This is a genomic window from Ancylobacter sp. VNQ12, assembly GCF_049445835.1.
GTDB lineage: Bacteria > Pseudomonadota > Alphaproteobacteria > Rhizobiales > Xanthobacteraceae > Ancylobacter.
Window position 1 is genome coordinate 385405 of record NZ_JBMSDU010000002.1, and the last position, 111194, is coordinate 496598.

The 111194-nt window shown below is 69.0% G+C and carries 107 protein-coding genes, 1 tRNA gene and 1 pseudogene (2 of these 109 only partly in view); 45 read left to right on the plus strand and 64 right to left on the minus strand.

What is annotated here, in order from left to right; all coding sequences use genetic code 11:
- From ACO2RV_RS05465 to ACO2RV_RS05480, 4 genes are all read left to right on the plus strand, one after another.
- A protein-coding gene (locus tag ACO2RV_RS05465; RefSeq protein WP_423290620.1) for a hypothetical protein crosses the window boundary here: on the plus strand, positions 1-221 show its 3' portion. It extends 481 nt beyond the left edge of the window; only the last 221 of its 702 coding nucleotides appear in the window; its start codon lies off the left edge, out of view; it ends in the stop codon at positions 219-221.
- Between the two features lie 317 nt (positions 222-538).
- Positions 539-1906, plus strand: a complete 1368-nt coding sequence (locus tag ACO2RV_RS05470) for a M16 family metallopeptidase (protein WP_423290622.1) — start codon at positions 539-541, stop codon at positions 1904-1906.
- The gene (locus tag ACO2RV_RS05475; RefSeq protein ID WP_423290624.1) at positions 1903-3309 is read left to right on the plus strand and encodes a M16 family metallopeptidase; all 1407 of its coding nucleotides are present in this window, start codon (positions 1903-1905) and stop codon (positions 3307-3309) included. The genes ACO2RV_RS05470 and ACO2RV_RS05475 overlap by 4 nt, the downstream gene beginning before the upstream one ends.
- A gap of 180 nt (positions 3310-3489) precedes the next feature.
- On the plus strand, positions 3490-4584 hold the full coding sequence (locus tag ACO2RV_RS05480) for a hypothetical protein (protein ID WP_423290626.1): 1095 nt from the start codon (positions 3490-3492) through the stop codon (positions 4582-4584).
- Positions 4585-4619: 35 nt separating this feature from the next.
- Here ACO2RV_RS05480 and ACO2RV_RS05485 read toward each other — a convergent pair whose 3' ends face one another.
- Complete coding sequence (locus tag ACO2RV_RS05485) at positions 4620-5927, minus strand: DUF3422 family protein (RefSeq protein WP_423290628.1); 1308 nt, start codon at positions 5925-5927, stop codon at positions 4620-4622.
- Between the two features lie 341 nt (positions 5928-6268).
- Between ACO2RV_RS05485 and ACO2RV_RS05490 the strand changes: the two genes are divergently transcribed.
- The gene (locus ACO2RV_RS05490; RefSeq protein ID WP_423290630.1) at positions 6269-6988 is read left to right on the plus strand and encodes a hypothetical protein; all 720 of its coding nucleotides are present in this window, start codon (positions 6269-6271) and stop codon (positions 6986-6988) included.
- Positions 6989-7013: 25 nt separating this feature from the next.
- On the opposite strand, the gene ACO2RV_RS05495 is transcribed toward ACO2RV_RS05490, so the two are convergent.
- Positions 7014-7412 (minus strand): hypothetical protein, encoded by a 399-nt coding sequence (locus tag ACO2RV_RS05495; RefSeq protein ID WP_423290632.1) that lies wholly within the window; start codon positions 7410-7412, stop codon positions 7014-7016.
- Between the two features lie 301 nt (positions 7413-7713).
- Between ACO2RV_RS05495 and ACO2RV_RS05500 the strand changes: the two genes are divergently transcribed.
- The 5 genes from ACO2RV_RS05500 to ACO2RV_RS05520 are packed head-to-tail and all read left to right on the plus strand — an operon-like array spanning position 7714 to position 14259.
- Positions 7714-9210 carry an FAD-linked oxidase C-terminal domain-containing protein gene (locus ACO2RV_RS05500; protein ID WP_423290634.1) on the plus strand — a complete coding sequence of 499 codons (1497 nt, stop codon included), beginning with the start codon at positions 7714-7716 and terminating at the stop codon, positions 9208-9210.
- A gap of 12 nt (positions 9211-9222) precedes the next feature.
- Complete coding sequence (locus ACO2RV_RS05505; protein WP_423290636.1) at positions 9223-10644, plus strand: 8-oxoguanine deaminase; 1422 nt, start codon at positions 9223-9225, stop codon at positions 10642-10644.
- A gap of 1 nt (position 10645) precedes the next feature.
- Positions 10646-11890, plus strand: coding sequence for an FAD-binding protein (locus ACO2RV_RS05510; protein ID WP_423290638.1), 1245 nt, complete (start codon positions 10646-10648; stop codon positions 11888-11890).
- Positions 11891-11893: 3 nt separating this feature from the next.
- On the plus strand, positions 11894-13213 hold the full coding sequence (gene glcF, locus ACO2RV_RS05515) for a glycolate oxidase subunit GlcF (RefSeq protein ID WP_423290640.1): 1320 nt from the start codon (positions 11894-11896) through the stop codon (positions 13211-13213).
- Between the two features lie 56 nt (positions 13214-13269).
- A complete protein-coding gene (locus ACO2RV_RS05520) occupies positions 13270-14259 on the plus strand; it encodes an asparaginase (protein ID WP_423290642.1) in 990 nt (329 codons plus the stop codon).
- 5 nt (positions 14260-14264) lie between these two features.
- Here the strand turns inward: ACO2RV_RS05520 and mbfA are convergent, their stop codons facing one another.
- From mbfA to rimP, 9 genes are all read right to left on the minus strand, one after another.
- On the minus strand, positions 14265-15221 hold the full coding sequence (gene mbfA, locus ACO2RV_RS05525) for an iron exporter MbfA (protein WP_423290644.1): 957 nt from the start codon (positions 15219-15221) through the stop codon (positions 14265-14267).
- Positions 15222-15393: 172 nt separating this feature from the next.
- Positions 15394-17550, minus strand: a complete 2157-nt coding sequence (gene pnp, locus ACO2RV_RS05530) for a polyribonucleotide nucleotidyltransferase (protein ID WP_423290646.1) — start codon at positions 17548-17550, stop codon at positions 15394-15396.
- 246 nt (positions 17551-17796) lie between these two features.
- Complete coding sequence (gene rpsO, locus ACO2RV_RS05535; RefSeq protein ID WP_423290648.1) at positions 17797-18066, minus strand: 30S ribosomal protein S15; 270 nt, start codon at positions 18064-18066, stop codon at positions 17797-17799.
- A 285-nt stretch (positions 18067-18351) separates the two neighbouring features.
- A complete protein-coding gene (truB, locus tag ACO2RV_RS05540) occupies positions 18352-19371 on the minus strand; it encodes a tRNA pseudouridine(55) synthase TruB (protein ID WP_423290650.1) in 1020 nt (339 codons plus the stop codon).
- Positions 19368-19805 (minus strand): 30S ribosome-binding factor RbfA, encoded by a 438-nt coding sequence (rbfA, locus tag ACO2RV_RS05545; protein ID WP_423290652.1) that lies wholly within the window; start codon positions 19803-19805, stop codon positions 19368-19370. Before rbfA ends, truB begins: the two co-directional genes overlap by 4 nt.
- Before the next feature lie 149 nt (positions 19806-19954).
- The gene (gene infB / locus ACO2RV_RS05550) at positions 19955-22729 is read right to left on the minus strand and encodes a translation initiation factor IF-2 (RefSeq protein ID WP_423290654.1); all 2775 of its coding nucleotides are present in this window, start codon (positions 22727-22729) and stop codon (positions 19955-19957) included.
- A 174-nt stretch (positions 22730-22903) separates the two neighbouring features.
- Positions 22904-23593, minus strand: a complete 690-nt coding sequence (locus tag ACO2RV_RS05555; protein ID WP_423290656.1) for an RNA-binding protein — start codon at positions 23591-23593, stop codon at positions 22904-22906.
- A 37-nt stretch (positions 23594-23630) separates the two neighbouring features.
- Entirely contained in the window at positions 23631-25235 is a 1605-nt protein-coding gene (nusA, locus tag ACO2RV_RS05560) for a transcription termination factor NusA (RefSeq protein WP_423290658.1), read from the minus strand.
- Positions 25235-26080 (minus strand): ribosome maturation factor RimP, encoded by an 846-nt coding sequence (rimP, locus tag ACO2RV_RS05565; RefSeq protein ID WP_423290660.1) that lies wholly within the window; start codon positions 26078-26080, stop codon positions 25235-25237. Before rimP ends, nusA begins: the two co-directional genes overlap by 1 nt.
- Positions 26081-26317: 237 nt before the next feature.
- Here rimP and ACO2RV_RS05570 point away from each other — a divergent pair, with 237 nt between their 5' ends.
- Complete coding sequence (locus tag ACO2RV_RS05570) at positions 26318-27211, plus strand: 4-(cytidine 5'-diphospho)-2-C-methyl-D-erythritol kinase (protein WP_423290662.1); 894 nt, start codon at positions 26318-26320, stop codon at positions 27209-27211.
- Positions 27212-27220: 9 nt separating this feature from the next.
- On the plus strand, positions 27221-27544 hold the full coding sequence (locus tag ACO2RV_RS05575) for a YnfA family protein (RefSeq protein ID WP_423290664.1): 324 nt from the start codon (positions 27221-27223) through the stop codon (positions 27542-27544).
- A gap of 11 nt (positions 27545-27555) precedes the next feature.
- Here ACO2RV_RS05575 and ACO2RV_RS05580 read toward each other — a convergent pair whose 3' ends face one another.
- The 8 genes from ACO2RV_RS05580 to ACO2RV_RS05615 form a co-directional block, all read right to left on the minus strand.
- Positions 27556-28485, minus strand: coding sequence for a patatin-like phospholipase family protein (locus tag ACO2RV_RS05580; RefSeq protein ID WP_423290666.1), 930 nt, complete (start codon positions 28483-28485; stop codon positions 27556-27558).
- A gap of 57 nt (positions 28486-28542) precedes the next feature.
- The gene (gene purD / locus ACO2RV_RS05585; protein ID WP_423290668.1) at positions 28543-29817 is read right to left on the minus strand and encodes a phosphoribosylamine--glycine ligase; all 1275 of its coding nucleotides are present in this window, start codon (positions 29815-29817) and stop codon (positions 28543-28545) included.
- 87 nt (positions 29818-29904) lie between these two features.
- Positions 29905-31842: a MacB family efflux pump subunit gene (locus ACO2RV_RS05590; RefSeq protein ID WP_423291050.1), complete on the minus strand. Its 1938-nt coding sequence runs from the start codon at positions 31840-31842 to the stop codon at positions 29905-29907.
- A gap of 89 nt (positions 31843-31931) precedes the next feature.
- On the minus strand, positions 31932-33101 hold the full coding sequence (locus tag ACO2RV_RS05595) for an efflux RND transporter periplasmic adaptor subunit (RefSeq protein ID WP_423291052.1): 1170 nt from the start codon (positions 33099-33101) through the stop codon (positions 31932-31934).
- 291 nt (positions 33102-33392) lie between these two features.
- Positions 33393-33587, minus strand: a complete 195-nt coding sequence (locus tag ACO2RV_RS05600; protein ID WP_423290670.1) for a hypothetical protein — start codon at positions 33585-33587, stop codon at positions 33393-33395.
- 31 nt (positions 33588-33618) lie between these two features.
- The gene (locus ACO2RV_RS05605; RefSeq protein WP_423290672.1) at positions 33619-34518 is read right to left on the minus strand and encodes a S49 family peptidase; all 900 of its coding nucleotides are present in this window, start codon (positions 34516-34518) and stop codon (positions 33619-33621) included.
- A gap of 32 nt (positions 34519-34550) precedes the next feature.
- Positions 34551-35381 carry a tRNA1(Val) (adenine(37)-N6)-methyltransferase gene (locus ACO2RV_RS05610; RefSeq protein WP_423290674.1) on the minus strand — a complete coding sequence of 277 codons (831 nt, stop codon included), beginning with the start codon at positions 35379-35381 and terminating at the stop codon, positions 34551-34553.
- Complete coding sequence (locus tag ACO2RV_RS05615) at positions 35378-35602, minus strand: DUF2007 domain-containing protein (RefSeq protein ID WP_423290676.1); 225 nt, start codon at positions 35600-35602, stop codon at positions 35378-35380. The genes ACO2RV_RS05610 and ACO2RV_RS05615 overlap by 4 nt, the downstream gene beginning before the upstream one ends.
- Before the next feature lie 217 nt (positions 35603-35819).
- Here ACO2RV_RS05615 and ACO2RV_RS05620 point away from each other — a divergent pair, with 217 nt between their 5' ends.
- Positions 35820-36842: a polyprenyl synthetase family protein gene (locus ACO2RV_RS05620; RefSeq protein WP_423290678.1), complete on the plus strand. Its 1023-nt coding sequence runs from the start codon at positions 35820-35822 to the stop codon at positions 36840-36842.
- Positions 36843-36848: 6 nt separating this feature from the next.
- Here ACO2RV_RS05620 and ACO2RV_RS05625 read toward each other — a convergent pair whose 3' ends face one another.
- Positions 36849-37277 (minus strand): nucleoside deaminase, encoded by a 429-nt coding sequence (locus tag ACO2RV_RS05625; protein ID WP_423291054.1) that lies wholly within the window; start codon positions 37275-37277, stop codon positions 36849-36851.
- Between the two features lie 182 nt (positions 37278-37459).
- Between ACO2RV_RS05625 and ACO2RV_RS05630 the strand changes: the two genes are divergently transcribed.
- Together ACO2RV_RS05630 and rsmD are read left to right on the plus strand one after the other, a co-directional pair.
- A complete protein-coding gene (locus ACO2RV_RS05630; RefSeq protein WP_423290680.1) occupies positions 37460-39637 on the plus strand; it encodes a pseudouridine synthase in 2178 nt (725 codons plus the stop codon).
- A 13-nt stretch (positions 39638-39650) separates the two neighbouring features.
- A complete protein-coding gene (gene rsmD, locus ACO2RV_RS05635; RefSeq protein WP_423290682.1) occupies positions 39651-40205 on the plus strand; it encodes a 16S rRNA (guanine(966)-N(2))-methyltransferase RsmD in 555 nt (184 codons plus the stop codon).
- Positions 40206-40213: 8 nt separating this feature from the next.
- Here rsmD and ACO2RV_RS05640 read toward each other — a convergent pair whose 3' ends face one another.
- The gene (locus ACO2RV_RS05640; protein WP_423290684.1) at positions 40214-40993 is read right to left on the minus strand and encodes an alpha/beta hydrolase; all 780 of its coding nucleotides are present in this window, start codon (positions 40991-40993) and stop codon (positions 40214-40216) included.
- Between the two features lie 326 nt (positions 40994-41319).
- Between ACO2RV_RS05640 and infC the strand changes: the two genes are divergently transcribed.
- Positions 41320-41844 (plus strand): translation initiation factor IF-3, encoded by a 525-nt coding sequence (gene infC / locus ACO2RV_RS05645; protein ID WP_423290686.1) that lies wholly within the window; start codon positions 41320-41322, stop codon positions 41842-41844.
- Positions 41845-41946: 102 nt separating this feature from the next.
- Here infC and ACO2RV_RS05650 read toward each other — a convergent pair whose 3' ends face one another.
- The 5 genes and pseudogenes from ACO2RV_RS05650 to ACO2RV_RS05670 all read right to left on the minus strand — a co-directional run bounded on the left by ACO2RV_RS05650 (position 41947) and on the right by ACO2RV_RS05670 (position 47211).
- Positions 41947-43302 carry a bifunctional folylpolyglutamate synthase/dihydrofolate synthase gene (locus ACO2RV_RS05650; RefSeq protein ID WP_423290688.1) on the minus strand — a complete coding sequence of 452 codons (1356 nt, stop codon included), beginning with the start codon at positions 43300-43302 and terminating at the stop codon, positions 41947-41949.
- Between the two features lie 150 nt (positions 43303-43452).
- Positions 43453-44305: pseudogene (gene accD, locus ACO2RV_RS05655) on the minus strand (acetyl-CoA carboxylase, carboxyltransferase subunit beta); the annotation flags it as partial.
- Between the two features lie 127 nt (positions 44306-44432).
- Positions 44433-45284, minus strand: a complete 852-nt coding sequence (trpA, locus tag ACO2RV_RS05660; protein ID WP_423290690.1) for a tryptophan synthase subunit alpha — start codon at positions 45282-45284, stop codon at positions 44433-44435.
- Positions 45281-46513, minus strand: a complete 1233-nt coding sequence (gene trpB / locus ACO2RV_RS05665; protein ID WP_423290692.1) for a tryptophan synthase subunit beta — start codon at positions 46511-46513, stop codon at positions 45281-45283. The genes trpA and trpB overlap by 4 nt, the downstream gene beginning before the upstream one ends.
- Positions 46510-47211 (minus strand): phosphoribosylanthranilate isomerase, encoded by a 702-nt coding sequence (locus ACO2RV_RS05670; protein WP_423290694.1) that lies wholly within the window; start codon positions 47209-47211, stop codon positions 46510-46512. The genes trpB and ACO2RV_RS05670 overlap by 4 nt, the downstream gene beginning before the upstream one ends.
- 305 nt (positions 47212-47516) lie before the next feature.
- Between ACO2RV_RS05670 and cysP the strand changes: the two genes are divergently transcribed.
- From cysP to cysW, 3 genes are all read left to right on the plus strand, one after another.
- Positions 47517-48548, plus strand: coding sequence for a thiosulfate ABC transporter substrate-binding protein CysP (cysP, locus tag ACO2RV_RS05675; RefSeq protein WP_423290696.1), 1032 nt, complete (start codon positions 47517-47519; stop codon positions 48546-48548).
- Positions 48549-48637: 89 nt separating this feature from the next.
- Positions 48638-49459 carry a sulfate ABC transporter permease subunit CysT gene (cysT, locus tag ACO2RV_RS05680; RefSeq protein WP_423290698.1) on the plus strand — a complete coding sequence of 274 codons (822 nt, stop codon included), beginning with the start codon at positions 48638-48640 and terminating at the stop codon, positions 49457-49459.
- Positions 49460-49463: 4 nt separating this feature from the next.
- Positions 49464-50333, plus strand: coding sequence for a sulfate ABC transporter permease subunit CysW (cysW, locus tag ACO2RV_RS05685; protein ID WP_423290700.1), 870 nt, complete (start codon positions 49464-49466; stop codon positions 50331-50333).
- A gap of 43 nt (positions 50334-50376) precedes the next feature.
- On the opposite strand, the gene ACO2RV_RS05690 is transcribed toward cysW, so the two are convergent.
- The 8 genes from ACO2RV_RS05690 to ACO2RV_RS05725 form a co-directional block, all read right to left on the minus strand.
- Positions 50377-51342: an ornithine cyclodeaminase family protein gene (locus tag ACO2RV_RS05690; protein ID WP_423290702.1), complete on the minus strand. Its 966-nt coding sequence runs from the start codon at positions 51340-51342 to the stop codon at positions 50377-50379.
- 15 nt (positions 51343-51357) lie between these two features.
- Complete coding sequence (locus ACO2RV_RS05695; protein ID WP_423290704.1) at positions 51358-51750, minus strand: lipopolysaccharide assembly protein LapA domain-containing protein; 393 nt, start codon at positions 51748-51750, stop codon at positions 51358-51360.
- A 33-nt stretch (positions 51751-51783) separates the two neighbouring features.
- Positions 51784-52077 carry an integration host factor subunit beta gene (ihfB, locus tag ACO2RV_RS05700; RefSeq protein ID WP_183188827.1) on the minus strand — a complete coding sequence of 98 codons (294 nt, stop codon included), beginning with the start codon at positions 52075-52077 and terminating at the stop codon, positions 51784-51786.
- 77 nt (positions 52078-52154) lie between these two features.
- Positions 52155-53135 (minus strand): signal peptide peptidase SppA, encoded by a 981-nt coding sequence (gene sppA / locus ACO2RV_RS05705; RefSeq protein ID WP_423290706.1) that lies wholly within the window; start codon positions 53133-53135, stop codon positions 52155-52157.
- Between the two features lie 77 nt (positions 53136-53212).
- On the minus strand, positions 53213-53830 hold the full coding sequence (locus ACO2RV_RS05710; RefSeq protein ID WP_423290707.1) for a DapH/DapD/GlmU-related protein: 618 nt from the start codon (positions 53828-53830) through the stop codon (positions 53213-53215).
- A 10-nt stretch (positions 53831-53840) separates the two neighbouring features.
- Positions 53841-54542 (minus strand): DUF1045 domain-containing protein, encoded by a 702-nt coding sequence (locus ACO2RV_RS05715; RefSeq protein ID WP_423290709.1) that lies wholly within the window; start codon positions 54540-54542, stop codon positions 53841-53843.
- Positions 54543-54551: 9 nt separating this feature from the next.
- A complete protein-coding gene (locus tag ACO2RV_RS05720; protein ID WP_423290711.1) occupies positions 54552-55691 on the minus strand; it encodes an alpha-D-ribose 1-methylphosphonate 5-triphosphate diphosphatase in 1140 nt (379 codons plus the stop codon).
- A gap of 86 nt (positions 55692-55777) precedes the next feature.
- Positions 55778-57352: a gamma-glutamyltransferase family protein gene (locus ACO2RV_RS05725; protein WP_423291056.1), complete on the minus strand. Its 1575-nt coding sequence runs from the start codon at positions 57350-57352 to the stop codon at positions 55778-55780.
- A 134-nt stretch (positions 57353-57486) separates the two neighbouring features.
- On the opposite strand from ACO2RV_RS05725, the gene ACO2RV_RS05730 reads away from it, so the two are divergent.
- From ACO2RV_RS05730 to ACO2RV_RS05740, 3 genes are all read left to right on the plus strand, one after another.
- Positions 57487-57726: a hypothetical protein gene (locus ACO2RV_RS05730; protein WP_423290713.1), complete on the plus strand. Its 240-nt coding sequence runs from the start codon at positions 57487-57489 to the stop codon at positions 57724-57726.
- A 685-nt stretch (positions 57727-58411) separates the two neighbouring features.
- Entirely contained in the window at positions 58412-59542 is a 1131-nt protein-coding gene (locus ACO2RV_RS05735; protein ID WP_423290715.1) for a type III PLP-dependent enzyme, read from the plus strand.
- 136 nt (positions 59543-59678) lie between these two features.
- On the plus strand, positions 59679-60266 hold the full coding sequence (locus tag ACO2RV_RS05740) for a GNAT family N-acetyltransferase (protein ID WP_423290717.1): 588 nt from the start codon (positions 59679-59681) through the stop codon (positions 60264-60266).
- A 171-nt stretch (positions 60267-60437) separates the two neighbouring features.
- Here ACO2RV_RS05740 and ACO2RV_RS05745 read toward each other — a convergent pair whose 3' ends face one another.
- Complete coding sequence (locus tag ACO2RV_RS05745; RefSeq protein WP_423290719.1) at positions 60438-61202, minus strand: glutathione S-transferase family protein; 765 nt, start codon at positions 61200-61202, stop codon at positions 60438-60440.
- Positions 61203-61506: 304 nt separating this feature from the next.
- On the opposite strand from ACO2RV_RS05745, the gene ACO2RV_RS05750 reads away from it, so the two are divergent.
- The 5 genes from ACO2RV_RS05750 (at position 61507) to ACO2RV_RS05770 (ending at position 66951) form a co-directional block, all read left to right on the plus strand.
- Entirely contained in the window at positions 61507-62727 is a 1221-nt protein-coding gene (locus tag ACO2RV_RS05750) for a polyhydroxyalkanoate depolymerase (protein WP_423290721.1), read from the plus strand.
- 99 nt (positions 62728-62826) lie between these two features.
- Entirely contained in the window at positions 62827-64254 is a 1428-nt protein-coding gene (locus ACO2RV_RS05755; protein ID WP_423290723.1) for a homospermidine synthase, read from the plus strand.
- A gap of 154 nt (positions 64255-64408) precedes the next feature.
- Complete coding sequence (locus tag ACO2RV_RS05760; protein WP_423290725.1) at positions 64409-65113, plus strand: glutathione S-transferase N-terminal domain-containing protein; 705 nt, start codon at positions 64409-64411, stop codon at positions 65111-65113.
- Between the two features lie 97 nt (positions 65114-65210).
- Positions 65211-66281, plus strand: a complete 1071-nt coding sequence (gene hemH, locus ACO2RV_RS05765) for a ferrochelatase (protein WP_423290727.1) — start codon at positions 65211-65213, stop codon at positions 66279-66281.
- 136 nt (positions 66282-66417) lie between these two features.
- Positions 66418-66951 carry a sugar O-acetyltransferase gene (locus ACO2RV_RS05770; protein WP_423291058.1) on the plus strand — a complete coding sequence of 178 codons (534 nt, stop codon included), beginning with the start codon at positions 66418-66420 and terminating at the stop codon, positions 66949-66951.
- Between the two features lie 7 nt (positions 66952-66958).
- On the opposite strand, the gene ACO2RV_RS05775 is transcribed toward ACO2RV_RS05770, so the two are convergent.
- Positions 66959-67699 (minus strand): ArsR/SmtB family transcription factor, encoded by a 741-nt coding sequence (locus ACO2RV_RS05775; RefSeq protein ID WP_423290729.1) that lies wholly within the window; start codon positions 67697-67699, stop codon positions 66959-66961.
- Positions 67700-67818: 119 nt separating this feature from the next.
- Here ACO2RV_RS05775 and ACO2RV_RS05780 point away from each other — a divergent pair, with 119 nt between their 5' ends.
- Both ACO2RV_RS05780 and ACO2RV_RS05785 read left to right on the plus strand, forming a co-directional pair.
- Complete coding sequence (locus tag ACO2RV_RS05780; RefSeq protein ID WP_423290731.1) at positions 67819-68727, plus strand: DMT family transporter; 909 nt, start codon at positions 67819-67821, stop codon at positions 68725-68727.
- Between the two features lie 67 nt (positions 68728-68794).
- Positions 68795-69046, plus strand: coding sequence for a hypothetical protein (locus ACO2RV_RS05785; RefSeq protein WP_423290733.1), 252 nt, complete (start codon positions 68795-68797; stop codon positions 69044-69046).
- An 82-nt stretch (positions 69047-69128) separates the two neighbouring features.
- Here the strand turns inward: ACO2RV_RS05785 and rpsA are convergent, their stop codons facing one another.
- Positions 69129-70835, minus strand: coding sequence for a 30S ribosomal protein S1 (gene rpsA / locus ACO2RV_RS05790; RefSeq protein WP_423290735.1), 1707 nt, complete (start codon positions 70833-70835; stop codon positions 69129-69131).
- A 674-nt stretch (positions 70836-71509) separates the two neighbouring features.
- Here rpsA and ACO2RV_RS05795 point away from each other — a divergent pair.
- The gene (locus tag ACO2RV_RS05795) at positions 71510-73072 is read left to right on the plus strand and encodes an EAL domain-containing protein (RefSeq protein WP_423290738.1); all 1563 of its coding nucleotides are present in this window, start codon (positions 71510-71512) and stop codon (positions 73070-73072) included.
- A gap of 4 nt (positions 73073-73076) precedes the next feature.
- On the opposite strand, the gene ACO2RV_RS05800 is transcribed toward ACO2RV_RS05795, so the two are convergent.
- The 5 genes from ACO2RV_RS05800 to aroA all read right to left on the minus strand — a co-directional run bounded on the left by ACO2RV_RS05800 (position 73077) and on the right by aroA (position 76705).
- The gene (locus tag ACO2RV_RS05800; protein ID WP_423290740.1) at positions 73077-73295 is read right to left on the minus strand and encodes a hypothetical protein; all 219 of its coding nucleotides are present in this window, start codon (positions 73293-73295) and stop codon (positions 73077-73079) included.
- 86 nt (positions 73296-73381) lie between these two features.
- Positions 73382-74200 carry a precorrin-6A synthase (deacetylating) gene (cobF, locus tag ACO2RV_RS05805; protein ID WP_423290742.1) on the minus strand — a complete coding sequence of 273 codons (819 nt, stop codon included), beginning with the start codon at positions 74198-74200 and terminating at the stop codon, positions 73382-73384.
- Positions 74201-74210: 10 nt separating this feature from the next.
- Positions 74211-74627 carry a carboxymuconolactone decarboxylase family protein gene (locus ACO2RV_RS05810; RefSeq protein ID WP_423290744.1) on the minus strand — a complete coding sequence of 139 codons (417 nt, stop codon included), beginning with the start codon at positions 74625-74627 and terminating at the stop codon, positions 74211-74213.
- Positions 74628-74645: 18 nt separating this feature from the next.
- Positions 74646-75275, minus strand: a complete 630-nt coding sequence (cmk, locus tag ACO2RV_RS05815) for a (d)CMP kinase (RefSeq protein ID WP_423290746.1) — start codon at positions 75273-75275, stop codon at positions 74646-74648.
- Positions 75272-76705 carry a 3-phosphoshikimate 1-carboxyvinyltransferase gene (gene aroA / locus ACO2RV_RS05820; RefSeq protein WP_423290748.1) on the minus strand — a complete coding sequence of 478 codons (1434 nt, stop codon included), beginning with the start codon at positions 76703-76705 and terminating at the stop codon, positions 75272-75274. The genes cmk and aroA overlap by 4 nt, the downstream gene beginning before the upstream one ends.
- 180 nt (positions 76706-76885) lie before the next feature.
- Between aroA and ACO2RV_RS05825 the strand changes: the two genes are divergently transcribed.
- On the plus strand, positions 76886-77290 hold the full coding sequence (locus ACO2RV_RS05825) for a TIGR02300 family protein (RefSeq protein ID WP_423290750.1): 405 nt from the start codon (positions 76886-76888) through the stop codon (positions 77288-77290).
- A gap of 162 nt (positions 77291-77452) precedes the next feature.
- Positions 77453-77528 (plus strand) — tRNA-Ala (locus tag ACO2RV_RS05830).
- Positions 77529-77687: 159 nt separating this feature from the next.
- Here ACO2RV_RS05830 and ACO2RV_RS05835 read toward each other — a convergent pair.
- Positions 77688-77903 carry a hypothetical protein gene (locus tag ACO2RV_RS05835; RefSeq protein WP_423290752.1) on the minus strand — a complete coding sequence of 72 codons (216 nt, stop codon included), beginning with the start codon at positions 77901-77903 and terminating at the stop codon, positions 77688-77690.
- Between the two features lie 208 nt (positions 77904-78111).
- Here ACO2RV_RS05835 and gnd point away from each other — a divergent pair, with 208 nt between their 5' ends.
- From gnd to ACO2RV_RS05850, 3 genes are read left to right on the plus strand one after another with little or no spacing between them, the layout of a single operon-like run.
- Entirely contained in the window at positions 78112-79089 is a 978-nt protein-coding gene (gene gnd / locus ACO2RV_RS05840; protein ID WP_423290754.1) for a phosphogluconate dehydrogenase (NAD(+)-dependent, decarboxylating), read from the plus strand.
- A 32-nt stretch (positions 79090-79121) separates the two neighbouring features.
- Positions 79122-80663 carry a glucose-6-phosphate dehydrogenase gene (gene zwf / locus ACO2RV_RS05845; RefSeq protein WP_423290756.1) on the plus strand — a complete coding sequence of 514 codons (1542 nt, stop codon included), beginning with the start codon at positions 79122-79124 and terminating at the stop codon, positions 80661-80663.
- Positions 80663-81496 carry a Cof-type HAD-IIB family hydrolase gene (locus ACO2RV_RS05850; protein WP_423290758.1) on the plus strand — a complete coding sequence of 278 codons (834 nt, stop codon included), beginning with the start codon at positions 80663-80665 and terminating at the stop codon, positions 81494-81496. The genes zwf and ACO2RV_RS05850 overlap by 1 nt, the downstream gene beginning before the upstream one ends.
- Positions 81497-81523: 27 nt before the next feature.
- On the opposite strand, the gene ACO2RV_RS05855 is transcribed toward ACO2RV_RS05850, so the two are convergent.
- The 6 genes from ACO2RV_RS05855 to ACO2RV_RS05880 form a co-directional block, all read right to left on the minus strand.
- The gene (locus tag ACO2RV_RS05855; RefSeq protein ID WP_423290760.1) at positions 81524-83362 is read right to left on the minus strand and encodes a monovalent cation:proton antiporter-2 (CPA2) family protein; all 1839 of its coding nucleotides are present in this window, start codon (positions 83360-83362) and stop codon (positions 81524-81526) included.
- Positions 83363-83653: 291 nt separating this feature from the next.
- Positions 83654-83950, minus strand: a complete 297-nt coding sequence (locus ACO2RV_RS05860) for a formate dehydrogenase subunit delta (protein WP_423290762.1) — start codon at positions 83948-83950, stop codon at positions 83654-83656.
- Positions 83940-84788, minus strand: a complete 849-nt coding sequence (gene fdhD, locus ACO2RV_RS05865; RefSeq protein ID WP_423290764.1) for a formate dehydrogenase accessory sulfurtransferase FdhD — start codon at positions 84786-84788, stop codon at positions 83940-83942. The genes ACO2RV_RS05860 and fdhD overlap by 11 nt, the downstream gene beginning before the upstream one ends.
- A 16-nt stretch (positions 84789-84804) precedes the next feature.
- A complete protein-coding gene (gene fdhF / locus ACO2RV_RS05870; RefSeq protein ID WP_423290766.1) occupies positions 84805-87660 on the minus strand; it encodes a formate dehydrogenase subunit alpha in 2856 nt (951 codons plus the stop codon).
- A gap of 14 nt (positions 87661-87674) precedes the next feature.
- Positions 87675-89249 (minus strand): formate dehydrogenase beta subunit, encoded by a 1575-nt coding sequence (locus ACO2RV_RS05875; protein WP_423290768.1) that lies wholly within the window; start codon positions 89247-89249, stop codon positions 87675-87677.
- Positions 89246-89719 carry a formate dehydrogenase subunit gamma gene (locus tag ACO2RV_RS05880; protein WP_423290770.1) on the minus strand — a complete coding sequence of 158 codons (474 nt, stop codon included), beginning with the start codon at positions 89717-89719 and terminating at the stop codon, positions 89246-89248. The genes ACO2RV_RS05875 and ACO2RV_RS05880 overlap by 4 nt, the downstream gene beginning before the upstream one ends.
- 254 nt (positions 89720-89973) lie before the next feature.
- Between ACO2RV_RS05880 and ACO2RV_RS05885 the strand changes: the two genes are divergently transcribed.
- The 4 genes from ACO2RV_RS05885 (at position 89974) to ACO2RV_RS05900 (ending at position 93757) form a co-directional block, all read left to right on the plus strand.
- Positions 89974-91506 (plus strand): YifB family Mg chelatase-like AAA ATPase, encoded by a 1533-nt coding sequence (locus ACO2RV_RS05885; protein ID WP_423290772.1) that lies wholly within the window; start codon positions 89974-89976, stop codon positions 91504-91506.
- A gap of 438 nt (positions 91507-91944) precedes the next feature.
- Positions 91945-92817 (plus strand): GNAT family N-acetyltransferase, encoded by an 873-nt coding sequence (locus ACO2RV_RS05890; RefSeq protein WP_423291060.1) that lies wholly within the window; start codon positions 91945-91947, stop codon positions 92815-92817.
- A 187-nt stretch (positions 92818-93004) separates the two neighbouring features.
- Positions 93005-93427: an Hsp20 family protein gene (locus ACO2RV_RS05895; protein WP_423290774.1), complete on the plus strand. Its 423-nt coding sequence runs from the start codon at positions 93005-93007 to the stop codon at positions 93425-93427.
- Between the two features lie 45 nt (positions 93428-93472).
- Positions 93473-93757, plus strand: a complete 285-nt coding sequence (locus ACO2RV_RS05900; protein WP_423290776.1) for a DUF1150 family protein — start codon at positions 93473-93475, stop codon at positions 93755-93757.
- Positions 93758-93844: 87 nt separating this feature from the next.
- Here ACO2RV_RS05900 and gshB read toward each other — a convergent pair whose 3' ends face one another.
- The 3 genes from gshB to rsmI form a co-directional block, all read right to left on the minus strand.
- Entirely contained in the window at positions 93845-94789 is a 945-nt protein-coding gene (gshB, locus tag ACO2RV_RS05905; RefSeq protein ID WP_423290778.1) for a glutathione synthase, read from the minus strand.
- Between the two features lie 146 nt (positions 94790-94935).
- Positions 94936-95298 (minus strand): YraN family protein, encoded by a 363-nt coding sequence (locus tag ACO2RV_RS05910; protein ID WP_423290780.1) that lies wholly within the window; start codon positions 95296-95298, stop codon positions 94936-94938.
- Entirely contained in the window at positions 95291-96202 is a 912-nt protein-coding gene (gene rsmI / locus ACO2RV_RS05915) for a 16S rRNA (cytidine(1402)-2'-O)-methyltransferase (protein WP_423290782.1), read from the minus strand. Before rsmI ends, ACO2RV_RS05910 begins: the two co-directional genes overlap by 8 nt.
- Before the next feature lie 190 nt (positions 96203-96392).
- Here rsmI and ACO2RV_RS05920 point away from each other — a divergent pair, with 190 nt between their 5' ends.
- Complete coding sequence (locus tag ACO2RV_RS05920) at positions 96393-97589, plus strand: penicillin-binding protein activator (protein WP_423290784.1); 1197 nt, start codon at positions 96393-96395, stop codon at positions 97587-97589.
- Positions 97590-97595: 6 nt separating this feature from the next.
- Here ACO2RV_RS05920 and hemW read toward each other — a convergent pair whose 3' ends face one another.
- From hemW to rph, 3 genes are read right to left on the minus strand one after another with little or no spacing between them, the layout of a single operon-like run.
- Entirely contained in the window at positions 97596-98807 is a 1212-nt protein-coding gene (gene hemW / locus ACO2RV_RS05925) for a radical SAM family heme chaperone HemW (protein WP_423290786.1), read from the minus strand.
- The gene (gene rdgB / locus ACO2RV_RS05930) at positions 98800-99447 is read right to left on the minus strand and encodes an RdgB/HAM1 family non-canonical purine NTP pyrophosphatase (protein ID WP_423290788.1); all 648 of its coding nucleotides are present in this window, start codon (positions 99445-99447) and stop codon (positions 98800-98802) included. Before rdgB ends, hemW begins: the two co-directional genes overlap by 8 nt.
- An 18-nt stretch (positions 99448-99465) precedes the next feature.
- Complete coding sequence (rph, locus tag ACO2RV_RS05935; RefSeq protein WP_423290790.1) at positions 99466-100179, minus strand: ribonuclease PH; 714 nt, start codon at positions 100177-100179, stop codon at positions 99466-99468.
- Between the two features lie 168 nt (positions 100180-100347).
- On the opposite strand from rph, the gene hrcA reads away from it, so the two are divergent.
- Both hrcA and grpE read left to right on the plus strand, forming a co-directional pair.
- Positions 100348-101448, plus strand: a complete 1101-nt coding sequence (gene hrcA / locus ACO2RV_RS05940; protein ID WP_423290792.1) for a heat-inducible transcriptional repressor HrcA — start codon at positions 100348-100350, stop codon at positions 101446-101448.
- A gap of 79 nt (positions 101449-101527) precedes the next feature.
- Positions 101528-102136, plus strand: coding sequence for a nucleotide exchange factor GrpE (gene grpE / locus ACO2RV_RS05945; protein WP_423290794.1), 609 nt, complete (start codon positions 101528-101530; stop codon positions 102134-102136).
- A 56-nt stretch (positions 102137-102192) separates the two neighbouring features.
- Here the strand turns inward: grpE and ACO2RV_RS05950 are convergent, their stop codons facing one another.
- From ACO2RV_RS05950 to hisB, 9 genes are all read right to left on the minus strand, one after another.
- Positions 102193-103152, minus strand: a complete 960-nt coding sequence (locus ACO2RV_RS05950) for a hypothetical protein (RefSeq protein ID WP_423290796.1) — start codon at positions 103150-103152, stop codon at positions 102193-102195.
- An 83-nt stretch (positions 103153-103235) separates the two neighbouring features.
- Positions 103236-103904 (minus strand): alpha-ketoglutarate-dependent dioxygenase AlkB, encoded by a 669-nt coding sequence (locus ACO2RV_RS05955; protein ID WP_423290798.1) that lies wholly within the window; start codon positions 103902-103904, stop codon positions 103236-103238.
- Between the two features lie 3 nt (positions 103905-103907).
- Complete coding sequence (gene coaA / locus ACO2RV_RS05960; protein WP_423290800.1) at positions 103908-104867, minus strand: type I pantothenate kinase; 960 nt, start codon at positions 104865-104867, stop codon at positions 103908-103910.
- A 126-nt stretch (positions 104868-104993) separates the two neighbouring features.
- Positions 104994-105341 carry a phosphoribosyl-ATP diphosphatase gene (locus ACO2RV_RS05965; RefSeq protein ID WP_423290802.1) on the minus strand — a complete coding sequence of 116 codons (348 nt, stop codon included), beginning with the start codon at positions 105339-105341 and terminating at the stop codon, positions 104994-104996.
- A gap of 11 nt (positions 105342-105352) precedes the next feature.
- A complete protein-coding gene (gene hisF, locus ACO2RV_RS05970; protein ID WP_423290804.1) occupies positions 105353-106138 on the minus strand; it encodes an imidazole glycerol phosphate synthase subunit HisF in 786 nt (261 codons plus the stop codon).
- A gap of 26 nt (positions 106139-106164) precedes the next feature.
- Positions 106165-106899 (minus strand): 1-(5-phosphoribosyl)-5-[(5-phosphoribosylamino)methylideneamino]imidazole-4-carboxamide isomerase, encoded by a 735-nt coding sequence (hisA, locus tag ACO2RV_RS05975; protein WP_423290806.1) that lies wholly within the window; start codon positions 106897-106899, stop codon positions 106165-106167.
- Entirely contained in the window at positions 106896-107555 is a 660-nt protein-coding gene (hisH, locus tag ACO2RV_RS05980) for an imidazole glycerol phosphate synthase subunit HisH (protein ID WP_423291062.1), read from the minus strand. Before hisH ends, hisA begins: the two co-directional genes overlap by 4 nt.
- A complete protein-coding gene (locus ACO2RV_RS05985) occupies positions 107555-108055 on the minus strand; it encodes a DUF2628 domain-containing protein (protein WP_423290809.1) in 501 nt (166 codons plus the stop codon). The genes hisH and ACO2RV_RS05985 overlap by 1 nt, the downstream gene beginning before the upstream one ends.
- Before the next feature lie 2 nt (positions 108056-108057).
- Positions 108058-108651: an imidazoleglycerol-phosphate dehydratase HisB gene (hisB, locus tag ACO2RV_RS05990; RefSeq protein ID WP_423290812.1), complete on the minus strand. Its 594-nt coding sequence runs from the start codon at positions 108649-108651 to the stop codon at positions 108058-108060.
- A 138-nt stretch (positions 108652-108789) separates the two neighbouring features.
- On the opposite strand from hisB, the gene ACO2RV_RS05995 reads away from it, so the two are divergent.
- The 3 genes from ACO2RV_RS05995 to hslU all read left to right on the plus strand — a co-directional run.
- Entirely contained in the window at positions 108790-109515 is a 726-nt protein-coding gene (locus ACO2RV_RS05995) for a hypothetical protein (RefSeq protein WP_423290815.1), read from the plus strand.
- 118 nt (positions 109516-109633) lie between these two features.
- A complete protein-coding gene (gene hslV / locus ACO2RV_RS06000; protein ID WP_423290818.1) occupies positions 109634-110179 on the plus strand; it encodes an ATP-dependent protease subunit HslV in 546 nt (181 codons plus the stop codon).
- Positions 110180-110311: 132 nt separating this feature from the next.
- On the plus strand, positions 110312-111194 hold the 5' portion of the coding sequence (gene hslU, locus ACO2RV_RS06005; protein ID WP_423290821.1) for an ATP-dependent protease ATPase subunit HslU. 428 nt of this gene lie beyond the right edge of the window; 883 of the gene's 1311 nt are visible here — the first part of the coding sequence; its start codon is at positions 110312-110314; the stop codon falls past the right edge of the window.

Below are 111194 nucleotides of genomic sequence, written 5' to 3' on the forward strand. Positions count from 1 at the left end.
CCGGCGGCCTCGGCTTCCTCGGCTGGGGCAACAAGAAGGAAGAGAAGCCGCTCGCCTTCGAGGGCGAACCCGAGCGCGAAGCGCTGATCCAGCCGCCGCCGGGCTACCAGACCCCCGCGCCGGGTGCCGCCTATGGCGTCGTCGCCGACCGGCCCGAGGACAAGGCCTGGAGCCTGCCGGACTGGTTCGACCGGACCCAGAGCAACAACGACCGCCACTGAGGCGGCGCGCGGGCCATCGCGTTCACACGGGATTGACCCTGGGGCGGACGCGGAACCGCGTGATCTATGGCAGACTGCCCTCAAGGCGGGCCGGTTCCCAATCTCGACGCCCGTCTTGCCGCATCTACCTTTGCCGCGTCTACCTTTGCCGCGTGCGGCCATCCCGGATCGGCACGTTCTTCCTGCGGCCCGATCCCGTGGCTGCGGCAGGCGTGTCGCCGCCGCGTGGCCGTTTCAAAGCGCCGTCCCTATATCAGGGCGACAAAACGGATAATGTGACCGGAATGGCGTCTCGAACCCTGTCGACTGGAAAGCTGATGTCCGCCGTGATGCTCATCGCCGCCTCCCTCGCCTCGACCAAGGCCGCGCAGGCGGCGGATGTCGCCGCCTTCACCCTCGACAACGGCATGGAAGTGGTGGTCGTGCCCGATCACCGCGCCCCGGTCGTCACCCACATGGTGTGGTACCGCGTCGGTTCCGCCGACGAGCAGCCCGGCAAGTCCGGCATCGCCCATTTTCTCGAGCATCTGATGTTCAAGGGCACCGCGACGCACCCGGCCGGCGAGTTCTCGCAGGTCGTGGCCAAGCTCGGCGGCCAGGAGAACGCCTTCACCTCGCAGGATTACACCGCCTATTTCCAGCGCGTCGCCAAGGAGCATCTCGGCACGGTGATGGAGTTCGAGGCCGACCGCATGACCGGCCTCGTGCTCACCGACGAGGTGGTGCTGCCCGAGCGCGACGTGGTGCTGGAGGAGCGGCGCATGCGCACGGACAATGATCCGTCCTCGCAGCTCTCGGAAGCCGCGCAGGCGGCGATGTACGTCAACCACCCCTACGGCCACCCGATCATCGGCTGGGAAGACGAGATCAAGCAGCTCAACCGCGAGGATGCGCTGGCCTTCTACCGCCGCTTCTACACCCCGAACAACGCCATCCTCGTGGTGGCGGGCGACGTCGAGCCGGACGAGGTGAAGAAGCTCGCCGAGGCGACCTATGGCAAGGTGGAGCGCCGGGCCGACACCGCCGAGCGCGCGCGCCCCGCCGAACCCGCCCCGCGTGCCGAGCGCCGGCTGGTGCTCGCAGATCCGCGCGTCGGCCAACCCAATCTCTCGCGCGCCTATCTCGTGCCGTCCTATCGCCAGGCGAAGGAGGAGAGCGTGACGTTGGATGTGCTGTCGCAGGTTCTCGGCGGCGGCTCCACCGGCCGGCTCTATCGCAACCTGGTGGTCGAGAAGGGCCTCGCCGCCAATGCCGGGGCCTGGTACCAGTCGACCGCGCTGGACGCGACGCGCTTCGGCATCTCCGCCACGCCGCGTCCCGACGTGACGATGGAGGCGCTGGAGGCCGCGCTCGACGCCGCCATCGCCGACCTCGCCGCGAACGGCCCGGCCGCCGACGAGCTGGAACGCGCCAAGACCCGCCTCGTGGCCGAGGCGATCTATGCGCAGGACAACCAGGCGACGCTGGCGCGCATCTACGGCGCCGCACTGACGACCGGTTCGACGCCGGAAGACGTGAAGATCTGGCCGGAGATGGTCAAGACCGTCACCGCCGAGCAGGTGCGCGACGCGGCGCGGCGCTATCTCGTGCCGGCCCGCGCCGTCACCAGCGAGCTGCTGCCGGCCAAGCCCACACCCGCCGCCGCGTCGCCGGCCGCCGCCGGCACGCCGGAGAAGCGCTCATGAGCGGCGCGCGGCGCGGCATGATCCGCCGCTTCGACACTCGCCGCTCCTCGCTCTCGCTTCTCAGCCGAGCCCAACCCATCCTTGCCGCGGTTCTGACTGTCATGACCATCGCCCTCGCGCCCGTCACTCCCGCCCAGTCCGAAACCACGCGCATCCAGCGGGTGGTCAGCCCCGGCGGCATCGAGGCTTGGCTGGTGCACGACACCACGTTGCCGCTGGTGGCGATGGAGATCGGCTTCATCGGTGGCTCAGCGCAGGATCCGGCGGACAAGCCGGGCGTCGGCAGTCTCACCGCCTCGCTGTTCGACGAGGGCGCTGGCGATCTCGATGCCCGCGCCTTCCAGGACCGCATGGCGGAAAAGGCGATCGAACTGCGCTTCGACGCCTCGCGCGACATGGTCGGCGGCTCGCTGCGCACCCTGTCGGAAAACATCGAGCCGGCCTTCGAACTCCTGCGCCTTGCGGTGAACGCGCCGCGCTTCGATGACGAGGCGGTGGAGCGCATCCGCCAGGGCCAGCTCGCGGGCCTGCGCCGGCGGCTCAACGATCCCTCGTCGCTGGCGAGTCTCGGCTGGTCGGCCCGCGCCTTCCCGAACCATCCCTATGGCCGCCCGGTCTCGGGCACGCTGGAAAGCGTGCCGACCATCACCCGCGCCGACCTCGCCGGCTTTGCCAGGCGCACCATGGCGCGCGACAACCTCAAGATCGCGGTGGTCGGCGACATCTCGGCGGAGCAGCTGGCGCCGGCGCTCGACAAGATCTTCGGCGCGCTGCCGGCCAAGGCCGAACTCACCCCGGTGCCGGATGTGGTGCCGCAGGGGCTCGGCGCGACCGAGGTGAAGGAGCTCGACGTTCCGCAGACCTCGGTCATCTTCGGCGGCATCGGGCTGAAGCGCAACGACCCGGACTTCATCCCGGCCTTCGTGCTGAACCACATCCTCGGCGGCTCCGCCTTCTCCTCGCGGCTGTTCAAGGAAGTGCGCGAAAAGCGCGGCCTTGCCTATTCGGTCTACAGCCACCTCGCCCCGCTGGACCATGCCGCGCTGATCCTTGGTGGCACGGCGACGAAGAACGACCGCACGGTCGAGTCCATCGACCTGATCCGCGCCGAATATCTCAAGCTGCTCACCGACGGCCCGAGCCAGGAGGAGCTGGACGACGCCAAGAGCTATCTCATCGGCTCCTTCGCGCTGCGTTTCGACAGTTCCGCCAAGGTCGCCTCGCAGCTCCTGCAGATCCAGATCGACAATCTCGGCATCGACTATATCGACGTGCGCAACCAGCTCGTCGGCGCCGTGACGCTGGACGACGTCAAGCGGGTCGCGGCGCGGCTGCGAGAGAACCCGGCGCTGCTGTTCAGCCTCGTCGGCAAGCCGACCGGCCTCACGGCGAATGGCGGCTGATACCGCGGCCCACCTCGCGGCCAGAATCGTGCGCGTGAAGCCCGCGCACGATGTTCCCCCCGCCCGCATTGGCCTGCTATAAGGGCCGCCGGTCAGGAAACGTCGAACGGAACGATCCCCGCCTCGCACCGCGATCGGGGAGATGTGACGTCCTTGTCAGCCTTGGGCGGGAGTGTGCGTATGCGTCGTGCTGAACTGCAGAACCGAAATGGCGGCAAGGGCCGGTCAGCGGACCGGTCCACTCCGGGCGACGCGCGTCCGGCGGGGCAGGCTTTGCGCGCGTTCCTCGCCATACCTGCGCTGGCGCTCCTGCTCGCGGGCTGTGGCGGCGGCATAGGCGGCGGCAACGGCCTTGAGGGGCCGATGGGTTCGGGCGATGCCGGCGGGCAGGGTGCGCTCGGCTCGGAGATCGAGACCACGACGGTGGAAGCGACCGGCGGCAATGGCACCGCGCAGCGTCCCGCCCCCGCAACCCGCCAGGCCGCCGCAGGCCAGGCGGCGTCGACGATGGACGTCGTCGGGTCGCAGAATGCCGCGACCGGCACACAGCCGCATGACGCCTCGGACTTCACCTGCCCGCCGATCCAGGTGCGCGGCGGGGCGGGCTCCTGGCAGGTGACGGACAGCGGCGCCGAGGGCGGCGTGCGCTACCAGGCGACGCTCGGCCAGTTCGCCCGCGAATGCCGCTACACCTCGCCCGAGATGAACATGCGCATCGGCATTCAGGGCCGCGTGCTGCTCGGCGCCAAGGGCGGTCCCGGAAAGGTCAACGTGCCGATCCGCCTCGCCGTGGTGAAGGAAGGCCCGGTGCCGGAATCGATCTGGACCAAGTTCTATTCGGTGCCGGTCGAGATCGGTCCGGGCGTCATGCAGGTCGATTTCGGCCTCGTCGCCGACGACGTCAACTTCCCGCGCCCCGATCCGGCGACGCTGGAGAAATATGTCGTCTATGTCGGCTTCGACCCGCAGGGCGCGGCGACGGCTGAGCGGCCTGCCCGCCCGCGGCCGGCGCAGCAGGCGCGTCCGAAGCCGGCCCAGAGCACCGCACCCGCGCAAGCCGCCCGCCCGGCGGCCACACCGGCCACTGCCGTGCGCGTCGCCCCCGCGGCCCCCTCCACGCCGGTGCAGGAGACGACACCCGCCCAGCCTGCCCCCGCGCAGGCTGCCAAGCCCCTCACGCAGCCGGCGGCGAGCACGCCGACCCCGGCGCCCGACAACAGCGACACGCAGTGGATCGGGGCGCCGGCGCCCTCGACCGGCACCTTCTCGCAGTAGCGGAACGGCAGGCGGGCAAAGCGCGACGAGGAGGCCTACTCCTCGTCGAAATGGCCCTTGCGGATGCGCCGTACCACCAGCCAGATCCCCAGCGCGACGAACGGCACGGCCGCCGCGGTGGCGGTGCCGACATCGTAATGGATCCCCGCCGCCTCGGCCCGCGCGTGCAGTCCCTCCAGCACATAGTGCAGCAGGCTGATCACGTAATAGGAGATGGCGGCAACGGAGAGCCCCTCGACCGTCTGCTGCAAGCGCAGCTGCAACCGGGCGCGCTTGTTCATGCTGTGCAGCAGATCGCGGTTCTGCTGCTCCAGTTCGACGTCGACGCGGGTACGCAGCAGGTTCGCCGCGCTGCTGAGCTTGACCGACAGATTGGCCTGGCGCTGCTCGATCGCCTGGCAGGTGCGCATCGCCGGCTGCAACCGGCGCAGCAGGAATTGCTGCCAGGTCGGATAGCCGGAAATGGTCCGCTCGCCGATGGCGCGCAGGCGCGAGTTGACGATTTCCTCATAGGCGCGGGTGGCGCCGAAGCGGAACAGCGAGGCCGCCGCGTCCGCCTCCAGCTCGGAGGCGAGCGAGGTCAGCGCGTCCAGCAGCTTGTTGTTCGCCGCCAGCCCTTCGGTCTGGCGCATCTCCTCGGTCAGCGCGCCGAGCTGGTTCTCGATGCGCGCCACCGTCGGGGCGAGGCGCTGCGCCTCCGGCAGGCCGAGCAAAGCGAGCGTGCGATAGGTCTCGATCTCCAATACCCGCTGGACCAGCGCGCCGGCCGCGTCCGGCGTCATGCCGCGATCGCGCACCAGGATGCGCACGAAGCCGGACGGATCGGGCTGGAAGTCGGTCGCGACCTCCGCGAAGCCGTCCTCCACATCCGAGCGGGCGAGGCTGGAACGGTCGAACAGCCGGTCGAGCGGCAACGCATCGGCGGTATCGGTGACGAGCTGCAGGTCGACCGCCACCAGCAACGGACCCGGCTGGGGCACCTGCAGCAGCGTGTCGGCCAGCGCACCCGACGGGGGATGGAAGGGGAGCCCGCCCTCGACCAGATCCTCGGCCGGCAGCTCCCAGGTATAGGTGGTGAACTCGGCGTGGCGTTCCCAGCGCACCACCGCGCCGCCGAAGCTCACGCGGTGCTGCTTGGCCTCGCGACCCGGCCCGGACTGGCCGCGCGACGCGCACAGCGCGGCAAAGGCCGCCCGGTCGGCGATGGCCTGCTCGCGATCGACCAGGAAAGCGACATGGAGGATGCGCGCCGGCGTAGAGACGGGCACGAAGGGGCGCGCATGAAGCTCGGCAAGCACCGGCGCGCGGAGCGGATGATCGTAGAAGGCCCGCACCTTGGGCAAAGCCGGCTCTCGGGATCTACTGGCATTCGACGTCACGACACGTGTGCTCCCTCGTCGCCGGGCGGCAATGCGCTTGTGCCGGCGAGACACTTCCCGGCCGGATGACATCCACGCTGGAACCGCGGACGGCCCAACTGGGTTGCATGCGGACAGCAGGCTGGCAAGACCAACGCGCCGACCTGCCGCAGCCGCGTCCATACGGCCTTGCCTAGCAAAGCCCGGATTGCAGCTGTTGCCAATTCGCATCAGCCCTGTGAGGAAGCTGGAGCGAATCAAAATTCGTTTGCGTTGCCGAACATGGCAGATGCATGAAGGTGGTTAGTCTTTTCGGGATTCGTGACATGAAGTTCGCGCGGGCTCTGGGTTTTAGCGTCATCGCCGTCGTCGCTCTGGCACTCGCCGCGACCGTCTCCACCTCAGCCGAGGCACAGACCCGCAAGCCGCCGCAGGTGCGCGTCTATCTGCTGCGCGGTCTCGCCAACATCTTCTCCTTCGGCATGGACGATCTTGCGACCAAGCTGAACGCGCGCGGCATCAAGGCCACCGTGCATTCCTATGTCGACTGGCAGACCTTGAGCGCCGTCGCGGCGGAGGAGGCGGCCGCCGGCAAGCGCCGCCCGACGCCCGTGGTCATCATCGGCCATTCGCTGGGCGCCGACGCCGCGGTCTATATGGGCAACAAGGTCAGCGGCTCCGGCATTCCCGTTCCGCTCGTCGTCACCTTCGATCCGGTGACGCCGACCACCGCCTCGGCCAAGATCGGCAAGGTGGTGAACTATTATCAGGCCGGCGGCTCCGGCAAGGCGGTGTCCGGTCCGCGCGTCGAGAATATCGACCTCACCGGCCAAGGCTCGCTCAGCCATTTCAATATCGAGAAAGCTGCCAACCTGCACCAGCGTGTCATCGCCATGATCGAGGCACCGGTCCGCAAGCCGGTCCGTCGCCCCGCTCCGGCGCCGCAGGTTGCCGCGCCGACCGCCGCCGCCACGCCGGCGACCGAGACCGCCGCCGCCCCGGGCACGGCGGTTGCCGTACCCGCCGTGGTGCGCGCCCCGAACTGAGGGCGCCCGGCTTTCGTGGCCTCGCTCAGGCGGGCACCACGGAGAACACCACGAAGGTGTGCAGTTCGCCGTCCTCGTCGCGCAGCGAGACATATTCGCCCGGCGTGAAGGCATGGTCGGCGAAGCGATAGCCGGCCTCGTCGTCATCGCTGTCGCCGGCCTCATAGTCGAACACCCAGGTCGACCCGCCGGCGCCGCCGGCGCGATGCACGAGCATGCCGTTCTCCGGCGCGTCATTGCCCCAGAAGCGCGTGACGGTGCACGCATCGCGCTGGCTCCTCCAGCTCTCGAGATCGATGTGGCCGCGCTCGTCCAGCGGCGCCACGAACTCGTAGCCGTGCCGGGCGCTGCCTTCCGGGAAATCCTTCGAGCGGGCCAGATGGAGGCGGATGCGCTGGAGCGCGATGGCGGCGACGTCGTTCATGCGTGTCTCCCTTGTCTCGACCGGGCGGATTGTACCGCAGCCTTATGCCGGCCAATGCTTATGCGCACTGAAATGCGCCCTGCCTTGATGCCGCGCAAGGGCGCGCCGCGACCTGTCGGACGCGGGGGCACGAGCGAGACGCGGCCGGGGCGACATCGATTGACGTGTCTCCCCCTCGGATGCGGGTCCATGCCAACTGAATTGGCCATTGGTCTAGTTTTTTTACCATAGGCGCGCTAACTGCTTTTCCCTAGAATGGCTCGAAAGCAAAAGAGCAACGTTCGGGAACAGGAGGAACGCCATGTCCGGTCTCGTCATGCCGGCGCCGAAGGCCGATGTGCTCGCCCGCAGGGCCGAGATCATCGCCGCGCTGCGCGCGATCGTGCCCGGCGAGGGCGTGATCGACACCGAGACGGAGATGCGTCCCTTCGAGAGCGATGGCGTCACTGCCTATCGCCAGCTCCCGCTCGCGGTCGTGCTGCCCTCCACCACCGAGCAGGTCTCGAAAGTGCTGGCCTATGCCAATGCCAACGGCATCCCGGTGGTGCCGCGCGGCGCCGGCACCTCGCTGTCGGGCGGCGCGCTGCCGCTGGCGGACGGCATCCTGCTCGGCATGGGCAAGTTCAACCGCATCCTCGACATCGATTTCGACAACCGCGCCGTCGTCGCCCAGCCGGGCGTCACCAATCTCGGCATCACCACGGCGGTCGCCCATAACGGCTTCTATTACGCGCCCGACCCCTCCTCGCAGATCGCCTGCACCATCGGCGGCAATGTCGGCGAGAACTCGGGCGGCGTGCACTGCCTGAAATACGGCCTGACGACGAACAACGTGCTGGGCGTCGAGATGGTGCTGATCACGGGCGAGATCATCCGCCTGGGCGGCAAGCACCTCGATTCCGGCGGGCTCGATCTCCTGGGCCTCATCGTCGGTTCGGAAGGGCTGCTCGGCGTCGTCACCGAGGTCACGGTGCGGATCCTGAAGAAGCCGGAAACCGCGCGCGCCGTGCTGCTGGGCTTCCCCTCCTCCGAGGCGGCGGGCGCCTGCGTCGCCGCCATCATCGCCGCCGGCATCATTCCCGGCGGCATGGAGATGATGGACCGCATGATGGTCCATGCCGCCGAGGCCTTCCTCGGCGCGGGCTATCCGCTCGACGTCGAGGCGCTGCTCATCGTCGAGCTGGACGGGCCCGAAGCGGAGGTGAACCACCTGATCGACCGCGTCGCCGAGATCGGCAACGGGCTCGGCTGCATGACGCTGCGCGCCTCCACCAGCGAGGAGGAGCGCGTCGCCTTCTGGGCCGGGCGCAAGGCCGCCTTCCCGGCGGTGGGGCGCATCTCGCCGGACTATCTCTGCATGGACGGCACCATCCCGCGCAAGGCGCTCCCCGAGGTGCTGAGCCGCATGGAGCAGATGTCTGCGAGGTACGGCCTGCGCTGTGGCAACGTCTTCCATGCCGGCGACGGCAATCTGCACCCGCTGATCTGCTACGACGCCAACAAGCCGGGCGAGCTGGAGAAGGCCGAAGCCTTCGGCGCCGACATATTGCTGCTCTGCGTCGAGGTCGGCGGCGTGCTGACCGGCGAGCACGGCGTCGGGGTGGAGAAGCGGGACCTCATGCCCTCCATGTTCAACGAGGTCGACCTCGCGCACCAGCAGAGGCTGAAATGCGCCTTCGATCCGGAGGCCCTGCTCAACCCCGGCAAGGTGTTCCCGGTGCTGCACCGCTGCGCCGAACTCGGGCGCATGCATGTGTCGGGCGGCAAGCTGCCCTTCCCCGACATTCCGCGGTTCTGAGCGCTCCCCCTGATGACAACGCTCCTCGTCCGCAACGCCACCGTTCTCGTCACCATGGACGGCGCCCGCCGCGAGATCGCCGGCGGCGGGCTGTTCGCGCGCGACGGGATGATCGAGGCGGTCGGGCCGACCGAAGCCCTGCCAACTACCGCCGACACGGTGCTCGACCTCGCCGGCCATGTGGTGCTGCCCGGCCTCGTCAACTGCCACCACCATCTCGACCAGACACTGACCCGCAACCTGCCCGCGGCGCAGAACGTCAACCTGTTCCGCTGGCTCAAGGCACATTACCGGCTGTGGGCGGCACGCACGCCGGAAGCCTCGCGCACCGCCACGCTGGTCGGCCTCGCCGAACTCGCGCTCACCGGCTGCACCACCGCCTTCGACCATGCCTATGTGTTCCGCAATGGCTGCAAGGTCGACGACCAGATCGCGGCGGCGCGCGAGATCGGCCTGCGCTTCATGGTCTCGCGCGGGTCGATGTCCCTCGGCCAGTCCCGCGGCGGCCTGCCGCCCGACGACTGCGTCGAGGACGAGGACGACATTCTCACCGATTCCGAGCGCGTCATCACCCGCTATCACGACCCTGCCGCCGGCTCGCTCCTGCAGATCGCCCTCGCCCCCTGCTCGCCCTTCTCGGTGACGCCGGAGCTGATGCGCGACAGCGCAGCGCTGGCGCGGGCCAGGAGCGTGCGGCTGCATACGCATCTGGCCGAGACCGTCGACGAGGAGCGCTTCACGCTGGAGCGTTTCGGCAAGCGGCCCGTCGCCTATATGGAGGAACTTGGCTGGCTCGGCGACGATGTGTGGTTCGCCCATGCCGTCCACGTGAACGCGCACGAGATCGGCTGCTTTGCCGGTGCTGGCGTCGGCGTCTGCCATTGCCCCTCTTCCAACATGCGGCTCGCCTCCGGCATTGCGCCAGTGAAGGCCTATCGGCGCGCCGGGGTGAAGGTCGGCCTCGGCGTCGACGGCTCGGCCTCCAATGACGGCAACAACATGCTGGCCGAGGCGCGGCAGGCCATGCTGCTGGCGCGGCTCCAGATCAGCCTGCGCCCGCCCGAGGGGCCGGACACCGCGCTCTCTACTTCCGATCCTTCGCGCGATGGCGAATGGATGAGCGCGCGCGAGGCGCTGGAACTCGCCACGCTGGGCGGCGCCGCGGTGCTGGGGCGCAGCGACATCGGCGCGCTTGAGCCGGGACGATGCGCCGATTTTTTCGCGCTGCGGCTCGACGACGTCGCCTTTGCCGGCGGCCTGTCCGATCCGGTGGCCGCCGCGATCTTCTGCACCCCCGGCCGCGCCGCCTTCACCGTGGTGCACGGGCGCCCGATCGTCGCCCATGGCGAGATCGTCACCATCGATTTGCCGGCCGTCATCGCCGAGCACAACACGCATGCCGCGCGGCTCGCCGCGCTTTCGGGAGTTGCCTGAGATGAGCGACCGTCTTTGCCCACGCGATGAGGCCGAGGTCGTCGAAACGATCCGCTGGGCGGTCTCGCAGGGTCGCACGCTGGATGTTGCCGGCAGCCGCTCCAAGGCGGCGCTGGGCCGCCATATCCAGACCGATGTCACGCTGGAGCTCTCCGCGCTCTCGGGCGTCACGCTCTACGAGCCGGAAGAGCTGGTGCTGAGTGCCAAAGCGGGCACAAGGGTGGCCGAGATCGAGGCGCTGGTCGCCGCCTCCAACCAGATGCTGGCCTTCGAGCCGATGGATTTCGGCCCGCTGCTCGGCCAGCCCGCCGGCGGCGGCACGCTGGGCGGGCTGATGGCCTGCAATCTCGCCGGCCCGCGCCGGCCGAGCGCGGGCGCGGCGCGCGACCATGCGCTGGGGCTGCGCGCCGTCTCCGGCCGGGGCGAGGCGTTCAAAGCCGGCGGGCGGGTGGTGAAGAACGTTACCGGCTACGACCTGCCGCGCGGGCTGGCCGGCTCGCACGGCACCTTCGCCGCCTTCACCGAACTCACCATCAAGGTGCTGCCGCGCCCCGAGACGGTGGAAACGCTGCTGATCCTCGGTCTCGACGACGCCGCTGCCGCCGGCGCGATGAGCGCGGCGGTCGGCTCCTATTACGACGTCTCCGGCGCCGCCCATGTGCCGGCCGACATCGCCGCCCTGATGCCCGCTGTCGCCGGCATCGGCAAAAGCGTCACCGCGCTGCGGCTGGAAGGCGTGCAGCCCTCCATCCTGCATCGGCGCGGCAAGCTGGAAGCGCTGCTGGGGCCGCGCGGCGAGCTCTCCTTCCTCGATGCGGTAGCCTCGCTCGCCTTCTGGCGGGCGCTGCGCGACGTCGAGCCCTTCGCGCTGCCCGACGGCGGCAATCTCGACACGGCCAGGGCGATCTGGCGCGTCTCGGTCGCGCCGATGCAGGGATCCGCCATCGGCGCGGTCGTGCGGGAAGCCGGCGCACGCTGCTTCTATGACTGGGCGGGCGGCCTCGTCTGGATCGAAATGCCGGCCGCCGAGCCGCATGCCGGCCTGGTCCGTGGCGCGGTGGCGGCGGCGGGTGGCGGCCAATCGGGCGGTCACGCGACGCTGATCCGCGCCTCCGCGCCGGCGCGCGCGGCGCAGGACGTGTTCCAGCCGCTCGACCCGATCACCGGCGCGCTGGTGAGGCGGATGAAGGACGGTTTCGACCCGGCGCGGGTGCTGAGCCCCGGCCGCATGTATGCGGGAGTGTGAGCGATGCAGACCAATTTCTCCCTGGCGCAGCTCGCCGATCCGCAGGTCGCCCGCTCCGAGCAGGTGCTGCGCGCGTGCGTGCATTGCGGCTTCTGCACCGCCACCTGCCCGACCTATGTGCTGCTGGGCGACGAGCTGGATTCGCCGCGCGGGCGCATCTACCTGATCAAGGAGATGCTGGAGAACGACCGGCCGGCGACGGTGGAGGTCGCCCGCCATGTCGACCGCTGCCTCTCCTGCCTGTCCTGCATGACGACCTGTCCGTCGGGCGTGCACTACATGCACCTGATCGACCATGCCCGCGACCATGTCGAGAAGACCTATGAGCGCCCGCTGATCGACAGGCTGACCCGCGCGCTGCTGGCGCGCGTGCTGCCGAGCCGTAGCCTGTTCCGCCTCGCCATTGGCGGCGCGATGCTGGCGCGGCCCTTCGCCTCCCTGTTCGAGGGCGTGCCGGCCCTGCGCCCCATCGCCGCCATGCTGAGGCTGGCCCCGGCCCGCCCGGCGACCCGCTCGCCCCACGAGAAGCAGCGCCGCTTCCCCGCGAACGGCCCGCGCCGCGCCCGCGTCGCCCTGCTGGACGGTTGCGCCCAGCCAGTGCTGCGCCCGGCGATCGACGAGGCGGCGATCCGCCTGCTCAACCGCCTCGGCGTCGAGATCGTGCGGCCCGAAGGCGGGGGCTGCTGCGGCTCGCTCACCCACCACATGGGCAAGGAGGAGCCCGCGCTCGCCAATGCGCGCGCCAATGTCGACGCCTGGATGCGCGAGATCGAGGGCGAGGGGCTGGACGCCATCATCGTCACCACCTCCGGCTGCGGCACCACGATCAAGGATTACGGCCATATGCTGCGCACCGACCCCGCCTATGCCGAACGCGCGGCCAGGGTCTCGGCGCTCGCCAAGGATGTGAGCGAGTTCCTCGCCGAGCGCGAACTGCCCCCCGCCGTCATCCCCGCCGGCATCCGCGTCGCCTATCATTCGGCCTGCTCGCTGCAGCACGGCCAGCGCGTGCGTACCGCGCCGAAGACGCTGCTCGCCTCCGTCGGCTTCACCGTGCTGGAGCCCGCCGAGGGGCACCTGTGCTGCGGCTCGGCCGGCACCTACAACATTCTCCAGCCGGAGATCGCCGGGCGCCTGCGCGCCCGCAAGGTCGCCAATATCGAGCGCACCGAGCCGGAGATCATCGCCGCCGGCAATATCGGCTGCATGACGCAGATCGGCGGCGGGACGGCGATCCCGGTGGTGCACACGGTGGAACTCATCGACTGGGCGACCGGTGGGCCGGTCCCGGACGGCGTCGCGGGCGTGCGCGCAGCCGCCTGACAGAGAGGCGCGGGGGCGGTTATGATCGCCGCCCGCGCCCTGTTGCAGGTTTCCCGATGACCCTTCCCCGCCTTCTCGTGCTGTCGCTCGGCGGCACCATCACCATGACGCCTTCCGCCAGCGGCGGCATTGCCCCGACGCTGGGCGCCGCCGAGCTGGTGGCGGCGGTGCCGGGTCTTGCAGACGTGGCCGAGATCGAGGCGCGCTCGCCCTTCCGGGTCGGCAGTTCCTCGCTCACCATCGCCAACATCCTTGCCGTCGCGGCCGACATCCGCGCGGCCTTCGCCAGCGGCGCCGACGGCGCCGTCGTGGTGCAGGGCACAGACACGATCGAGGAGACCGCCTTCATCCTCGATCTGGTGGTGCGCGACGCGCGGCCGGTCGTGGTGGTCGGCGCCATGCGCGGACCGCAACAGCCGGGCGCGGACGGGCCGGCCAATCTGCTCGCCGCCGCCCTCGTCGCGGCGAGCCCGCAGGCGCGTGGCCTCGGCACGCTGGTGGTGCTCAACGACGAGATTCATGCCGCCCGCTTCGTTCGCAAGGCGCACACCAGCCTCACCTCGGCCTTCGTCTCCGACAATGCCGGCCCGCTCGGCCTCATTGCGGAAGGTCGGCCGCGCTTGCTGGCCCGGCTCGCCCCGGCGGAGCTGCCGCCGCTTGAGGGGACGGGAGACGACATTCCGCCGGTCGCCCTGATCAAGGTCGCCATGGGCGAGGATGGCCGCCTCATCCGGGCGGTGCCCGGCCTCGGCTATGCCGGCCTCGTCATAGAGGGCGCCGGCGCCGGCCATGTGCCGGCGGCTGTCGCGGAGATCGTCGGCGAGGTCGCAGCGCAGATTCCCGTGGTGCTCGCCAGCCGCACCCTTGCCGGCCCCGCCTTCGAGCGGACCTATGGCTATCCCGGCTCGGAGATCGACCTCATCGGCCGCGGCGCGCTGTCCGGCGGGTTCCTCTCCGGGCTGAAGGCGCGCCTACTTCTCACCCTGGCGCTGCGCGCCGGCTGGGACCGCGCGGCGCTCAAGGCCGGGTTTGCCGCCTTCGGCTAGGGCTTCTAGGACGAGCCGATGAGAATGCCGGCGGCCAGCACCAGCAGGCCGCCCAGCACCACCTGCACGATCGCCGAGGTGAACGGCGTCTCCATGTAGCGCGTGCGGACATAAGCGATGGCGGCGAGTTCGAAGGCGACGATGACGCCGGCCACCGCCGTGGCGGTCCAGAAATCCGGGATGAGGTAGGGCAGGGTGTGGCCGAGGCCGCCCAGCACCGTCATCACGCCGCAGGCGATGCCGCGCGGCCAGGGGCTGCCGCGCCCGGTGATCTCGCCATCGTCGGACAGCGCCTCGGTGAGGCCCATGGAGATGCCGGCGCCGATGGAGGCGGCAAGGCCGACCAGGAAGGCGGCCCATGAATCCTGCGTGGCGAACGCGGCGGCGAAGATCGGCGCCAGCGTCGAGATGGAACCGTCGATGAGGCCGGCGAGGCCTGGCTGGACGATCTGCAGCACGAAGATGCGGTGGGCGGTGGCGTCCTCGGCCTCCTTGGCGCCGCCGGTCTCGATCGCCCCGCCGAGTTCCTGCGCCAGCGTCTCATGCACGCTCTCGGCCTCGGCGAGGTCGGCCAGCAGCTTGCGCGTGTCGGCATCACGGGCGCGCTCGGCGGCCTTGATGTAGAATTGCTGCGCCTCGTATTCCATCATCTCGGCCTGCTGGCGCACCGCGTCGATGCGCAGCGTCTCCAGCAGCCAGATCGGATTGCGCTTGAGGAAGCCCTTCACGTCCTGCCGGGTGATATAGGGCAATTCGCCGCCGAACTTGCGCGTGAAGAGTTCGTGCAGGGCGTGGCGATGGCCCTTCTCCTCCTCCGCCATGCGCTCGAACATCTGCGCGGTCGCGGGATAGTCCGCCTTCACCCGGTTGGCGAACTGGAGGTAGATGCGCGCATCCTCCTCCTCGTTGGAGATGGCGAGGGCGAGGATTTCCGCCTCGGTGAGGTCGGCGAAGCGTTTCATCGGTGGTGTCCGGCAACCTGATTAGAATTACTCTAATCTTGTTCACCGAAGCTGTCGATTAGCTGTCAGTCGCAGCCGCCATGCGTCAGGGGAATGGGTTCCCCAAACGAAACGGGGCGCCCGAAGGCGCCCCGCTGGAATTTGGCCTGGAACTTGGCAAAGCCGCGGCCGATCACTCGGCGGCGCCGGCCTCGGTTTCCTCGGACTTGCCCTTGGCCTCGAGGTCCTCGCCGGTCGCCTGGTCGACGACCTTCATGGACAGGCGGGTCTTGCCGCGCTCGTCGAAGCCGAGCAGCTTGACCTTGACCTTGTCGCCTTCCTTGACGACGTCGGACGGCTTGGCGACGCGCTCCTTGGCGAGCTGCGAGACGTGCACGAGGCCGTCCTTGGCGCCGAAGAAGTTCACGAAGGCGCCGAAGTCGACGACCTTGACCACGGTGCCCTCATAGATCTGGCCGACTTCCGGCTCGGAAGCGATCGACTTGATCCAGTTCAGCGCCGCCTTGATCGACTCGCCCGAGGCGGAGGCGACCTTCACGGTGCCATCGTCCTCGATGTTGATCTTGGCGCCGGTCTTCTCGACGATCTCGCGGATCACCTTGCCGCCCGAACCGATCACTTCGCGGATCTTGTCGACCGGGATCTGGATCACCTCGATGCGCGGGGCATGCTCGCCGAGTTCGGCGCGGGCGCCGGTCAGCGCCTTGCTCATCTCGCCGAGAATGTGCGCGCGGCCACCCTTCGCCTGCTCGAGGGCGACCTTCATGATCTCCTCGGTGATGCCGGCGATCTTGATGTCCATCTGCAGGGCAGTGACGCCCTTGTCGGTGCCGGCCACCTTGAAGTCCATGTCGCCGAGGTGATCCTCGTCGCCGAGGATGTCGGACAGCACGGCGAACTTCTCACCCTCGAGGATGAGGCCCATGGCGATGCCCGCGACCGGACGGCGCAGCGGCACGCCGGCATCCATCAGCGCCAGCGAGGTGCCGCAGACGGTCGCCATGGAGGAGGAGCCGTTCGACTCCAGGATCTCCGAGACGGCGCGCAGCGTGTAGGGGAACTCGTGCGCGGGCGGCAGGATCGGCCGGATGGCGCGCCAGGCGAGCTTGCCGTGGCCGATTTCGCGGCGGCCGGGCGAACCCATGCGGCCGGTCTCACCCACCGAGAAGGGGGGGAAGTTGTAGTGCAGCAGGAAGCGCTCCTTGTAGGTGCCTTCCAGGCTGTCGATGAACTGCTCGTCCTCGCCGGTGCCGAGCGTCGCGACCACGAGGGCCTGCGTCTCGCCGCGGGTGAACAGCGAGGAGCCATGGGCGCGCGGCAGCACGCCGACCTCGGAGACGATCGGACGGACGGTCTTGGTATCGCGGCCGTCGATGCGGATGCCATCGTCGAGGATGGTCCAGCGCACGATCTTGGCTTCGAGCTCCTTGAGCACCTCGCCGAGCACCTGCGCATCCGGCACGTCCTTGCCCTCGGCGGCGAGCGCGGCGTAATGCGCCTTGGCCTTGGACTTGGCGTTGCCGACCGCCTCGTAGCGGTCCTGCTTGCGGGCGATCTTGTAGGCGGCGCGCAGATCGGCCTCGATCAGGCCGCGCAGTTCGGCCTCGAGGGCCGAGTGGTCCGGAGCGGCGAAGTCGCGGGGCTCCTTGGCGGCCTTCTCGGCGAGGCGGATGATCGCGTCGATCACCGGCTGGAAATGGCGGTGGCCGAACATGACGGCGCCGAGCATCACTTCCTCGGACAGCTCCTTGGCCTCGGACTCGACCATGAGCACGGCGTCGGCGGTGCCGGCGACCACGAGGTCGAGCGCGGATTCCTTCACCTCGTCGACGGTCGGGTTCAGCACATACTCATTGTCGATGAAGCCGACGCGGGCGCCACCCACCGGGCCCATGAAGGGCACGCCGGAAAGGGTGAGCGCGGCGGAGGCGGCGACCATGGCGACGACATCGGGATCGTTCTCGAGATCGTGCGAGAGCACGGTGACGACAACCTGGGTGTCGTTCTTGTAGCCTTCCGCGAAGAGCGGGCGGATCGGGCGGTCGATCAGGCGGGAGACCAGCGTCTCCTTCTCGCTCGGACGGCCTTCGCGCTTGAAGTAGCCGCCGGGAATGCGGCCGGCCGCGTAGGCCTTTTCCTGGTAGTTGACGGTGAGCGGGAAGAAGTCCTGGCCGGGCTTGGGCGCCTTGGCGGAGACGGCGGTGGCGAGCACGGTGGTGTCGCCATAGGTCGCGAGCACGGCGCCGTCAGCCTGGCGCGCCATGCGGCCGGTCTCGAGGACAAGCGTGCGCCCGCCCCAGTCGAGTTCCTCGCGGTGAATATCGAACATGTCTGTCTCTGGCTTTCCGAAGCGGGTGCCATGGGCAAGACGGCGAGAGGCTCGGGCATTCGTTCCCGTCGGGACGGGCCTGCCTCAAGCCTCTGGCGATCCTGCCATGGCGCACCGCTTCTCGTCGGTCGCGGCGAGCCCCATGCCCGCCGCTTTGCGGTCTTCGGCGTTGCGGACCATCCGCCGGCGCCGTCTTTCAAAAGACGCGAGGCCCGCGCCGAGCCGGCGCGAGCCTCGCATTGACAATCAGCGACGGATGCCCAGCCGCTGGATCAGGGACTTGTAGCGGGCTTCCTCGGTCTTCTTGAGATAGTCGAGGAGGCCGCGACGCGCCGACACCATCTTGAGCAGGCCGCGACGGGAGTGGTTGTCCTTGGCGTGGCTCTTGAAGTGGCCGGTGAGGTTGGTGATGCGCTCGGTGAGGATCGCGACCTGCACTTCGGCCGAACCGGTGTCACCCGGCTTGGTGGCGTATTCGTTGATGAGCGCCTGCTTGCGCTCGGCAGTGATCGACATCGGATCGTCCTTTCGGTTCTGACGTTGGATGTGGCGGGCGCGGTGCACACCTCCTGTGGAGGTCTGTCCGGCTATCGCCTCGCCGGTTCCGCAGTTCGGCCGGGCCGGGATGTCGTCCAGCACGGTCGAATGGCAGCGGGTCGCGCGGACGAAGGTCCGCAACGCGCGCGCAACATACACGAAAACGCCAGTCTGGCTAGCTTCATGTCCGGCGCGTTGCCATCGGCGCGACGCCACGGCAATGCGGCTTTATCCCGGTGACGTCACGTCCTCGAATGGAAGATGTCACTTGCCCGAATGGAAGATCCGCTTGGGGTGGATCTCGCCGGCCTCGGCCTCGCCGAGCGCAACGAGGCGCCCGCCGACCGTGATCGCCACCGCTCCTTCGAGGATCGGCGCGTCGCGCCCGCGCAGGATGATCGGCTGGCCATGGGCGAGCCGCGCCGCATCGGCCGGCGAGACGCGCAGCGAAGGCAGCGTGTCGAGGCCGATCGACACCGGGCGCAGCGCTTCCATCGGCGCGGCATCGTCCATCGCCTCGGAGATTTCGCGCAGCCTGGCGAGCGGCACCAGCTCCTCCTCGGCGAAGGTGCCGACGCGGGTGCGGCGCAGCGCGGAAATGTGACCGTGCGAACCCAGGCGACGACCCATGTCGCGGGCGAGCGAGCGCACATAGGTGCCCTTGCCGCATTCGGCCTCGAACACCGCATGGTCGGCGTCGGGCATCTCGACCAGCTCCAGCGAGTGCACCACGACAGGGCGCGCGGCGAGCTCGACCGCGATGCCGTCGCGGGCAAGGTCATAGGCACGCTCGCCATTGACCTTCAGGGCCGAGAACTGCGGCGGCACCTGCTCGATCTCGCCGCGGAACTCGTCGAGGATCGACAGGATCGCCGCGCGGTCGGGACGGGTGTCGCTGGTCACCACGGCCTGGCCTTCGCTGTCGTCCGTGTCGGTCTCCACGCCCCAGCGCACGGTGAAGCGATAGACCTTGCGGCCGTCCATGACGAAGGGAACGGTCTTGGTGGCCTCGCCCAGCGCGATCGGCAGGCAGCCGGAGGCGAGCGGGTCGAGCGTGCCGGCATGGCCGGCCTTCTTGGCGGAGAACAGCCACTTCACCGCGCCGACCGCCTGGGTCGAGGTCATGCCGACCGGCTTGTCGAGCAGCACCCAGCCGTCGAGGTCGCGCTTGGGCCGGCGCTTCTTCTCGGGACGGGCGACCGGCGCCGCATCGATGACGGCCTCGCCGGCGGCGTCGGGCAGCGTCTCCTCGATGAGCGCCTTCTGGGCGAAGGGGGCGTTCATTTCTCGTCCTCTTGATCGTTGTCCTGGTCGTCCGCCGGCTCGGCCTTGTCGAGATCACGCTGCACCTGCGGCAGGCGCAGCAGCGCGTCGATGCGGTCGCCTTCCTCGAAGGAGGTGTCGATACGGAAGCGCAGCTCCGGCACGAATTTCAGTTCCACCCGGCGCGCGATCTCGCCGCGCAGCGGCTTGGCATTGGTCGCCAGCGCGGCGATCGCCGCCTTGGGATCCTTGCCGCCGAGCGGCATGACGTAGCAGGTGGCGATCTTCAGGTCCGGGCTCATGCGGACCTCGGGAACCGTGATCAGCACCTTGGTCAGCGCCGGATCGGCCATATCGCCGCGCGCCAGGATCTGGGAGAGCGCATGGCGCACCAGTTCGCCCACGCGCAGCTGGCGCTGGCTCGGGCCCGCGCCCGAACTCGCTTTGTTCTTCATAATGCACAAACCTTCATGGCCCTCGCCGGAACACCGGAGCGACAGGGCCGGCCTCGACCGGAGCGAGCGGGCTTGGACCGCTCATTCCCGTGGAAATCCGCACCCCGGCGAGGGGCGCGGGCGCTCCCCGCATACGGGGAGCGCGATGCTCAGAGCGTGCGCTGCACGACCTCGACGCGGTAGCATTCGATGACGTCGCCGGCGCGCATGTCCTGGTAGTTCTCGAACGACATGCCGCACTCCTGGCCGGACTGCACCACGTTGACCGCATCCTTGAAGCGGTTGAGCGTGGCGAGCTTGCCTTCGTGGATCACCACGTTGTCGCGGATCAGGCGGACATGCTGGCCGCGCTCGACGATGCCGTCGGTGACCAGGCAGCCGGCCACCTTGCCCACCTTGGAGACCGCGAAGATCTCCTTGATGAGCGCGTTGCCGAGCATGGTCTCGCGGTTGATCGGCGCGAGCAGGCCGCCCATCGCCGCCTTCACGTCATCCACCAGGTCGTAGATGATGTTGTAGTAGCGGATCTCGATGCCGGCACGGTCGGCGGCGTCGCGGGCTTCCTTGTTGGCACGCACGTTGAACGCGATGATCGCCGCGCCGGCCGTCTCGGCCAGCGTCACGTCGCTCTCGTTCACGCCGCCCGCGCCGGAGTGGATGATGCGGGCCTGCACCTCGTCGGTGCCGAGCTTCTCCAGCGAGGAGATGATCGCCTCGACCGAACCCGACACGTCGCCCTTGATGATGAGCGGGAATTCCTTCCGGCCGGCCGTCTTGGCCTGGCTCATCATCTGCTCCAGCGAGCCGCGGACGGTGGCGGAACGAGCCGCCGCCTTCTCGCGCTTCTGGCGCTGGCGATAGTCGGTGATCTCGCGGGCACGGGCTTCGCTCTCGACCACCGCGAGGCGGTCGCCCGCCTCCGGCGTGCCGTTGAAGCCGAGCACCTCGACCGGGAAGGACGGACCCGCCCCGGCGACGTTCGCGCCCTTGTCGTCGATCAGCGCGCGCACGCGGCCGAACTCCGCGCCGGCGACGACGATGTCGCCGACATGCAGCGTGCCGCGCTGCACCAGCACGGTCGCGACCGGACCGCGGCCACGGTCGAGCTTGGCCTCGATGACCGTGCCTTCCGCGTCGCGGTTCGGGTTGGCCTTGAGGTCGAGCACTTCCGCCTGGAGGGTGATGGCCTCCAGCAGCTTGTCGAGATTGGTCTGCGCCTTGGCCGACACCTCGACTTCGAGCGTGTCGCCGCCGAGGCTTTCGACCTGCACTTCGTGCTGCAGCAGCTCGGCGCGCACGCGCTCCGGCTTGGCATCGGGCTTGTCGATCTTGTTGATCGCCACGATCAGCGGCACCTTGGCGGCGCGCGCGTGATGGATCGCCTCGATCGTCTGCGGCATGACGCCGTCATCGGCCGCGACCACCAGCACCACGATGTCCGTCACCTTGGCGCCGCGGGCGCGCATCGCCGTGAAGGCGGCGTGGCCGGGCGTGTCGATGAAGGTCACCTTGCCGCCGAGCGGCGAGGTCACCTGATAGGCACCGATATGCTGGGTGATGCCGCCGGCTTCGCCGGAGACCACATTGGCCTTGCGGATGGCGTCGAGCAGCGAGGTCTTGCCGTGGTCGACATGGCCCATGATGGTCACGACCGGCGGGCGCGACACCAGCTCCTCGTCGGTGTCGGCCGTATCGAACAGGCCTTCCTCGACGTCGGATTCGGCGACGCGGCGCACGGTGTGGCCGAGTTCCTCGGCGATCAGCTGGGCCGTGTCGGCGTCGATCACGTCGGTGATCTTCACCATCTGGCCCTGCTTCATCAGCAGGCGGATGACGTCGACCGCGCGCTCGGCCATGCGGTTGGCGAGCTCCTGGATGGAGATCGTCTCCGGGACCGTCACTTCACGCGCGATCTTTTCCTTGGTCTCGACCTGGCGATGACCGCTCATGCGCTGGGTACGGCGACGGAAGGAGGCGACCGAACGCTGGCGCTCGTCGTCGCCCGACTGCGCGGTGACGACGGTCAGGCGACCACGGCTCTTCTCCGGCCCGGCGGCCGGGCGGGTCGGCTTGGGCGGCGTGACGGGACGCGCGGGCGCCCCGCCGGGTCCACGACGCACGGGACGACGATCGTCCTCCTCGGCGTCCATGACGACGCTACGCGGCGCGGCGACGCGCGGCGCGCCCGGCGCGGCGGCCGGTGCGGACGGGGATGCCGGCTGGCCGGCACGCGGCGCGGGAGCACTGGACGAGGGCGCCCGCGGAGCCGGCGCCCCGGCAGCAGCAGCCGGCCGCTCCTCGCCGAAGCGCTTGCGCGCCTCCTGCTCGGACTTGCGCTTGGCTTCGTCCTCGAAGGCGCGGCGAGCTTCTTCCTCGCGCTTGCGGGCCTCGGCGGCCTCGCGCTCGATCTTCTCGCGCGCCTCACGCTCGGCGCGGCGTACCGCTTCTTCCTCGGCGCGGCGACGCTCCTCGACCTCGCGCAGGCGTGCATCCTGCAGCGCGGCGGTACGGGCGCGAGCCTCTTCCTCGGTCAGCGAGCGCAGCACGACGCCGCCGGGACGCGGTCCCTGCGGAGCCGGGCGCGGGCCGGAAATATTGGCGTTCGGGGCCGGCTGGGTGCGCAGCGGCGGGCGGGCGGCGGGCGCAGGAGCCTGCGGCGCCGGACGCGGGGCCTGAGCGGAGACGGACGGTCCCGGGGAAGGAGGCGCGGACGGCGCGGCCACCGGCGCCTCGGGCTTGTCGCCCGGGCCGAGGACACGGCGCTTCACCTTCTCCACCACGACGGACTTGGACCGTCCATGGCTGAAGCTCTGGCGGACGACGCCCTGCTCGACAGGTCGCTTGAGCGTGAGGGTCTTGCCCCCCTGGCCAGCACCCTGGCCAACGCCCACCGTCTTCTCGCCCGGGTTCTTCGTATCGGTCATTCGATATCCGTTCCTCTACATTCCCACCCCTTGCGGGAATGCGTCACTTAACGTCCGCCGGCCTGCCGGAACCTCGACCGGGTGAGATCACCCCTGCCGAGCAGACGCTCCAGCTTGTTGAATCCAGGGCTCTTTCTGTGTCGCCCGAATGGTTTCATCCGGTCGGAAAGGGCTCTAGTCGGCGCGCCAGCCTTCGAGTCTTCTTACACGCGCGAGAAAACCCGCGCTGGTCGGATGCGCAAGCAGCGCAGCATGTACCACATTTGCCCGCCCGAGCGCCAAGTCCAATTGCACGCCCGGAAAGGCATCGACGCGGACGATTTCCCGCCCCGCCGCCTCACCGATCCGCCGGGCCAGCGCGTCGAGCTTGCCGGCCCCGTCGGGGGCGGCCTCGGCTGCGTGGACCAGCACGATGACCTTCTCCCCGTTGAGGGCCTCGATCACCTTCATGTTGCCCGTGACCACCCGCCCCGCCTTGTTGGCGAGGGCAAGCGCCGCGAGCGCGTCTTTTTCGAGCAAGGTTTCAACCTGCTCGATCAGGGCCGGGTCGACCCGGCCCTTGCCGCGAAACGCCCGGCCGAAGGCCTTGCGCTTGATCGCCTCGGCGAGAGCGTCCCGCCGGGCGGTAATCCAGGCGCCGCGTCCGGGAAGCCGGGCGGCGATGTCCGGCACGACCTGGCCGTCGGGCGCCAGCACGAAGCGCATAAGCTCCCCGACCGGCTTCACCGTGCGGCTGGCGAGGCAGAGCCGCGTCACGGCGCGGCGCGCCGCCTCCAGGCCGGCATCGGTTTCCTCAGCCACGGATGGCTCGGCGACCGACGGATCAGCCCCCTCTCCATCACGCGATGCCGTCTCGCCCTGCACCGGCCGTCCGCTCCCCTGCTCGTAGCCCCGGGCCCGATCAGCCCTGGGCCTCGTCGGCCTCGGTCTCGTCCGTCTCTTCGGCGGCAACCTCGGGCGCCTCGATCCAGCCGGCCTTGACGCGGGCCTGCATGATCATCGCCTCGGCATCCTCGCGGGAAATCTGGAAACCCTCCAGAGCGCCAGCGATGCGGACGGTCTCGCCGTCCTTGCGTTCGGTCCAGCCGACGAGATCGTCGGTGGCGCAGCCGGCGAGGTCCTCGACCGACTTGATGTCGTTCTCGCCGAAGGCCACCAGCATGGGCGAGGTGACGCCCGGCACTTCGCGCAGCTCGTCGGCGACGCCGAGCTCGATGCGGCGGGCGTCGAGATCGGCCTCGACCTGCGCCAGATGGCTCAGGGCGCGATTCTGCAGTTCCTGCGCCGTGTCCTCGTCGAAGCCCTCGATGCTGGCGAGTTCGTTCAGCGGGACATAGGCAAGCTCCTCAAGCGTCGAGAAGCCTTCGGAGGCGAGCAGCTGGCCCATCATCTCGTCGAGGTCGAGCGCCTCGGCGAACATCTTGGAGCGCTCGGCGAATTCCTTCTGGCGCCGCTCGCTCTCTTCCGCCTCGGTCATGATGTCGATGTCCCAGCCGGTGAGCTGGGAAGCGAGGCGGACATTCTGGCCGCGACGGCCGATCGCCAGGCTTAGTTGGGCATCCGGCACCACGACTTCAATACGCTCGCGGTCCTCGTCCAGCACGACCTTGACGACTTCGGCCGGGGCGAGGGCGTTGACGATGAAGGTGGCCACGTCCTGCGACCACGGAATGATGTCGATCTTCTCGCCCTGCAGCTCGTTCACCACGGCCTGCACGCGCGAGCCGCGCATACCGACGCAGGCGCCGACCGGATCGACCGAGGAATCGCGCGAGGTGACGGCGATCTTGGCGCGCGAGCCGGGGTCGCGGGCGACCGCCTTGATCTCGACGATGCCGTCGTAGATTTCCGGCACCTCCTGCGCAAACAGCTTCGCCATGAACTGCGGATGGGTGCGCGACAGGAAAATCTGCGGGCCGCGCGGCTCGCGACGCACGTCATAGACATAGGCGCGGATGCGGTCGCCGACCTTGAACACTTCGCGCGGCAGCAGCTCGTCGCGGCGCAGCGAGGCTTCGCCCCGGCCGAGATCCACGACCACATTGCCATATTCGACGCGCTTGACCGCGCCGTTGATGACCTCGCCGATGCGGTCCTTGTATTCTTCGTACTGCCGGTCGCGCTCGGCCTCGCGCACCTTCTGCACGATCACCTGCTTGGCGCTCTGCGCGGCGATGCGGCCGAAGTCGAAGGGCGGCAGCGTGTCGGCGATGGTGTCGCCGACCTGGGCCGCCGGGTTGTGGCGGCGGGCGCCGGCGATGTCGATCTCGATCGCCGAATTGTCCACCTGGTCGACGACCAGTAGATGGCGGGCGAGGCGCAGTTCGCCGGTACGCGGATTGATCTCGGCGTGGATGTCGGTCTCGGCGCCGTAGCGCGAGCGGGCCGCCTTGGCGATCGCATCTTCCATGGCGGCGATGACGATGCCCCGGTCGATCGATTTCTCGCGCGCGACCGCATCGGCGATCTGCAGGAGTTCGAGCCGGTTTGCGCTGACCACTGCCATCAGTGGATCTCCTTCGCGGTAGATTTGCGTTTGGCGTTGGACTTCTTGCCGGGCTTGGCGGCGCCCTTGGGCTTAAGGAAGGGCTTCGTCTTCTGCTTGCCGCGGATCGGCATCTTCTTCGGCGGCAGGATGCGCACGGCGACCCCTTCGCCCTCTTCCCCGGACGCGGCGTCTTCGTCGGCCGCCTCGCCGAGTTCGGAAGAGAAGTCGGCCGCGTCGATCTCGTCCTCGTCGATGCCTGCTCCCTCGCGCAGCGCCTTGTCGCTCCGCAGGGCCTCGCGAATCAGCGCCTCCGTCATGACGAGGCGGGCATCGCCGATGTCGGCTATGGGCAGGGCCACCGTATCGGGGGCCTCAGCCGGCGCGTCGGGCAGGCGCAGCAGCGCCGTGTCGCCCCTGGCGCCCAGAAGAATGCCACGGAAGCGCTTGCGGCCCTCCAGCGGCACGGCCATCTCGACCTTCACGTCATGGCCGGCCCAGCGCTCGAAATCGGAGATGCGCACCAGCGGCCGGTCGATGCCGGGCGAGGACATTTCGAGATTATAGGCGCCGGAAATCGGATCTTCGACATCCAGCACCGGCGAAATGGCGCGGCTCGCCGTCTCGCATTCGTCGATACCGAAGCCGCCATCCGGCCGCTCGGCCATGATCTGCAGGGTCGGCGGGCTGCCACCGGTGATCTTCACCCGCACCAGCCGGAAGCCGAGACCTTCCAGCACGGGCCCGACAATGCCGGCGACACGCGCCGCCGGTCCCGTCTCGGTCACGAGACGCGGTTCGTCGAGACGGCCTTCCGGCCCGCCCTGCTGGTTCGCGTCCTCTGCGATGATGTCGTTCTCGCTCATCCGTCCTGCCCGGGCATGACCTGCCCGCAATGCAAAAAGAGCGGGTCCCGGCCGGCGGAACCCACTCTCAACCGACCAGATAGTCGTTTGTGAGATAATTTGGATGCCGGCCTTATACATCCAATTATGACGCTGGCGCAAGCCGCAGGCGGAACAGCCGGTCGGCGGTTTCCCGGCGCGCATGCCGGGCGGACAGGGTCGCTTGCCGGAAAATCCCGGCCGGCGCATAAGCGCTGCATGCCTACCGCACCCGCATTCGCGCCCGAATCCGACGCCTTGACCGAGCGCGCACCCGCCAAGGTGAACCTCACCTTGCGCGTGCTAGGCCGCCGCGCGGATGGGTATCACGAATTGTCGAGCGTGGTCGCCTTCGCCGGCACGGGCGACCGGCTCAGCCTCACGCCAGGCGGCGAACTGGCGCTCGCACTTGCCGGTCCTGGCGCTCCTGTGCTGGCGGATGATGACAACAATCTCGTACTGCGTGCCGCGCGCGAGCTTGACCGCCGTGTGCCCGGCCTCGTGGCGGGGCGCTTCGGCCTCGACAAGCGACTGCCTATCGCCGCCGGGATCGGCGGCGGCTCGTCGGACGCCGCCGCCGCGCTGCGGCTGCTGGCGCGGGCGAACCATATCGCTCCCGACGATCCCCGCCTGCATGAAGCCGCGCTCGCCACCGGCTCGGACGTGCCGGCCTGCCTCTATGGCAGGAGCTGCCTCATGGCCGGGCGCGGCGAGGCGATCACCCCGCTCGACCTGCCGCGCTTCGGTGCCGTGCTGGTCAATCCGCGCGTGCCGATACCGACCGCCGAGGTTTTTCGCGCGCTGGCGCTGGCACCGGGTGCACGGCTCGCGGATGCCTCCGCCGTTCCCGCCTTCGCCTCGCGCGCCGCGATGGTGGCGTGGCTTATTGGCCAGCCGAACGATCTGGAGCCGCCCGCTCATCGCCTCGCGCCGGTACTCGACGAGGTCGCCGCCGCGCTTCGGGCGACGCCGGGTGTGCTGCTCGCGCGCATGTCGGGCTCAGGGGCCACCCTGTTCGCGCTGTATGAGGATTGCCGCGCCGCCGCCCGCGCCGCCAAGCAGGTCGCCGGCAGCCATCCTGCATGGTGGGTGAAGTCCACCATCCTCGGCTGAGGGGAATCCATGCATACCGCGCTGTTCTTCGCCGTCGCCGCCTTCTTCGAGATCGCCGGCTGCTTCGCCTTCTGGGCGGTGGTGCGCAACGGGGCGAACCCGCTCTGGCTGGCTCCGGGCGTCGTCAGCCTCATCGCTTTCGCTGGCGCGCTGACGCAGGTCGAGGCGAGCGTCGCCGGGCGCGCCTTCGCTGCCTATGGCGGGGTCTATGTCGCCGCCTCGCTGCTCTGGCTCTGGCAGGTGGAAGGCTTCCGGCCGGACCGCTGGGACATGCTGGGCGGGGCGGTCTGCCTCGCGGGAGCGGCCATCGTGGTGTTCGGCCCGAGGGCCTGAACACCGGACGATCAGCCCAGCACGGCCTCCAGGCGACGCTTCACCTCGTCCTTGGCCGGCTCGGCGGCCTTGAAGATCGCGGTGGCGCGGAAGAAGTCGAGCACGCGGAAATCGTGCACGTTCGGCCGGATCAGCACATCCGGCGCGCCGGCCTTCAGCTTCTCGCCGACGATGGAGCTCGCCATGATCTGCAGTGTAGCGAACATCGCCTCGAAGGGTGCGGGCACGCCGCGCATCTCCGCGCCATGGCCGCCGGTGATGTCCACGGCGATCACCAGGTCCGCCTTGGTCCGCAACAGGTCGAACGGCAGCGGATTGACCGCGCCGCCATCGACGAGAGTATGGCCGCCATGCTGCACCGGACGCATCAGCCCCGGTATGGCGAGCGAGGCGGCCACCGCCGGGCGGATCGGCCCCTGTTCGAACATGCGCTCGCAGCGCCCCCAGTAATCGGTCGCCACCACTTGCAGCGGAATGCCCAGCTCTTCGAAATCCTGCGGAACGATGTCGGGCAGGAAACCGGCGATCATCTGCTCGGCGTCGATCAGCACCGGATTGCCGAGCCCGGCGAAGAGGTGGGAGATTCGCCCGACGCGCGCGGCCAGCAGGCGCCGCATCACCTCGCCGCGATTGCGCAGCGTGTGGCCGACGAGATGGCGCAGATCCTTCGCCGGCATGCCGGCGGCATAGACGCTGGCAAGCATCGCGCCGATCGAAGCACCGGCCAGTGCGACCGGCTTCACGCCCAGTTCGTCCAGCGCTTCCAGCACGAGGATATGGGAGAGGCCGCGCGCCCCGCCCGAGCCGAGCGCCACGGCGATGCGCGGACCTGGAGGGGCGGGCGCGAGCCCATGCTCGCCCGTGACGATGACGCCATGGTGCGAATCATGCGGAGGGTGCGGTGTACGGCTGTGCCGGGAGGCGGCGGAGAGATCGTCCATGCGCTTTCCCATCTCACCCCACCACGGCAATTGTTTGAACGGCGCGAGCGCCCTCTACTATGTGGGTTCGGCCCCGAGCGCGCGCCAGGCGATGTCGGTGCGGTAGAACCCTTCCGGCCAATCGATCCGCGCGGCGGCGTCATAGGCGCGCTCACGGGCCTCGGCCACATTAGCGCCGATGGCGGTGACGTTCAGCACCCGCCCGCCATTGGCGACGATGTCGCTGCCGGACCGCTTCGTGCCGGCATGGAACACCTTCGCGCCCGGAATGCTCTCCGCCGCGCCGATGCCGGCGATGCGCGAGCCCTTCTCATAGGCGCCGGGATAGCCGCGTGCCGCCAGCACCACGGTAATCGCCGCCTCCGGCTTCAGGGCGATGTCCTGGTTCTCCAGCTGGCCCGTCGCCACGGCGTGCAGCAGCGGCAGCAGGTCGCCGTCGAGCCGCAGCATCAGCACCTGGCATTCCGGGTCGCCGAAGCGGACATTGTATTCGATCAGCTTCGGCCCTTGCTGGGTGAGCATCAGTCCGGCGAACAACACGCCGCGATAGGGGCTGTCGGCGTCGGCCAGCGCGCGGGCGGTCGGCCGGATGATCTCGTGCAGGGTGCGGCGCTCGAGCTCGGCGGTGAATACGGGCGCCGGGGAATAGGCGCCCATGCCGCCGGTGTTCGGGCCCTCGTCGCCGTCGAAGGCGCGCTTGTGGTCCTGCGCCGAGCCGAAGGGCAGCACGGTCTCGCCGTCGACCAGGCAGAAGAAGGAGACTTCCTCGCCTTCGAGAAATTCCTCGATCAGGATCTCCGTGCCGATGCCGCCCATGTCGAACACCTCGTCGACGCCATCGAGCGCTTCCTCGAGCGTCAGGGCGACGATGACGCCCTTGCCGGCCATCAGCCCGTCGGCCTTCAGCACGATGGGCGCACCCTGCCGGCGCACGAAGGCGCGGGCCTGCTCGCGGTCGTCGAAGCGGCCGAAGGCGGCGGTCGGGATGTCGTGCGCCTTGCACAGTTCCTTGGTGAACAGCTTGGAGCCTTCCAGCTGCGCCGCCACCTGGCGCGGACCGAAAACGGGGATGCCCTCGGCGATCAGCCGGTCGGCGATGCCGTCGACCAGCGGCGCCTCGGGGCCGACCACCACGAGGTCGATCTTCTCGGCCCCGCACAGCGCGACGATGGCGTCGTGGTCGGTGAGGGGGATGTTCTCGAAGCAGGTCGCGTGCTCGGCGATGCCGGGGTTTCCCGGCACGGCGAAGAAGGCGCCCATCAGCGGGCTCTGGGCCAGCTTCCAGGCGAGGGCATGCTCGCGGCCACCCGAGCCGAGCAGTAATACGTTCATCCCAGAGCCTCCCGCCGCGTTCAACCGCGTTTCGCCTAAACGTTCGGGCGGCAGGGGGCAAGGCCCCTGAACCGGTGCGGCCTGCCCCTATTCGTAGGCGAGCGCCACCACGGGATCGAGCCCGGCTGCCTTGCGCGCCGGCAGGTAGCCGAAGATGAGGCCGGTGAGGAAGGCGCAGCCGAAGGCCAGCAAGGGCGGCAGCAGCGAGAGAAGCACGTTGACGCCGAGGCTTTCCAGCATCAGCGCCACGCCGATGCCGAGCGCCACGCCCACCGCGCCGCCGACACCGCACACCACCAGCGCCTCGGTGTTGAATTGCAGCATGATGTTGCTCATGCGCGCGCCGGTCGCCATGCGGATGCCGATCTCGCGGGTACGCTCGGTGACGCTCACCAGCATGATGTTCATCACCCCGATGCCGGCGACCAGCAGCGAAATGGCGGCGACGCAGCCGAGCACGAGGGTCAGCGTGTTCTGCGTCTCCACCGCCGTTTCTAGGAACTGCGCGGTGTTGCGCACCTGGAAATCCTCCGCCTGATGGCGCTCGGCGATGATGCGGTTGATCTCGCTTTCCACGCGGGGAATGTCGGCGGCGTCCTCCACCTTCACGGTGATGGAGTTGACGAAGCGCCGGCCGAATACCCGGACGAAGCCGGTCGAGGCCGGCACTAGCGCCACGTCGTCCTGGTCCTGTCCGAAGGCGTTGGCGCCGCGGGCGGAGAGGACGCCGATCACCTCATAGGGGACATTCTTCACCAGAATGTAGCGCCCGAGCGGGTTGCTCTCGCCGAACAGGTTGGTCGCCACGGTCTGGCCGAGCACCACCACCGGCGCATAGGCGCGCACATCGTCGGCATTGAACATGACGCCGCGCGCCATCGGCCAGTCGCGCGCGGTGAGATATTCGGCGCTCGTGCCGGTGACCGAGGTGAAATAGTCCTCCGAGCCGAAGCGCAGCGTGTAGCGGCCCGAGCGCTCCGGCGCCACGGCGCTGACGCCGGGTATGGCGCGCAGTGCGTCGGCATCCTCCGGCAGCAGCGTGGCATTGTCGCCCGAGGAGCGGATGCCGGCGGCACCGGGACGCACGATCAGCAGATTGGTGCCGATCTGCGAGATGCGGTCGAGCACGCTCTGCTTGCCGCCATCGCCGACCGCCAGCATGGTGATGACCGAGGCGACACCGATGACGATGCCGAGCAGGGTCAGCGCGGTGCGGAAGATGTTGGCGTGCATGGAGGCGAAGGCCATGCGCACCGCCTCGCCGAGGTCCGGCACGAAACGCCGCAGGCCGCTGCTGCACGAGGGCCCTGAAGCGGGCAGCGGATCGCGCGCGGGTTCCGGCTCGTGGCGATCGTCGGCGACGATGCGGCCGTCCTGGAAGCGGACGATGCGACGGGCGTGGGCGGCGACATCGGGATCGTGGGTGATCAGGATGACGGTGTGGCCCTCGGCGTTCAGCTCCTTCAGCAAGGCGAGCACCTCTTCGCCGGAGCGCGAATCGAGCGCCCCGGTGGGCTCGTCGGCGAGGATGATCGGGGCGGCGTTCATCAGCGCACGGGCGATGGAGACACGCTGCTGCTGGCCGCCGGAAAGCTGGCTCGGGCGATGCTCGCTGCGCTCGCCTAGGCCGAGCCGCGCCAGCAGCGCATGCGCCCGGCCGATCCGCCGCTCCTTGGGCGCGCCTGCATAGATAGCTGGAATCTCGACATTTTCTGCGGCGGTGAGGCTGGGCAGAAGATTGTAGCGCTGGAACACGAAGCCGAAGGTCGAGCAGCGCAGCGCCGCCAATTCGTCCTTGCCGAGCTCGGCGACATCGATGCCGTCGACCCGGTAGGCGCCCGAGGACGGGCGGTCGAGGCAGCCGACAATGTTCATCAGCGTCGACTTGCCCGAGCCCGACTGGCCCATGATGGCGACGAACTCGCCGGGCATGATGGAGAGCGACACGCGGTCGAGCGCGCGCACAACGGTGTCGCCATTGGGGTAGATCCGGCTGACATCGACCAGCTCGACGATCGGGCGCAGCGGCGCCTCCGCCGGGACGGTGCGCGCCACCTCGTCCAGCGCGTCGAGCCGTTGCGTCTCAAGGCGGGAGCTGTCCTCCATGCCGCGCCTCAGCCGAGCCGCGGCGGCATGGATGGACGCGGCGGGCCCGCGGGCCGCGGCGAGGCCGCGCTGGTGCCGGTCACGACCGTCTCACCCGGCTGAAGGCCCTCGACGACCTGCGTGACGGTGCGATTCGACAGGCCGGTCTTCACCACACGCTCCTCGACGCCGCGCGGCGTCACCACGCGCACGCTCTGACTGCCGTCGCGGCGCGCGCGCAGGGCCTGCGTCGGCACCAGCGGCACGTCCTTGGCCTCGCCGAGGCGGAAGAACACCTGCGCGGTCATGTTGGTCATGAGGGTGAGGTCGTCGTTCGGTACGTCGATCAGCACATTGTAGAGCACCACATCGTTGACGATGGTCGGCGTCGGCTCGATCTGCCGCACCTCGCCCTGCCAGCGCCGGTCGGGCAGGCCGAGCGTGGAGAAATAGACCGGCGTGCCGACCTTGATGCGGGGAATATCGCCCTCGGCGACCTGCGCCGTCACCGTCATGGTCTGGAGATCGGCGATGCGCAGCACGATGGGCGCCGACTGGTTGGCGTTCAGCGTCGAGCCCTCGCGGGCGGTGATGGAAACCACCGTGCCGTCCATCGGCGCGTAGATCTTGGTGTAGCCGAGATTGGCGAGGTCGCCGTCGAGCGTCGCCTGGGTCTGGGCGATCTGCGCCTTCAGCGCGTCGATCTTGGCCTCGCTGATGCGCATGGTCGCCTCGGCCGCGTCAGCCGCGTCCTTGCTGCCGCTCTGGTTGGCGAGCAGCTGCTGGGCGCGCTCATTGCGCAGTCTGTCGAGGGTGAGCTGCGCCTGCGCCTGCGCCAGCTGGGCGCGCAGATTGTCGAGGCTGGCACGGTCGCCGGCGACGCGGGTCTGATAGACGGTGGGATCGATCACCGCCAGCAGATCGTCCTTCTTCACCACCGCGCCGATATCGGGATGAATGGTGCGCAACTGGCCGGAGACCTGCGTGCCGACATCGACATAGTTCTTCGGCTGCATGTTGGCGATGGCGGTGACGGTGGTCTCGATATCGCCGATCTCGACCTTCGCGGTCTGCAGGGCGGGCACCGCCTGCGATGCCGTCGCGACGTAGCGGTAGTAATAATAGCCGCCGCCGGCGAGCCCGGCCGCGACCAGCAGCAGCACGGGCCAGCGCCGGCGCCTGTGCACCTTCACGCCCATCGTCCGGCTGCCTTCCGACCTCTGCAACATCGCGCCGCCCTAACCTTAGCCTGCCCAAGGGGTAAGACCTAAGTCCCGGCGTATAAAGTGAATTCGCGGTAATGATAGGCCGTGCCTGTCACGTTGGAGAGGTTCCAGGCGGCGTGTCGAGGACAGCCGACGCCGCCGGCGGAACCCCGAGCCGAAACCCCACCGGCCGCGGCTCAAGACCGGATCGCGGCTTCGGCGTTTCTCCGCTGGCTTCCGGAACAGCGCGGCACGGCGTGCGGCACGCCCGGGAGCCGGGGAGCTTCACGAATCGAACGGCCGGTATTCGCCGGTGGCAGGATCGCGCCGCAGCGTCACCCGGCCGGTCGGCTCATTGGCCTCCTCGGCGCGGCGGGTGGCGTCGAGCTCGGCATTCACGCGGCGCGATTCCTTGGCCAGCAGCTTGACCAGGGCGGCGGCGCCGACAGCCCCAAGGGCGAGCACGATCACAGGCGGCATAAGGCAATTCCCATTCAGGTGGTCCGCGCGATCATAGACCGTATCGGCCCCAGAGCGAGCGCTCCTCGGCGGCCGACATCACATTCTCGGCAAAGCCCGCACCGATCCCCGCGCCGGCGGCGGAAGCGTCAAGACCGGCGATGCCGGGCACACGCCGGCCGAACAGGCCGGCCTTGCTCTCGATCAGCGGGATCACGACCTTCTCGCCATAGCGCGCCCGCAGGAAGGAACGGATCTCGCCGATGGCGTCGACCAGGCCGAGTTCCTGCGCCTGCGTCGCGGTCCAGAACGCGCCGGAGAACAGCGTCGCCTCGTCCGCGCTCAGCACGTCGCCGCGCCGGCGCTTCACCAGCGCGGTGAATTCGTCATGGATTTCCTTCTGGATCGCCTTGAGGCGCTCGACATCCTCGGCCTTCTCCGGCTGGAACGGGTCGAGGATCACCTTGCTCTCGCCGGCGGTGTAGACGCGGCGGTCGATGCCGAGCTTGTCCAGCGCGCGGTTGAAGCCGAAGCCGGCGCTGACCACGCCGATGGAACCGAGAATCGAGAACGGGTCGGCGACGATCTCGTCGGCGGCGCTGGCCAGCATGTAGCCGCCCGAGGCCGCCACATCCTCGACGAAAGCGATGACAGGCAGCCCCTTCTCCTCCGCCAGCAGGCGGATGCGGCGATGGATGAGATGCGACTGCACCGGCGAGCCGCCGGGCGAGTTGATCACCAGCGCCACCGCCTTTGCCCGCTTCACCGCGAAGGCGCGGTCGAGCGCTTTCGCGGTATTGGCGAAGGTGATGCCGGGATTGAACGGCCGCGACATGCCGATCGCCCCGTGCAGGCGCACCACCGGCACGATGGCGGCATCAGTGCGCAGGCGCGCGGGCAGGACGGAATCGAGGCGGCGGCGGAATTCGGCGAGGAAGGGTGCTGTGGCCATGGCAGAAGACATAGGGTCTTGCACCCCAGGGCTCAAGCGTCCGCCTGCGCCGGATTGAGCGCCTGCCGCACGCTCAAGCCCTCGCGCAGGATGCGCCCGGCCGCCATGGAGGGCCGCCCGGCGGCATCGGCCAGCACCAGAGGCGGCAGCAGCGCGGGGGGCGTGCGCCGGCCCTTCACCGCCCCGACCAGCAGCCGGATCGCCGGCGCATCGGCACGCGGATGCACCGGGCGGATCGTCACTGCACCGAAACGACCTTTCAGCGCGGCCAGCAGCGCCTCAATCGCCTCGGGCCGGTGGATCAGCGCCAGCCGGCCGCCGGGCTCCAGCAGCCGCTCGGCGGTGGTGATCCATGTAGCGACATCGACATCCGGCACGGCATGGGCGAGCGCCCTGCCGGCGCGGGGCGAGACGCGATGGCGGGCGGGGTCGTTGAAGGGCGGGTTCATCAGCACCATGTCGGCCGCGCGGGGGGCGGGCAGAGCGGGCCCGGAGGGGCGCCCCAGCGTGGCGACATCGGCGATCGCGACATCCAGCCGCATGGCAAGGGCCGGCCGCTGGCGGGCGACGTTGCGGGCGGCCAGCGCGGCGGTGGCGGGATCGATCTCCACCAGCGTCACCGCGACCTCGGCGAGCCGTATCGCCAGCGCCAGCCCGGCCGCGCCGACGCCGGCGCCGAGATCGACCGCGCGGCGGGCATCGTCCGGCACGCTGGCGGCGAGCAGCAGCGCGTCATGGCCGGCGCGATGGCCGACCGCCGGCTGCAGCAGGCGCAGCCGGCCGCCGAGAAAGGCATCGTCAGTCACGGCGCCCTCGACGATCTCCGCGTCGGTCAGCGCGGTATCGGCCGCTTCGCCGCTCATGGCGCGGGCAGCTCGGCGCCGAGGCCGGCCTCCGTCAGCAGGACGCGGGCGCGCGCATGAGAGCCCTCCTCGACCAGCAGCCGGCGCGGCAGCAGGCCGATGGAGCCCTCCATCACGCTCATATGCTGGTCGAGCACGAGATGGCCGATGCCGGCGGCGTCGAGCAGCGCCTCGATGGCCGAGAGCAGGACGATGTCGTTGGTGCGAAGCAGTTCGCGCATAAGCGCATGATGCCACGGCAGCGTGCAATTGCGCATGCCCCTTGCGTGCCTGGGACCTTCCGCCATTTCCGTCCGGCGCGCATTTGCGCTATGGCGAAGATCGGTGGGTGCGTTTGCCCCGGGGAGTTGCGGCCGGCAGCCGCGGTTTTCGGGCAGGTGACGCGCCGCTCCTCGTTTCATACGGTGCGCGTCCTAAGTCAACGATCGGAAGCTTCCCTTGGCCGTCGTCCTGCCCTTCGATCCTGCCGCCGAGAAGTCGGCAACGCCCTCCATCGAGGGCATCGTCACTCTGGTCCGCGCGGATATGGAGCGCGTGAACGCACTCATCCTGTCGCGCACCGGCTCGGATGTGACGATGATCCCGGAAGTGGCGCAGCACCTCATCTCCTCCGGCGGCAAGCGGCTGCGGCCCATGCTCACCCTCGCCACCGCCGCGCTCACCGCTTACGAGGGCGACGGCGCGGTGAAGCTGGCCGCTTCGGTCGAGTTCATGCACACGGCGACGCTGCTGCATGACGACGTGGTCGACGACAGCGAGATGCGCCGGGGCAAGCTGGCCGCGCGCATGCTGTGGGGCAACGAGGCCAGCGTGCTGGTCGGCGACTTCCTGCTCGGCCAGGCGTTCCGCATGATGATCGAGGTCGGCAACCTCACCGCGCTCGACATCCTGTCCAATGCCGCCGTGGTGATCGCCGAGGGCGAGGTGGCCCAGCTCGCCGCCGCCAAGAACACCGCCACCAGCGAGGACGAGTATCTCGGCGTGATCCGCGGCAAGACCGCCGAATTGTTCGCCGCCGCCTGCGAGGTCGGCCCGGTGCTGGCGGGCCGGCCCAAGGCCGAGCAGTCGGCCAGCCGCAGCTACGGCATGAATCTCGGCATCGCCTTCCAGCTCGTCGACGACGTGCTCGACTATGGCGGCGACGGCGCGGCGCTCGGCAAGAATGTCGGCGACGATTTCCGCGAGGGCAAGATCACCCTGCCGATCATCCTCGCCTTCCGGCGCGGCACCGAGGAGGAGCGCGATTTCTGGCGCCGCTGCCTCGAACAGGGCGAGATCGGCGCCGGCGACCTCGAGCGCGCGGTCGAACTGCTGATCCGCCACCGGGCGCTGGCCGACACGATCGAGCGCGCACGGCACTATGGCGCCATGGCGCGCGATGCGCTCGGCCTGTTCCCGGCCGGCCCCGCCAAGCGGGCGCTGCTCGACGTGGTGGATTTCTGCGTCTCGCGGGTGAACTGAACGGGCTCAGCGCCGCCCGGCGAAGAAGTCGCGCAGCAGGCGCGCCGCCTCGCTCTCGCCGAGCCCGCCATAAATATCCGGCCGGTGATGGCAGGTCGGCTGGGCGAAGAAACGCACGCCGCTCTCCACCGCCCCGCCCTTCGGGTCCGCCGCGCCGTAATACAGCCGGCGCAGTCGTGCCCAGGCGATGGCCCCCGCGCACATGGTGCAGGGTTCCAGCGTGACATAGAGATCGCAATCGGGCAGGCGGTCGCTGCCGAGCGTTGCCGCCGCCGCGCGGATCACCAGCATCTCGGCATGGGCGGAGGGATCGGAGAGTTCGCGGGTGCGGTTGCCGTCCGCCGCCAGCACCACGCCGTCCCGCACCAGCACGGCGCCGACCGGCACCTCGCCGCGCACGCCCGCTTCGGCCGCCTGCTCCAGCGCCAGCGCCATGAAGTCCCGCCGTGCCGTCGCGTTCCCTGCCACCTGCCCGCCACCCTTTCCGCAAAGCCGCGCCGCCGCCAAAAGCTCGCCATCACGTCGCGGACGTGCTAGCACCCGCGCCCCATTACGGATATCGCTTGAAGCCCGGATCGCACGCAAATCCGGATCGCACCCCCGGACGATCGCACCCCATGCCGAAAAACACGCCGCCCCGCAAGGATCACAACCGCGTCCCGCGCGCGCCCCGCACTTTGGCCCCGGCCGAACCGCGCGAAGCCGAGCGCGTCGCCAAGGTCATCGCCCGCGCCGGGCTCGGTTCGCGTCGCGAGATCGAGGAATGGATCCTCGCCGGCCGCGTCGCGGTGAACGGCGTGGTGCTGGAGAGCCCGGCCTTTACGGTGACGGCCGAGGACGCCATCACCGTGGATGGCGCGCCGCTGCCGCAGAAGGAGCGCACGCGCCTGTTCATGTACCACAAGCCCAAGGGCGTGGTGACGACGAACTACGACCCGGAAGGCCGGCCGACGCTGTTCGAGATCCTGCCGCCGGGCCTGCCGCGGCTCGTCTCGGTCGGCCGGCTCGACCTCAACACCGAGGGGCTTATCCTGCTCACCAATGATGGCGGGCTGTCGCGCGTGCTGGAGCTGCCGGAGACCGGCTGGCTGCGCCGCTACCGCGTGCGCGCCAAGGGCACGGTCTCGCCGGAGAAGCTCGACGCGCTGATCGCCGGCATCACGGTCGAGGGCGTGCATTACGGCCCGATCGAAGCCAAGCTCGACCGCGTGCAGGGCGCCAATTCCTGGCTGACGCTGGCGCTGCGCGAGGGCAAGAACCGCGAGGTCCGCAACGTCCTCGGCGCGCTCGGGCTCGACGTGAACCGGCTGATCCGCCTCTCCTACGGCCCGTTCCAGCTCGGCGAGATCGCGCAGGGCGCGATCGAGGAAGTGCGCACCCGCGTGCTGGCCGACCAGCTCGGGCCGGAGCTTTCCGCCGCCGCCGGCGCCGATTTCGAGGGCCCGCTGTTCGACCACGCCGAGGCGGAGGAGGCGCCCGTCGCGGTGCGTACGGGGACGAAGAACGCCGCCAAGGCACGCTACGCCAAGGCCGACGGCGCGGAGGACCGTCACCGCCGCCGGCCGATCGACCTCGAGGAAAGCCCCGAGCGCACCGTGACCGCCGGCATCGTCGCCGACCGCAAGGGCCGCAAGGTGCTGGTGCAGCGCGTGCGCGCCACCGAGACCGCGACGGAAGAACGCCCGGTCCGCCCGCCCCGCGAGCGGGAGATCCGCGAGGAAGAGCGCGAGGCCGCGCGGGCCCGTCCGGTACGCCCGCCGAAGCGGGCGGGTGGCGAGAGCACCTTCCGCAAGCGCCCGGACCGCGCGGCTCCCTTCGAAGCCGGCGAGGACGAGCGTCCCGCTCGCGGCCCGCGCCCTGCCCGCCCGCCGAGCCGCGACCGCTCCAGCGCCGGCCCGCGCCCGGCGCGCCCGCGCTTCGAGGAGCGTGGTCCGCGCGAGGAGAACGAAGGCGCCGAGCGCAGCTTCCAGCCGCGCAGCGAACGCCCTGCTGGTGATCGGCCGTTCCGCGAACGTAGCGAGCGCCCGGCCGGTGACCGTCCGTTCCGGGAGCGCAGCGAGCGTCCCAGCGGTGACCGCCCCTTCCGGGAGCGCAGCGAGCGCCCGGCGGGTGACCGTCCGTTCCGGGAACGCAGCGAGCGGCCGAGCGGTGATCGCCCGTTCCGGGAACGTAGCGAGCGCCCGGCCGGTGATCGGCCGTTCCGGGAACGTAGCGAGCGGCCGGCTGGTGACCGTCCCTTCCGGGAGCGCAGCGAACGCCCTGCTGGCGACCGCCCGTTCCGCGAACGTAGCGAACGCCCCTCTGGCGACCGCCCCTTCCGTGAACGCAGCGAGCGGCCGGAAGGTGCGCGTCCCTATCGCGGCCAATCCAGCGACCGGCCTTTTACCGGCCGGGTGAAATCCGAGCAGAACCGCTCGCGCCGTCCGCGTCCTGGCGAGGGTAACGAGCCGCGCCGCGAGGAGCGTCCCGCCCGCCCGCCACGCGAGTTCGGCGACCGTCCGGAGCGCGGCGAACGGCCGGCCGGCAAGCCTTTCGGCGAGAAGACCTATGGCCAGAAGTCGTTCGGCGACAAGCCGCGCGGCAAGTCCTTCGGGGACCGGCCCTCGGGTGGCAAATCGTTTGGCGGCAAGCCGGGCGGCGGCAGATCCTTCGGAGACAAGCCCTCGGGCGGACGACCCGGCGGGGCCCGTGATGGCGCGCCGCGCGCGGGTGGCAAGCCGGGTGGCGGCAAGCCTTCCGGCGGCCGGCCGGGTGGAAAACCCTCGGGCGGGCGGCCGCCGCGCGCGCCGCGCTGAGGTGATGTGAGCGATGCGCATCGTCGGCGGGCGCTTCCGGGGCCGTGTGCTGCAAGGCCCCTCCTCCAACGCCACGCGCCCGACCTCGGACCGGCTGCGCGAGGCGCTGTTCAACGTGCTCGCCCATGCCTATGACGACGCGGCGGACGGCGCGCGCGTGCTCGACCTGTTCGCCGGTACCGGCGCGCTGGGGCTGGAGGCGCTGTCGCGCGGAGCGAAATTCGCCGTCTTCGTGGATGAGGCGCCGGAGCCGCGCGGGCTGATCCGCGCCAATGTCGAGACGCTGGGGCTGGGCGGCATCACCCGCATCTTCCGCCGCGACGCGACGAAGCTGGGCGAGGCTTTCGCCAGCGACGCCTTCGACCTCGTCTTCTGCGATCCGCCTTACGGCCGCGGCCTCGCCGAGCAGGCGCTCATCAGCGCGCGCGACGGCAAATGGCTGGCGCCGGGGGCGCTGGTCGTGGTCGAGGAGGCGGTGGAACCGGGCTTCACGGCGCCGGACGGCTTCGAGGAGCTGGAGCGGCGGCGCTACGACACCACCGAGATCGTCATCCTGCGGGCGCCGTAAGGAAACACTCAGCCGATCTGCTCGACCGCCGCGAGGATGCGCGCAATGTCCTCGGGCCGCGACAGGCGGTGGTCGCCATCCTTCACCAGCGTCACCACCACATCGTCCTCGGCGAGGCAGGACACCAGCTTCATCGCGTGCTGCCACGGCACGGTGTCGTCCGCCACGCCCTGCAGGATGCGCACCGGGCAACCCACCGCGAAGGGCGCGCCGAGCACGAGATTGCTCCGCCCGTCCTCGATCAGCGCGCGGGTGAAGGGCTGCGGCTCGCCATAGTCGGAAGCGCGGTACCACACGCCCTTCGCCATCACCTCGGCGCGGATCTCCGGCGTCATTGCCTTCCACACCAGCTCCTCGGTGAAGTCGGGCGCGGGGGCAATCAGCACCAGCCCGGCAAGGCGCGAGGCGTCGCCGCGCGCGGCCAGCGCACGGGCCAGCAGCAGCGCGATCCAGCCGCCCATAGAGGAGCCGACCACGATCTGCGGGCCGGCGGTTTCGCGGTCGAACACGGCGAGCGCGTCCTCCGCCCAGCGCGATATGGTGCCCTCGATGAAGGCGCCTTCGGACTCGCCATGGCCGGAATAGTCGAAGCGCACCACGCGGCGATCATGGGCGGCGCCCCAGGCCGCCAGTTCCACCGCCTTGGTGCCGAGCATGTCGGAGAGGAAGCCGCCGCACCACAGCACGCCGGGCCGCCCATCTCCGCCCGGCGTGGTCCGCACCGCGATGCGGCGCGCATCGGCGCCGACAGTGACGAAATGCGGGGCGGATGGGGCGGTCTCGGTCATGCGGGGGTCCTCGATCGGTACCTGGCGGCGATGCAGCCCGGCGGCGGGTGGTGGGCGATCTTGCGATTCGCGCGGCGCACGCCATCTTCACCTACAGGCTGAGACCGGCCGCGAACAAGATTTACGGCCAGATCCCGGCAGGTTTCGCGCTACCCGACCGGGTATCGACGCATTCCCCCCTTTGCGCCGTTGACTTCTGACGGGTTTGTCACGATCTTCTGCGACCGTTTTACGCGCGCAGGAACGAGCCGGCCGGCTGACCTTCGGGCAGCGGTGAAACGCCTATATCTGAAATGGCAGAGGAGAAGACCGCCATTCGTCGCCCCATGAGACCCGTCGCGCCGGAGAAGGAAGGCCCGCGCGTCAACGAAGACATCCGGATCCGCGAAGTGCAGCTCATCGATCAGGATGGGCAGAATCTCGGCGTCATTCAGACTCGGGATGCCATTCTGCGTGCGCAGGAAGCTGGCCTCGACCTGGTCGAGATCGCGCCGAACTCGGTGCCGCCGGTCTGCAAGATCCTCGATTACGGCCGGTTCAAGTACCAGAACCAGAAGAAGGCCAACGAGGCCCGCAAGAAGCAGCACATCGTCGAGATCAAGGAAATCAAGCTGCGTCCCGGCATCGACACCCATGACTATGAGGTGAAGATGAAGGCCATCCACCGCTTCTTCGAGGAAGGCGACAAGGTGAAGATCACCCTGCGCTTCCGCGGCCGCGAGATGGCGCATCAGGAACTCGGCTACAAGCTGCTGAACAAGGTGAAGGAAGAACTCGCCCCGATCGCCAAGGTCGAAGCGGAGCCCTCGCTGGAAGGCCGGCAGATGATCATGGTGCTGGCGCCGCGCTGAACCGCGCGCCGCGCCACCCGCGTCATCGTCACAGCGTCATCCCGGACGGCCCAGGCGGCCGATCCGGGATCGCGCTTTTTTTTGTGCCCGGCTGGCGCCTGCCTAGTCCGGCAGCGAGCCGTTCTCGCCCAGCACGGCGCCGGCGAGATAGAGCGAGCCGGCGATCAGCACGCGCGGCGCCGGCCCGACCGGGAAGGCCTTGAGCCCGTCCAGCGCCGCCGCCACGCTCGGTGCGGTCGAGGCGTTGATGCCGTGCGCGCGCGCCGCCGCGGCGACCATCTCGGGCGGCTGGCCCTTGGGTGGCTGGCCCTTGAATTCGCCCGGCACCGGCACGGCGACGAGTTCGCGCGCCAGACCGGCGAAGGGCGCGAGGAAGCCACCGGCGTCCTTGGTCCCCAGCATGCCGACGATCATCACCAACGGACGCGACACCCGGTCTTCCAGGTCCGCCAGCGCGGCGGCGAGCGCCTGTCCGCCGGCGGCATTGTGGCCGCCGTCGAGCCAGACATCGACGCCCTCCGGCGCGCGCTGGGTGAGCGGGCCGGGCCCGAGCCGCTGCAGCCGCGCCGGCCAGGAGGCCGCGCGCATGCCGGCCTCGAAGGCGGCGGGGGGCAGGCGGAAGGCCGGGTCGTGCAGCCCGGCGACGCGCAGCGCCTCGACCGCAAGCCCCGCATTGCCGATCTGGTGCGGGCCGACGAGGCGTGGGCGCGGCAGGTCCAAAAGGCCGTCCTCGTCGGCGACGACAAGCCGGCCGCCTTCCTCGTGCGCCTGGAACTGCTCGCCCATGATGGCGAGCGGCGCGCCGACGCGCGCGGCCTGCCGCTCGATGGCGGCCAGTGCCTCGCGCGGCTGGCGGGCGATCACCGCCGGCACGCCGCGCTTGAGGATGCCGGCCTTCTCCAGCGCGATGGCACCGAGCGTCTCGCCGAGGAAATCGACATGGTCGATGGAGACCGGGGTGATGACGCTGACCAGCGGCGTGCCGACCACATTGGTCGCGTCCAGCCGGCCGCCGAGCCCGACCTCCAGCAGCAGCACGTCCGCCGGGATTTCGGCGAAGAGCAGCATGGCGGCGGCGGTGGTGATCTCGAAGAAGGTGATCGGCGCGCCGTCATTGGCCCGCTCGGCGCGGGCGAGCGCCTCGGCCAGGGTCGCGTCGTCGACCAGCGCGCCGGCGAGACGGATGCGCTCGTTGAAGCGCACCAGATGCGGCGAGGTGTAGACGTGGACGCGCTTGCCTGCCGCTTCCAGCACGGCGCGCATGAAGGCGACGGTGGAACCCTTGCCGTTGGTGCCGGCGACATGGATCACCGGCGGCAGGCGCCGCTCGGGATGGCCGAGCCGCTCCAGCACGCGCCACATGCGCTCCAGCGACAGGTCGATCAGCTTGGGATGCAGCGCCAGCAGCCGCTCGAAAATGCTCTCGACCGGGTCACGTGGCGCGGGCAGGGCAGGCATGGCAGCCTCAGGCGTTGAGCGGTGCCGGCGGCGCGGCCGGCGTCTCGGTGTCGGCTGCGGCGTGGCCGTTGGCGTGACCATTCGCATGGCCATTCGCCGCATGACCGTTGACGGCGTGGCCAATGGCCCCTTCCGTCGCCGGCACGTTCACGGCGGGGGCGCGCATCAGCAGGCGGCACAGCCGGCCGAGCGTCGCCCGCATCTCGTGGCGATGCACGACAAGGTCGATCATGCCGTGGTCGCGCAGATATTCGGCGCGCTGGAAGCCTTCCGGCAGCTTCTCGCGGATGGTCTGCTCGATGACGCGCGGGCCGGCGAAGCCGATCAGCGCGCCCGGCTCGGCGATCTGGATGTCGCCCAGCATGGCGTAGGAGGCGGTGACGCCGCCGGTGGTCGGATTGGCCAGCACGACGATGTAGGGCAGCTTAGCCTCGCGCAGCTCCTGGATGGCGCACGTGGTGCGCGGCATCTGCATCAGCGACAGGATACCCTCCTGCATGCGCGCGCCGCCCGAGGAGGCGAACATGATGAAAGGCGTGCCGCGCGCCGCGGCGGTCTCGAGGCCTGTGATGATCGCCTCGCCGGCCGCCATGCCGAGCGAGCCGCCCATGAAGCCGAAATCCTGCACCGCGACGGTGACCGGCAGGCCTTCCAGCTTGCCGTAGCCGACCTTCACCGCGTCCTGCGCGCCGGTCTTGGCGCGGGCGTCCTTCAGGCGGTCGGCATAGCGCTTCTCGTCGCGGAACTTCAGCGGATCGGCGACCACCGAGGGCAGGGCGATGTCGTACCACTTGCCGCCGTCGAACACCGAGCGCAGGCGCGACGTCGGGTCCATACGCATATGGTAGCCCGAGCCGGGAATGACGAAGAGATTGGATTCGAGGTCCTTGTGGAACACGAGTTGCCCGGTCTCGGGGCACTTGACCCAGAGGTTCTCGGGCACGTCCCGGCGATTGAGGAAGCTGTTCAGCTTCGGGCGGACGACGTTCGTGATCCAGTTCAAAAGCGTGGCTCCGGACGGTGGTGTCGGGCGGCCGCGCGCGCACGGCCGGCCTTCATCTAATCGCCGAGGGCGGCAATGAAAAGGCAGGCGAGCGAATCATTCGCCCGTCCTGCCGCATGGAACGCGCCTATTCGGCCGCGTGGCGGCGCACGCCGCGCACCGCCTCGGCCAGCCGGGCGACCAGGCCGGTGACGGCGGAAACGGTCGCCGGCGTCGCCCTGTCCTCGCCGTCGAGGCTGGCGCGCAGCACGTCGATCAGCGCCGAGCCGACCACCACGCCGTCGGCGCCGGCGGCGATGCCGGCGGCCTGCTCGGGCGTGCGCACGCCGAAGCCGACCGCGACCGGCAGCGCGGTGTGACGCTTGATGCGCGCCACCGCCTGGCCGACCCGGTCCGCATCCGGCGTCGCCGCGCCGGTGATGCCGGTGATGGAGACGTAGTAGACGAAGCCCGCCGTGTTCGCGAGCACCGCCGGCAGGCGCTTGTCATCGGTGGTCGGGGTGGCGAGGCGGATGAAGGCGAGGCCCGCCGCCAGCGCCGGCAGGCACAGCTCGTTGTCCTCTTCCGGCGGCAGGTCGACGACGATGAGCCCGTCCACGCCGGCGGCCTTGGCGTCGATGAGGAAGCGCTCGACGCCATAGATGTAGATCGGGTTGTAATAGCCCATCAGCACGATCGGCGTGGCATCGTCGCCGGTGCGGAATTCGCGCACCATGGCGATGGTCTTGGCCAGCGTCTGCCCGGCCTTGAGCGCGCGCAGGCCCGCCGCCTGGATCGCCGGGCCGTCGGCCATCGGGTCGGTGAAGGGCACGCCGAGCTCGATGACGTCGGCGCCCGCCGCCGGCAGCGCCTTCAGCAGCGCGAGCGAGGTGTCGTAATCGGGATCGCCAGCGGTGATGAAGGTCACCAGTGCGGCGCGGCCCTCGGCGGCGCAGGCCTTGAAGCGGGTATCGAGGCGGGTGGTCGGGCGGGCGGTCATAGGCGGGTTCCCAGAATTTCAGCCACCTGCGGGATGTCCTTGTCGCCGCGGCCGGACAGGTTGACCACCATCAGATGGTCCTGCGGGAAGGTGGGAGCGAGATCGATCACCTTGGCGAGGGCATGCGCCGGCTCCAGCGCCGGGATGATGCCCTCCAGCTTCGACACCAGCTGGAAGGCGCTCAGCGCCTCATCGTCGGTGGCGGAGATGTAGGTGGCGCGGCCGATATCATGCAGCCAGGAATGCTCCGGCCCGATGCCGGGATAGTCGAGGCCGGCGGAGATGGAATGCGCCTCGGTAATCTGGCCGTCATCGTCCATCAGCAGATAGGTGCGGTTGCCATGCAGCACGCCCGGACGCCCGCCGGTGAGCGAGGCGGCGTGCTGGCCGCTCGGAATGCCGTGGCCGGCGGCCTCGACGCCGAAGATCTGCACGCCGGTATCGTCGAGGAAGGGGTGGAACAGGCCCATCGCGTTCGAGCCGCCGCCGATGCAGGCGATCAGGCTGTCCGGCAGGCGGCCTTCGGCCTCCAGCATCTGCTCGCGCGTCTCCTTGCCGATGATCGACTGGAAGTCGCGCACCATGGCGGGGTAGGGATGCGGGCCGGCCACCGTACCGATGCAGTAGAAGGTGTCGTGCACGTTGGTCACCCAGTCGCGCAGCGCCTCGTTCATGGCGTCCTTCAGCGTCGAGGCGCCCGAATGAACGGGCACCACCTCGGCGCCCAGCATCTTCATGCGGAACACGTTGGGCGCCTGCCGGGCGACGTCGACCGCGCCCATATAGACCACACATTTCAGGCCGTAGCGCGCGCACAGCGTGGCGGTGGCGACGCCATGCTGTCCCGCCCCGGTCTCGGCGATGATGCGCTCTTTGCCCATGCGGCGGGCGAGCAGGATCTGCCCGAGCACGTTGTTCACCTTGTGCGAGCCGGTGTGGTTCAGTTCCTCGCGCTTGAAATAGATCTTGGCGCCCTTGCCGGGGGCCGCGCCGGCGCGAAGATGCTCGGTGAAGCGCTCGGCGTAATAGAGCGGGCTCGGCCGGCCGACATAATGCTTCAGCCCGGCATCCATCTCCGCCTTGTAGGCGGGATCGGCCTTGGCCTCGGTATAGGCCTTTTCGAGGTCGAGGATCAGCGGCATGAGTGTTTCGGCGACGAAACGACCGCCGAAAATACCGAAATGCCCGTTCTCGTCGGGGCCGGTGCGGAAGGAGTTCGGAACGTTCACGACAGGCTCGTCTCTCTCGCGGGTGAAGTCTGGGTAACGGCGCGCGCGGTCGGGACATCGGCCTCGCGGGCGGCACGCACGAAGGCGGCGATGCGCGCGGGGTCCTTGATGCCGGGTGCGCTCTCGACACCGGATGATACGTCGACGCCGGCCGGTTGGATGCGTCGCACCGCCTCGCCGACATTGGACGGGTCGAGGCCGCCCGACAGAATGAGCGGGCGGGTGGTCTCCAGCCCGGCCAGAATGTCCCAGTCGAAGGCGACGCCGTTGCCGCCGGGCAGCACCGCGCCCTTGGGCGGCTTGGCATCGAGCAGCAGCGTATCGGCGACGGCGGCATAGGCGGGCAGCGCGGCGAGGTCGGCACGGCTGGCGACGCCGATCGCCTTCATCACCGGCAGGCCGAAGCGCGCGCGGATGGCGGCGACCCGCTCGGGACTCTCATGGCCATGCAGTTGCAGCAGGCCGGGGCGGATGGCGGCGATGATGTCGGCGAGCAGGGCGTCGTCGGCATCGACGGTAAGCGCGACGATCCTCGCCCGCCCACGCACCTGCGCGGCAAGCGCGCGCGCGGTGGCGAGGTCGACATGACGCGGGCTCGCCGGGAAGAACACCATCCCGACCATGTCGGCACCCGCGCCGAGCGCCGCTTCCAGCGTCTCGGCGGTGCTGAGCCCGCAGATTTTGATCTCAAGCGACAAGGCCGCCTCCTCAGGAACGAGCCACCTAGCACGGACGCCCGGCGGAGGCGAGGTTTTGGTGCGCCTCGCGCGCTGGCGCCCTTCCGCCCCCTCGCCCTGCGGGACGATATGGCCGGGCCTTCCTTATCGAAATTCCAGACGGGAAAGGTGGAATATTCCGGCCAGCGGCACAATTGCCCCTTTCTCGGCGTCAAATCCCATGCTACTCACATTCAACTGTGAAATTGATTATTTCACGTTTATTTTGTGATTATAGCCGGTCGGGGGCATCCGATCGCGCCTCTCGTGATCGTGGAGAAAGACCCATGCGCCTGTCGCGCCGCCTTGTCCTCACCACTGCCCTGACCGCCGCGCTGGCGCCGTTCCTCCTCGCCGGAGCCAGCCCGGCCCGCGCCCAGGAGGCGCCGAACTCCATCCTCAACGCCTCCTACGACATCGCCCGCGAGCTGTTCGAGGCGATCAACAAGCAGTTCGAACCGGCCGAGAAGGCCAAGACCGGCAAGGAGATCAAGGTCAACCAGAGCCATGCCGGCACCTCCAAGCAGGCGCGTTCCATCGTCGAGGGGCTGGAAGCCGACGTGGTGACCTTCAACCAGATCACCGACATCACCTTCCTGGTCGACAAGGGCTACGTCGCCAAGGACTGGCAGACCCGCCTGCCGAATGCCGCTTCGCCCTGGTACTCCTTCCCCGCCTTCCTGGTGCGCGAGGGCAACCCGAAGAACGTCAAGAACTGGGACGACCTGGTGCGCGACGACGTGAAGCTGGTCTTCCCGAACCCGAAGACCTCGGGCAATGCCCGCTACACCTATCTCGCCGCCTATGCCTTCGCGCTGGAGAAGTTCAACGGCGACGTCGCCAAGGCCGACGCCTTCGCCAAAAAGCTCCTGTCCAATGTCGTGGTGTTCGACACCGGCGGGCGCGGCTCCACCACCACCTTCGTCGAGCGCGAGCAGGGCGACGTGCTGATCACCTTCGAGGCCGAGGTCATCAACACCCGCGACGCCTATAAGGACAAGAAACTCGAAGTCGTCGTGCCGCCGGTCAGCCTGCTGGCCGAGTTTCCGGTCGCCGTCGTCGACAAGGTGGTCGACAAGCGCGGCTCACGAGCCATCGCCACCGACTACCTGACCTTCCTCTATTCGCCCGCAGGCCAGAAGGTCGCCGCCGAGTTCAACAACCGCGTTGTCGACCCCAAGGTCGCCGAGGAGTTCAAGGACAAGTTCGCGCCGGTGCGCCTCCTCAAGGTCGAGGACGTGCTCGGCGGCTGGGCCAATGTGCAGAAGGTGCATTTCGGCTCTGGCGGCAAGCTGGAAGAGCTGTTCGTCGCGCCGTGAGCGCCTGCGGCGGCTCTGGACATCCGAGTTTCAATGCGCCATGGCCGGGGAAGCATCCCGGCCATGGCCTTTTTCCAGGAGCCCGTCCGTTGAACCGCGTCGTACCGGGCCTTCCGCTCTCGCTCGGCATCACCCTGTTCTATCTCTGCCTGATCGTGCTGCTGCCGCTCGGCGCGTTGGTCTGGCAGGCGGCGGATGTCGGCTGGGAGCGCTATGTCGCCATCATCACCGGCACGCGCACGGCGGCCGCCTTCCGCCTCACCCTGACGACGGCGGCGCTGGCGACGGCGTTCAACGCGGTCTACGGGTTGGCGCTGGCCTGGGTGCTTGTGCGCTATGAATTCCCAGGCAAGCGGCTGCTCGACGCACTGGTCGATGTGCCCTTCGCGTTGCCGACGGCAGTGGCCGGCCTCGCGCTCTCGGCGCTGTTCGTGAAGAACGGCTGGTTCGGCGCCCCGCTCGCCGTCCTCGGCATCGAGGTCGCCTACACCCCGCTCGGCATCGCCTGCGCCATGGCCTTCACCTCCATCCCCTTCGTGGTGCGCACGGTGCAGCCGGTGCTGGAGGACCTCGCCGCCGATGTCGAGGAAGCCGCCGCGACGCTGGGCGCCTCGGATGCGCGCATCTTCGCCCGCGTCATCTTCCCGGCGATCTTTCCGGCCTTCCTCACCGGCGCCTCGCTGTGCTTCGCCCGCTCGCTCGGCGAATTCGGCGCCATCATCTTCATCGCCGGCAACCTGCCGCTGAAGACCGAGGTGGTCTCGCTGCTGACCTTCATCCGCATCGAGGAATATGAATACGCCGCCGCCGCCGCCATCGCCTCCACCCTGCTCGGCCTCGCCTTCCTCATGCTGTTCGCCGTCAACATGATCCAGCTCTGGCAGCAGCGCCGGATCGGCACGGGAGACTGAGCCGATGAGCGATACTTCCCGCCCCTCCGGCCGCATCCGCGTCGGCGATGGCCCGCTCACCCGGCGAGTGTTGATCGGCGGCGTGCTTGTGGTCACCGCGCTGGTGCTGGTGGCGCCGCTCATCGCCATCTTCGCCGAGGCGTTCCGACACGGGATGACGGCCTATGCCGCCTCCTTCGCCGCGCCGGACACGCAATACGCCATCGGGCTGACCGTCCTCGTGGCGCTGATCGTGGTGCCGATCAATGTCGGCTTCGGTATCGCCGCGGCCTGGTGCATCGCCAAGTTCCGCTTCCGCGGCCGCAACCTCCTGGTCGCGCTGGTGGAACTACCCTTCTCCATCTCGCCGATCATCGCCGGCGTCGCCTATCTCTTCGTCTATGGCGCGCAAGGGCTGCTCGGGCCGTTCCTCGAGGCGCACGACATCAAGATCATGTTCGCCGTGCCGGGCATCGTGCTGGCGAGCCTGTTCGTCACCGCGCCGTTCGTCGCCCGCGAGCTGATTCCGCTCATGATCGCGCAGGGCTCCGAGGAGGAAGAGGCGGCGGTGACGCTGGGCGCCGGCGGCTGGCGCATCCTGCGCCTCGTCACCTTGCCGAATGTGCGCTTCGCCCTGCTCTACGGCGCGGCCTTGTGCAATGCGCGGGTGATGGGCGAGTTTGGCGCGGTGTCGGTGGTCTCGGGCAATATTCGCGGCCAGACCAACACGCTGCCTCTACAGATCGAGCTGCTCTATCAGGACAACAACGCCATCGCGGCGTTTGCCATCGCCACCATCCTCACGGCCGTGGCGCTGTTCACGCTCATCGCCAAGGCGATCATCGAGCGGCTCGACGCCGCGCGGGTGAAGGCACAGGGCCGTCCGGGGCATTGAGGCTCCGCCCTTTGCTGTCCCTCTCCCCCGCGGGGAGAGGGCGTTAAGAGCCCCGCAGCGCCTTCCACACCAGCTCGGCGCAGGCGAGGTCCTCGATGGCGGTGCCGACCGACTTGAACAGGGTGATCTCCTCCGCCGAGCCCCGCCCCTTGGCGATGCCGCCGGCGAGCTCGAACAGGTCGCCATGGATGCCGTCGGTCGCCAGCACGCCGGTCGCGAGCGGCACGACGATGTCGCCGGCCTCCTTGCCCGCGCCGGCGCGGGTGTCGACATAGACGCGCGCGCGCCGGATCGCCTCGTCATCGGCCTCGCGCATGGCGGGGGTGAAACCGCCGACAAGATCGACATGCTGGCCGGGCCGGAGGTAGCGGCCCTCGACCAGCGGCTCGGGTGACAGCGTCGCCGAGGCCACGATGTCGGCCCCCGCGATCGCGGTCCCACGATCGGGCTCCGCACGGGCGTCGAAGCCCTCGGCCTTCAAGGTTTCCGCCAGCGCCTCGGCCTTGGCCAAGGTGCGGTTCCAGATGGTGATGCTGCGGATCGGCCGCACGCTCGCATGGGCGCGGGCGAGATAAGGCGCCAGTGCACCGGCGCCGATCACCGCCAGCCGGCTGGCATCCGCGCGGGCGAGATAGCGCGCGGCGAGTGCCGAGGCGGCGGCGGTGCGCCACACGGTGAGCGCGCGCCCGTCCATTACCGCGAGGGGCTCGCCGGTGGCGGCGGAATTGAGCACGTAGAGGCCGATGACGCTGTCGGCGCCGCGCGCGGCATTGCCGGGAAACACCGTGACCAGCTTGGTGCCGAGCACGTCGTCGGCAGTGCCGTCCGCTGTCCAGGCCGGCATGAGCAGCAGCATGGCTTCCTCGCCGTCCGGCCGCTCGATGGCGTGGTGATGGCGCACCGGCGTGACGATGCGGCGCCGGAAGGCGGCATCGAGCGCGTCAATGAGGGCGGGAAAGGTCAGCAGGCCGGCGATCTCGCCGGCGGAGACAAAACGCAGATCGGACATTTCAACTCGGTTTACTCAGGCCGCGCGGCTGCGGTCAACAAGGGCGGGCGTCGCCGGGCTGGAAGCCAGAGCGGGCGCCGCGGCGCGTGCGGGACCCGTTCCCGTGCGGGCGGCGAGCGAGGTCTTCAGCTCCTCGGCCTGCGCCTTGGCGCGGCGCGCCTCGCGCTCGTTGCGGCGGGCCGCGCGACGCCAGCGGCCCTGGCCAAGCCAGACGCTGACCCCGCCAAGCACCACGCCGACGATCAGCGCACCGAACACCACGAGGAACAGCGGCAGCTCAATGGTCCAGTCGCCGCTGAACGGATCGACGACAAGCCCGACCTGGTGCCGGTTCGCCACCGCCAGCATCACCAGCCCCACCGAGATCGGCAGGACAACGAGTATCGTCAAGATACGGCGCAGCAGCACGCGGCACTCCCGGATCGATTGTACAGGCGAGGGTTATTCGAGGTCGACGCCGTCATTAAGGCGCTCGCGCATTTCCTTGCCGGTCTTGAAATAGGGCACGGCCTTGCCGTCGACCGCCACATGCGCGCCGGTTCGCGGGTTGCGGCCGGTGCGGGCGGGGCGGGCCTTCACCGAGAAAGCGCCGAAACCGCGCAGTTCGACACGGTCGCCGCGCGCCAGCGCCGCGACGATTTCGTCGAGGATCGCGTTGACGATATTCTCGACATCGCGCTGATAGAGATGCGGATTCGCCTCGGCGATCCGCTGCACAAGTTCGGACTTGATCATCGACGCCCCGTCCCCTCGCTGCGATCGGCTCGTCGGAAATCCAAAAACATCATATTTTGGAAACTCTTGGGCCCCGTCTAGCCACCCCGAGGGTGCCAGAGGGCCAACAGACCGTCAAGGCGCGCCGTCGCGACCGCGTCACTTGCGCCACCGATCACGGCATTAGCGAGTTCGCCGAGCCCGATCAAGGACATAAGCTTGACGCCGGTGGCGTGCAGCCAGCCAAATTCGTCGCCCGCCCGGCGGGTGTGCCAATCACGTACGGGAAGATCCTTGGAAACGCCGCGCTCGCGGGCCAGCCAGTCGCGCGCCGTGCGCTCGTCGCCGAGCTCGTCGACGAGGCGCAGCGGCAGCGCCTGGTGGCCGGTGAACACCCGTCCGTCGGACGCCTGCGCGAGCTTGTCGGCGTCGAGCAGCCGGCGCTCGGCGACCAGCCCCTTGAACCAGTCATAGCTGTCGGCGACCAGCGCGCGCACCGCGTTGCGGGCGTCCTCGGTCGGCGGATCGAACATGTTCGGCGCGGCTTTGAGCGGGCTCGACTTGATCTCCTCATAGGAGATGCCGACCGTCTTCATCAGCTCGGCGAAATTGGGGAACTGGAAGATCACGCCGATGGAGCCGACCAGCGCGTTGCGCGGGGCGATGATGTGGTCCGCGCCAAGCGCGGCGATGTAGGCGCCCGAGGCGGCGATGCCGTCGACCACGGCGACGATCGGCTTCTTCTCGGCGAGGCGGCGCAGCCCGTCATACAGCGCGGCGGAGCCGACCACCGTGCCGCCGGGGCTGTCGATGGAAAGGATCACGGCCCGCGCGCCGGAACGGCCGATGGCTTCCAGCAGCTCCAGCCGCTCGCGCTCATTACGGATGATGCCGCCTATGGTCACCCGCGCCACATGCGGCGAGGAGCGCGGCGGGAAATTGCCGTCGTCCCACCACAGGAAGGCGCCGAAGCCGCCGACCAGCAGGACGAGGAAGGCGAAGACGCGCCAGAAGGCCAGCTTGCGCCGCAGCCGCCGGCGGGCGATCACCTCGTCGACCTCGATCGCGCTCGGCGACATCTGCCTCTCCCCGGATTGCAACGGCCCAAGGGGTAGCCCCCGCCGCCGGCCGGCGCAAGCACGGGAGGGTTGCGCGCTCAGCCGCCGTGCTTTTCCAGGAAGGCCTCGATGGCGAGGGAACGGAAATCCTCCAGCGCGGCGCGCAGGCGGGCGTGCTCCCAATCCCACCAGGCGAGCGCCTGCAACCGTTCGCCGATCGCCTCGGGGAAACGCCGCTTCACCGGCCTGGCCGCCACGCCGGCGACGATGGTGTAGGCCGGCACGTCCTTCGAGACCACCGCGCCCGCCGCCACCACCGCCCCGTCGCCCACCGTGCGGCCGGGCAGGATGATGGCGCCATGGCCGATCCACACATCGTTGCCGATGGTGACGCCGTGCGCGCGGCGCCAGTCGAAGAAGGCGGGCTCGTCCTCGGCATCGTCGAAATAGGCCGAGGCGCGGTAGGTGAAATGCGCCTGGCTGGCGCGGTCCATCGGATGGTTGCCGGGGTTGATCCGGGTCATCGCCGCGATGGAGGTGAACTTGCCGATGCAGGCATAGGCGATGTCGGAATCGTTGACGACATAGGAATAGTCGCCGAGCACGACCTCATTGAGCGTGGTGCGCGGGCCAACCTCGGTGTAGCGCCCGAGCGTCGAGGCGGTGACCTCTGCGGTCGGGTCGATGGTGGGCGCGAGCCCGAGCTTCGTGCTCATGCGTGCCTGCTCATTTCTCAGTGCCGAAGCCGAAGCGGGCGATGAGCCGGAACGGCCCGGCCTCCTGCCGGTAGAGCGCGATACCGCCGACGATGAGGGGCCCATCGGCGCCGCTCTGCGCGAAGAGTTCGGCGAGCTCCGCCTCGGCCAGCGTACGCTCATCGTCCTCCAGCGGCCCGGTCAGCGTCATGTGGAAGCGGAAATCCTCCAGCACATAGGGGTAGCCCCAGCGCGCGAGGTGGTCCTGCTGGCGCGGGGTGAGCGGGGCGCGCAGGCGCTTTTCCATCTCCGCCGCGTTCATCGGCGCGCGGAACGGCTCGAAGCTCGCCACCGCCGCACCCGCCAGGCGGTCGAGCGCGGTGCAGGACGAGGCGGTCTTCAGGGCAATGAAGCGGCCGATGACGGCAAGCTGCACGCCGGTGCAAGCAAAGCGCGTGCGCTCGCCGGCAAAGGCGGCGCAGGCGGCACGCAATTCGTCCTCGCTGCGTCCCTCGGCAAGCCGGAACGGCGCCTTCAGCGTGGCGTGGAAGCCGTAGCGGCGCGGCTCGGCGGTGATCTCGCGCCAGCGCTCGGCATCGAAGCGGCGCAGCGCCGGCGGTGGCAGGGCGGCGCCGGTTTCCGCGTCATAGCCGATCACCGAGGCGCCGAAGCGCCAGAGCGAACTGGTCGGCGGCGGGGCGAAGTAGATGGCGTAGCGCGGCTCCGAGGACATGATCAGCGCTCAGAACACCCGGCGGCCATTGAGCGTGACCTCGCCCACCGCCGGCGTGTCGTCGATCAGCCGGAAGCGCAGCAGGTCGGCGCGCAGATCGGCGGCCAGCCGCCCGCGATCGTCGAGCCGGGCAAGGCGCGCGGGCGCCGCCGTCACCAGTGTCAGCGCCTGGGGCACCGACAGGTCGGCCGTGCGCGTCAAGGCGAGGGCGGCCTGCAGCAGGCTCGCCGGCACATAGTCGGAAGCGAGCGCGTCGAGCAGGCCTTCGCTGGCGAGGTCGCGCATGGAGACGCCGCCGGAATGCGAGCCGCCGCGCACCACGTTCGGCGCACCGCCAATGGTGGCGAGGCCCGAGACCTTGGCCGCGCGCGCGGCCTCGATCGTGGTGGGGAACTCCGAGATGGTGCAGCCCGCCGCCAGCGCCTCGTCGACATGGGCGGGGGTGGTGTCGTCATGGCTCGCCAGCACGATGCCGGAGCCGGAGAAGAGGGCCACCATGCGGTCGTAATTGCCGGCGACCGCACCCCTGGCGCGCTCGATGCGGTCGGCCACCTCGGCGTCGAGGTCCGGCCCGCCCTTGCCGATGCCGGAGAGATAGACCTTGAGATGCTCGACATTGCGCCATTGCCGCGTGCCGGGCGTGTGGTCCATCAGCGAGGCGAGCGAGAGGTTCGGCCGGCCGAGCGCGACGTCGACCAGATCGGGCAGGCCGTGGTCGGTCAGTTCGCAGCGCAGATGGATGCGGTGATCGACACGGAACATGCCGCGTGTCGCCCCCTGCTCCACCGCGTCCAGCATCACCTCGTAAAGCGCGCGGCGGTCGGCCTTGGCCTGGTCGAAGCCACCGGCGCAGATCGCGTCATAGACGGTGGTGACGCCCGAGCCCGCCATCTGCGCGTCATGCGCCAGCGCGGCGGCGCGCGCATCCGGCCAGATCACCTTGGGGCGCGGGATGAAATGGCCTTCCAGCGCGTCGGTGTGCAGGTCGATCAGGCCGGGGGCGAGATAGTCGCCCTCGCAGTCCATCGCCGAGGGCAGATGCGAGCGGCCCTCGTCAATGGCGCGGATCACTCCGCCTTCATGGACGAGCGTGCCGAGGACGAGGCGGTCTTCGAGCACGAGGCGGGCATTGGTCAGAATCGTTTCCATCGCCGCGCGTCTCGCATTTTGATGTGACCGTTCCATGAAACTCCCCAGCGGAAGGGGAGATGGTTTCTTCATCTCCAGGCACACCTTCACACCCCGAGAGCGCCGCCGTCCGAGCGCGGGTCATGTGCGCCTTCGAGCCCCGCCTTGCCGGGATGGATGACCACCGCGCCGGCATGGCCCATCATGTCGGAATGGGCCTCTGCGATGATCTCGATCTCGTGGCCGGCACGCTCCAGCTGCTCGGCCAGCGCGCCGTCGAACGCACCTTCCAGCTTGAGCGACACCGAGTTCGAGCCCCAGGTGCGGCCCAGCACCCAGCGCGGGCGGGCAATGGCCTCGCCGAGCGGCGCACCGAACAGGGCGTAGCGGCTCATCACTGCCGCATTGGTCTGCGGCTGGCCCTCCCCGCCCATGCAGCCAAAGGCGACGACGCGCCCGTCGGCCAGCTGCGCCATGCCGGGATTGAGCGTGTGGAACGGGCGCCGGCCCGGCTGCAGCGGATTCACCGCCCTGGGGTCGAGCGAGAAGGAGGTGCCGCGATTCTGCATCAGCACCCCGGTCGAGGGCAGCACCAGCCCGGAGCCGAACTCCCAGTAGATCGACTGGATGTAGGACACGGCGAGGCCACTCTTGTCCGCCGCGCCGAGCCAGATCGTGTCGCCGGGCGCCGCCCTGTGCGGCCAGGGCGCAGCGCGGCCGGCATCGATGGCGGCGACTTCCCGCTCCAGCGCGGCGGCGGCGAGGAAGTCCGCCGGCTCATGCAGCAGCCGGTCGAAATCCGTCACCACCTTGTCGCGGATGAGGAAGGCGCGCTTGGTCGCCTCGACCAGCCCGTGGATATGGGCGAAGCCCTCCGGCCGGGTGACCCCGAGCCGATCGAAGATGGCGAGGATCATCAGCGTCGCCAGCCCCTGGGTAGGCGGGGGCGAGCCCCACAGCTCCAGGGTCGAGAGCTTCACATGCAACGGGGAGCGGCGCACCGCGTGGAAATGCGCCAGGTCCTCGCGCGTCACCGGGCTGCCGGCCTTCTCAAGGTCGGCGGCGATCTCGCGGCCGACATCGCCGCGGTAGAAATCGTCCAGCCCGGCGCGGGAGAGGTGCTCCAGCGTGTCGGCGAGCCGCTCGAAGCGCTGCATCGTGCCGGGCTCCGGCACCGAGCCGTCCGCATCGAGGAAATTGCCGGCAAAGCCGGGGATAGCGGCCAGCTCGTCCTTCTTCTCGGCGGTCAGCCGGTGCTGCGAAGCTGAGACCGCGAAGCCGGCGCGGGCATGGCCGATCGCGGCCTCCAGCAGGCGGCGCACCGGCATCCTGCCGCCGAGTTCGCGCGCCGCCTCATGCGCCAGCTGCCAGCCGCCGATCTGACCGGGCACGGTGAGCGCAGCAAGCGGGCCGCGCGCGGGAAGCACATCCTCGTCATAGCCGCGCTCGCGGTAGAAGGCAGGGGTCGCCTTCGTCCCGGCATAGCCCGCCGCCTCGAAATAGCCGACGCGGCCCTTGGCATCGCGGATCAGCCAGAAGCCGTCGCCGCCGATCTGGTTCATATGCGGGTAGACCACGGCGATGGCGGCGGCCGCGGCCAGCGCCGCCTCCACCGCATTGCCGCCCTCCTCGAGCACGGCGCGGCCGGCTTCCGTGGCCAGCCAGTGCGGCGTCGCCACCATGCCGGAACCGGCCCGCACGCTCTCGTGATCGGAACCCCACGCCACCTTCGTTTCTCCCCAACGGCTGGAAAACTTGACCCGCGCGGCCGGGCATAGCAGTTTGCGCCCCGCTGAAGTAGACGGATCGAGACGAGATGAGCACGGGCCGACGCATCCGCTGGGATCATGTGAGCACGGTGGCGAGCGCCGCCATCCTCTTGGGGGCCGAGCTTATCGGCGCCGGGCTCGCGGCCGGCTGGGCCATCGCCGCGCTGTTCGACGCGAACTGGGTGTGGGAGCTGATCTTCGAAGGCACCCTCGCCGTGCTCGCCATCTACGGCATTTATCGCTTCGTGATGAAGGCGAAGTCGGTCGAGCCCTTCGTCGAGGGCTAGGCCCGAATCATTTCCATCATCGTCATCCCGGACGGTCGAAGACCGATCCGGGATCGTTGGAAATTGGCGAGCGATCCCGGCTCTCCGCTGCGCTGCGACCGGGATGACGACCTGAGAAACCACCCGCCTTCCGCCCCCCGCTACCGCCTCGATCCTGAGCACGCGGATATTTCGGGCGTATGCGATATTTCCCGCAGAACCCGCTTGCATATGACGGCGGAAATCCATACATCGCTGCTCGCCCAACATTCGCACGTGCCTGTGGTCGCGTGCCGATCGGCGGAAGTCCGGACAAGAGGCCGGAAAGTCGCCAGTCAGATCGGTAGCCGGAGGCGAAACCGGCGCACCTCGCTCTCAGCGGGGAACGTGACTTGAAGCAACGACGTAGCGGGCTTTTTTGGTCTCTGTCGGCCCTCCAAAGGTCGGGAAACTGAAGAGGCACTACTTCTTGCCGGGCGTGCGGTCGGGTTTCCCGTACCAAGCGAAGGCATCGATCGAACGCAGGCGCTCTCCACATGCGCAAGCGAACGCATCGCTGCCACGGCTCCATTCCACCCGGCCAAACGGCGTGACGCCGCCCGGCCGGCGAACGGATGCGCATTCTCGCCACGCGCGCGGCTCAATGACGCCGCGTGCGGGTGTTCGCATCCACTTGGGTCGAAGCTTCGGGTCTTTGGGGATTGCCATGACCGACCGTATTCGCGAATTCCTGCGCAACCGACGTGAGGATGGTCCCTGCGTCGTCGTCGATCTCGACGTGGTGCGCGCCAATTATGCCGCCTTCGCCCGGGCGCTGCCGGATACCCGCGTGTTCTACGCGGTGAAGGCCAACCCGGACGCGGCGATCCTGAACGCGCTGGCCGAGATGGGCTCGTGCTTCGACTGCGCCTCGGTCAACGAGATCCTCATGGTTCTCGCCACCGGCGCTACGGCTGACCGCATCTCCTTCGGCAACACCATCAAGAAGGAGCGCGACATCGCCCGCGCCTTCGAGCTGGGCGTGCGCCTGTTCGCGGTCGACTGTACCGAGGAAGTCGAGAAGGTCGCCCGCGTCGCCGCCGGTGCCAAGGTGTTCTGCCGCATCCTGTGCGACGGCGCCGGCGCCGAATGGCCGCTGTCGCGCAAGTTCGGCTGCGAGCCGGAGATGGCGGTCGACGTGCTGGAGCACGCCCACCGCCTCGGCCTCGAGGCGCACGGCATCTCCTTCCATGTCGGCTCGCAGCAGAAGAACGTCGAAGCCTGGGACGCGGCTCTCGCCTCCGCCTCGGCGATCTTCACCGAATGCGCCCAGCGCGGCTTCACGCTGTCGCTGGTCAATCTCGGCGGCGGCTTCCCGACCAAGTACCTGCAGGACGTGCCGGCGGCGGAAGCCTATGGCGAGGCGATCTTCCGCGCGCTGTCGCGGCATTTCGGCAATGCCATTCCGCAGACCATCATCGAGCCGGGCCGCGGCATGGTCGGCGCTGCCGGCCTGATCGAGGCCGAGGTGGTGCTGATCTCGAAGAAGTCGGCCACCGACGCGGTGCGCTGGGTCTATCTCGACATCGGCAAGTTCGGCGGCCTCGCCGAGACGATGGACGAGGCGATCCGCTACCCCATCCGCACGCCGCGTGACGGCGACGCGGTGGAGCCCTGCGTGCTCGCTGGCCCGACCTGCGATTCGGCCGACGTGATGTACGAGAAGGCCCCGGTGCTGCTGCCGGTGTCGCTCGCCATCGGCGACAAGGTGCTGATCGAGGCCACCGGCGCCTACACCACCACCTATTCGGCGGTGGCGTTCAACGGCTTCGAACCGCTGCGATCCTACGTGATTTGAGCGGGTCCTCGCCCGCTCTCCTCGTCATCCCGGACGCCGCGCCAGCGGCGGGCCAACGGCTTCGGCCGGGATGACGCTGCTGCACCCCAATTCCCCCTTCCTCTTTTTCCCGGCAGACCGGGTTTTGGAGGCCGTCATGCTCGCCACCACCGCTCCCGCCATCTCCCTCGAGACGCCGGCCGATATCGGCCAGCGCGAGGGCCTGCTCGACCTCGCCTTCGGCCGCGCCGCGCGGCTCGCCAAGACCAGCGAGCGCCTGCGCGAAGGCCGCAAGCCGGCCGAGGGCCTCGCTTTCGCCGCGCACGGGCCGGATGGGCGCGTGGTCGGCACGCTGCGCCTGTGGCACGTCACGGCGGGCCCGGCCCGCCCGGCGCTGCTGCTCGGCCCGCTCGCCGTGCACCCGTGGTTCCGCGACCGGGGCCTTGGCCGCGCGCTGATGACCACCGCGATCGTTGAGGCCACGCGCCTTGGCCATGGCGCCATCCTGCTGGTCGGCGACGCGCCCTATTATGCGCGCTTCGGCTTCGACGTGGCGCTGACGGAGGGCCTGTGGCTGCCCGGCTCGTTCGACCGCAGCCGCTTCCTCGGGCTGGAGCTCCGGCCCGGCGCGCTCGACGGCGCGCGCGGCCTGGTCAGCCCGACCGGCGCCATGGTCGAGGCGCCGAGCCTGAACGAGCTTGTCGCCCGCGAGGCCGCCGTCGCGGAGCTGAAGCGTTCGGCGTAAGGGTTCCCGCCTTTGGTCGTCATCCCGGCCGGAGGCGTAGCCGAAGAGCCGGGATCGCTCTCCATTCTGGCAGCGATCCCGGATCGGCCTTACGGCCGTCCGGGATGACGGCATCAGGATATTCCCCTCGGACGAGGTGGGTTCGAGCCGGCCGGGCTCGCCTGGGAAGCCTCAGAACTCGACGTCGAGCTCCTCCATCTCGTCCGGCTCCGTGAGCGCGCTCGCGCTCCACTCCTTCAGCGCCGGCAGCGCCAGAATGGCCTTGCAGTACGCCTTGGTCGGCGCGTCGAGCTTCACGTCATAGGTGGTGAAGCGCGAGCAGACCGGAGCATACATCGCATCCGCCATGGTCGGCGCGGCGCCGAACAGATAGGGCCCGCCATAGGTCTTCAGGCACTCGCGCCAGATGGCGAGGATGCGCTCGATGTCCGCCTGCGCCCCGGTCCACACCTTGAAGCCGGGGTGGCGGGCCTTGATGTTCATCGGCAGCGCCGAGCGCAGATTGGCAAAGCCCGAATGCATCTCGCCGGAGATCGAGCGGCAATGCGCCCGCGCTGCGCGATCGCTAGGCAGAAGCCCGGCTTCTGGCTTCAATTCGTGCAGGTACTCGGCGATGGCGAGGGTGTCCCAGATCTTCAGCCCGTCATGGTCCAGCCGCGGCACCAGGAAGGACGAGGATTGCAGCAGCAGTTCGGCGCGGATCGAGGGATCGTCGGCCGAGACGCGCGCCTCGTCGAATTCCAGTCCGGCCAGCCGGCACAGCAGGAAGCCGCGCAGCGACCACGAGGAATAGTTCTTGCTACTGATGGTGAGGACGGCCGAGGGTGCCTGACCCTTGATGGCGGATCGGGGCGCCGCCTTGGCGGGAGTGGATTTGCCGGCGCGTGTCGTCCCCGATCCGGACGTGGGCTTCTGTTTGGCGGTCGGGGCGGGCATGGTCCTCAATCCTGTTGTGGTCGGCGATGATGGGTAGGCGAGCGATGATGGGACGGGGCGATGCAAACACTATTCGTGCCATCCCCGATCCAGCCATCGGCCACCGCCGAGACATTCCGGTCCCGCGCCTGAAATTCTCCCGACCTTGCGCGCCGTTCGTCGTATCGTCCGCGCCGCCGGCTTCGGCTAGCGTTGCCGGGCGGGACGACGTGCGCGTGACGCCCGCGGCCCGTCGCCGGCCGGCGGCACGTGCCGGAACTGCCGCGCATGCGGCCCATGCAGCCGTCCCCGAGAGCCGCCGCTGATGATCTATGCCGCCTATCAGGCCCAGGCCGACCTGCTCGACCCCATGCGCACCCTGGCGCGGATGTCGCGGCGCATGCTCGGCAACACCATGGCGGGTTTCGGCGAGAGTGCGCTGCTGCGCAACCTTTCCGCCGCCTGCGAGATGGTGGAGCGCGCCGGGCTCAGCCATGCCCGCCCGGCCTTCGACATCAGGAGCGTGACGGTCGGCAATCGCGAGGTGGAAATCACCGAGGAGGTGGCGCTCGACCTGCCCTTCGGTTCGCTGCTGCATTTTGCCAAGGATGTCGACCAGCCGCAGCCGCGCATCCTCGTCGTCGCGCCGCTCTCGGGCCATTTCGCCACGCTGCTGATCGACACCGTCCGGACGCTGCTGCCCGACAACGACGTCTACGTCACCGACTGGGCCAATGCGCGCGACGTGCCGCTCAGCGCCGGCGCCTTCGGCTTCGACGACTATGTCGGGCATGTCATACGCTTCCTCGAGGAGATCGGACCCGGCGCGCACGCGCTGGCGGTGTGCCAGCCCTGCGTGCAGGTGCTCGCCGCCACCGCGGTGATGGCGCAGCACGACAACCCGGCGACGCCGCGCTCCATCACCCTGATGGCGGGGCCCGTCGACACCCGCGTCAACCCGACCAAGGTGAACGAGCTCGCCACCTCGAAGCCGCTCGACTGGTTCGAGCAGAACCTCATCGCCACCGTGCCGCCGGGCTTTGCCGGCTCGGGAAGGCGGGTCTATCCCGGCTTCGTGCAGGTCGGCGCCTTCATGGCGATGAACATGGAGCGCCACGTGAAGGCGCATGTGGAGCTGTTCGAGAACCTCGCCATGGGCGAGCACGAGAAGGCCCGCACCACCAAGACCTTCTATGACGAGTACTTCGCCGTGCTCGACCTCGCCGCCGAGTTCTATCTCGAGACCATCGCCAAGGTGTTCCAGGAGCACGACCTGCCGCGCGGCGTGCTGACCTATCGCGGCGAGCGGATCGATTTCCGCGCCATCCGCCGCACCGCGCTGCTCACCGTGGAAGGCGAGCGCGACGACATCTGCGCGGTCGGCCAGACGGTAGCGGCGCAGGACATCTGCGCCTCGCTGCGCCCGCATCTGCGCCGCCACCACATGCAGGCCGGCGTCGGCCATTACGGCGTGTTCTCGGGCCGGCGCTGGAAGGGGCAGGTCTACCCGCTGGTGCGCAACCACGTCCTCGCCAGCGACGCCTAGGCCCCGTCACGCGCCCGTCACCATTGACGCGGCACGCTGCGGCACCCCATGGTGCGGCCGCAATTTTATTTCCTCGGAACCAAAGGAGTCCCCCCGAGAATGTCGGTTTGGCCTGTCTATGCAAGAATCGATGGTCCCATCGTGATGATCGGCTTCGGCTCGATCGGTCGCGGTACCCTGCCGCTCCTGGAACGGCACTTCGATTTCGACAAGGAGCAGCTGACCGTCATCGATCCGGTGGACGACAACCGCGCCCTGCTCGACGAGCGCGGCATCCGCTTTGTCCAGCTGGCGATCACCCGCGAGAATTACCGCGAGGTGCTCGGCCCCCTGCTCACCAGCGGCGGGCGCGGCTTCCTGATCAACCTCTCGGTCGACACCGGCTCGGTCGACATCATGAATTTCGCCCGCGAGTGCGGCGCGCTCTATATCGACACGGTGGTCGAGCCCTGGCTGGGATTCTATTTCGACAAGGATGCCAGCCCGGCGAGCCGCTCCAACTATGCGCTGCGCGAATCCATGCTGGCCGCCAAGCGGGCCAATCCCGGCGGGCCGACCGCCGTGTCCTGCTGCGGCGCCAATCCGGGCATGGTGTCCTGGTTCGTCAAGCAGGCGCTGATCGACATCGCAACCGATACCGGCCTCGATGTCGAGGAGCCGACGACACGCGAGGCCTGGGCGGAACTGGCCCACGCGCTCGGCGTCAAGGGCATCCATATCGCCGAGCGCGACACCCAGCGCGCCCGCGATCCGCGGCCGTTCGGCAAGTTCGTCAACACCTGGTCGGTCGAGGGATTCGTTTCCGAGGGGCTGCAGCCCTCCGAGCTCGGCTGGGGCACGCACGAAAAATGGATGCCGGGCAACGCCCACACCCATAATTTCGGCTCCGGCGCGGCCATCTACCTGATGCAGCCGGGTGCCACGACGAAGGTACGCACCTGGTGCCCGACCCTGGGCGCCCAGCACGGCTTCCTGGTGACCCATAACGAGTCGATCTCGATCGCGGATTACTACACGCTGCGGCGGGGGGCGCAGGTGGCGTACCGGCCGACCTGCCACTACGCCTACCATCCCTGCAACGACGCCCTGCTGTCGTGGCACGAGGTCTTCGGCAATGAGGGCAGGTTCGATGGCGACTGGAAGATCCTCGACGAGCACGACATCGTCGACGGGCGCGACGAGCTCGGCGTGCTGCTCTACGGCCATGCGAAGAACGCCTACTGGTACGGCTCGCAGCTGACCATCGAGGAAACCCGCAAGCTCGCGCCCTATCAGAGCGCGACCGGGCTCCAGGTCACCTCGGCAGTGCTCGCCGGCATGGTATGGGCGATCGAGAATCCCGAGGCGGGCATTGTCGAGACCGACGAGATGGATTACCGCCGCTGCCTTGAGGTGCAGAAACCCTATCTCGGCACGGTGAAGGGCTATTACACCGACTGGACCCCGCTGGACGGCCGCCCCGGCCTGTTCCCCGAGGACATCGACACCTCCGACCCCTGGCAGTTCCGCAACATACTGGTGCGGTGAGAGGGACGCCCGCCGTCATCATCCCGGATCGGCCGTCGGCCGTCCGGGATGTCGGCACAGCGGCGGCAAGGCGTATTCCCCTCCGTCCAGGCTCTGGCAAAGTGCTTCCGGGTGCATAACTACCCACGCACACGCCACGCATCCGGAGCCTCTCGTGACCGATCTCGCAGCCTTCCCGATCACTGCCCGCTGGCCCGCGCAGCACCCCGACCGTCTCCAGCTCTATTCCTTCCCCACGCCCAATGGTGTGAAGGTCTCGATCATGCTGGAGGAAACCGGGCTTCCCTACGAGGCGCACGCGGTCAATATCGGCAAGGACGAGAGCTGGACGCCCGAATTCCTCGCGCTCAACCCCAATGGCAAGATCCCGGCGATCCTCGATCCGAACGGACCCGGCGGAAAGCCGCTGGCGCTGTTCGAATCCGGCGCCATCCTGGTCTATCTCGCGGAGAAGACCGGCGAATTCCTGCCGGCCGACCCGGCGGCGCGCTACGAGGCCCTTCAGTGGGTGTTCTTCCAGATGGCGTCGATTGGCCCGATGTTCGGCCAGGTCGGCTTCTTCCATAAGTTCGCCGGCGCGGCCTATGAGGACAAGCGCCCGCGCGAGCGCTACGCGACTGAGTCCAAGCGCCTGCTCGGCGTGCTGGAGCGCCGGCTCGAAGGACGCGACTGGATCATGGGCGAGGACTACACCATTGCCGACATCGCCACGCTCGGCTGGGTGCGCAACCTCATCGGCTTCTACGGCGCGGCCGAGCTGGTCGACTACGCCACGCTGGCCAACGTGCCGGCCTGGCTGGAGCGCGGGCTGGCCCGCCCCGCCGTGCAGCGCGGGCTGGAGATCCCCGCGCGCCCCTGATGCGTAGAAGCGCAGGCCACCGCGCCGCAGGGCGGCGTGGTGGCATCACCGGGGAATTCGCCTATAAGCGGGCGAACGCGACAGCTCGGGAGCGAAGATGAACCAGAACGTGACGCCGCCCCGCGCGCCTTCCGCCGCGCCGCTGCCCAAGAACCATCCGCCGGTGAAATTCGGCAAGATCGGCGTGCTGATCGTCAATCTCGGCACGCCCGACGGCACCGACTACTGGTCGATGCGGCGCTACCTCAAGGAGTTTCTCTCCGACCGCCGAGTGATCGAGGTCAACCGCGTTCTCTGGTGGTTCCTGCTCAATGTGATCATCCTGTCGAAACGCCCGCAGGCCAAGGGCAAGGATTACGCGACGATCTGGAACAACGAGCTGAATGAGGGCCCGCTGCGCACCATCACCCGCGCGCAGTCGGACAAGCTCAGCGCCAGCCTCGGCCCGCTGTCCGAACGGCTCGTCTTCGACTGGGCCATGCGCTACGGCAACCCCTCCATCGCCTCGCGCATCGAGGCGCTGCAGGCACAGGGCTGCGAGCGGCTGCTGCTGGTGCCGCTCTACCCGCAATATGCCGCCGCCACCTCGGCCACGGTGTGCGACGCCGCCTTCGACGTGCTGAAGAAAATGCGCTGGCAGCCGGTGCTGCGGGTCGCCCCGCACTGGCCGGACGAGCCCGCCTATATCGAAGCGCTGGCCCAGTCGATCCGCACCTCGCTGGCCGGGCTGGACTGGGAACCGGAGCTGGTGCTCGCCTCGTTCCACGGCATTCCGAAGGAGTATTTCGACAAGGGCGACCCCTATCAGTGCTACTGCCAGAAGACCGGCCGGCTGCTGCGCGAAGCGCTGGGCTGGCCCGAGGGCAAGCTGAAGGTCACCTTCCAGTCGCGCTTCGGCAAGGCGGAATGGTTGCAGCCCTACACCGACAAGACGGTGGAGGCGCTGGCGCAGTCCGGCGTGAAGAAGCTCGCCGTCATCACCCCCGGCTTCGTCGCCGACTGCCTGGAGACGCTGGAGGAGATCGGTGGCGAGAATGCCGAAATCTTCCACCATAATGGCGGCGAGAAGTTCCACTTCATCCCCTGCCTCAACGATTCCGACGGCGGCATCAAGGTGCTGGAGACGGTGATCCGCCGCGAGCTACAGGGTTGGGTGGATCTGGGCTGAACCACGCGCCGATTTCACGCTGAAACCGGACGTGTTTTGCCTCGCCCGCGCGCTTACGCGATGGAAGGTGCCCTGAGAAACATCGGGGAGCGCCGCCTTGCCTGAGACGACCAGCCAGACATCCGCCCGCACCCAGATGCAGAAGATGCTCGCCGGCGAGCTGTATCACGCCGGCGACGCCGAGATTCAGGCGGCGCAGGAAGCCGCCTTCGCCTGGATGGCGCGCTACAACGGGGCCATCGGTGCGCCGCAGGCCACGCGCGACGCGCTGCTGCGGGAACGGCTCGGTGCGCTCGGCGAAGGCGCGGTGATCCGTCCGCCTTTCCATTGCGACTACGGCTTCAACATCCGCCTCGGTGCCGGGGCCTTCCTCAATTTCAACTGCGTCATTCTCGACGTGGTGGAAGTGAGCATCGGCGAACGCACGCAGATCGGCCCGGCGGTGCAGATCTACACAGCCGACCACCCGCGCGACCCCGCGACGCGCGCCACCGGCTACGAGTTCGGCCGCCCGGTCATCATCGGCCGCAACGTCTGGATCGGCGGCGGCGCCATCATCCTGCCGGGCATCACCATTGGCGACGATGCGGTGATCGGTGCCGGCGCCGTGGTGACGCGCGACGTGCCGGCAGGGGCGACGGCGCTCGGGAACCCGGCACGGGTGCGCTGAGCACGCATCAGGCGGCGCGGCCGGTATTCGTCGCGAGCGGATCGCAGCGCCAATCCTCCCGGAAATCGAAGCGCGCGGCGAGGCCGGCCTCTCCGGCGCCGGTCACGCGCAGCGCCCGGCTCTCGGGCAGGCGCGCCACCCATCCCAGTTCGAGCAGCCGGACGAGCAGCGCCGCGCCCAGCCTTCCCGCCAGATGCGGCCGGCGTTCGCTCCAGTCGAGGCAGGTCCGGCACAGCGGCCGGCGCGAGGACGCTTCCGCCTCCAGGTCGAGCCCGAAATCCGTGAGGAAGAGACGGCCGGCCTCGGTGAGGACGGCGCCGCCATCGCATTGCACGACATGGCCGCGCCGGTGAAGCGTGTCGGCAAGCTCCAGCGCCAGCCGCCCGGCCAGATGGTCGTAGCAGGTGCGGGCGAGACGCAACGCCGCGTCGCGCGGACCGACGGGCCGATAGCGTCCCGGCCCGACACCGGCCGCCACCATCAGCGCGTGGACCACCTCGGCGATCTCCGGCGAGGCCAGCCGGTAATAGCGGTGCCGCCCCTGCCGCGACGGGCTCACCAGCCGGGCGGCCGCCAGCTTGGCGAGATGACCGCTGGTCGTCGATGCGCTCACCCCGGCATGACGCGCCAGCTCGCCGGCCGTCAGCGCCTGGCCACCCATAAGCGCCACCAGCATGTTGGCGCGGGCCGGGTCGCCGACCAGCGCGGCGATCTCGGCAATCTGGCTTCCCGAAACGATCTGCGACATGGCGGCAGCCTAGCAGCCGGGCGGGGCCCGGTCAGCCGGCAACGTTTCGGCATCGGCCGAAACATCCACGGGTCACGCCGCGCTAGAAGGGGCCCGCCGACGACGCCCGAGGACCCCGCATGAACGCCGCCGCACCCACGCCGAACCTGACCCGCGAACTCGCCCTGCTGCTGCTGCTCTCCACCTTGTGGGGCGCCTCCTACAGCTTCATCAAGATCGGGGTGGAGACCATCCCGCCCATCACCTTCATGGCCGGCCGCACGATCATTGCCGGTGCGGTTCTGCTGGCGGTGCTGCACGCGCGCGGCATGCGGATGCCGGCGGGGCGCGCGAGCTGGCGGTATTTCCTGGTGCAGGCCTGCCTCGACAGCGTGGTGCCCTTCACCCTCATCGCCTGGGCGGAGACACGGCTCGACGCCGGGCTGGCGGTGATCCTCAACGCCACCACGCCGATCTTCGCCTTCCTCATCGCGCTGCTGATCGGCCGGCGCGAGGCGGTGGACGGGCGCAAGCTGTTCGGGGCGGCGAGCGGCCTCGCCGGTGCCTGCCTCGTCGTCGGCACCGGGGCGCTGCACGGGCTCGGCGAACAGCTGCTGCCGCAACTTGCCGTGCTCGCCGCCACGCTCTGCTATGGCGGCGGCGCACTGTTCAGCGCCCGCTTCAAGGGGCTCGATCCGATGATGCCGGCGGCGGGCTCGATGATCTGCGGCGCAGCGCTGCTGCTGCCGGCCAGCCTCGTCGTCGACCGGCCATGGACGCTGTCTCCGTCATGGGAATCGCTCGCCGCGCTGCTGGCGCTGGCGCTGTTCTCCACCGCGCTGGCCTTCGTGATCTTCTTCCGGCTGGTGCAGACGCTGGGATCGATCGGCGCCACCGCACAAGCCTATATCCGGGTGCCGATCGGCGTCGCCATCAGCGTCGTGCTGCTCGGCGAGGCGCTGCCGCCCACCGCCTGGCTCGGCCTTGCCGCCGTGGTGGCGGGCGTCATCGCCATGACGCTGCCGAAGCGGCTGCCGGCCCAGGCGTGAGCACACGGCGCACGGCGGAACCGCGCACGGTTCCGTCCGTTGCCCTCCCGACAGAGGAGGACACGCCATGGCCGAGCCGAACGCCGCCGATCTCCCGACACCGCCGCGCACTCCCGAACCGGGCGGTCCGGACATTCCCCCGCCGGCCGAGAGCCCGGACGGCCCACCGACGCCGGTGGAGGACCCCGAACGGCCCGATCCCGGCCCGGACATTCCCCCGCCCTGGCGCGGCGAGCCGGAGATCCTGCCAGGCGACACGCCGCCGGAGCTGCCGCCTGACAGCCTGCCGCCGCCGGTGGAGACACCGCCGCAATTTTAAGGCCCCCTGAAAGCAGAACGGCCGACGTGTCACCACGCCGGCCGTTCCCGTCTTAGCCGTCAGGCGGCGAGAGCGTGGGCTCTCACTCGGCCTTTTCGGAAGCCTTCTTGAGCGCGGCGCCCAGGATGTCGCCGAGCGAAGCGCCCGAGTCCTGCGAACCGAACTGCGCCACGGCCTCCTTCTCCTCGGCGATTTCCAGCGCCTTGATGGAGACCTGCACCTTGCGCGCCTTGCGGTCGAACAGGGTGACGCGGGCGTCGAACTTCTCGCCCACGGCGAAACGGTCCGGACGCTGGTCGCCGCGGTCGCGGGCCAGTTCCGAGCGCTTCACGAAGGTGGTCATGTCGGAGCCGATGATCTTCACATCGACGCCGCCTTCCTTCACGTCGATCACTTCGCAGGTGACGATCGCGCCCTTGCGGAGCTCGCCCGCGTCCTGGAAGGGGTCGCCGGCGAGCTGCTTCACGCCGAGCGAGATGCGCTCCTTCTCGACATCCACGTCGAGAACGACCGCCTTGATCACGTCGCCCTTCTTGAACTCGTCGATGACCTGCTCGCCCGGACGGTTCCAGTCGAGGTCGGACAGGTGGACCATGCCGTCGACGTCGCCGTCGAGACCCAGGAACAGGCCGAACTCGGTCTTGTTCTTGACCTCGCCCTCGACCGTCGCGCCCGAGGGATACTTCTCGGCGAAGGCTTCCCAGGGGTTCTGCAGGGTCTGCTTGAGGCCGAGCGAGATGCGGCGCTTGACCGGATCCACCTCGAGGATCGCGACTTCCACTTCCTGCGAAGTGGCGACGATCTTGCCGGGGTGAACGTTCTTCTTGGTCCAGCTCATCTCGGAAACGTGGATGAGGCCCTCGATCCCCGGCTCCAGCTCGACGAACGCGCCGTAGTCGGTGATGTTGGTCACGCGGCCCTTGAAGCGGGCATTAACCGGATACTTGGCCTCGATGCCCTCCCACGGATCGCCGAGGAGCTGCTTCATGCCCAGCGAGATGCGGTGCGTCTCGTGGTTGATCTTGATGATCTTCACCTTGACCGTCTGGCCGATGCTCAGCACTTCGGTCGGGTGGTTCACGCGGCGCCAGGCGATGTCGGTGACATGCAGCAGGCCGTCAATGCCGCCGAGATCAACGAACGCACCGTAATCGGTGATGTTCTTGACCACGCCGTCGATGACCTGGCCCTCTTCGAGGTTCTGCACCAGCTCGTGACGCTGCTCGGCGCGGGTCTCTTCGAGAACCGTGCGGCGCGAGACGACGATGTTGCCGCGGCGGCGATCCATCTTGAGGATCTGGAACGGCTGCGGGTTGTGCATCAGCGGGCCGACGTCGCGGATCGGGCGGATGTCGACCTGCGAACGCGGCAGGAAGGCCACGGCGCCGTCGAGATCGACGGTGAAGCCACCCTTGACCTGGTTGAAGATCACGCCGGTGACCTTCTCCTGGGCGTTGAACGCCTTTTCGAGGCGGACCCAGCTCTCTTCGCGGCGGGCCTTGTCACGCGACAGGACGGCCTCGCCGAGCGCGTTCTCGACACGCTCCAGATAGACCTCGACCTCGTCGCCGACCTTGATCTGCTGGTCGCGGCCGGGGCCGGCGAATTCGCGCAACGCCACGCGGCCTTCGGTCTTCAGGCCGATGTCGATGATCGCGAGATCCTTCTCGATCGCGACGACGATGCCCTTGACCACCGAGCCTTCGGCCGGCTCGGCAAGATTGAAGCTCTCTTCGAGCAGCGCGGCGAAATCTTCACGCGCAGCGCTGAGGGATTGAGTAGCGGACATTTAAGCTCCTGGTCGCCAATGCGCCGGCACGGGGTTGAGATGCGTTCCATCCGCCGCGGGCATCGGGACATGGCGCTTCCCGATGCAACCTCTCGCGAAGCCCGGCGCATTGGCCGCGGCGTCCGGAACGTAGACTTTATGCCGGTTCCCCGCGGCGTCACGGAGCAACGCAGCGAACGGAAAACCGGCAGGAAACTCGGCTGGGATCGGCATCGGCGGTGTATTTCCGCGCTGTCGATGCACCGCTGGAACGCTCTCCGCAGATATCGAAGGGCAACCTGACGGTTCCGGAGCCGATGCGCGGCGGGGTGGGGCATGCCTCCCAGCTTCGGCGACGCGCGTCCCGCACCACCGGCCCTCCCGTCGACCGTCCATCATGTAGGGCGTCCGAACGGTGGCTGCCATAGCGCAAGGAGCAAGGATTTGCAAGGCGCGCACCGTCGCAAAGGCTCCCCTCGGCCCCAAGGCCCCCATTGCCGCGCGAATCTCACGCAGACGTCATGCCCTCACGTGGCAACCGGCACGCGCGGCATCGGTAACCTTAAGTCCAAGTTGTGGTATGGTTTCTTACGTCATGTACGGGAAACTCGGTATGCGCGGGCAAACCGGTTCCGGCTTCATCCCGGTGGGGGCTGGGCCGGGTATCCGGTCGCGATTTCGACGGGAGGCCCATCGTGCGTCGCTGGCGCGTCCTATTGCTGGCCTTCCTTCTCGTGGTGGCGGGCACCGCCGTGCCACTCGTGGTCGCCGCCTATCTGTCGTGGCGGACGGCGGTCGCCGCCCAGGAGAGCCGCCTCGAGCGCGCGGCCGATCAGACCCTCGCCCATGCCGGCGGCCTGTTCACCGATGCCAGCCAGACGTTGCGCGAACTGAGCCTCACCGACCTGCCGCGCTGCTCGCCCGAACACATGGCGCAGATGCGCGAGCTGACGATCAATTCGCTCGCCACCGAGAATCTCGGCTTCATCCGCGACGGCGTGGTGCTGTGCAACGTCTGGGGTCCGGCGCAGCTTCCCATCCCGCGCGCGCCGACCGATATCTTGCTGCCCGACGGCATGGGCGTGAGCATCAATTTCCACTCGGTCTTCAACCCGCGCCACCCGATGATGGTGCTGCATCTGGGCGACTATACCGCCATGATCGACCAGAAGCGCTTCATCGCGCCGGCCAGCGATCGTTCGGTGCAGGTCGAAATACGCACGCCCAACGGCGTCCTCCTCCAGACCGATTGGGAACACGCCACCGCACCGTCGCCCCAAACCGAGAACGAACTCCTCGTTACACGCGAAGCGGCCGGCTGGACGGTCTTGGCCCGCCAGCCACGCATCGGCTTCTACGGCTATCTCCGCACCATCAGGGGCATCTTCATCCCGGTCGCGGCCATCCTCGCCGCGCTGTTCTCCGCCCTCGCCATCTGGGCACTGCGCCGGCGTCTCTCGCCGCGGGGCGAGCTGGCGCTGGCGGTTCGCAACGGCGAGTTCATCACGCACTACCAGCCGATCATCGAGCTGGCGACCTCGCGCTGCGTCGGTGCCGAGGCACTGGTGCGCTGGAACCGACCGGATGGCAGCCTTGTGCGGCCGGACCTGTTCATCCCGCTCGCCGAGGATACCGGCCTGATCCAGCCGATCACCGACCAGGTGATCGCCGCGGTCATCGCCGACCTCGGCGACCTGCTGCGGCAGGACCGGCACCTGCACGTCTCGATCAATCTGTGCCCGGCCGACATCAGCACCGGCCGCATCCTGCCGGTGCTGAAAGAGGCGCTGGAAGGCACCGGCGTGGAAAACCAGCAGATCTGGCTGGAGGCGACCGAGCGCGGCTTCGTCGACATAGAGGGTGCGCGCCACACCCTCGCCGAGCTGCGCCGGCGCGGGCACATGACCGCCATCGACGACTTCGGCACCGGCTATTCCGGGCTCAAATATCTGCAGCGCCTGCCGGTCGACGCGCTGAAGATCGACAAGTCCTTCGTCGATGCCGTCGGCACCGAGGCGCCGACCAGCCATGTGACCGAGCACATCATCCAGATGGCCGGCGAACTGAGGTTGCGCATCGTCGCCGAGGGCGTGGAGAGCGAGACGCAGGCGAACTATCTGCGCCAGCGCGGCGTCGACCTGGCGCAGGGCTGGCTGTTCTCGCGCGCCTTGCCGGCGGACGGCTTCATCGCCTACTGCCGCGCCAATCGGGAGGCCCATGGCACGCCCTCCAACATCGCCACGCTGGCGGCGGAATAGGGGTTCAGCGCCGCGCCGCCCGCACCAGCGCGGCGGTGGCGAGCAGCAGGGCGGACACCGCGATGCCGGTCGCGACCATGCCCGCCGGCGTGATGCGGGCGCTGCCCTGAAGCGTGATCCACTTGCCGACCCGAACGTCGAAGACAGCCTTCATCTCCTCGGGATGGGTGGGGACCGGCTCAGCGACGTCGGGCGGCACGGTGGCGACAGGAGCGGTCGGCATGGCTGTCATCTCCAAAGCGCGTTGACGGCACGTTAAAGCCCGTCGCCCGCTCGCGGCAATGCGGCCGTGGAAACCAGGCCGTGTCGTCAGCCCGCGCGGGAGCCGCCGTGCCGCACCAGCCACACATCCATGATCCAGCCCCGCCGCGCCCTCGCCTCGGCGCGGTGGGCGAGGATTTCCGGTCCGACTTCCGCTAACAGCCCGCTGGCGAGCGTCTGCTCTTCCATGCCGAGATAGGCACCCCACCAGAGGGCGAGCGCCGGCCCGCCACCCGCCCGCATCTCCGCCTCATGGGCGATCAGCGCCGCCAGCCCTGTGCCGTCGTCCAGCATGACCACGAGGCTCTCGCCGCCGCGGGGATAGTCCTCCAGCACGCGCCGGCCGGTGGTGATGACCACCTTCTCGCCCACCGCGTTCAGCACCAGGCCATGCGCGGCGCACAGCGCCTGCACGGCGGAAATGCCGGGGATGACCTCGATGGCGAGAGGCAGGCGGGCCCGCACGTCTTCCAGCACCCGCAGGGTCGAATCGTAGAGCGCCGGGTCGCCCCAGACCAGCATGGCGCCGACCCCGTCCTCCGGCAGTTCGGCGGCGATGCGCTCCGTTAGCAGGGCGGCGCGGGCGAGGTGCCACTCGGTGACGTCCTGCTTGTAGGCGCCGGCAGCGCGGGCGGGGTGGATCTGCGGCGCGGCGCGGCGGCGGGGGCTGTCGATGCGCGCGATCCGCCACGGGGCGCGGCGGTGCGTCTCCAGCATGTGCTCACGCAAGGCGACGAGTTCGCCGGCCGCCTCGCCCTTGTCGAAAACGAAGAACACGTCCGCCCGATTGATCGCCTCGACGGCCTCGAGCGTGAGATGGGCCGGGGAGCCCGCGCCCATGCCGATGACCAGGAGGCGCCGGCTCATGCGGGCACCGTCATGGTTCAGCGCCATCGCGGGAGGCAAACACCCGCTTGGCGATGAACAGCGCGTTCAGCGCCGCCGGGAAGCCGGCATAGAGCGCCATCTGCATGATGGTCTCGACCACTTCCTCGCGGCTGGCGCCGACATTCAGCGCCGAGCCGATATGTACTTCCAGCTCCTTCTCGGCATGGCCGAGCGCCACCAGCCCGGCGACGGTGGCCAGCATGCGGGTGCGCAGGTCCAGCCCCGGCCGGGAATAGATGTCGCCATAGCCGAACTCGAAGATGTAGCGGGCGAAATCGGGGGCGATTTCATCCAGCGCCGCCATCACCTCGGCGCCGGAGCGGCCGGTGATCTCGGCCAGCTTCGCCTTGCCGCGCGCGAGGCGGTCATTGTCGCGGTCGCCGCCGCGCATGCCGTCATCCGCCATGATCAGGCCCTTTCCCGTTCAGCGCCCCGCCAGGCGCGCGGCCACGATGGCCAGCGCCCGCGCTATGCTGGCGTCGCGGTCGAGCGCGGTATTGTCGAGCCGCACGGCGTCCTGCGCCTCAATCAGCGGCGCGCTGGAGCGCCCGCTGTCGCGTGCGTCGCGCCGGGCGATGTCGGCCAGCACCTCGGCGAAGGAGACGTCCTCGCCGCGCTCGCGCAATTCGCGGTGCCGACGGGCCGCGCGCGCTTCCGGAGTCGCGGTGACGAAGATCTTGATGTCGGCGTCGGGGGCGATGACGGTGCCGATGTCGCGCCCGTCCAGCACGGCCCCGCCCGGTTGGTGAGCGAAGTCCTGCTGCAATCTCAGGAGCTTTTCACGCACCGCCGGCACGACGGCGACGCGCGAGGCGGCCTCACCGATCGGCCCGGCGCGCAGCGCTTCCGCATCGAGCGCGGCGACATCGAGGACGGAGGCCAGCCCGGCCAGCGCCTGCGCATCTTCAAACGGCACGGCACGCTCCAGCGCCGCCGCGCCGACCGCGCGGTAGAGCAGCCCGGTATCGAGATGCGGCAGGCCGTAATGCGCGGCGAGCGCGCGGGCGACGGTGCCCTTGCCCGAGGCGGCCGGCCCGTCGATGGCGATGATCACCGGGAAACCTCGGAAGGCTGAACCTCGATCACCGCGCCGAGCTTTTCCATCAGCGGCAGGAAGCTCGGGAAGGAGGTGGCGATGAAGGCGACGTCGTCCACCTTGACCGGATTGGCGGCGGCGAGGCCGGCGACCAGGAAGCTCATGGCGATGCGGTGATCCATATGGGTGGCGACCGTGCCGCCGCCGACCACGGAACCCGCACCCTCGACGATGAGGTCGTCGCCCTCGATACGATGCGTCACGCCGATCGCGGCGAGCCCGTCGGCCACCGCCGCAAGGCGGTCGGATTCCTTCACCCGCAGTTCCGACAGCCCGTTCATGCGGGTGGCGCCCTGCGCGAAGGCCGCGGCGACGGCGAGGACCGGGTATTCGTCGATCATCGATGGCGCGCGCTCGGCCGGCACGTCGACCCCGGCGAGGCGGCCGGTGTATCGCACATGCAGGTCCGCCACGCTCTCGCCGCCCTCGATGCGCTCGTTCACATAATCGATGGAGGCGCCCATCTCCTTCAGCGTAATGAACAGGCCGGTGCGCAGCGGATTGGTCATCACCCCCTCGATGACAATGTCCGAGCCCGGCACGATGAGCGCCGCCACCAGCGGGAACGCGGCGGAGGAGGGGTCCGCCGGCACGCGGATCGGCGCCGGCTTCAGCTCGGGACGGCCCCTGAGCGTGACCTTGCGACCATGCTCGCCGAACGGCTCCACCCGCACATCCGCCCCGAAATGAGTGAGCATGCGCTCGGTGTGGTCGCGGCTCGCCTCCTTCTCGATCAGCACCGTCTCGCCCGGCGCGCCGAGGCCCGCGAGCAGCACGGCGGACTTGATCTGCGCCGAGGCGACCGGGCTCTCATAGGTGATCGGCACCAGGTCGCGCGGGCCCTTGAGGGTGAGCGGCAGGCGCCCGCCCTCGGCGGCCTCGACCACCTCGACGCCCATCTTCTCCAAGGGATCGAGGATGCGGCGCATCGGGCGGCGGCGCAGGCTGGCATCACCGTCGAAGGTGGCGGTGATCGGGTTGCCGGCGACCACGCCCATCATCAGCCGCGAGCCGGTGCCGGCATTGCCGAAATCGAGCGGCGCCTCGGGCTGGGTAAGCCCGCCGACGCCGACGCCGTTGACCCGCCATTCGCCCTCGCCAAGCCGTTCCACGCTGGCGCCGAGCGCGGCGCAGGCACGCGCGGTGTTGAGGACGTCCTCGCCTTCCAGCAGGCCGGAGATGCGGGTCTCGCCGACGGCAAGCGTGCCGAAGATCAGCGAGCGGTGCGAGACCGACTTGTCGCCCGGCACGCGAACCGTGCCCTTCAGCGGCGGCGAAAGACGGGCGAGAGCAGGCGTCGCCACGGTGCCGCCATGGCCCCCGGCCGCGTGCGCCGCGCCGGCATCGGCCTTTTCCGCCGTAGCGGACGTGGAAGCGGTGCTGCTCATCTCGCAAGCCTTCTCAAGCGGGGCGCTCGCCCGTTACACCAGTTGGCGGATCGTGACCGGCGCCGTCCTAGCACGAGCACGTCATCGTCGTCACCGCCATGCAAATGCACGCTTGACTCCACCGGAACGGCAGTTCAATGGGAGCACCCCTTTTCATCACCACCCCCGAGGTTCCCAGCCGTGGTGAAACCTGATCTTGGCACCAAGCGCATCTGCCCGGTCACCGGACGGAAGTTCTACGACCTGAACAAGGACCCGGTGATCTCGCCCTATACCGGCCAGATCGTGCCGATTGCCGTCGCCATCACCCGCGGGTCGCGCGCCGAGCCGGCGCGCGCTGCGGCCGTGCCCGAGGACGCCGAGGTCGAGGAAGTCGCCGACGTCGAGCTCGTCTCGCTGGAGGATGCCGACGAGGAAGCCGCCGGCAGCCCGACCAAGGCCGCCGTGGTCGACGACGATCTCGAAATCGACGACGAGGTCGAGAGCGACGATGACGACGACACCTTCCTCGAAGAAGACGAGGATGCTGACGATGACGTGACCGATCTGATCGGCGACGGCATCGAGGACGACGAGGAAACCTGAAAAAGCGCTGGGGACGGCGCGCTTCCTTCCACAGGGAGGCTTGCAGTCGTCATCGTCCTGTGCTTTACGACCATCCCGCTCCGGCCAATGCCAGAGCGGATCGCCGGGTGAGACACCCACGGCGCTGAGCGACAGCCCAGCGCCCGCCCGGCAACCCCCGGTGGGGCCATAGCTCAGTTGGGAGAGCGCTTGAATGGCATTCAAGAGGTCGGCGGTTCGATTCCGCCTGGCTCCACCAAATCTCCCCCGGACATCCCGAACGGCCTGAACGCAGAGCGGCATCGCCGCCCGATGCGCGGGCGTGACTGCGGATCATAGCGCGGCGCAGCTGTCCGCCGGCGAATCACTGATTCACGGCACGCTCCCGACGCGTGAGGTCCGACTGGATGCGGGCGCTCTAGTGAGGGTCGATGAGCTGGCGGTACTCGCGGGTCAGCCGGTCGATCTCCTCGGCCGCGAAGGGCCAGCTGTCGACGGCGATGCCCTGTCGGATCTCATTGGCAAGCACCGGCCAGTAGCGATCGACGAGCGCGGCAATCGCGTCGGCGGCGATGCCCTTGGCGCGCAAATCGAGCGCGCAGATTTCGCGGGCGGTCTGTTCTGTCTGACGCATGCCTTGCCAATAGCACGATGCTACCCCGCCTTGCGTTCATCAGTGAACATAAGCGTGCCCGCAGCGGCCATCGGGCTACCGCCTGTCCGGCGCAGCGAGGCCGCGGGGGCGTTTCAATTGTCACGCGAGCAGCATAGGGTGCGGCTCGGTCATGAGAGGCGTCCGCCCGCCGGCCGCCGCAGACGCGAATCACGCGAGGAGATGAACGATGCAGCTCGGAATTGTCGGCCTCGGACGCATGGGCGGGAATATTGCGCGCCGGCTCACCAATGCCGGCCACAGCTGCGTGGTCTGGGACCGCAATGAGGACGCCGTGAAGGGGCTGGCGGCCGAAGGCAGCACCGGCGCCTCCGGCCTCGCCGACGTCGTCGCCAAGCTCGACGCGCCGCGCGCGGTCTGGGTCATGCTCCCGGCCGGCGGCCCCACCGAGGCGACCGTGAACGAACTCGGCACGTTGCTGTCGCCCGGCGACGTCGTCATCGACGGCGGCAACAGCTTCTACAAGGACGACATCCGCCGCGCCGCCGAGCTGCGCGAGAAGGGCATCGTCTATGTCGATGTCGGCACCTCCGGAGGGGTCTGGGGGCTGGAGCGCGGCTACTGCATGATGATCGGCGGCGAGAAGGCCTCGGTCGACCGGCTCGACCCGATCTTCGCCGCGCTGGCGCCGGGCCTCGGCGACATTCCGCGCACGCCGGCCCGCGAGGGGCGCGATGCGCGCGTCGAGCAGGGCTACATCCACACCGGACCGGCTGGGTCCGGCCACTTCGTCAAGATGGTGCATAACGGCATCGAATACGGGCTGATGCAGGCCTATGCCGAAGGCTTCGAGATCCTGAAGAAGAAGGACTCGACCGATCTCCCCGAGAATGAGCGCTTCTCGCTCGACATGGCCGACATCGCGGAAGTGTGGCGCCGCGGCAGCGTGGTCTCGTCCTGGCTGCTGGACCTCACCGCCATCGCGCTCGCCAAGGACGACACCCTCGGCGATTTTCCCGGCGAGGTGGCCGATTCGGGCGAGGGCCGCTGGACGGTGATGGCGGCGATCGAGGAGGCGGTCTCGGCCGAGGTGCTCTCCGCCGCGCTCTACACCCGCTTCCGCTCGCGCCAGGACCACACTTTCGGCGAGAAGCTGCTTTCGGCCATGCGCTTCCAGTTCGGCGGCCACACCGAATTCAAGAAGTGATCCGGCGGCGAGCAAGCGAGTAGGCACGTTCCATGGGAAGCGAGACCGTCGTTCTCGGCCAGAAGGTGCTGGCGCCCGATGCGGCGAAGGCACCGGCCTCGACATTCTTCATCTTCGGCGCCTCCGGCGACCTGACCAAGCGGCTGCTGCTGCCCTCCATCTACAACCTCGCCAATGAGGGCGTGCTCGACGACGACTTCGCCGTCATCGGCGTCGACGGCGTGGAGCGCAGCGAGGAGGACTACCGCGCCTATCTCACCGACGAGGTGGCCAACCTGCCCGGCTCGCTCGATACCGAGGGCGAGACCTGGAAGTGGCTGATGAGCCGCGTCGGCTACATCGCCGGCAATTTCGAGGACCCCGCCACCTATGGGCGCATCCGCGAGCGGCAGGAAGCCCGCGCGCGGCAGACCCGCAACGCGGTGTTCTACCTCGCGGTGGCGCCGCGCTTCTTCGCCACCATTGCCGAGCAGCTCGGCACCGCCGGCCTGCTGAAGGAGGAGGAAGACACCTTCCGCCACGTCGTGGTGGAGAAGCCGTTCGGCACCGACCTGCCCTCCGCCAAGGCGCTGAACCGGCGCCTGCTGGCCGTCGCCAGCGAGCGGCAGATCTACCGGATCGACCATTTCCTCGGCAAGGAAACGGTGCAGAACATGATGGCGCTGCGCTTCGGCAACGGCATCTTCGAGCCGATCTGGAGCAAGGAATATATCGACCACGTGCAGATCACCGCCGCCGAGACGGTGACGGTGGAGCAGCGGGGACGCTTCTACGACGCCACCGGCGCGCTGTGCGACATGGTGCCGAACCACCTGTTCCAGCTGCTCGCCATGACCGCGATGGAGCCGCCCAACTCCTTCGACGCCGACGCGGTGCGCACCGAGAAGACCAAGGTGATCGAAGCCATCCGCCATATGCGCCCGAGCGACGCCATCGGCAGCGCCGTGCGCGGCCAGTACCGCGCCGGCTTCGTCAATGGCGAGGCGGTGAAGGACTATCGTGCCGAGAAGGATGTCGATCCCAAGAGCCGCACCGAGACCTATGTGGCGCTGAAGTGCTTCGTCGACAGCTGGCGCTGGAACGGCGTGCCGTTCTATGTGCGCACCGGCAAGGCGCTCGCCGTGCGGCGCACCGAGATCGCCATCCAGTTCAAGCGCGCGCCGGGCGTGCTGTTCCGGCACCTTCCCACCGCGCTCAAGCCGAACCTCATGGTGATCCACGTCCAGCCGGACGAGGGCGTGTCGCTGCGCTTCGCCGCCAAGGTGCCGGGGCGCAAGGTGAAGCTCTCCGAGGTGGAGATGGACTTCAAATACACCGACTACTTCAAGGCGGCCCCGAGCACCGGCTATGAGACCCTGATCTATGACTGCCTGTGCGGCGACCCGACGCTGTTCCAGCGAGCCGACACGATCGAGGCCGGCTGGGAGGCGGTGGAGCCGATCATCGAGGCCGTCCGGGGTGGGGAAGACGACGTGCAGTTCTATTCCGCCGGCTCGAACGGACCGGCGATGGCCGACGTGATGCTGGCTCAGGACGGTTTCCAGTGGTTGCCGCTGGAACGGGAGCGCCCATGATGAACGAGCCGACACGCAGGCCCCTGCCGCACCGCATCCGCCTCATGGTGTCGGATGTCGACGGAACGCTGGTGAACCGCGAGAAAGAGGTCGCCCCGGCCACGGTGGAGGCGGTGAAGCGGCTGCGCGCGGCCGGCGTCGCCTTCGCCGCCGTCTCGGCCCGCCCGCCGCGCGGCATGCGGATCCTGGTGGAGGCGCTGAAGCTGGACATCTTCGGCGGCTTCAATGGCGGCTCGATCCTGCGTGGCGACTTCTCCGTGCTGGAGGAACACTTCGTCGCCGCGGAGGCGGCGCGCAAGGGCATCGAAGTGATGCAGGCGCGCGGGGCTTCCGTCTGGGTGTTCGCCGACAATGAGTGGTTCATCACCGATCCCGACAACGTCTATGTCGCCGGCGAGATCCGCACCGTGGCGTTCCAGCCGACGCTGGTGAGCGATTTCGGCGACCACGTCGCCCGCGCCGGCAAGATCGTGTTCTCCTCGACCGATTTTGACATGCTCGCCCGCAGCGAGCCGGAGTTGCAGGCCCTGCTCGGCGAAGGCGCGACGGCACGGCGCAGCCAGGCGAAATATCTCGACCTTACCCCGCCCGGCACCGACAAGGGCCATGCGGTGCGCGCCTTCGCCGCGCATTACGGCGTGCCGCTGGACGAAGTGGCGGTGATTGGCGACATGGCCAACGACCTGCCGATGTTCGAGGTCGCCGGCCTCGCCATCGCCATGGGCAACGCCTCCGACGCGGTGAAGCAGCAGGCGGACTTCGTCACCCTGAGCAATGCCGAGGACGGCGTCGCCGACGCCATCGCGCAGTACGTGCTGCCGCGCGCGCCATAACCCGCCCAGGGCGCGAGGCGGGGCGCCTCAGCCGGAGAACTCGGTCTCGTGCTTGAGCACGTCCTCGGCCTCCGGGTTGAGCGGCTGGGCGGCGCGCTCGGGCGGCATCAGCGGCTCGGGCTCGACAAAGCCGACCTGGCCGTCATCGGTCATCAGCAGGCGCTGGCGCATCAGCCGCTCGGTATCGCGCTGGCGGACGTCGATGATGGTCGCCTTGGCGGTCTCCGCGTCGATGCCGTTGGCCCTGAGCGTCGCCTCGCCGAAGGCCAGCGCCGATTCGAAGGTCTCGCGCATCTCGAAATCCACCCCCTTCTCGCGCAGCGAGATCGCGTGGGTGCGGTCATAGGCCCGCACATGCAGGCGCACGCCCGGTACATGGGTGCGCAGGATGTCGACGATACGATCGGCGGTGTCGCGGTGATCGACGCAGATCGCCACCACCCGCACCCGCTCGACGCCGGCGGCGCGCAGCACATCGAGCCGCGTGCCGTCGCCGTAATAGATGCGGAAGCCGAAGCGGCCGGCGCTCTGGATCATCTCGACGTCATTGTCGATGATGGTGACCTCCAGTCCCTGCGCCAGCAGGCATTGCGAGGCGATCTGGCCGAAGCGGCCGAAGCCGACGACCAGCACCGAGCCGCCCGCCTCGCTGAAATCGTCCTGCGGCGGCTCGTCGACGGGCTGCTCGCGGTCAAGACGCTGGGCGAGGCGCTCGCCAAGCAGCGCCACCGGCGGGCCGAGCAGCATGGTCATGGCGGCGCAGGCGGCCAGCATGTCGCTCTGGCGCGCCGAGATCAGGCCGAGGCCCAGCGCCAGAGGGAACAGCACGAAGGAGAACTCGCCGGCCGGCGTCAGCACCGAGGCCGAGCGCACGGCATCGGCGCGGCTGCCCTCGGAGAAGCGGAACACCGCCCACACCGACACCGCCTTGACCAGCGTCACCAGCAGGGTGCCGGCGATCAGCAACGGCGCATTGGCGAGCACCACGCCGAGATTCATCGACATGCCGACGCCCATGAAGAACAGCGCGACCAGCAGGCCGCGAAACGCATCGACATTGGCCTCCAGCTCGTGGCGGAAGCTCGATTCAGACAGCATGACGCCGGCGAGGAAGGCGCCCATGGCCATGGACATGCCGACCGAGGCCATCAGCGCGCCCGCCCCCAGCACCACCAGAAGCGCCGCCGCCGTCATCACCTCGCGCGCGCCGGAGCGGGCGAGGATGCGGAACAGCGGCGTCAGCAGATAACGCCCGGTGCCGATGACGACGGCGATGGCCGCCACCACGACCATCACATGGCCGACCGACTGCGAGAAGCTCTGCTGCTCGTGGTCGCCCGGCGTCAGCAGCGGCATGAAGGCGATGAGCGGCACCACCGCCATGTCCTGGAACAGCAGCACGGCGAAGGCACGCTGGCCGTAGGGCTGCGCCAACCCGTTCTTCTCCTGCAGCAGTTGCAGCGCGATGGAGGTGGCGGACAGCGCCAGCGCCAGCCCCGCGACCGTCGCCGCGCGCCAGTCGAATTGATCGCCGGCGTAATGGGTCAGCACCGCAATGGCACTGCCGGTGAACAACAGCTGCCCCAGCCCGAGGCCGAAGATCGCCCGGCGCAGCGCCAGCAGGCGCGAGAACTGCAGTTCGAGGCCGATGACGAACAGCAGCAGCACGACACCGATCTCGGCGATGGTGAGAATGCGCTCGGGATCGTGGAATGCGCCGATACCGGACGGACCGATGGCGACGCCGGCAAGGAGGTAGCCAACAATGGGCGAGAGGCCGAGACGGCGGGCAATGGGGACCGCGACGACCGCCGTGGTCAGGAAGACCAGCGCCGCGATCAGGAATCCCTGGCCATCCTCATGCATTGCTCACCGGCTCCTGCCCCGCACGATCCGTACGCCCGCCCCATCTGCCGCGAGGGATGCCGCCGCCGCATGGCAGAACAATGGTGTTTTATGGACGTTCCGGCTGCTCCCGCACCGCTATGGGAGCATCTTTCGCGCCAAAGGAAAAATCTTACCTCGCACTGACTTGAGGGAAGCGGAGCGGGCGTCGTGCGCTTTCGACAAGACGGGGCGGGCGGACAAACGAAAACGCCCGGCAAAGCCGGGCGTTGAGCGTCGCTTGAAAGCCTGCAGGCAACCGCCCGCCGGCGCTCAGTGATGGTCGTGATGGGCGGCGGTCGGACCCGGCGGGTTGAGCGTCGGATGGGCAGAAGGAATCGAATCGCGCTTCACCGGCGGTAGCGTCTTCAACGCCTCGAACACGAGAGGCGACAGCCCCTCGCCGCCGGCCGCCAGATGGTCCTCGATGCGCGCGCGCATGCGCGGATCCCAGAAGTCCTTGATGTGCTTGGCGATACCGGGCACGGCCCTGTCGTGCTTCTGCGCCTCGAAGAACTTGCCGATCTGGTTCGCCATGTAGACGAGGCGGTCCATCGTATTAGCCGACATGGGCGACCAACTCCTGCTCTGCCCCGTCAAGCGTGATGCGATGGGGGTGGGTGAACACTTCAAATCCGTCGTCGCGGGCGATGGCCGCCAGCGTGATGCCCGCCGCCTGCGCCGTGCGCACGGCCAGCGCGGTGGGCGCGGAGACCGCCACCAGCACGGAAGCCCCGAGCATGGCGGTCTTCTGCACCATTTCGATCGACACGCGGCTGGTCAGCAGCACGATGCCGCCGCTGGCATTGCGGCCCTCGCGCACGAGATGACCGACCAGCTTGTCGAGCGCATTGTGGCGGCCGACATCCTCGCGCACCGCAACGAGGCCGGTGCCCGGCTCCCAGAAGGCGGCGGCATGCACCGCGCGCGTCTGGTGGTTGAGGGTTTGCGCCGGCGGCAGCGCGGCGATGGCGCGAGAGATGTCCGCCGCCGTGAAGCGCCGGCCTTCTCCCACCGCCCGCGCGGGCTTGACCGCGAGTTCCAGGCTCTCGACGCCGCACAGGCCGCAGCCCGTCGGCCCGGCGATCTGCCGGCGGCGCGCCACCATCTGGCCGGCGCGCTCGGCATTGATCCACAGGCGAACCTCGACGCCGACGACACCGTCCTCGTCGTCGAATTCCAGCGTCTCGATCGATTCGACGTCGGAGAGCTGGCCGATGACGCCCTCGGTGAGGCTGAAGCCGTAGCCGAAATCCTCGAGATCGCTGGGCGTCGCCATCATCACGGCATAGGTCGAGCCGTTATGCACGATGGCGACGGGCGTCTCCTCGGGGATCGCCCGCTCGCCCGCCGTCGCCCGCGAGGGGCCGACGGCAAGGCGCGCGACGCGAACGACCGGGGGGATCATCGAACCCGCGCTCCGCTCACTCCGCCGCGACGGCGATGCGCCGGCTCTGGCGGGTGAAGGCGTCGTAGTCCTCCTGCCACTCGGACGGACCGTTGGAGCGGGAGATCTGCACCGCCGTCACCTTGAACTCGGGGCAGTTGGTCGCCCAGTCGGAGAAGTCCGTGGTGACGACGTTGGCCTGCGTGCCCGGGTGATGGAAGGTGGTGTAGACGACGCCCGGCGCCACGCGGTCGGTGATCTGCGCGCGCAGGGTGGTGCCGCCGGCGCGGCTGTCGACGCGCACCCAGTCGCCGTCGCGCACGCCGCGCTGCTCGGCATCGTGCGGGTGGATCTCCAGCACGTCTTCCGGATGCCACGCCACATTCGCCGTGCGGCGGGTCTGCGCGCCGACATTGTAATGGCTGAGGATGCGGCCGGTAGTGAGCAGCAGCGGGAAGCGGGCGCCGGTGCGCTCGTCGGTCGGCACATATTCGGTGACGACGAACTTGCCCTTGCCGCGCGCGAACCCGTTGATGTGCATGATCGGCATGCCCTCGGGGTTGGCATCGTTGCACGGCCACTGCACCGAGCCCATCTCGTCGAGCTTCTTGAAGGAGACGCCGGCGAAGGTCGGGGTGAGCGCGGCAATTTCGTCCATGATCTGCGAGGGGTGGGTGTAGTTCCACTCCAGGCCCAGCGCATTGGCGAGCAGCTGGGTGACTTCCCAGTCGCCATAGCCGTTCTTCGGCGCCATCACCTTGCGCACGAGCTGGATGCGGCGCTCGGCATTGGTGAAGGTGCCGTCCTTCTCGAGGAAGGTGCAGCCCGGCAGGAAGACATGGGCATAGGCCGCCGTCTCGTTCAGGAACAGGTCCTGCACGATGACCAGCTCCATCGCCGCGAGGCCCGAGGCGACATGGTGGGTGTCGGGATCGGACTGCAGGATGTCCTCGCCCTGGATGTAGATCGCCTTGAAGGTGCCGTCGACGGCGGCGTCCAGCATGTTGGGAATGCGCAGGCCCGGCTCCGGATCGAGCGGACGACCCCACATGGCCTCGAAAGTGGCGCGGGTGGCGTCGTCGGAGATGTGGCGGTAGCCCGGCAGCTCGTGCGGGAACGAGCCCATGTCGCACGAGCCCTGCACGTTGTTCTGGCCGCGCAGCGGGTTCACGCCGACACCGCGGCGGCCGATATTGCCGGTCGCCATGGCGAGGTTGGCGATGGCCATGACGGTGGTCGAGCCCTGCGAATGCTCGGTGACGCCGAGGCCGTAATAGATCGCCGCATTGCCGCCGGTGGCATAGAGCCGGGCGGCGCCGCGGATCAGCTCGGCCGGCACGCCGGAGAGCTTCTCGACCTCTTCCGGCGAATGGCGCGGATCGGCGACGAACTCGGCCCAGTCCTGGAACTCGTCCCAGTCACAGTACTGGCGGACATAGGCCTCGTTCACCAGCCCCTCGGTCACGACCACATGGGCCAGCGAGGTGACGACGGCGACATTGGTGCCCGGCTGCAGCGGCAGGTGGAAATCGGCCTTGATGTGGGCCGAGCGCACCAGATCGATGCGGCGCGGGTCGACGACGATCAGCTTGGCGCCCTGGCGCAGCCGCTTCTTCATGCGCGAGCCGAACACCGGGTGGCCGTCCGTCGGGTTGGCACCGATGATGAGGATGACGTCGGAATCCTCGACCGAATCGAAATCCTGCGTGCCCGCCGAGGTGCCGAAGGCCTGGTTCAGGCCGTAGCCGGTCGGCGAGTGGCAGACGCGGGCGCAGGTGTCGACATTGTTGGTGCCGAAGCCCGCGCGGATGATCTTCTGGACGAGATAGGCTTCCTCATTGGTGCAGCGCGAGGAGGTGATGCCGCCGACCGACTTGCGGCCATAGGTCTCCTGGATGCGCTTCAGCTCGGAAGCGGTGTGGGCGATCGCCTCTTCCCACGACACTTCCCGCCACGGGTCGGTGACCTTGGCGCGGATCATCGGGTTGACGATGCGGTCCTGATGCGTGGCGTAGCCCCAGGCAAAGCGGCCCTTGACGCAGCTATGGCCGCGATTGGCCTTGCCGTCCTTCCACGGCACCATGCGCACCACTTCCTGGCCGCGCATTTCCGCCTTGAAGGTGCAGCCGACGCCGCAATAGGCGCAGGTGGTGACCACCGAATGCTCCGGCGTGCCGATCTCGATCAGCCGCTTCTCGGAGAGCGTGGCGGTCGGGCAGGCCTGCACGCAGGCGCCGCACGACACGCATTCGGAGGTGAGGAAGGCTTCCGACTGGCCGGGCGACACACGCGAGGAGAAGCCGCGGCCGGAAATGGTCAGCGCAAAAGTGCCCTGGACTTCCTCGCAGGCGCGCACGCAGCGATTGCAGACGATGCACTTGGCGGGATCATAGGTGAAGTACGGGTTGGACTCGTCCTTCGGCATGACCAGTTCGGAGGTCGGAGCGAAGTGGTTCGCGCCCTCCATGCCATAGCGCACTTCGCGCAGGCCGACCGCACCGGCCATGTCCTGCAGCTCGCAGTCGCCATTGGCGGCGCAGGTGAGGCAGTCCAGCGGGTGGTCGGAGATGTAGAGCTCCATCACGCCCTTGCGCAGCTGCGCCAGGCGCGCAGTCTGGGTGTGCACCTTCATGCCGGGCATGACCGGCGTGGTGCACGAGGCCGGGGTGCCGGCGCGACCCTCGATCTCGACCAGGCAGAGGCGGCAGGAGCCGAAGGCATCCAGCGAATCGGTGGCGCAGAGCTTGGGGATCTGCGTCCCCATCTCCATCGCCGCGCGCATGATCGAGGTGCCCTCGGCGACGGAGACTTCCATCCCGTCAATGGTGAGCGTCACCATCTTGTCGGTCTTGGGAGCGGGCGTTCCGTAGTCGATCTCATGGACGAGAGACATGGGTTGCGTCCTTCTCATTCAGCGGCTTCGAGGCGGCGCGGCGGGGCGCCGAACTCCTCGGGGAAATGGTTCAGGGCACTCAGCACCGGATAGGGGGTAAACCCGCCAAGGGCGCAAAGGGATCCCAGCTTCATGGTCTGGCAAAGGTCGGTCAGCGTGGCGAGATTGGCCTCGACGCGCTGGCCAGCAATGATGCGGTCCATCAGCTCGACGCCGCGCGTGGAGCCGATGCGGCAGGGCGTGCACTTGCCGCAGCTCTCCACCGAGCAGAACTCCATGGCGAAGCGCGCCATTTTCGCCATGTCGGCGTTCTCGTCGAAGACGACGATGCCGCCATGGCCGATCAGCGCGTCCTTCGCGGCGAAGGCCTCGTAGTCGAAGGGCAGGTCGAACTGCCAGGTGGGCACATAGGCGCCGAGCGGACCGCCGACCTGCGCGGCCTTGACCGGCTTGCCCGAGGCGGTGCCGCCGCCGATGTCGTTGACCAGCTCGCCGAGCGTGATGCCGAAGGCCGTTTCGAACAAGCCGCCGAACTTCACATTGCCGGCGATCTGGATCGGCATCGTGCCGCGCGAGCGGCCCATGCCGAAATTGGCGTAGAACTCGCCGCCATCGGCCAGGATATGCGGCACGGCGGTGAGCGAGAGCACGTTGTTGATGACGGTCGGCTTCTGGAACAGGCCCTTGTGCGCCGGCAGCGGCGGCTTGGCGCGCACCGTGCCGCGCTTGCCTTCCAGGCTGTCGAGCAGCGCCGTCTCCTCGCCGCAGACATAGGCGCCGGCGCCCATGCGCACTTCCATGTCGAAGCTGTACTGCGAGCCGGCAATGTTCACGCCCAGCATGCCGTGGGCGCGGGCGACCTCGATCGCCTTCTGCATCGCGGCAATGGCGTGCGGGTATTCCGAGCGGGTGTAGACGAAGCCCTTGGTGGCGCCCACCGCGATGCCGGCGATGGTCATGCCCTCGATCAGCTCGAAGGGGTCGCCTTCCATGATCATGCGGTCGGCGAAGGTGCCGCTGTCGCCTTCATCCGCGTTGCAGACGATGTATTTGCGGTCCGCCTTGGCGTCCGCCACCGTCTTCCACTTGATGGCCGTCGGGAAGCCGGCGCCGCCGCGACCGCGCAGGCCGGACTTCTTCACTTCCTCGATGATCTCGACCGGGCCGAGCTGCAGCGCGCGCTCCAGCCCGCGATAGCCGCCATGGGCGCGGTAATCGGCATAGGACGCCGGATCGATGATGCCGCAGCGCGCAAAGGTGAGGCGCGTCTGCTTCGCCATGAAGGGGTGCTCTTCCGGCTTGCCGATGCGCAGGCCGTGCGCGGCGCCGGTGAGGAAGCCGGCCTCGAACAGGGCCTCGACGTCTTCCGCCTCGACCGGGCCGTAACCGATGCGGCCCTCAGTGGTGGCGACCTCGACCAGCGGCTCCAGCCACAGCATGCCGCGCGAGCCGGTGCGCACGATCTCGATCGGCTGGCGGCGCTTCAGCGCGGCGGCCTCGATGGCGGCCACCACCTCGTCGGCGCCGCAGGCGATGGCGCAGGCGTCCTTGGGAACGTAGATGCGAATGGTCGCGGAGTTTGTGCTCACGACTGGGCCTCCGCGATCAGCGCGTCGAGACGACGCTCATTGAGACGGGCCACGATACGGCCATCCAGCATGGCGGACGGCGCGGTGGCGCACAGGCCGAGGCAGTAGATCGGCTCGACGGTGACGCGCCCATCCGCCGTGGTCTCGCCCAGCTTGCAGCCGAGCCGGTGCTCGGCGTGATCGGCCAGCGCATCGCCGCCCGCCGCCTGGCAGGCTTCGGCGCGGCACAGCTTCAGCACATGGCGGCCGGCCGGCTCGTGGCGGAAATCATGATAAAAGGTGACGACGCCGTGGACTTCGGCGCGGGAAACATTGAGCATTTCGGCCAGCATCGGCACGATCGCATCCGGCACATGGCCGAAGGTTTCCTGCACCGCGTGGAGCATCGGCATCAGCGGCCCTTCGAGGTGAGAGAATTCCTCGATCACCACGCGGGCGCGGTCCTCGCTCCAAGGTTCGTAATGCGGCATTTTCTCCCGGGCCTTCTTTTAGACTTTTCCAAAGAGAAGGATCGTACGCGGCTTATTCGAAATCAATCCGGGTGTTCCGTGCCTTGATAGAATTCTTCTATCGTCAATGAGCCGTCGAGTCGCAGCTGTGGAAACGCGCCTTTCCTAACGTCAGCCATCGCTTTTGTTCCTCAAATGTTCTTGACGAAGCTCGGTAGTCCGCTACGCTTGCCGCTGCGGGAGTTCGGTTCCGCCCGGAACGACGGGGACGCTTCATGGTCCAGCGCGTGGCGACGGTGGCGTTCGAGGGCGTGGAGGCGCGCCCGGTCGATGTCCAGGTGCAGGTCAGTCCGGGCCTGCCGGCGTTCAACCTGGTCGGCCTCGCCGACAAGGCGGTGACCGAGGCCAAGGAGCGCGTGCGCGCGGCGCTGATCGCCTCCGGCCTCGCGCTGCCCGCCAAGCGCATCACCGTCAATCTCGCCCCCGCCGATCTGCCCAAGGAGGGCAGCCATTACGATCTGCCGATCGCGCTCGGGCTGATGGCGGCGATCGGCGCCTTCCCCGCCGATGCGCTGGACGGCTACACCGTGGTCGGCGAACTGGCGCTCGACGGGCGCATCGCCCCGGTCGCCGGGGTGCTGCCGGCCGCCATCGGCGCCAATGCGCGCGGTCACGGCCTGATCTGCCCGGCGGCCTGCGGGCCGGAAGCCGCCTGGGCGAGCCCGGACATGCCGGTGCTGGCGCCGCTGTCGCTGATCCAGCTGGTCAATCATTTCGCCGGCCGCCAGCCGCTCGCCCGCCCCGAGCCACGGCTCGACGGCGGCACGGCGGCGCTGCCGGACCTCGCCGAGGTGAAGGGACAGGAGACCGCCCGGCGCGCGCTGGAGATCGCCGCCGCCGGCCGGCACAATCTCCTGCTCAGCGGTCCGCCCGGCGCGGGAAAGTCGATGCTGGCGCAGCGCCTGCCCTCGATCCTGCCGCCGCTCGCCCCGGCCGAGCTGCTGGAAGTCTCGATGATCGCCTCGGTCGCCGGAACGCTGCAGGGCGGGGCGCTGACCAACCGCCGGCCGTTCCGCGCCCCGCACCATTCCGCCAGCATGGCGGCGATGGTGGGTGGCGGCATGCGCGCCCGGCCAGGCGAGGTGTCGCTCGCCCATAATGGCGTCCTGTTCCTCGACGAATTGCCGGAGTTCGCCCCTGCCGTGCTGGATTCGCTGCGCCAGCCGCTGGAGACCGGGGAAGCGGTGATCGCCCGCGCCAACCACCGCATCTCCTATCCCGCGCGCTTCCAGCTGGTCGCCGCGATGAACCCGTGCCGCTGCGGGCGGGCGGGCGAACCGGGCCAGAGCTGCCGGCGCGGCCCGCGCTGCGCCGGCGAATACCAGGCGCGGCTGTCGGGGCCCTTCCTCGACCGCGTCGACCTCCATCTCGACGTGCCGGCGGTCTCCGCCGTCGACCTGGTGCGGCCCGGCGCATCCGAGCCCAGCGCTGTGGTCGCCGCCCGCGTCGCCGAGGCGCGCCGGCTACAGCGCGAGCGCTTCCTCTCCATGGGACGGCCGGACCTGTTCACCAATGCCGAGGCCAGCGGGCCGGTGCTGGAAGACATCGCCACGCCCGATGCCGCCGGCACCGCCCTGCTGACCGACGCCGCGCGGCTGATGCGGCTGTCGGCGCGCGGCTATCACCGGGTGCTGCGGGTGGCGCGCACCCTCGCCGACCTTGCGGGAGCGGAAACCCTCGGCCGCGCCCATCTCGCCGAAGCGCTGGCCTATCGCGCCAGCGCCGACCGCAATGCCGCAGCCGCGTGAACGGCGCGATCGCGATAGGCCGGGCGGCCGCTGGCCGGAGCGTGGCTGGTGCTTCTGCCGAGCGAGGCCCCGCTCTCCCGCGGGACCCGTCACTTTTCGTCGTCCTCGCAGGAAAGATGCGAAGCTTTTGCGCAAGAGCCCACCCGGACGGGCCGATAGCCTGTCACATGGGCGTCCTACAGATATGTGATTCCAGTCAGAACGCTCTATAGTGGATTCGAGGCTGGGGACCTTGCCATGACCGAGATGCTGGCCGACTCGACTGTCGAGGTGCGTGCCTCCGGTGCCCACCCCGCTTTGCGTGCCCTGCTAAAGCCGACCTTTCTCAAGCCCGGCCTGATCGGCCCCGCGCTGCTGAAATCCTTCGCTGCCGGCGGCCGGCTGGCGCCCGCCGGCCCGCTCCACTTCATCCCCAACGCGCTCACCCCGTCGCGCTTCATGCCGGCGCTGCGCTCCTATTCGGGCCTGCGCCACCGCGAGAGCCGCGCGCAACCCGGTCCCGCCACGCTCGGGCGTATCGGACCGCTGGAAGTGCGGCTCGCCACCACGGCGGCGGATGTGCGCCGCGCCCAGCGCCTGCGCTACGAGGTGTTCTACGAGGAGATGTCGGCGGTGCCGGCCGCCGCCGCCCGGCTGGCGAGGCGCGACTTCGACGCCTTCGATGGCTTCTGCGATCACCTTCTCGTGCTCGACCACGACAATTGCCGCCTGGTGCGCGGCCGGCGCGAACCGCTGGTGGTCGGCACCTATCGCCTGCTGCGCCACGAGATCGCCGCCCGCCACGGCGGTTTCTACACGGCGAGCGAGTTCGACATCGCTCCGCTGCTGGCCCGCCATCCCGAGCGCCGCTTCCTTGAGCTCGGCCGCTCCTGCGTGCGCAAGCCCTACCGCACCAAGCGCACGGTGGAGCTGCTCTGGCACGGTATCTGGGCCTATGTCCGCCGCCACGGCATCGACGTGATGTTCGGCTGCGCCAGCCTGGAGGGCACCCGGCCCGAGGCGCTGGCCCGCCCGCTGGCCTTCCTGCATCACTTCGCCCCGACCGAGGCGGAATGGACGGCGCCGGCGCTGCCGCGCAATGCCGCGCCGATGGATCTGCTGCCCATCGAGGCGCTCGATGCCAAGGCGGCGCTCAACGAGCTGCCGCCGCTGATCAAAGGCTATCTGCGGCTCGGTGCCATGATCGGCCGCGACGCCGTGGTCGACCGCCAGTTCGGCACGACGGACGTGCTGATCGTGCTGCCGATCGAACGCATCCACCCGCGCTATCTCGATCATTTCGGCGTCAACGCCGAGCGCCACGCCGCCTAGGCCTTACGCCGCCTGAGCGCAGCGCCGATACGACATTCGCCCGCCGCTTGAGTCGCGCGCGGCATTTTTGCAACTGCGCATGGCATCGACCTTGCGCGACCTTTCCCCCTCGCCCATATCTGTCGCAACGGGATGCCCCGACGGGGTCCCACAACGCAAAGTCGCTTCAGACAAGGACTTTGGGAGCATGTCGCGTATTCCCTCGCTGTCGAGCCCCTTCCTGCTCGGCTTTGACGAGGTCGAGCGGGCGCTCGACCGCGTCATGAAAGGCTCGGATGGCTATCCGCCCTACAATGTGGAGCGGGTGGCACAGCCGGGCCAGCCGGAGCGGCTCCGCATCACCCTGGCCGTCGCGGGCTTCACCCGCGAACAGCTGGAGGTGACGGTGGAGGAGAAGGAACTGGTCATACGGGGCCGGCAGGCCGACGAGCCCGAGCGGGTCTATCTTCACCGTGGCATCGCCGCGCGTCAGTTCCAGCGCACCTTCGTGCTGGCCGACGGCATGCGGGTACTGGGTGCCGATCTGAGGAACGGACTTCTCTCGGTCGATCTCGTCCGGCCGGAACCGGAACGCGTCGTCCGGCGTATCTCCATTGCGACGGACGAGTAAGGAACACCCGAAGCCGGTCTCGACAGTCGAAGAAGGAGTCGGACCATGACGAACGAATTTCAGCTCAGCGGCACGTCGGCCAGCGAAGCTCTGGCCGGCACGCTCTCTCCGGAAGCCTTCGCCAGTCTCGGCGGCGGCCAGATCGCCTATGTGAAGCCGATCCGCTCGGAGGAGGCAGCCAGCCTCTTCCCGCAGGCGCGGCTTGCGCCGGGGCTGCAGCTCTACACGCTGCACGCGGCGGACGGCACGCCGATGATGCTGACCGACAGCCGCGAGGCGGCCATCGCCAGCGCGCTGCAGAACGAGTTGCTGACGGTGAGCGTGCACTGAGCGATCGCCGCACAGCGCGCGGCATCACTGACCCATGAGAAACCCGTCCGGCCCCGTGGCCGGGCGGGTTTTTCTTTGCGGCAGCGCTCAGCCGCGCCGCTTGGCCTCGATCACGTCCCAGACGACCGGGGCGATGTCGGGCCCGCCGATGCGGCGGATGGCGCGGATGCCGGTCGGTGCGGTGACGTTGATCTCGGTGAGATTGCCGCCGATCACGTCGATGCCGGTGAACAGCAACCCCTTCTCGCGCAGCGACGGGCCGAGCCGGGCGCAGATCTCTCGCTCGCGCGGCGTGAGGTCGGTTTCCTTCGCCGCGCCGCCGCGCACCATGTTGGAGCGCAGATCGCCCTCGCTCGGCACCCGATTCACCGCGCCGGCGAATTCGCCGTCGATGAGGATGATGCGCTTGTCGCCGGCGCTGACCTCGGGGAGGAAGCGCTGCACCACCCAGGGCTCGCGGAAGGTGGTGGCGAAGAGGTCATAGAGCGAGCCGAAATTCAGGTCGTCGCGGGTGAGCCGGAACACCGAGGCACCGCCATGACCGTAGAGCGGCTTGACCACGATGTCGCCCTGCTCGTCGCGGAACGCCTTGATCTCCGCGAGGTCGCGGGTGATCAGCGTCGGCGGCATCAGGTCCGGGAATTCGGTGACGAAGATCTTCTCCGGCGCGTTGCGCACATGGAAGGGGTCATTGACCACCAGCGTCCTCGGATGCACCCGCTCCAAAAGATGGGTGGCGGTGATGTAATTGAGGTCGAAGGGCGGGTCCTGCCGCATCAGGATCACGTCGAAGCTGTCGAGCCGCACCCGCCGGCGCTCGCCGAGGGTGAAGTGGTCGCCCTTCACGTCGCGCACTTCCAGCGGATGCACATTGGCGAACACCTCGCCGTCGCGCATGGCGAGCCAGTCGGGGGTGTAATAGGACAGGTTGTGGCCGCGCGCCTGCGCTTCCAGCAGCAAAGCGAAGGCGGAATCGCCCGCAATGTTGATGCGGTCGATCGGGTCCATCTGGACGGCGACATTGAGGGTCATGGGAAATCCGTCTCGGCGAGTTCAAGCTCGGCAAGGCGAGCTCGGCAGGGAGTGGCCGGCGGCAGGACCGCCGGAGCGTTGCCCCTGATTTAGACCCTTCGCGCGTCGGACGCCACGGTGTGGCCAATGGTTCGAGGACACCTTCGCTATTCCGCCTCGAAGGCCCCCGGCAGGTGGACGGGCGCCGCGCCCGGCGCTACCAGCACGACGTCGAGCCGCATGTCGAGCCCGGCCAGTTCCGGATGTCCGGCAAGGAAGACCTCCGCTGCCCCGGCAATGCGCCGGCGCTGGCGCGGCAGGATCGATTCCGCCGCTTGCGTCAGGCTGGCGCGCGCCTTCACCTCGACGAACAGCACGAGCCCGTCGCGGCGGGCGATGAGGTCGATCTCGCCGCGCGGCGTGCGCACCCGCCGGGCGATGATCGCAAAACCCTGCGCTTCCAGCAGCCCGGCCGCCTTCGCCTCGGCGTCGACACCGCGGGTGAAGGCGGCGCGCCGCGCGTCAGTCATCGCCGCCCTGCAAGGCGAGGGCGCGCGCATAGACGGCGCGCCGGGGCAGGCCGGTGGCGGTCGCCACCGCCGCCGCCGCGTCCTTGACCGACAAGGTGGCGAGGGCGCGGCGCAACGCGGCGTCGATATCCTCCTCGCGCGCCTCCTCCTCCAGCGGCGCGCCGATAACCAGCACGATCTCGCCACGGTTCTCGGCCTCCGCCTGCGCATAGTGGCCGGCGAGTTCCGTGAGCGTGCCGCGCCGCACTTCCTCGAACGCCTTGGTAAGCTCGCGGCACACCGCCGCCGGGCGCGGGCCGAGCACCTCGGCAAGGTCGGCCAGGCTCTCGTCGAGGCGCGGGCCGGTCTCATAGATGATCAGCGTCGCCGGCAAGGTCTTCAGTTCGCTGATGCGGGTACGGCGCGCCCCGCTCCTGGCCGGCAGGAACCCCTCGAAGAAGAAGCGGTCGGTCGGCAGGCCGGCGGCGACCAGCGCGGCGAGGCTGGCCGAGGCGCCGGGAATGGGGATCACCCGGTGCCCCGCCGCCAATGCCGCTTCCACCAGCTTGTAGCCGGGATCGGAGACCAGCGGCGTGCCGGCATCCGACACCTGAGCCAATACCCCGCCCGCCGCCAGCCGTTCCATCAGGCGCGGGCGCGTATGCTCGGCATTGTGGTCGTGATAGGCGACCAGCGGCGTTTCGATACCGTAACGATCGAGCAGGCGCCGCGTGATGCGCGTGTCCTCGCAGGCGATCAGGTCGGCGCCGGCGAGCGTTTCCAGCGCGCGCAGGGTGATGTCGCCGAGATTGCCGATCGGCGTCGCGACAATGTACAGCCCGGGCTGCGGACGCGCGGCCGGCACGCTCGAACCGGCGAGATGGAAGGCGCGCGCGCGCCCGCTATCGGGGGGAGAATGGCTCATGCGACCTCCATACCAGATCGGGCGCGCGCGGTCGCGGAACCGGCGCGGGAATGCCGCGACAGGTGGATATGTCGGCCTTTGTGATCCGCGCCGCCGGCCCTCGACGTGACAGGACGCGGGCGCGCGTCCTAAAAGTAGAGTTAACGCGCGCCCTGGAGCGGCGGAAATCGCAGGCTCGGGCGCGCCACGCATGGATGACGGCACCAAACTTCCCCGCCGCGCCTTCCTCGTCATGGCGGGAAGCGCCACCCTCGCCGCCTGCGGCGCGGTGCGCGAGACCTCGCCTCCGCAGGCGCAGCTTCCCCCTCTCGAGCCGGCCGCCCCTCAGCAGCCGGGCAACGTGCTCGGCGCCGGCACGGTGCGCGTCGGCCTCATCCTGCCGCTCGGGGCCAGCGGCAATGCCGGCGCGGCCGCGCAGTCGCTGCGCAATGCGGCGGAGATGGCGATCGCCGAATTCACCGGTGCCAACATCCAGCTCATCGTCAAGGACGATGGCGGCACCGCGCCCGGCGCGCAGGCCGCCGCCGGCCAGGCGATCGACGAAGGCGCGCGGGCGCTGGTCGGCCCGGTGTTCGCCCACACCGTCGCTGCGGCCGGCCAGGTGGCGCGCCAGCGCGGCGTGCCGCTGGTCGGCTTCTCCACCGACACCAATGTGGCGACGCAGGGTGTCTATCTCCTGAGCTTCCTGCCGCAGACCGATGTGGAGCGCGCGGTGCGCTTTGCCGCGTCGAACGGCCGGCGCGCCTTTGCCGGCATCGTGCCGGACAATGCCTATGGCTCCGTGGTCGAGGCAGCGTTCCGCGAGACCGTGCCGCAGGCCGGCGCGCGCGTCGTCGGGCTGGAGCGCTACGGCACCGGCGGGGCGGCGCAGTTCCAGGAGGCTGCCCGCCGCATCGCCGCGTCCGCCAATCAGGCGGACGCGCTGTTCCTGCCCGATGCGGCCGACTCGGTGCCGCAGATCCTGCAAGCGCTCGACGGCGCCGGCGTGCGGCTCGACGGCAAGCAGCTGATCGGCACCGGCCTGTGGGACGACCGCCGGCTGTTCTCGGTCGCCTCGGTCGCGGGGGGCATCTTCGCCGCGCCCGACCCCGCCGGCTTCCGCGCCTTTGCCGAGCGCTACCGCGCCCGCTTCGGCAAGGAGCCGGTGCGCACCGCGACGCTGGCCTATGACGCGGTGACGCTGATGGCCGCGCTCGCCAACGCCCATGGCGAAAACGGCCTCACCGACGCGGCGATCCAGACCCCGTCGGGCTTCGCCGGCATTGACGGCATCTTCCGCTTCCGCGCCGACGGCACCAACCAGCGCGGCCTGGCGGTGATGCAGATCGGCAGCGGCGCGGTGCAGATCATCAGCCCCGCCCCGCGCAGCTTCGCGCAGGCGAGCTGAGATCGTTCACGCCGCCAGATCGGCGACGATGGCGTCGAGCACCGGGAAGCCGTAGGGCGTGGCGCGCAGGCGGCCATCCGGCATCGCCTCCACCAGTCCTTCCGCGACCAGCGCCGCCAGCCGCTCGGGCGCGAGGGCGCGGCCGGCGAGCCGGGCGAAGCGCTGCGGGTCGATGCCTTCCTTCAGCCGCAGGCCCATCAGCAGCAATTCGTCGGCCTGTTCGGAACGGACCAGCGCTTCGTCGGCGACGACACCGTGGCCGGCTTCCTCGACGCGGGCAAGCCAGGCTTCCGGCCCGCGCTCGGTGGAGGTGGCAACCCGGCCTTCCGGCGTGTCGAGGCGACCATGCGCGCCAGGGCCGACGCCGGCATATTCGCCATAGCGCCAGTACAAAAGGTTGTGCCGGCTCTCGGCGCCGGGGCGGGCATGGTTGGAAATCTCATAAGCCGGCAGACCCGCCGCCGCCGTGGTTTCCTGCGTCACGTCCCACAACTCGCGGCCGGCATCGCCATCGGGAATGACCAGCTTGCCCGCCGCATGCAGGGCGGCGAAGGGCGTGCCCTCCTCGATGGTGAGCTGGTAGAGCGAGAGATGCTCGCAGCCCTCGCCGATGGCGCGCCTCAGTTCGGCGGCCCAGGCGTCCGGCGTCTGGTCGGGGCGGGCATAGATGAGGTCGAACGACACACGCTCGAACGCCGCGCGCGCCACCGCAACGGCGGCCAGCGCCTCGTCCGCGCTGTGCATGCGCCCGAGCGCCCTGAGCGAGGCATCGTCCAGCGCCTGCACGCCGAGCGAAACCCGGTTGACGCCGGCCGCGCGATAGCCGCGGAAGCGCCCGGCTTCGACGCTGGTCGGGTTGGCCTCCAGCGTCACCTCGGCGCGGTCATCGAGCGGCCAGGCGTCGTGGATGGCGTCGAGAATGGCGCCGACGGTGCCCGGCTCCATCAGCGAAGGCGTGCCGCCGCCGAAGAACACGCTCTGCGTCCGCCGCTGGCCGATGCGCGCGCGGGTATGGGCGATCTCGGCGCGGAAGGCGGCGATGAAGCGCGCCTGGTCGGGCGGGGAGTGGCGGACATGCGAGTTGAAATCGCAATAGGGGCACTTCGCCTTGCAGAACGGCCAGTGCACATAGACCCCGAAGCCGGGATCGAGCGGCGGCGGCGCGGCGCGCGCATCTTCCGCGCGGAGATCGGCCGCGCGGGAAAAGGGGTCAGTCAAATTTCGCCCCGAAGCAGGTCTCCGCCAGCGCAATGAAGGCGCGGGCGCGGTGCGACAGGCCCTTGCCGCGCGGCGGCAGGCCGTGCTTTTCCTCGCCGCTCATCTCGCCGAAGGTGCGCGAGTGACCGTCCGGCTGGAACATCGGATCATAGCCGAAGCCGGCGGGGCCGCGCGGCGGCCAGACCAGCGTGCCCTCCACGATGCCCTCGAAATCCTCGACATGGCCGTCCGGCCAGGCCACGCAGAGCGCGGAGATGAAGAAGCCACGGCGGTCCTCGGGCTCCTCGGCGCCGGCCTCGCGCAAGCCTTCCTCGACCTGCGACATGGCCTTGTAGAAGTCCTTCTCCGGCCCGGCCCAGCGGGCTGTGTAGAGACCCGGCGCACCGCCCAGCGCGTCGACGCACAGGCCGGAATCGTCGGCGAAGGCCGGCAGGCCGGTGGCGTTGGCGGCCGAGATCGCCTTGATGCGCGCGTTCTCCGCGAAGGTGAGCCCGGTTTCCTCCGGCTCGGGAAGGTCGAGATCGCCGGCGGAGACCGCCTCCACGCCATAAGGCGCCAGCAGGCTGCGCATCTCCTCCAGCTTGCCGGGATTATGCGTGGCGATGACGATCTTGCCGGTCAGGCGGCGGGGCTGTTCCATCGCTCGGGTCTTCGCCTCTCAGGCCACTGCGAGCTTCTGCAGGTCGACCAGCTTGCTCACGCCCTTGCGGGCGAGGCCCAGCATGGCGTTGAATTCGGCCTCGGTGAAGGGGGTCTTCTCCGCCGTGCCCTGAAGCTCGACGAAGCCACCGGCGCCGGTCATCACGAAATTGCAGTCGGTCTCGGCCTGCGAATCCTCGGCGTAATCGAGGTCGAGCCGCGGCTCACCTTCGACGATGCCGCAGGAGACGGCGGCGAGGTGATCGCGCAGCGGGATCGTCGGGATCATGCCGCGCGACTTCATCCAGGACAGGCAGTCATGCAGCGCCACCCAGGCACCGGTGACCGAGGCGGTGCGGGTGCCGCCATCGGCCTGGATCACATCGCAGTCCACGGTGATCTGGCGCTCGCCGAGCTTTTCCAGATCGACCACCGCGCGCAGCGAGCGGCCGATGAGGCGCTGGATTTCCTGGGTGCGGCCGGAAGGCTTGCCGGCCGTCACCTCGCGGCGGGTGCGCTCATGGGTGGCGCGCGGCAGCATGCCGTATTCGGCGGTGACCCAGCCGCGCCCCTGCCCCTTCAGCCAGGGCGGCAGACGCTCTTCCAGCGTGGCGGCGACGAGCACATGGGTCTCGCCGAACTTGACGAGGCAGGAGCCCTCGGCATGCCGCAGCACGCCACGCTCGAAGCTGACGGCTCGCATCTCGTCGGAAGAGCGGCGGGAAGGGCGCATGCGGGGGTTCTCCTTGACCTGTGGCGGCCCTTGTAAGGGGGGCGAGGGTCGGGCGCAACGCCGCGTTCGCGGGCGTCGCCACCCCCTCGCTTGAACCACCGATACGATTGCCGAAATATGTGGTGTGCCACGCACCGAAATGGCACCGCTGACGTGATAGGTTCGGCTATGGCTCTTGATCCCCTGCTCTCCGCCACCGCCCCGCAGCTCGCCCGGCTGGACGAGCGCTCGCGCGAAATCTTCCGCCAGATCGTCGAGACCTATCTGGCGACCGGCGAGCCGGCGGGCTCGCGCAACATCTCGCGCCTCATCCCCATGACGCTGTCGCCCGCCTCGGTGCGCAACGTGATGGCGGACCTGGAAGCGGCCGGGCTGATCTTCGCGCCGCACACCAGCGCCGGGCGGCTGCCCACCGAGCGTGGCCTGCGCTTCTTCGTCGACGCGCTCCTGGAGATCGGCGACGTCTCGGAGGAGGAGCGCAACTCGATCGAGACACAGGTGCGCGCCGCCGCCAAGGCGCAGACGGTCGAGGGCGTGCTGGCGGAAGCCACCAACATGCTCTCCGGACTCACCCGCGGCGCCGGCGTGGTGACCACCGCCAAGAGCGACGGCCGGCTCAAGCATATCGAATTCGTGCCGCTCGACCCGACGCGGGCACTGCTGATCCTCGTCTCCGAGGATGGCGAGGTGGAGAACCGACTGGTGCCGCTGCCGATCGGGCTGCCGGCCTCCGCGCTGGTCGAGGCGACCAACTTCCTCAACGCCCGCACCCGCGGGCGCACCCTTGCCGAGGTCCGGCTCGAGGTCGAGCGCGCGCTGGCCGAGCGCCGCGCGGAGCTCGACGAGATCACCGCCCGCGTGGTGGAAACCGGACTTGCCAGCTGGTCGGGCGGCGACAAGGCCGAGCGGCGGCTGATCGTGCGCGGCCAGACCCGGCTGCTGCACGATCTCCGGGCCATCGAGGATCTGGAGCGCATCCGCCTGCTGTTCGACGACCTCGAATCCAAGCAGGAAGTGGTCGACCTGCTCGGCCGCGCCGAGGAGGCGCAGGGGCTGCGCATCTTCATCGGCTCGGAGAACAAGCTGTTCTCGCTGTCGGGCTCCTCCACCATCGTCGCGCCCTATCGCGACGGGCAGGGACGGGTGGTCGGCGTGCTCGGCGTGATCGGGCCGACGCGGCTGAACTATGCCCGCATCGTGCCGATGGTGGACTTCACCGCGCGCGTCGTGAGCCGGGTTCTCGCGGGTCCGGGGATTGACGCAGCTTGATTTTTCTCGCCCGCGACCCGATATGGCGGGCGTCCGCACGACATTGCCGCGCGGATAATCCATTCCCGACGAGGTACCTATGAGCGAAGACACCCGCAACCCGGCGGAACAGCCCGACGTTTCGGTCGCCCCCGAGGGCAGCGCGGCCGCGCCGGAGGACATCGCCGCCCTGTTCGCGGCCGAGAAGGAGCGCCTCGAGGCCGAGGTCGCGAGCCTGAAGGACAAGTTCCTGCGCGCCTTCGCGGAGGCCGACAATGTCCGCCGCCGTGCCGAGCGTGAAGTCGCCGACGCCAAGCTCTACGGCATCACCGGCTTCGCCCGCGACGTGCTGACCGTGGCCGACGATTTCGAGCGCGCGCTCGCCGCCATCGATGCCGAGGCGCGCGAGAAGGCCGAGGGCACGCTGAAGACGCTGCTGGACGGCATCGACCTCACTTCCCGCGCGCTGACGCAGACGCTGACCAAGCATGGCGTCGCCAAGATCGAGGCGGAAGGTACCAAGTTCGACCCGAACCTGCACCAGGCCATGTTCGAAGTACCGAATGCCGAGCTGCCCTCCGGCACGGTCGTGCAGGTGATCCAGCCGGGTTACACCATCGGTGGGCGCGTGCTTCGCCCGGCGCTGGTCGGGGTCTCCAAGGGCGGCCCCAAGGCCGCGCCGGTGGATACCAACGCCCCGCAGGCATAACTCCCAAGCCCTGGCAAAGCCGCCGTCCGTTTCATCGATACGGACGGCGGGACGTTTCAGCGCGGCTCGATGCTGTCGCGCAGGGCGCGCATGCTGTCGAAGTCGGTGCTGAAGCCGTCCGCCGGCGCCACGCCGACCATGCGCAGATAGGTGGCGCGGCCGAAGCGCAGCCATTGCACCACCTTCAGCGGCTTGCCGCTCTGGATGTCCTCGGCGGCGCCGAGCAGCTCATAGCCGGGCTGCCCGCCGATGCGCAGTGCTCCGCCACGCTCGACGCGCAGATTCTTCACGCCCGGCACGCTGGCAATGGCGCGCCTGGCAAGGCTGTCCCGATCATCCTCGCGAATCTCGCCGCGCGCGATGGCGACGATGAAATAGGGCAGCGCGCCGGCAGGTCCCGCTGCCGCATCGCCCTTCGACAGCAGCACGGCCGAACCGCCGAGTACCTGCAGCACCTTGTAGCCCTGCAGATCGCCGATGGTGAAGGGCAAGCGCGCCAGCATCTCCTCCTGGCTGGGCGGAGCGCGGAACACGACGCTTTTCAGCGCCGCCTCGACCACCGAATCAGGGTAGCGCGCCGAAGCTGCTTCGGGAAACTGCACCGTGACCATCGCCGTGGCATGCTTGCCGGCGGCGAACAGGATCCACTTCTTCAGCGCGTTCGCGCCGACGCTCTGGTAGCCGGTCAGCAGAATGGCCTTCTCGCCGCCGCCCAGCGTGAGGTCGCGCTGCGATTCGATGGTCACCCCCTGGTTTTGCAGGGACTCCGGACGGAACGTCGTCGAAATCTCGCCGAACGCGGCGACCGGCAACTCAAGAATGAGAATGGCCGCGCGCGCCTCGCGGTCTTCGAAGCCGCTGACATTGGGGATTTCCGCCATGCCGGGAGGCGGGACCAGGCCGACCGTGCCCTGATTGGGGAAGACGGCCTGCGCGGCGGCGGGGAGGGAAACGGCGGCCAGCACGAGGCCGGCGGCGAGGGCCCGAAAGAGACGGGCTCGGATCAGACGGCGCATTCGATGTCCTTCGGATGCCACGGCGGCGGGGTCGGGTCGGCGATCATTCGACCAGAAGATGGCGGATACGTCCTTGTCTACGCTCAAATAGGCAGAATTTCGCCATCTTCCGCCGGACGGACGCGACGTAACGTCAGATTGATGCGGCCCGGCTGGCGCAGCAGGGTCGAGGAATCCGGCAGGATGCGGTCGATGCCATGGAAGGCGAGCCGGCTCGGGCCCGAGAGCAGCAGCGCGTCGCCCGAGACCAGCCGGATCGAGCGGGTCGGGTCCGAGCGCGCCGCGCCGCCGACGCGGAACAGGGCGGTATCGCCGAGCGACAGCGACAGTACAGGGGCCCTGAACTCCTGCTCGTCGCGGTCCTGATGCAGCCCCATGCGGGCGCCGGGCGCGTACCAGTTGATGAGACAGGCTTCCGGTGCCAGTGCCGTGCCGGCAAATTCGCGGGCAAGTTCACGCCAGGCGCGCTTCAGGACGTCCGGAAAAGGCGGCCAGGGTTGCCCGGTCTCGGGATGGGTCGGCTGGTAGCGATAGCCGGTCTGGTCCGACACCCAGCCGAGCGGACCACAATTCGACATGCGCACCGAGAACGGCTTGCCGGTGCGCGGCATGCGTGGGGTGAACAGCGGCGCCTGCGCCAGCACCTGGCGGATGTCTTCCGCCAGCGCCTCCTGCCCCGCCCGGTCGAGCCAGCCCGGCCACCACAGGCAGCCCGGCGCGACCTCGATCGGCGCGGTACTGGCGGGCGCCATGCCTCAGAGCTTCCTCAGCGACACCGCCTCGACCTCATGGTCGCCGCCCTTGCGCAGGATGAGATCGGCGCGCTGGCGGGTCGGCAGGATGTTCTCGCGCAGATTGGCGAGGTTGATGGTGCGCCAGATCGAGCGCGCGGTGGCGTCGGCCTCCGCGTCGGAGAGGCTGGAATAGCGATGGAAATACGCCGCCGGATCGCGGAACGCGGTCTCGCGCAGGCGCATGAAGCGCTCGACATACCAGCGCTCGAGGATCGCCTCGTCGGCATCGATATAGATCTTGAAGTCGAAGAAGTCGGAGACGAAGGGGATGCCCTTGCCGTCCTTTGGGGGGCGCGAGGTCTGCAGCACGTTCAGCCCCTCGACGATGAGGATGTCCGGCTGGTCGACCTCGACCATCGCGTTCGGCGTCACGTCGTAGTTGAAATGGCTGTAGACCGGCGCGCGCACCGGCCGCCGCCCGGCCTTGATGTCGGACAGGAAGTGCAGCAGCGCCGGCAGGTCGTAGCTTTCCGGGAAGCCCTTGCGGCCCATCAGCCCTTCCTGCTCCAGAATGGCGTTGGGCAGCAGGAAGCCGTCGGTCGTCACCAGCGCGACCTTCGGCGTGTTGGGCCAGCGCCCCAGCAGCGCCTGCAGCACGCGCGAGGTGGTGGACTTGCCCACCGCCACCGAGCCGGCGACGCCGATGATGTAGGGCATCTTGCCGCCTTCCTCGGGGCCGAGGAATTTCTGCATGGCGCGGAACAGCTTCTGCGCCGAACCGACATACATGGAGAGCAGGCGCGAGAGCGGCAGGTAGATCTCTTCGATATCGGCGATCGACAGCCGGTCATTGAGACCCTGCAACCGGACGACCTCCTCCGGCCCGAGCGGCTGCGGGGTATCGGCACGCAAGGAGGCCCATTCGGCCCGCGTGAAATTGCGAAAGGGCGACAGCCCCTGACCGTCGAGCTTCATATCCATCGGCGCGTTTCCCGGAACTTCGCCCGAGCATTAAGGCCGCCGAGCTTTGGTCGACCACATACCACAACAGCTACGACTTTAGTACTGGTACCCCGGCGGCCAGAAACGACCGCCCGAGCCATCCTCTCAGGCGCCCCGGCGGGAGGCCTTCTCCTCAAGGCCCGACTGGCCGGTCCGGCGTCCCAGTTCGGCATAGACCTCTTCCAGCGCCACGCCGCGCGCCTGTAGCAACACGGCCAGATGGTAGAGAAGATCGGCGGCCTCGGATATGACGGCTTTGGTATCATCGCCGACGGCGGCCAGCGCCGTCTCGACCGCCTCCTCGCCGAGCTTCTGCGCGCATTTGGCGACGCCCTTGGCGAGCAGCGTGCGGGTATAGGACGCCGCGTTCTCGTCGCTCGCGCGGCGGGCGACGATGGCGGCGAGGTCTTCCAGGCTCACGCGGACGGCAGGGTTGGCCGGGTCTTGCGCCATAGCGGCTTCCTTCACAAATCGCTGCCGCCGACGCGCACCGGAAGCCCGGCCTGCGCGAGGCGTTCCTTGGCGGCACCGATGGTGAAGGTGCCGAAATGGAAGATCGACGCTGCCAGCACGGCGGAAGCGCCGCCCTGCCGGATGCCATCGACCAGATGATCGAGCGTGCCGACGCCGCCCGAGGCGATGACCGGCACGGTGACGGCGTCGGAAATGGCGCGCGTCAAAGCGAGGTCGAAGCCCTCGCCGGTGCCGTCGCGGTCCATCGAGGTGAGCAGGATCTCGCCGGCGCCGAGCGCGACGACCTCCTTCGCATATTCCACCGCGTCGAGGCCGGTGCGGTTGCGCCCGCCATGAGTGAAGATTTCCCAGCGGTCAGGCTCGCCGGCTTCCGAGACCTTCTTGGCGTCGATGGCGACGACGATGCACTGTTCGCCGAACTTCTCCGCCGCCTCGCGCACGAATTCGCGCCGGTTCACCGCGGCAGTGTTGATCGACACCTTGTCGGCGCCGGCATTGAGCAGCGCGCGGATGTCCTCCACCGTGCGCACGCCGCCGCCGACGGTGAGCGGCATGAAGCACTGCTCGGCGGTACGGCTCACCACGTCGATCAGCGTGCTGCGCGCCTCGACGCTGGCGGTGATGTCGAGGAAGCAGAGCTCGTCCGCCCCGGCCGCGTCATAGGCCTTGGCCGCCTCGACAGGATCGCCGGCATCGCGCAGATCGACGAACTTCACGCCCTTGACGACGCGGCCGTCCTTCACGTCGAGGCAGGGGATGACGCGGACCTTGAGCATGGAATCTCCGCTGACCATTGCCCCGCTCATGCCGGCAACCCGGCGACCAGCGCCAGCGCGGCATGGGGGTCGAGCCGGCCATCATAGAGCGCACGGCCGGTGATGGCGCCCTCGAGCTTTTTCGCGCGCGGCTCCAAGAGGGCCTTTACGTCGTCCAGCGAGGCGAGACCGCCCGAGGCAATGACGGGAATGGAGATGGCCTCGGCCAGTGCGATGGTGGCGTCGAGATTGAGGCCCTTCAGCAGGCCGTCGCGGGCGATGTCGGTGTAGATGATGGCGGCGACGCCGGCATCCTCGAAGCGCTGCGCCAGTTCCAGCGCCGTGAGGTCGGAGGTCTCCGCCCAGCCTTCCACCGCCACGCGCCCGTCCTTGGCGTCGAGCCCGACGGCGACGCGGCCGGGAAAGCGCTTCGCCGCCTCCTTCACGAAGGCCGGGTCGCGCACCGCCGCCGTGCCGAGGATGACGCGGGTGATGCCCTTGGCGAGCCACGCCTCGACGCCGGCGAGGTCGCGTATGCCCCCGCCCAGTTGCACCGGCATCGTCACCGATTCCAGAATGCGATCGACCGCCTCGGCATTGACCGGCTTGCCGGCGAAGGCGCCGTCGAGGTCGACGATATGCAGATAGCGGAAGCCCTGGCGCTCGAACTGCGCGGCCTGCTGGGCCGGGTCGTGGTTGAACACGGTGGCACGCGCCATGTCGCCTTGTTGCAGGCGCACGCACTTGCCTTCCTTGAGATCGATGGCGGGAAAGAGGATCACGGCGTCCACTTGAGGAAATTGGCGAGGAGGGCGAGGCCGAGGCGCTGGCTCTTCTCGGGATGGAACTGGGTTCCGGCGATATTGTCGCGACCGACGACGGCGGTGATGGCGCCGCCATAGTCGCTAGTGGCGATCACCTCGGCGGCGTTGGCCGCTTCGAGATGGTAGGAATGGACGAAATAGGCGTCGAGCCCGTCCTCGCCAATGGCGATGCCTTCGAGGATCGGGTGCGGACGGACGAGATTCAGCGAATTCCACCCCATATGCGGGATCTTCAGCGCGGGATCGGACGGGGCGATCTTCACCACATCGCCCTCGATCCAGCCCAGGCCCTCGGTCACGCCGTGCTCCAGGCCGCGCGAGGCCAGCAGTTGCAAGCCGACGCAGATGCCGAGGAACGGGCGACCGCGCTCAAGCACCGCTTCGGTCAGCGCCTCCACCATGCCGGGCACGGCATCGAGACCGCGCCGGCAATCGGCATAGGCGCCGACGCCGGGCAGCACGATGCGGTCGGCGCGGCGCACCACGTCCGGATCGGCGGTCACCAGCACGGCCTTGTCGGTGCCGCTCTCGCGGGCGGCGCGCTCCAGCGCCTTGCCGGCGGAATGGAGATTGCCGGAGCCGTAATCGATGAGGGCGACAGGCGCGGGTGGCATCATCGGCTCGCCTCCGGGAACAGGCCGAGCACCGGGCGCTCGGACGCGGGATGGGCGGCGAGGGCATAGCGCTCGGCCGGCAGCGGCGCGCGCGCCGACCCGCCGAAGGAGACGCCGCCCAGCCGCGCCTCGATATAGCGCTGCTCGGCCGCTTCCAGCGACGGGGCGACGACCACGCCGACCTCCTCATAGCCGGCAGCCGCCAGCTTGGCGCGGCGCAGGCCCGGCAGCAGCACCGCCACCGCGACGTTCGTTAAAGGCAAAAGCACCAGCGCGTCGGAGGTGAGATCGAACCAGAGCACGGCGCCGACGATCAGCCCCTGCACCAGCGCGTAGCCGAGCAGCGCGAACCACAGCCGGTGCGCCAGCAGCACCAGCGGCGCGAAGGGGATGGCGGTCCATATGAGGCGCTCGGGCACCAGCGCGACGCCGTCGGCCCATTGCGCGAGGCTGGAGGCAGCGTCGGCATTCTCCGGCTCGAAAACGGTAAAGATCGTCATGATCAGCCGCCCAGACTGCCCTTGGTGGAGGGGATTTCCCCTGCCGCCGCCGGATCGATCGCCACCGCAGCGCGCAGCGCCCGTGCGAGGCCCTTGAAGCAGCTCTCCGCGATATGGTGCGCGTTGCTGCCGTACAAGGTCTCGACATGCAGCGTCAGGCCGGCATTGATAGCGAAGGCTTGGAAGAACTCGCGCACCAGCTCGGTGTCGAACTCCCCGATCTTGGCCACCGCGAATTCGGTGCGGAACACGAGGAAGGGGCGGCCGGAAATGTCGAGCGCGACGCGGGTCAGCGTCTCGTCCATCGGCAGATGCAGGCTGGCATAGCGGGTGATGCCACGCATGTCGCCCAGCGCGGTGCGGATCGCCTGGCCGAGCGCGATGCCGACATCCTCCACCGTGTGGTGAAAATCAATGTGCAGGTCGCCGGTCGCCTCGATGGTCATGTCGATGCGCGAATGGCGGGCCAAGAGGTCCAGCATGTGGTCGAAGAAGCCGACCCCGGTCGCGACCGTCGCCTTCCCCGTGCCGTCGAGATCGACGGAGAGGCGGATCTGCGTTTCCTTGGTGGCGCGGGTGATGCTGGCCGTACGCATGGGCAAATCGAGCTCCCGGAAGAGCCGGCGTCTTAGCAGCTATGCTCTTGCGATGCCATATCACTCTGTCACAATGCAGTTTTTGCAGCTTGTGCAGTAGGTGCCGGTTGATCTCTCTTGCGGAACTGAATTCGTCTCATGAATAAGAACCGGATGAATTTTCTCACGCATCATAAATGCGCCAGCACATGGCTGGGCAGCCTTGTGGCCCGCATCTGCGAACTGAATGGTCTCAGCTGCTATCATTCTCATCACGGTACCGCCGTTCCGTCTAGGGAACACGACCTGTCGCTGTTGACCAACTCGGACTATGCAACGGTGTCCGCACAACTCCACGCGCCCAGCTTCCACATCATTCGCAATCCGCTCAGCATCATCTCCTCGGCCTATTTCTCGCATCTGAGCACTCACCCAACTGATGGATGGGTGGCGCTGGAGAAGCAGCGTCGGATCCTCAACTCTCAAGACCGCGTGACGGGGATGCTGCTTACCCTGAGTTTCCTGGAATCGGCGGAGTTCTATCCCTCGACTCCGGGACCTCTGCACGCTCTGCACGGCTGGAACTTCGACGACGAGCGTATCGTGACGCTGCGTATGGAGAGCATCGTGGCGGACGTTGGTGCTTTCCTTGATGCCATCCGTGACCGAGCTGGCATGGAGGGCTTGCTGCTGCCTTCCCCGGACGAGTTCGGGTTTGAAAAATTTGCCGGCCGACGGGTAGGGGAGGTGAACGACGCCTCACATTACCGCTCCGGCGACGCCGATGGTTGGCGGCGCGAGCTGCCGCCCGCCATTGTCGACTATGTATGGGCACACTTCTCGACCCTCATGGAACGATACTATCCCGAGGCGAAACTCGCCTGACGGCGTCCATATCGCTGCACCGCCGTCCCTGACGCCGGGTGCGCACCCCCGAGTTGCGCTGGCGCCGCGACGGCTTAAGTAAGGCTCTCGACCCAAGCCTGCACGCAGAGCTCCCCGAATGAAGCACTCCCCCGACACGATCTACGGCACCACCATCGTCTCCGTCCGCGCGGGCGGGCGCGTCGCCATAGGCGGCGACGGGCAGGTGACGCTCGGCAATACCGTGATGAAGTCGAACGCCCGCAAGGTGCGCCGCCTCGGCAAGGGCGACGTGATCGGCGGCTTCGCCGGCGCCACGGCCGACGCCTTCACCCTGTTCGAGCGGCTGGAAACCAAGCTGGAGCAGTATCCCGGCCAGTTGCAGCGCGCCGCGGTCGAGCTTGCCAAGGACTGGCGCACCGACCGCTATCTGCGCCGGCTGGAAGCGATGATGATCGTCGCGGATGCCAATGTGACGCTGGTGCTCACCGGCACCGGCGACGTGCTGGAGCCGGAGAACGGCATCGCCGCCATCGGCTCGGGTGGCGGCTTTGCGTTGGCGGCCGCGCGCGCGCTCGCCGATAGCGGGCAGGACCCCGAGGCGATCGTGCGCAAGAGCCTGTCGATCGCCGCCGATATCTGCATTTACACCAACCAGAACGTGGTGGTTGAGACGATCGGATAGCACGTCGTCCCGGGCGGCCCATTGGGCCGAGCCGGGATCGCTTTCAGGTTCCACACGTCTCGGCTTACCATCCCGGCTCTTCGCCCTTCGGGCTGCGGCCAGGATGACGGCTCCAATCAGAAGACCGGATTCATGACCAATTTCTCGCCCCGCGAAATCGTCTCCGAGCTCGACCGCTACATCGTCGGCCAGCACAAGGCCAAGCGGGCGGTCGCCATCGCGCTGCGCAACCGCTGGCGGCGCCAGCAGCTGGAGGGCCAGCTGCGCGAGGAGGTTCTGCCCAAGAACATCCTGATGATCGGCCCGACCGGCGTCGGCAAGACGGAGATTTCCCGCCGCCTCGCCAAGCTCGCGGGCGCGCCCTTCCTCAAGGTCGAGGCGACCAAGTTCACCGAGGTCGGCTATGTCGGGCGCGATGTCGAGCAGATCGTGCGCGACCTCGTGGAGGTCGGCATCGGACTGATGCGCGATGCGCGGCGCAAGGGCGTGGAGGCCAAAGCGCATCTCGCCGCCGAGGAGCGCGTGCTCGATGCGCTGGTGGGCGCCACCGCCTCGCCCGGCACCCGCGAGAGCTTCCGCAAGAAGCTCCGCGACGGGCTGATGGACGACAAGGAAATCGAGATCGAGATCACCTCCGGCGGCGGCCAGGGCATGCCGATGTTCGAGATTCCCGGCATGCCGGGCGCGCAGATGGGCGCCGTCTCGCTCGGCGACATGCTCGGCAAGGCGTTTGGCGGCCGCTCCAAGCCGCGCCGCGTCACGGTCAAGGACGCCCATCCGCTGCTGCTCTCGGAAGAAGCCGACAAGCTGATCGACCAGGACGCCATCGTGCAGGACGCCATCCGCGCGGTGGAGGAGAATGGCATCGTCTTCCTCGACGAGATCGACAAGATCGCCGGCTCGGAGCGACGCGGCGGCGCCGACGTGTCGCGCGAGGGTGTGCAGCGCGACCTGCTGCCGCTGATCGAGGGCACCACGGTCTCCACCAAGCACGGGCCGGTGAAGACCGACCACA

Excerpts from the sequence above, each read along its gene's own strand:
- glcF (WP_423290640.1), top strand. The coding sequence starts at position 11,894 with ATGCAGACCAATTTCTCCCTGGCGCAGCTCGCCGATCCGCAGGTCGCC.
- hemH (WP_423290727.1), top strand. The coding sequence starts at position 65,211 with ATGAACCAGAACGTGACGCCGCCCCGCGCGCCTTCCGCCGCGCCGCTG.
- hisB (WP_423290812.1), bottom strand. The coding sequence starts at position 108,651 with ATGCGTACGGCCAGCATCACCCGCGCCACCAAGGAAACGCAGATCCGC.
- ACO2RV_RS05600 (WP_423290670.1), bottom strand. The coding sequence starts at position 33,587 with ATGCCGCCTGTGATCGTGCTCGCCCTTGGGGCTGTCGGCGCCGCCGCC.
- cysP (WP_423290696.1), top strand. The coding sequence starts at position 47,517 with ATGCGCCTGTCGCGCCGCCTTGTCCTCACCACTGCCCTGACCGCCGCG.
- ACO2RV_RS05720 (WP_423290711.1), bottom strand. The coding sequence starts at position 55,691 with ATGGAAACGATTCTGACCAATGCCCGCCTCGTGCTCGAAGACCGCCTC.
- ACO2RV_RS05650 (WP_423290688.1), bottom strand. The coding sequence starts at position 43,302 with ATGCCTGCCCTGCCCGCGCCACGTGACCCGGTCGAGAGCATTTTCGAG.
- ACO2RV_RS05780 (WP_423290731.1), top strand. The coding sequence starts at position 67,819 with ATGAACGCCGCCGCACCCACGCCGAACCTGACCCGCGAACTCGCCCTG.
- ACO2RV_RS05750 (WP_423290721.1), top strand. The coding sequence starts at position 61,507 with ATGATCTATGCCGCCTATCAGGCCCAGGCCGACCTGCTCGACCCCATG.
- hisH (WP_423291062.1), bottom strand. The coding sequence starts at position 107,555 with ATGCCACCCGCGCCTGTCGCCCTCATCGATTACGGCTCCGGCAATCTC.
- rdgB (WP_423290788.1), bottom strand. The coding sequence starts at position 99,447 with ATGGAACAGCCCCGCCGCCTGACCGGCAAGATCGTCATCGCCACGCAT.
- ACO2RV_RS05740 (WP_423290717.1), top strand. The coding sequence starts at position 59,679 with ATGCTCGCCACCACCGCTCCCGCCATCTCCCTCGAGACGCCGGCCGAT.
- rsmI (WP_423290782.1), bottom strand. The coding sequence starts at position 96,202 with ATGAGCCATTCTCCCCCCGATAGCGGGCGCGCGCGCGCCTTCCATCTC.
- rbfA (WP_423290652.1), bottom strand. The coding sequence starts at position 19,805 with ATGAAGAACAAAGCGAGTTCGGGCGCGGGCCCGAGCCAGCGCCAGCTG.
- ACO2RV_RS05895 (WP_423290774.1), top strand. The coding sequence starts at position 93,005 with ATGTCGCGTATTCCCTCGCTGTCGAGCCCCTTCCTGCTCGGCTTTGAC.
- hrcA (WP_423290792.1), top strand. The coding sequence starts at position 100,348 with ATGGCTCTTGATCCCCTGCTCTCCGCCACCGCCCCGCAGCTCGCCCGG.
- ACO2RV_RS05505 (WP_423290636.1), top strand. The coding sequence starts at position 9,223 with ATGACAACGCTCCTCGTCCGCAACGCCACCGTTCTCGTCACCATGGAC.
- cysW (WP_423290700.1), top strand. The coding sequence starts at position 49,464 with ATGAGCGATACTTCCCGCCCCTCCGGCCGCATCCGCGTCGGCGATGGC.
- infB (WP_423290654.1), bottom strand. The coding sequence starts at position 22,729 with ATGACCGATACGAAGAACCCGGGCGAGAAGACGGTGGGCGTTGGCCAG.
- zwf (WP_423290756.1), top strand. The coding sequence starts at position 79,122 with ATGGGAAGCGAGACCGTCGTTCTCGGCCAGAAGGTGCTGGCGCCCGAT.
- ACO2RV_RS05745 (WP_423290719.1), bottom strand. The coding sequence starts at position 61,202 with ATGCCCGCCCCGACCGCCAAACAGAAGCCCACGTCCGGATCGGGGACG.
- truB (WP_423290650.1), bottom strand. The coding sequence starts at position 19,371 with ATGAACGCCCCCTTCGCCCAGAAGGCGCTCATCGAGGAGACGCTGCCC.
- ACO2RV_RS05625 (WP_423291054.1), bottom strand. The coding sequence starts at position 37,277 with ATGGCGCTGGCGCTGGAGCAGGCGGCCGAAGCGGGCGTGCGCGGCGAG.
- ACO2RV_RS05910 (WP_423290780.1), bottom strand. The coding sequence starts at position 95,298 with ATGACTGACGCGCGGCGCGCCGCCTTCACCCGCGGTGTCGACGCCGAG.
- ACO2RV_RS05605 (WP_423290672.1), bottom strand. The coding sequence starts at position 34,518 with ATGGCCACAGCACCCTTCCTCGCCGAATTCCGCCGCCGCCTCGATTCC.
- ACO2RV_RS05510 (WP_423290638.1), top strand. The coding sequence starts at position 10,646 with ATGAGCGACCGTCTTTGCCCACGCGATGAGGCCGAGGTCGTCGAAACG.
- ACO2RV_RS05520 (WP_423290642.1), top strand. The coding sequence starts at position 13,270 with ATGACCCTTCCCCGCCTTCTCGTGCTGTCGCTCGGCGGCACCATCACC.
- ACO2RV_RS05860 (WP_423290762.1), bottom strand. The coding sequence starts at position 83,950 with ATGTCGGCTAATACGATGGACCGCCTCGTCTACATGGCGAACCAGATC.
- grpE (WP_423290794.1), top strand. The coding sequence starts at position 101,528 with ATGAGCGAAGACACCCGCAACCCGGCGGAACAGCCCGACGTTTCGGTC.
- ACO2RV_RS05725 (WP_423291056.1), bottom strand. The coding sequence starts at position 57,352 with ATGGTGGCGACGCCGCACTGGCTGGCCACGGAAGCCGGCCGCGCCGTG.
- ACO2RV_RS05785 (WP_423290733.1), top strand. The coding sequence starts at position 68,795 with ATGGCCGAGCCGAACGCCGCCGATCTCCCGACACCGCCGCGCACTCCC.
- ACO2RV_RS05850 (WP_423290758.1), top strand. The coding sequence starts at position 80,663 with ATGAACGAGCCGACACGCAGGCCCCTGCCGCACCGCATCCGCCTCATG.
- ACO2RV_RS05900 (WP_423290776.1), top strand. The coding sequence starts at position 93,473 with ATGACGAACGAATTTCAGCTCAGCGGCACGTCGGCCAGCGAAGCTCTG.
- ACO2RV_RS05775 (WP_423290729.1), bottom strand. The coding sequence starts at position 67,699 with ATGTCGCAGATCGTTTCGGGAAGCCAGATTGCCGAGATCGCCGCGCTG.
- ACO2RV_RS05800 (WP_423290740.1), bottom strand. The coding sequence starts at position 73,295 with ATGCCGACCGCTCCTGTCGCCACCGTGCCGCCCGACGTCGCTGAGCCG.
- ACO2RV_RS05950 (WP_423290796.1), bottom strand. The coding sequence starts at position 103,152 with ATGCGCCGTCTGATCCGAGCCCGTCTCTTTCGGGCCCTCGCCGCCGGC.
- pnp (WP_423290646.1), bottom strand. The coding sequence starts at position 17,550 with ATGTTCGATATTCACCGCGAGGAACTCGACTGGGGCGGGCGCACGCTT.
- ACO2RV_RS05755 (WP_423290723.1), top strand. The coding sequence starts at position 62,827 with ATGTCGGTTTGGCCTGTCTATGCAAGAATCGATGGTCCCATCGTGATG.
- aroA (WP_423290748.1), bottom strand. The coding sequence starts at position 76,705 with ATGAGCAGCACCGCTTCCACGTCCGCTACGGCGGAAAAGGCCGATGCC.
- ACO2RV_RS05495 (WP_423290632.1), bottom strand. The coding sequence starts at position 7,412 with ATGAACGACGTCGCCGCCATCGCGCTCCAGCGCATCCGCCTCCATCTG.
- ACO2RV_RS05770 (WP_423291058.1), top strand. The coding sequence starts at position 66,418 with ATGCAGAAGATGCTCGCCGGCGAGCTGTATCACGCCGGCGACGCCGAG.
- fdhD (WP_423290764.1), bottom strand. The coding sequence starts at position 84,788 with ATGATCCCCCCGGTCGTTCGCGTCGCGCGCCTTGCCGTCGGCCCCTCG.
- nusA (WP_423290658.1), bottom strand. The coding sequence starts at position 25,235 with ATGGCAGTGGTCAGCGCAAACCGGCTCGAACTCCTGCAGATCGCCGAT.
- ACO2RV_RS05475 (WP_423290624.1), top strand. The coding sequence starts at position 1,903 with ATGAGCGGCGCGCGGCGCGGCATGATCCGCCGCTTCGACACTCGCCGC.
- ACO2RV_RS05920 (WP_423290784.1), top strand. The coding sequence starts at position 96,393 with ATGGATGACGGCACCAAACTTCCCCGCCGCGCCTTCCTCGTCATGGCG.
- ACO2RV_RS05995 (WP_423290815.1), top strand. The coding sequence starts at position 108,790 with ATGAATAAGAACCGGATGAATTTTCTCACGCATCATAAATGCGCCAGC.
- ACO2RV_RS05615 (WP_423290676.1), bottom strand. The coding sequence starts at position 35,602 with ATGCGCGAACTGCTTCGCACCAACGACATCGTCCTGCTCTCGGCCATC.
- fdhF (WP_423290766.1), bottom strand. The coding sequence starts at position 87,660 with ATGTCTCTCGTCCATGAGATCGACTACGGAACGCCCGCTCCCAAGACC.
- infC (WP_423290686.1), top strand. The coding sequence starts at position 41,320 with ATGAGACCCGTCGCGCCGGAGAAGGAAGGCCCGCGCGTCAACGAAGAC.
- ACO2RV_RS05690 (WP_423290702.1), bottom strand. The coding sequence starts at position 51,342 with ATGTCCGATCTGCGTTTTGTCTCCGCCGGCGAGATCGCCGGCCTGCTG.
- ACO2RV_RS05595 (WP_423291052.1), bottom strand. The coding sequence starts at position 33,101 with ATGGGCGTGAAGGTGCACAGGCGCCGGCGCTGGCCCGTGCTGCTGCTG.
- ACO2RV_RS05810 (WP_423290744.1), bottom strand. The coding sequence starts at position 74,627 with ATGGCGGATGACGGCATGCGCGGCGGCGACCGCGACAATGACCGCCTC.
- ACO2RV_RS05580 (WP_423290666.1), bottom strand. The coding sequence starts at position 28,485 with ATGGACGATCTCTCCGCCGCCTCCCGGCACAGCCGTACACCGCACCCT.
- sppA (WP_423290706.1), bottom strand. The coding sequence starts at position 53,135 with ATGTCGCCGAGCGCGATCGAGGTCGACGAGGTGATCGCCCGCCGGCGG.
- coaA (WP_423290800.1), bottom strand. The coding sequence starts at position 104,867 with ATGGATATGAAGCTCGACGGTCAGGGGCTGTCGCCCTTTCGCAATTTC.
- ACO2RV_RS05710 (WP_423290707.1), bottom strand. The coding sequence starts at position 53,830 with ATGAGCACGAAGCTCGGGCTCGCGCCCACCATCGACCCGACCGCAGAG.
- trpA (WP_423290690.1), bottom strand. The coding sequence starts at position 45,284 with ATGACCGCCCGCCCGACCACCCGCCTCGATACCCGCTTCAAGGCCTGC.
- ACO2RV_RS05985 (WP_423290809.1), bottom strand. The coding sequence starts at position 108,055 with ATGACGATCTTTACCGTTTTCGAGCCGGAGAATGCCGACGCTGCCTCC.
- ihfB (WP_183188827.1), bottom strand. The coding sequence starts at position 52,077 with ATGATCAAGTCCGAACTTGTGCAGCGGATCGCCGAGGCGAATCCGCAT.
- cobF (WP_423290742.1), bottom strand. The coding sequence starts at position 74,200 with ATGAGCCGGCGCCTCCTGGTCATCGGCATGGGCGCGGGCTCCCCGGCC.
- ACO2RV_RS05955 (WP_423290798.1), bottom strand. The coding sequence starts at position 103,904 with ATGGCGCCCGCCAGTACCGCGCCGATCGAGGTCGCGCCGGGCTGCCTG.
- rpsA (WP_423290735.1), bottom strand. The coding sequence starts at position 70,835 with ATGTCCGCTACTCAATCCCTCAGCGCTGCGCGTGAAGATTTCGCCGCG.
- purD (WP_423290668.1), bottom strand. The coding sequence starts at position 29,817 with ATGAACGTATTACTGCTCGGCTCGGGTGGCCGCGAGCATGCCCTCGCC.
- ACO2RV_RS05890 (WP_423291060.1), top strand. The coding sequence starts at position 91,945 with ATGCCGGCGCTGCGCTCCTATTCGGGCCTGCGCCACCGCGAGAGCCGC.
- ACO2RV_RS05835 (WP_423290752.1), bottom strand. The coding sequence starts at position 77,903 with ATGCGTCAGACAGAACAGACCGCCCGCGAAATCTGCGCGCTCGATTTG.
- gshB (WP_423290778.1), bottom strand. The coding sequence starts at position 94,789 with ATGACCCTCAATGTCGCCGTCCAGATGGACCCGATCGACCGCATCAAC.
- ACO2RV_RS05735 (WP_423290715.1), top strand. The coding sequence starts at position 58,412 with ATGACCGACCGTATTCGCGAATTCCTGCGCAACCGACGTGAGGATGGT.
- mbfA (WP_423290644.1), bottom strand. The coding sequence starts at position 15,221 with ATGAAACGCTTCGCCGACCTCACCGAGGCGGAAATCCTCGCCCTCGCC.
- ACO2RV_RS05500 (WP_423290634.1), top strand. The coding sequence starts at position 7,714 with ATGTCCGGTCTCGTCATGCCGGCGCCGAAGGCCGATGTGCTCGCCCGC.
- ACO2RV_RS05855 (WP_423290760.1), bottom strand. The coding sequence starts at position 83,362 with ATGCATGAGGATGGCCAGGGATTCCTGATCGCGGCGCTGGTCTTCCTG.
- ACO2RV_RS05640 (WP_423290684.1), bottom strand. The coding sequence starts at position 40,993 with ATGACCGAGACCGCCCCATCCGCCCCGCATTTCGTCACTGTCGGCGCC.
- ACO2RV_RS05470 (WP_423290622.1), top strand. The coding sequence starts at position 539 with ATGTCCGCCGTGATGCTCATCGCCGCCTCCCTCGCCTCGACCAAGGCC.
- ACO2RV_RS05885 (WP_423290772.1), top strand. The coding sequence starts at position 89,974 with ATGGTCCAGCGCGTGGCGACGGTGGCGTTCGAGGGCGTGGAGGCGCGC.
- rph (WP_423290790.1), bottom strand. The coding sequence starts at position 100,179 with ATGCGCCCTTCCCGCCGCTCTTCCGACGAGATGCGAGCCGTCAGCTTC.
- rimP (WP_423290660.1), bottom strand. The coding sequence starts at position 26,080 with ATGAGCGAGAACGACATCATCGCAGAGGACGCGAACCAGCAGGGCGGG.
- hisF (WP_423290804.1), bottom strand. The coding sequence starts at position 106,138 with ATGCTCAAGGTCCGCGTCATCCCCTGCCTCGACGTGAAGGACGGCCGC.
- ACO2RV_RS05880 (WP_423290770.1), bottom strand. The coding sequence starts at position 89,719 with ATGCCGCATTACGAACCTTGGAGCGAGGACCGCGCCCGCGTGGTGATC.
- ACO2RV_RS05490 (WP_423290630.1), top strand. The coding sequence starts at position 6,269 with ATGAAGTTCGCGCGGGCTCTGGGTTTTAGCGTCATCGCCGTCGTCGCT.
- ACO2RV_RS05730 (WP_423290713.1), top strand. The coding sequence starts at position 57,487 with ATGAGCACGGGCCGACGCATCCGCTGGGATCATGTGAGCACGGTGGCG.
- ACO2RV_RS05965 (WP_423290802.1), bottom strand. The coding sequence starts at position 105,341 with ATGGCGCAAGACCCGGCCAACCCTGCCGTCCGCGTGAGCCTGGAAGAC.
- ACO2RV_RS05715 (WP_423290709.1), bottom strand. The coding sequence starts at position 54,542 with ATGTCCTCGGAGCCGCGCTACGCCATCTACTTCGCCCCGCCGCCGACC.
- ACO2RV_RS05480 (WP_423290626.1), top strand. The coding sequence starts at position 3,490 with ATGCGTCGTGCTGAACTGCAGAACCGAAATGGCGGCAAGGGCCGGTCA.
- rpsO (WP_423290648.1), bottom strand. The coding sequence starts at position 18,066 with ATGTCGATCACTGCCGAGCGCAAGCAGGCGCTCATCAACGAATACGCC.
- ACO2RV_RS05610 (WP_423290674.1), bottom strand. The coding sequence starts at position 35,381 with ATGAGCGGCGAAGCGGCCGATACCGCGCTGACCGACGCGGAGATCGTC.
- ACO2RV_RS05630 (WP_423290680.1), top strand. The coding sequence starts at position 37,460 with ATGCCGAAAAACACGCCGCCCCGCAAGGATCACAACCGCGTCCCGCGC.
- ACO2RV_RS05575 (WP_423290664.1), top strand. The coding sequence starts at position 27,221 with ATGCATACCGCGCTGTTCTTCGCCGTCGCCGCCTTCTTCGAGATCGCC.
- hslV (WP_423290818.1), top strand. The coding sequence starts at position 109,634 with ATGAAGCACTCCCCCGACACGATCTACGGCACCACCATCGTCTCCGTC.
- rsmD (WP_423290682.1), top strand. The coding sequence starts at position 39,651 with ATGCGCATCGTCGGCGGGCGCTTCCGGGGCCGTGTGCTGCAAGGCCCC.
- ACO2RV_RS05570 (WP_423290662.1), top strand. The coding sequence starts at position 26,318 with ATGCCTACCGCACCCGCATTCGCGCCCGAATCCGACGCCTTGACCGAG.
- gnd (WP_423290754.1), top strand. The coding sequence starts at position 78,112 with ATGCAGCTCGGAATTGTCGGCCTCGGACGCATGGGCGGGAATATTGCG.